This is a genomic window from Microterricola pindariensis (genome assembly GCF_002936985.1).
In the GTDB taxonomy this organism is placed as follows: domain Bacteria; phylum Actinomycetota; class Actinomycetes; order Actinomycetales; family Microbacteriaceae; genus Microterricola; species Microterricola pindariensis.
Genome location: NZ_MPZN01000002.1, coordinates 1 through 115,343 on the forward strand (window position 1 = coordinate 1; position 115,343 = coordinate 115,343).

The following is a 115,343-nucleotide window of genomic DNA, read 5'->3' on the forward strand; positions in this document are numbered from 1 at the left end:
CCCTGCCAAGTAGCGCCTGCGGGCTCGACCGCCTCCCGCTTGCGCGCGCCCGCTCTCTCTCCCGTTGGCTCGGAAGCCAACGTGCGTCTCTCCCGTTGGTTGAGTAGGCGCGCTAGCGCCGTATCGGGACCCGGACGGGGCGTGAAACTGTGTCTGGCGCGGGGTCTCGATACGCTCGTTCCTCGCTACTCGACCAGCGGGGTGTGGTGTCTCCCGTTGGCTCGGGGGAGCGTCAGCGGGGTGTGGTGTCTCGCGTTTGCTCGGGGGAGCGCCAGCGACCGAGGCCGACGTGGGTCCTCTTCCGTTGGTCGAGTAGGCGCGCTAGCGCCGTATCGAGACCCTGACTCGGCGTGAAACTGTGTTTGGTGCGGGGTCTCGATACGCTCGTTCCTCGCTACTCGACCAGCGGGTTGTGGTGTCTCCCGCTGGCTCGGGGGAGCGCCAGCGCCTCTCTCCCGGTGGCTCGAGGGAGCGCCAGCGACCGAAGCCAGCATCCTCTCCCGTTGGTCGAGTAGGCGCGCCAGCGCCGTATCGAGACCCTGGCAGGGGGTGAGACTGTGTCTGGCGCGGGGTCTCGATACGCTCGTTCCTCGCTACTCGACCAGCGGGGTGTGGGGTCTCGCGGTGGCTCGGGGGAGCCTGCGACCGAAGCCGAAATCCTCTCCCGTTGGTTGAGTAGGCGCGCTAGCGCCGTATCGAGACCCTGGCAGGGCGTGAAACTGTGTGTGGTGCGGGGTCTCGATACGCTCGTTCCTCGCTACTCGACCAGCGGGGTGTGGTGTCTCGCGGTGGCTCGGGGGAGCGCCAGCGGCCGAAGCCGAAGCACGTGGGTCTCTCCCGTTGGTCGAGTAGGCGCGCCAGCGCCGTATCGAGACCCTGACAGGGCGTGAAACTGTGTGTGGTGGGGGGTCTCGATACGCTCGTTCCTTGCTACTCGATCAGCGGGGTGTGGTGTCTCCCGTTGGCTCGAGGGAGCTTGCGACCGAAGCCAACGTGCACAAACGGAGGAGGGGCGGCCCGGTTTCGTGAACCGGCCGCCCGTCCTGACGTGTTTCCTCCGCTGCTACTCGGCGGAAGCGGGCTTCTTCGCAGCTGCGGGCTTCTTGGCGACAGCGGTCTTCGGCGCAGCCTTGGCGGCAGCGGTCTGGGCGGGAGCCGCCTTGGCCGCGGCCGTCTTGGGGGCAGCTGCCTTCGCGGGCGCCGCCTTTACGGCCGCCGCCTTCGCGGCGGTCGCCTTGGGCGCCGCCGCGGCGCGCGGGGTGCGCACCGTGCGGGGCTTCGACTCGGCAGTGGCCTCTGCGGCATCCGCCACGGCACGCGGGATCGGCGCCAGGCGGGTCAGCTGGGTCACGTGCTGCGGGCCGAGCTCGGCGAGTGTGGAGACCTCGAGCAGCTTCATAGTGCGCTCGATCTCGGTGCTCAGGATCGAGATGGTCTTGTCGACGCCGCGGCGGCCGCCGGCCATCAGGCCGTAGAGGTAGGCGCGGCCGATCAGCGTGAAGTCGGCGCCGAGGGCGACGGAGGCGACGATGTCGGCGCCGGACATGATGCCGGTGTCGATCTGCACCTCCATGTCGGAGCCGATCTCGCGGGCGACGGCGGGCAGCAGGTGGAAGGGGATCGGCGCGCGGTCGAGCTGGCGGCCGCCGTGGTTGGAGAGTACGACGCCGTCCACGCCCAGATCAGCGAGCTTCTTGGCGTCCTCGACCGTCTGCACGCCCTTGACGACGAGCTTGCCCGGCCACATCGAGCGGATGGTCGCGAGGTCGTCGAAGGAGATCGTCGGGTCCATGGCGTCGTTCAGCAGCTCGCCGACGGTGCCGCCGGTGGAGGAGAGCGAGGCGAACTCGAGCTTGGGGGTGGTGAGGAAGTTGATCCACCAGGCCGGACGGGGCAGGGCGTTGATGACGGTGCCGGGGGTGAGCTGCGGCGGGATCGAGAAGCCGTTGCGCTTGTCGCGGTGGCGGGCGCCGGCGACGGGGGTGTCGACCGTGAAGAACAGGGTGTCGAAGCCGGCCGCGGCTGCGCGGCGCACGAGGTTGTAGGAGACCTCGCGATCCTTCATCACGTACAGCTGGAACCAGTTGCGGCCGTTCGGGTTGGCCGCCTTGACGTTCTCGATCGAGGTGGTGCCGAGGGTCGACAGGGTGAACGGGATGCCGGCCGCTCCGGCCGCGCCGGCGCCGGCCTCCTCGCCCTCGGTCTGCATCATGCGGGTGAAGCCGGTGGGCGCGATGCCGAACGGCAGTGCGCTCGGCCCGCCGAGCACCTCGCAGCTGGTGTCGACCACGGGCACGTTGCGCAGGATCGACGGGTGGAACTCGACGTCCTCGAACGCCTGGCGGGCGCGCTGCAGCGAGATCTCGCCCTCGGCCGAGCCCTCGGTGTAGTCAAAGGGGGCCTTCGGGGTGCGGCGCTGGGCGATGTCGCGCAGGTCGCTGATCGTCAGCGCCTTCTCCAGGCGGCGCTTGGTCGGGTTCATCGTGGGCTTCTTGAACTTCATCAGCTCGGCGAGCTCGATCGGGTTCGGGAACTGGCGTTTCACCATGGCGGCGTCTCCTGGGGGTGTGTTTCGGTGTAGTAGCCCGTGATGTGGGCATGGATTAGGGTGCTGGCGGCGGCGGCGTCGCTGGCCGTGATGGCTGCGACGATGCCGTGGTGTTCGGTGCGGAGGCGGCGCAGGGTGGCGCCCCAGTCGGCGACGGCGGGCAGGCCGGCGAGGGCGTAGCTCTCGACCGCCTCGCGCAGCCCGGCCATCATGGCGGTGACGACCTGGTTGCCGGATGCCTCGGCCAGCGCGACGTGGAACTGCGCGTCGAGGGCGAGGAACTCGGCCGGCGTGAGCGCGTCGTCGTCCATGGCCGCGAGCAGGAGTTCGGCCGCGTCGAGGGGGCCGGCGGCATCCGCGAGCCCGGCTACGATCTGCGTCTCGAGCAGCAGGCGGGTCTTCACGATGTCGGCGACGGGGAAGCCCTGGGCGGCCACCTGCAGGCGCATCAGCGCCGACATGCCGCCTTGCGGGGTCGCGATGATGATGGCGCCCGCGCTCGGCCCGCTGCCGGTCTGGGTGCGGATGAGGCCGAAGCCCTCGAGCACGCGCACGGCCTCGCGCACGCTGGAGCGGCCGACGCCGAGCTCGGTCGCGAGCGCGCGCTCCGGCGGCAGGTGGTCGCCGGGCAGCAGCTTGCCGTCGAGCAGCTCGCGCTCGATGTGGCGCAGCACGAGCTCCCAAGCGCGTGGCACGACGGGCATGGTGCTCCTCTGCGGTGAGTCCGGCTGGCTATGTTGCCGGTGTTCTGTGGTCAGACCACTGTGGTCTGACCACACAGTAGCACGCGGCATCGCGCCCGGCCGGCGCCCGGCGAAAAAACAGGAGGAGAGCGGCGCGACGCCTCCATGGAGGGGTCGCACCGCTCTGCTCCTGAGTTTTGTGAACGATGCCACCCGTGCGCTGTGGGAGGATCGGCGCGTGAGTGTGACTAAGGAACGGCAGGACCACAAAATCAAGACCGCATCCGGGGGATTCGCGCACGCCAGCGGCACGGCGGCCGCGCTGTGAGCCGATTCCGCCTGTTTGCGGGCCGCACCTGGTGGCGCCTGGATGCCGGCGGCCTCGCACTCGGCCTGGTGCTCGCCGCGCTCTCACTCACCCCCTCCCTGTTGCCGCGCCCCGCGCTGCTGCAGGGCGTGATCGCCGGCCTGAGCTTCGCCGTCGGCTATGCGGTCGGCGCCCTGCTCGTCGCGCTGCTGCGCCCGCTGGCCAGGCGCCTGATCGGCTGGCGGCCGAGCGCGGCCGTCATCCGCTGGACCTGGATCGCCGGGGCCGTCGTCGTGCTCGCCGCCGGGGCCTGGTTCGCCGTCCTGGCCGTGGCCTGGCAGAACGAGGTGCGCGCGCTCGTCGAGATGCCGCCGGTCGACGGCGTCGACATCGCCGCCTTCTACCTCGGCGCCCTCCCCGTCGCCGTGCTCTGCCTCGCCATCGGCCGCGGCATCCGCCGCCTGCACCGCGGGCTCAGCCGGCTCGTCGGCCCGTTGATCGGCGCGCTCGGCGCAGCCCTCCTGGTCGGGCTCGGCGCCTTCACCCTCGGCACCGTCGTGATGGGCGCCATCGACGGCATCTACGAGGCCCGCAACGCCGCGCCCGCCCACTGGGTCAGCGAGCCGACGAGCGAGTTCCACTCGGCCGGCGCCGACTCGCCGATGGAGTGGGAGACCCTCGGCCGGCACGGCACCGCCTTCCTCGGCGGCGGGCCGACGGCGGATGACATCGCCGAGGTCACCGGCGAGAGCGCGCTCGAGCCGATCCGCGTCTACTCCTCGCTGCACACCGCCGACAGCACCGCGGGCCGGGCGGCGCTCGCGGTGGACGAGCTCGTGCGCACGGGCGCATTCGAGCGCTCGGTGCTCGTCGTCGCCACGGCCACCGGATCCGGCTGGCTCGAGCCGCAGACGACCGACTCGCTCGAGTACCTGCACGGCGGCGACACCGCGATCGTGTCGATGCAGTACGCGTACACGCCGAGCTGGGTGTCCTTCGTGTTCGAGCCGGATGCGCCGGTCGACGCCGCCCGGGTGCTCTTCGACGCGGTGCATGCCGAGTGGCTGACGCACCCGGCATCCGAGCGCCCCAAGCTGATCAGCTACGGGCTGAGCCTCGGCGCGCACGGCAGCCAGTCGACCTTCGCCGACCTCGCCGAGGTGCGCGAGCGCACCGACGGCGCCCTGTTCGTCGGCAGCCCGAACGGCACCCCGCTCTGGCGCGAGCTGCAGGCCGCGCGGGAGTCGGGCAGCCCCGCCTGGCAGCCGGTGCTCGACGCCGGCGCCGAGGTGCGCTGGATGTCGCAGCCCGGCGACTTCGACAAACTGGCCGGCCCGTGGGGCGAGCCGCACGTCGCCTACCTGCAGCACGCCACCGACCCGGTCACCTGGCTCGGGCCCGAGCTGCTCTGGGCCGAGCCGGACTGGCTCCTGCCGGGCCAGCGCGCCGCCGACGTCAGCCCGAACATGCACTGGATCCCTGTCGTGACGGCGCTGCAGGTGGTCGTGGACATGCTGATGGGGGAGAGTGTTCCGGCCAGCCACGGCCACAACTACGGCGACGTCGTGCTCGACGGCTGGGCGGCCGTCACCGGCGACGGGGGGCTCGACGCGGCCGCGATCGAGCGCATCCGCGCCGTCATCGCCGAGTACGCCGCCGTGCGGCCGGTCGGCAGCTCGGTCGGCGAGTAGGCGCGGCGCGCCGGATGCCGGGAGCCGCCGCCCGCGGCGGCGGGCTCAGCGGCGCGGGGCCTGGTACTCGAAGATCACGCTCGTGCTGGTGCCGGCCACCTCGGGGCGCACGCTCAGCGTGTCGGCCACGAGCGTGCGCAGCGCCTCGGAATCGCGCACGGCGACGTGCAGGAGGAAATCCCGGTCGCCGGTGACGAAGAACACGCCCTCCACGGCGCTCAGCGAGCTGAGGTACTGCGAGAAGGCGTTCAGCTGCGGGCGCGCGTGCGAGTGCAGCCGCACCGAGATCAGTGCCTGCAGGCCGCGGCCGAGGGCGGCCGGGTCGATGTCGGCGTGGAAGCCGCGGATGACGCCGCGCTCCCGCAGCGAGCGGATGCGGGCCAGGCAGGTGGACGGGGCGATGCCGACCGCCTCGGCGATGGCCGTGTTCGGCATCCGGGCGTCCTGCTGCAGGAGTCTGAGGATCAGCCGGTCGACGTCGTCGAGGCGAACAATGTTTGCTTCGTCCGCCTCGGGACGTGCTGATTCCGAATAAGTGACCATGCATGGCATGCTATTCCGCCGATCGTGCGAAAGAGAAGGCTCCCGGCTGAATATTTGGCCAAGATGGCAGCTGAGGCCGTCACCGTGGACGGCGCGAAATGGAGTTGCCGTGCCCGTGAATTCGCCCGCCCCGCGTCGAGTCGTCATCGTCGGAGCCGGAATGGTCGGCCTCGCCACCGCGTGGCACCTGCAGGAGCATGGCGTCGAGGTCACCGTGCTCGAGCGGGAAGGCGTCGCCGCCGGGGCATCGTGGGGCAACGCCGGCTGGCTGGCGCCCGGCATGGCGATGCCGCTCTCCGATCCCAGCCTCTGGGCGTATGGGCCCCGCGCCATGCTCGACCCGGCCGCGCCGCTCTCGATCCCGCTGCGCATCGACCCCACACTCTGGTCGTTCCTGACCCGTTTCATCTCCCGGGCCACCAACCGGGCCTGGGCCCAGACCATGGACGCCCTGACCGGGATCGACCTGCTCGCCCTCGAGGCCTTCGACGAGCTCGTCGCCGGCGGGGTGCAGGCCGAGACGAAGGAGCAGCCGTTCATCATCGGCTTCGAGAAGGAGGAGCAGAGCCGCCACTTCCGGCACGAGATGGAGCTGGTCGAGCGGGCCGGCCAGTCGGTTCCGCTGACGACCGTGGAGAACCCGCGCCAGCTCGTGCCCCAGCTCACCGACGCCGTCCAGACGGTGCTCGCCCTCGGCGGGCAGCGCTTCATGGCGCCCGGCGACTTCGTCGAGGCGCTCGCCCAGTCGGTGCGCGAGCGCGGCGGCACCATCGACACCACCGCGAGCGTCACCCGGGCGACGCGCCGCGGCAACGGGGTCGTCGCGGAGCTGGGCGATGGCCGCAGCGTGGATGCCGACGCCATCGTGCTGGCGAACGGGGCGTGGCTGCCCGGGCTCGCCCGCGAGCACGGCGTGCGCACCCTGGTGCAGGCCGGCCGCGGCTACTCCTTCAGCGTCGCGACCGATCAGCCCGCCGAGTACCCCATCTACTTCCCGAACCGGCGCGTGGCCTGCACGCCGTTCCACGGCCGCCTGCGCATCGCCGGCACCATGGAGTTCCGCCGGCCGGACGAACCGCTGCGCGCCCGCCGGATCGACGACATCGTCAACTCGGTGCGCCCGCTGTTCACGAACATGGACCTCGACGACCGGCAGGACGAGTGGGTCGGCTCCCGCCCGGTCACCCCGGACGGCCTGCCGCTTGTCGGGGCGACGGCGACGCCCGGAATCTACGCCGCCGGCGGCCACGGCATGTGGGGGATCGTGCTCGGCCCGGCCACCGGCAAACTGCTGGCCCAACAGATGATGACCGGCGTCGTGGCGCCGCAGATCGCCCCGTTCGACCCGCTGCGATGAGCGACGGGCCCGGGCTCGTGGCGCGGCCGGCGGGCGAGCCCGAGCCCGCTGTGCTGGCGACGATCGACCTCGCCGCGATCCGGCACAACGTGGGGCTGCTGCGCGAGCGCGCCGGGGGAGCGGCGGTGATGGTGGTCGTGAAGGCCGACGGCTACGGCCACGGCGCCGCCGCGTGCGCCACGGCCGCCCTGCAGGCCGGCGCCAGCGAGATCGGGGTGGCGACGATCGATGAGGCGCTCGCGCTGCGCCGAGCCGGCATCCGCGCCCCGATCCTGGCCTGGCTGCACGCCCCTGAGGCTCAGTTCCTGGAGGCGCAGTTCCGGGAGGCGCTCGAGGCCGACATCGCGCTGGGCGTCTCGTCGATCGCGCAGGCCAGGGCGGTGCGCGTGATCGCCGCGACCCGGGCGCGCCCCGTGCGGGTCGACCTCAAGCTCGACACCGGGCTCGCCCGCAACGGCGCCCCGCCCGCCGAGTGGGCGCCGGTCATGCGCGAGCTCGCGGCGGCCGAACGGGAGAGCGGCCTGCGCGTGCGCGGCCTGTTCTCGCACCTCGCCTGCGCCGACGAGCCGCGGCACCCGCTGAGCGATGTGCAGGCCGCCCGGTTCCGCGAGGGCATTGCGCTCGCCCGTCGCATCGGGCTCACCCCGAGCGTCAACCACCTGGCCAACTCGGCGGCCGCGCTCACCCGGCCCGACCTCGCCTTCGACATGGTGCGGGCAGGGATCGCCAGCTACGGCCTCACACCCATCCCGGCGCTCGGCGGCCTCGGCCTGCGCCCCGCCCTCGCGCTCCGGGCGCGGATCGCGCTCACCAAGCGCATCGGCGCGGGCGACGGCGTCTCCTACGGCCACGCCTGGGCGGCCGAGCGGGCCGGCACCGTGGCGCTCGTGCCGATGGGCTACGCCGACGGCCTGCCGCGCGCGCTGTCCGGCCGCTTCTCCGTGAGGATCGGCGGGCACCGCTACCCCGCGGTCGGCCGCATCTGCATGGACCAGTTCCTGGTGGACCTCGGCGACAACCCCGACGGCGTCCGTGCGGGCGACATGGCCGCCCTCATCGGGCCGACACCGCTCGACACCACCCTGCAGGACTGGGCCGACGAGCTTGGCACCATCACGTACGAGCTCGCGACCCTGCTGCGCGGCCGCACCGCGCGGGCCCACACCGGGTAGGCCGGCGCGCCGCCCCGGCCGAGCGCCCGGGCAAGCGCCCCGGCCGAGCGCCTAGGCGAAGCGGGCCGGGTCGATGAAGGCGGTGTCGACGAGCTGCGGCTCGTCGAGGGCGAAGCGGGCCAGGATCTCGCCGAGCGCCGGGCCGTGCTTGAAGGCGTGGCCGCTGTCGCCGCCGCCGACGATCACGCGCGGATGCCGGGGCGACGGGCCCACGACGAACTGGTCGTCCGGCGAGATCGTCACCATGCACGGGTCGACGCGGGCCGGCAACGGCTCGATGCCGGGCACGGCCCGGCCGAGCAGCTCCGAGACCTGCCGCCAGTCGGCCGGCTTCACGCCGCGGTCCAGCTCGTCCGGGTCGATGCGCACCCGCTCCTGCCAGATGTCGCCGATGCCGGCCTTCAGCAGCGCGCCCTTCTCCGGGCCGGCCGCCGCGCCCACCGAGCCGTGCCCCCAGAGCACCTCGCTCTCGCTCAGCTGGCGCACGAACACGGGCAGGTTCTCGAGGCCGAAGTCCGCGGCATCCGCGGGCTCGGCCGGCTCGAACCAGGTCATCGGCGTGCGGATCGGCTGCAGGCTGACCCACGGCAGCTCGGCCGCCAACCAGGCGCCCTGGGCCAGGATCACCCGGTCGGCCAGCCACTGGCCGCTCGCCGTGCGGATCACGACGCCGTCCTCGCCCGGCTCGATCGCCAGCACGCGGGTGTTCTCGAGCACCGTGGCGCCGAGCGCGCGCGCCCGCTCGACGGCGGCGCGGATGGTCGGCTCGGGGAACGCGACGCCTGCCCCGGGGTCGAGCACCGCGACATCCGTCGGGGCCAGCCCGGCCAGCAGCGGGAACCGCGTGGCCAGCTCGGCGGCGTCCAGCTCCTCCAGCTGCAGGCCGTGTACGGATGCCGCGGCCCGCGTGCCCGCGATCACGTCGGAATCGGGAGCGCCCAGCATCACGCCGCCGGTGATGCGCAGCAGCTCCTGGCCGCTCAGATCCTCCAGCTCGCGGAACAGCCGCTTGGAGAGCTGCGCGATCGGCGTCAGGTCGGGGTGCTCCAGGCAGGCCTCGCGGAACAGCCGGGTGACGCCGTGCGAGGAACCGAGCGGGTGTGAGACCTGGAACTGCTCGAACCCGACGACGCTCACCCCGCGCTCGGCGAGCCGCCACAGTGCGTTGGCCCCCATCGCTCCGAGGCCGACAACTGCAACATTCACGCGTTCACTCACCCATCGACGCTAGCAACCGTCGCGTTTCCGGCGCTGTGCGCGCGTCTCGAATCGTCATCGACCCGGCGTGGCTGGCGCTCTGACACGGTTCACAAGCCCGGAAATCAGCCAGAGCTGCTGACTCGCCGGAGGGATCGGGCCGCGGGTTGCGTGGGAGACTGGAGGGGATGTCGAAACTGTTGGAATCTACTGACACCGTCAGTGATGTGGCGGCGCGCTTCGCGACGCCGTGGCTTGTGCTCGTCTGGGATGACCCGGTGAACCTGATGAGTTACGTGAGCTACGTGTTCCGCAGCTACTTCGGCTTCAGCCGCGCGAAGGCCGAGCGCCTCATGCTGCAGGTGCACACCGAGGGCAAGGCGGCCGTCGCAAGCGGCAACCGCGAGCAGATGGAGCGGCACGTCGAGGCGCTGCACGGTTACGGGCTGCAGGCCACCCTGACGAAGGCCGACGCATGAGCCGCATCGTGGCCGCCGCCAGCCGCACCGACCTGTTGGCCTCCGGCGGCACCCGCGCCGTGCTGCTGCAGCTGGACGGCGACGAGGCCGACGCCCTGGCCTCTCTCGCCGGGCAGGTCGAGACGCTGCTCAGCGAGTCCGATCCCGCCTCGCCGGGCCTCACCCGGTTGTTCCCCGTCGCCTACAGCGACGACACCTCGGCCGCGGCCGAGTTCGCCCGCTACACCCGGCCCGAGCTGCAGAAGCGCAAGATCGACGCGGCCGTCACGGTGCGCGAAGCCGTCGAGGCGGCATCCGCCCTCGGCATCGACGACCCGCACTACGGCCACAACATCGAGATCCCGCCCGCCGCGCTCGTGGCCTGGCTGACCTTCCTCACCGACCTGCGCCTGGTGCTCGCCGACTCCATCGGGGTCGCCGATGACGGCTCGATCCCGGATGCCGGGGCCGGGGCCGACGAGCTCGCCGAGCTGCGCGAGCTGCAGCAGGGCGTCTACGACTGGGCGGCGTTCCTGCAGGACTCGCTGATCGGCGCGGTCGAGGCCGACCTGCCGTAGCCCGACGGCGAGGAGCCGGAGACCGGCTCGGAGTAGCGGCCCGGGCCGCCGCAGCGCCTACGACGCGTCATCCGACCCAAGTGTGCAGTAACTGCAAGTATTCAGGTTCTGCACATAACCTCGGTCCATGACCGAACTGATTCTGCAAGCCACGGACATCGGCAAGTCCTACGGACACGGCGACGGCCGCTTCGACGCCCTCAAAGGCGTCAGCCTCGACGTGCGCAGAGGGGAGTCGGTGGCCATCGTCGGCAAGAGCGGATCGGGCAAGTCGACTCTGATGCACCTGCTCGCCCTGCTCGACGAGCCCGACCGCGGTACGATCCGCGTCGGCGGCGTCGACGCCCAGCAGCTCAAGCCGCGCGCGCTGAACAAGCTGCGCAACAAGGACTTCGGCTTCGTGTTCCAGCAGTTCTTCCTCACCCCGAACGCCACGGTGCTCGACAACGTCACGCTGCCGCTGATGATCGCCGGCGTCGGCCCGCGCGAGCGCAAGGCGCGCGGCATGGCGGTGCTGGAGCAGATGGAGCTGGCCGACAAGGCCAAGAACAAGGCGACGAACCTCTCCGGCGGCCAGAAGCAGCGCGCCGTCATTGCGCGCGCCCTGGTCAACAACCCCTCGGTGATCTTCGCCGACGAGCCGACCGGAAACCTCGACTCCGCCACCGGCGCCGTCGTCGAGGACATCCTGTTCGAGCTGAACAAGACGCAGGGAATCACGCTCATCATCGTCACCCACGACCGCGAGCTGGCCGCCCGCTGCGACCGCCAGTTCTTCATCAAGGACGGGCTCGAGGCGGTTCCGGATGCCGCGGCATCCGTCGCCCCCGCCAACTCGGCAGCAGGAGCCAACGCATGAACCCCCTCGACGTTCTGAAGTCCGCCGTCTCCAACACCTTCCGCAATAAGGTGCGCACGCTGCTCACCGTCATCGCGATCTTCATCGGCGCGTTCACGCTCACGATCACGAGCGCCATCGGTGCCGGCGTCTCCAGCTACATCGACGCCCAGATCTCCTCGATCGGCGGCGACTCCATGCTCACCGTCTCCTCGGCCCCGGATGCCGCGCCCGCCGGCGACGGCCCGACGCCCTATGACCCGGACAAGCAGGCCACCGCCAGCGGGATGTCGCTGCTCAGCGAGGACGACGTGACCGCGATCGCCGCCGTCGACGGCATCGCCGACGTGCAGCCCGCCGTCATGCTCTCGCCCGACTTCATCGAGTTCGATGGCAACGGCAAGTTCGAGATCGCCGTCAACCCGATGGCCGGCATCGCCACCATCGACCTCGCCGCCGGCGCGCAGCTGGAGAACGGCGCCGGTCAGAACCAGATCCTGCTGCCGGCCAGCTACGTCGACGGCCTCGGCTTCGCCGACGCCGAGTCGGCGATCGGGCAGCCCGTCACGCTCGCCATCTCCGACTACGAGGGCACCCAGCACACCGTCGAGGCGGTCGTGCAGGGCGTGCAGAACGACTCGCTGTTCGCCTCAGGGGCCGGCCTGAACGCCGACCTGCGCGACGAGCTCGACGCCCTCAAGCAGACCGCCAAGCCCGCCGCCGTGCCGAGCGGCTACGTGATGGCGATCGCCTTCCTGGCCGACGGCACCACGCCGGCGCAGCTCGACGACATCCAGGCCGCGCTCACCGAGCAGGGCCTGCTGGGGATGACGGTCACCGACCAGATCGGCGCCATCCAGGACGTCATCAACGGCATCATCGGCGTGCTCAACGCCTTCGCCGTGATCGCCCTCATCGCGGCCGGCTTCGGCATCATCAACACGCTGCTGATGAGCGTGCAGGAGCGCACCCGCGAGATCGGCCTCATGAAGGCCATGGGCATGGGCGGCGGCAAGATCTTCGCCCTGTTCAGCTTCGAGGCGATCTTCATCGGCCTGCTCGGATCGGCGCTCGGCGCCGCCGTCGCGATCGGGCTCGGCTCCGGCCTCAGCAGCGCGCTCTCGGCGACGGTGCTCTCCGGACTGCCCGGCCTGACGATCATGCTGTTCACCCCGGCATCCATCGCCACGATCATCGGCATCGTCATGGCGATCGCCTTCCTGGCCGGCACCCTGCCGGCCCGGCGCGCGGCCAAGCAGAACCCGATCGACGCGCTGCGCTACGAGTAATCCCGGCCAATCACGCCGAAGAGGCGCGATTCGGCCGGAGCTGCGGTAGGAAGGATCCATGGTCGAGGAGCGCCCCGAGCAACACCCCGAGCAACACCCCGAGCAACAGCCGGGCAACCCGGACGGGCTGCGCGCCCGCAAGCGCGCGGCCACCCGGGCGGCCATTGAGGAGGCGGCGCTCGCGCTCTCGCTCGAGCACGGCTACGACAACGTGACCGTCGACATGATCTGCGCGGCGAGCATGATCTCCCAGCGCACCTTCTTCAACTACTTCGGGTCGAAGGAGGGCTTCGCCAAGGGCCTGATCCCGGCCGCGATCACGGATGCCGACGCCGAGCGCTTCCTCGCCGACCGCTCCGACGACGTGCTGGGCGCGCTCGCGCAGCGGATGGCGCACGCGCTCATGGGCGGCGCCGGCGACAGCGCCTGGTTCGAGGCGCGCGTGCGCGTGTTCCAGAGCTCGAGCGAGCTCACCGGCAAGTGGATGGAGTGGCTGGCCGACCAGGAGCAGCTCCTGGTCGATCTGGTGCTCGCGCGGTTCGCCGCCGACGGCCGCACCACGGCCGCGGACCCCGAGCTCGTCGACGAGGCCAAGATGGTCGTCTCGCTGGCCATCGGGGTGCTCCGGTTCACCATGCAGCAGCGCCAGGCGCTGGGTGCTTCTGCCCCGCCCCTCGAGGAGACCGTGCGACACGCGACGGCGCTGATCGGGCGGATCGCCGGCCGCGCCTGATCTCGACCGGCTCACTCGGCGGGGCACCGCTTCAGCCACGTGAGCTCGAGGGAGCCTGCGACCGAAGCCACACCCACGTGAGCTCGAGGGAGCCTGCGACCGAAGCCACACCCACGTTGGCTCGAGGGAGCCTGCGACCGAAGCCACACCCACGTTGGCTCGAGGGAGCCTGCGACCGAAGCCAGCGCTGTGCAGAACACAGGACGAGAGCAGGGCGACCGCCGCAGGACGGCCCCGCCCCGCTCTCCTCCTGTCTGTGGCGCTGCTCCGAGAAGACGCTGCCGGCTAGAAGAGGTGCGCGTAGCCCAGGGCCACCAGGTTGTCGTAGGAGGTCTGCAGGCACTCGAGCGGCGTGCGGCCGTACTGCTCGTCCTGCTCGACGAGCAGGTACTGGGCGCCGATGGCCAGGCTCTGCTCGATGATTGCGGTGAAGTCGAGGTTGCCCTCGCCCACCTCGGCGAACTGCACGACGCCGGTGAACGCGCTCATGAAGCCGGGGAAGTCGCCCTGGGCCAGGAGCCCGAAAGCCTCGGCCGGGATCTGGCCGATGCGGTAGTCCTTGAGGTGCACCATGGCGACGCGCTCGTCGTACTTCGCGAGCGTCTTCACCGGGTCGAGCCCGCCGCGTTGCACCCAGTGCACATCGACCTCGAGGCCCATCAGCGGCGCCCGGTCGGCGATGATGTCGAGCAGGTAGCGCCCGTCGTACTTCGCGAACTCGATGTGGTGGTTGTGGTAGTACAAACCGATGCCCTGCTCCCGCAGCCGGGCGGCCATCTCATTGCTGTTGTCGGCGAACTCAAGCACCTTGTCGAGCGAGGCCATCGCGTCGAACGGCAGCATGCCCATCCGGACCATCGTCGAGCCGAGCGCCTTCGCATCGTCGACGATCTTGTCGAAGTCGCTCGTGAGTGACTCGCCTGGCATGCCGGGCATCCCGGTGAGCGGCGCAGAGAGGGCGGCGATGTCCATGCCGAGCTCGGTGCGCGCGCGCTGCAGCTCGGCCACGTTCTCCGCGGTCATCGGGATCTGCGAGATCTCAACGGCGTGGTACCCGATCTCGCTCACCTGGCGCAGGGTCTCGAACGGCCCCACCGCCGCAAAATTGTCTTTCAGCATCATGGCCTGTACGCCGATTTTCGTCATTGAACTCTCCTCGTGCTTGTCGATGTGTGCTGCGGATGCGACGGCTAGAGGCGGGTGCCCCAGGTGTCGCACCAGACGTTGTCGTTGAACGTGCCCTGGAACGCGCTGGCCCCGATGATCTTCTGCACCGATGCGTGGATCGCCTCGCGGCTCGGGGCGTGCGCGTGGATCATGGTCTTCACCATCGGCACGTCGATCAGGTGGTTCGGCTGGAACAGCGACACGAACACGGTCGGCACCTCGGTCACGTACCAGGGGATCTCCGCCGCCATCGGGGTGGACCAGCGGATGCGGATGCTGGCCTCCTGGGCGAAGCCAGCGACATTGGCAAACACGATGGCCGCGTCGTACTCCTCGGAGTAGCGCTCGTTGGCCTCTTCGCTCATCACGGTGTGGAAGTACACGTGCTCCTCGCCCTCGGCGGCCCGCTGCAGGGCGTTCTTGAAGACGTGCACCTCGAAGCCGACCGCCTCGAGCTCCTCCTTGGCCATGTCGATGAATCCGCTCGGGTCGACCCCGGTGAAGTCGGCCTGGCCGGAGACGCCATACAGACGGATGCGGCGATGCGTCGCCGGGTCCAGGGGCAGGTTTCCCTGGGTGTCCTTGACCAGCGTGACGGTCTTGTCGGCGATGTCGGCGGCAATCGCGTGGTGCTCGGGGCTGCCGATCACGCTGAGTGCCTCGGGGCCGGGCACCAGCTGCTCGCGCGGGGTGGTGTGCAGGCCGAGTGTCGCCTTCAGGCCGAGGATGCGCTCGAGCGCCTCCTGCAGGCGCTGCTCGGTGATCACGCCGGAACGGTAGCCGTCCAGCATGTAGCGCAGGTCCTCCTCCGGATCGCGGAAGAACAGGAACATGTCGCAGCCGGCCGCGATCGAGGCCGGGACGGCGTCGCGCCGCGGCATCGCCTGGGTCATTCCGACCATCATCGACGCGTCGGTCAGGATCAGGCCGTTGAAGCCGAGCTCGTCGCGCAGCAGGTCCTGCAGCAGTTCCGGGGCAAGGGTCGCCGGCATGATCTCCGCATCGGTCATTCCGGGGCGGAAGTGCTTCGACAGCTCGGGGGCTCCGATGTGGCCGATCATGATCGACTGCACGCCGTGCTGGATCAGCTCGCGGTAGACCCGGCCGAAGGTGTCGGTCCACTCCTCGTAGCCGAGGGTGTTGTAGGTGGTGACGACGTGCTGGTCGCGCTCGTCGATTCCGTCGCCCGGGAAGTGCTTCATGGCGGCGACCGAGTTCGACTCGCTCAAACCGTCGAAGTACTCCTTGGCCCGCTCGATCACCACGTCGGGGGTGTTTCCGAACGACCGGGTGCTGATCACCGTGTTGCGCCAGTTGTAGTGGATGTCGACGATGGGCGCGAACGCCCAGTTGCAGCCGAGCGCCGCGGTCTCCCGGCCGGCCACCCGGCCCATGTCGCGGGCGATGGACTTGTCCGGGTTCGATCCGGCGCTCAAGTGCGTGGCAACCAGGGTGCCGTCGTCGATCGAGCCGAAGCCGCCCATCTCGGGGTTGGACGCCACCAACAGCGGCACCTTCGCCTGGGACTGCGCGTAGCGGATGTGATCCTGCACCGTGCTCGATCCGGCTCCCATGTAGCGGATGCCGCCCACCTTGTACTCGCCGACGACGCGGTCCAGGTACTCCGGCGTGAACGACGTGTTCAGGTTGATGAACAGCTGGCCGATCTTCTCCTCGAGCGTCAGCGAGTCGATGGTGTCGCGCACCCAGGTGATGGCCTGCTCGTCGAGATTGAACGGTTGGGCGCTGAGGTCGACCATGGTCACATCCTTGTGTGGGAGCTGCAGAAAATTGGTGGTGATAGCACCATGTCACACCATCGCTGGGAGTTTTGTCAATCGGTTGCCAAAATCGCGGAACCGGACGTAGAGTGGCCGCATGCCCAGCGGCGAACCGTCGCCGGGTTCTCAACGAGGCGAACCTTCTGCGGAGGCAATTTCATCGTGTCAACCACGCTCACCCCCACCTGGACCCTGTCGGGATTCGGCGACGAGATCGACCCGGAACCGGCCGTGCAGGTCGCCGTTCTGAAGGCGCTCGGCGCGAGCCACATTGAGGTGCGCAGCGCGTGGACAACGAATGTCGTCGACCTCGACGACGAGCAGCTCGAGCGCCTGCGCGCGATCCTCACAAGCCAGGAGATGTCGGTCTCGGCGATCGCGTCGCCCATCGGCAAGGTCGATGTCTCCCTCGCCGCCGAGCTCGAGGTGCACCGCCTCCGGCGCATCATTCGCGTCGCCCACGCGCTGGAGACACCCAACATCCGGGTGTTCTCGTTCTTCCGCGGCGAGGGCATCTCGGTCGAGAGCACCAGGGACGCGGTCATGACGCGCATGCGGCTGTTGGCCGACGAGGCCGAGAAGGCCGGCGTCGTGCTGCTGCACGAGAACGAGAAAGACATCTACGGAGACACCCCCGAGCGCGTGCTCGACCTGGTCGAGAGCGTCGGGTCACCCGCGCTCCGCCTCGCCTGGGACAACGCCAACTTCGTGCAGGTCGGCGCGAAGCCGTTCACCGACGGCTACGCGATGCTGCGCCCCTACCTGGACTACCTGCAGGTGAAGGATGCCGTCGCCGCAACCGGCGAGGTCGTGCCAGCAGGCCAGGGCGACGGCGAACTGCGCGAGACCCTGACCGCGCTGCGCGACGACGGCTACAGCGGCTTCGCCTCGCTCGAGCCGCACCTGGCCGCCCAGCACGCCCTCGGTGGATTCTCCGGTCCCGCCGCGTTCGGACAGGCGGCCCGAGCCTTCGCCGCGCTGCTCGCCGAGATCGGGGTCGGCACGAAATGACCGAACAGACCCTCACCGTCAACGGCGATGCTGAGCGACTGGCTCCCCACACACGTCGCGTCGCGGTCATCGGCTGCGGCGACATCTCGGCCATCCACCTGGCCGCGATCGCCGGCCTGCCCGGCGCCAGACTGGTCGGGGTCTCCGACCCGGATGCCGCCAGGCTGGCCGCGACGGTCCAGGCGCACGGAGTGCCCGGGTTCGCCGACCACCTGGAGCTGTTCGCTGAGCTCGCTCCCGACGTCGTGCACATCTGCACCCCGCACAACACACATGCGCAACTGGCGATCGACGCCCTCGAGCGCGGCATCAACGTGATCGTCGAGAAGCCGCTCGCTGATTCGCGTGACGAGGGCAGGCGGGTGGCCGCCGCTGCCAGGAACAGCACGGCGAGAATCGGCGTGTGCTTCCAGAACCGGTACAACGCGCCGGTTGTCGCGGCACAGGCTCTGTTGGCAGGCGGCACCCTGGGCTCGATCAGGGGAGCGTCTGCCACCGTGAGCTGGCACCGCACCGCGGAGTACTACCTCGACCGGCCCTGGCGCGGCACCTGGGCCGGCGGTGGCGGCGGGCTGCTGATGAACCAGGCGATCCACACCATCGACCTGCTGCACTGGCTCGTTGGCCCGGTCGCTGACGTCGACGGTCATGCAAGCACCAGGCACCTCGGTGAGGTTATCGAGGTGGAAGACACCGCAGAGCTGATGCTGAGCCATGAGAACGGTGCGCGCAGCGTCTTCTACGCCACGCTGGCCCACACTCTGAATTCCCCGGTCAGTATCGAGATCGTGACCGATGGGGCGGTCCTTCTGCTCCGGGGCGATCTCACCGTCACGTACGCGGATGGCCGAACAGAGCTCGTCAGGGAGGCCAGGGCCGCAACCGGGGAGCGTGCCTACTGGGGCATCTCGCACGAGCTGCTCATCGCTGACTTCTACCGCGGCCTCGATTCCGGAGAGCCGTTCTGGATTGACCCGGACGAAGCGCAGAAGTCCCTCGACATCGTTCAAGGCGTCTATGACCTGTCGTACGGCACGCGCTCTGGCGCGCTCCCGCACACGACCGATTCCCCCTCACAGAAAGCAGTTTCATGACTAAGAAGGTACGCATCGGCATCATCGGGCTCGGCGCCCAGGGGTCCATGTACGCGAAGTTCATCACCGATGGCCTGGTGCCGAACATGGAAATCGGGGCCATCGCAGACATCGACCCGGCCAAGGCGGAGAGCGCGGCATCCGACTACCCGGGAATCCCCTTCTTCTCCGACTACCTGGAGATGATCGAGAGCGGCAGCGTCGACGCCATCGTCACGTGCGTTCCGCACTTCCTGCACCCGCAGATCGGCATCGACGCGCTGCGGCGCGACATCCATGCCCTGGTCGAGAAGCCGGCAGGCGTTTACACCAAGCAGGTCGCGGAGCTCAATGCCTTTGCGCAGACCAAGCCGGAGCTGAGCTTCGGCATCATGTTCAACCAGCGCAACAACCCGCTGTACATCCGGCTCAAGGAGATCGTCGACGGCGGCGAGATCGGCAGCATCCTGCGCTCGAACTGGATCATCACCAACTGGTGGCGCCCGCAGGGCTACTACGACCAGAGTGCCTGGCGCGCCACCTGGGGCGGAGAGGGCGGTGGGGTGCTCGTCAACCAGGCCCCGCACCAGCTCGACCTGTGGCAGTGGATCTGCGGCGTGCCGAAGTCGGTGTACTCGAAGGTCGCATACGGCTACCGCCGCAACATCGCGGTCGAGGACGAGGTGACCGCCCTCGTCGACTACGGCAACGGCGCCACCGGCGTCTTCATCACCGCCACCCACGAGATGACCGGAACCGACCGCTTCGAGATCGTCGGCTCACAGGGCAAGATCGTCGTCGAGAACTCGCAGACCGCGACCGTCACCCGGCTGAAGCGCCCGGAGCGCGAGCTCAGCGAGGGCATGGACATGAGCGACGTCATGAAGCTGTTCATGGGCCAGCTCAACACCGACGACTACTACGAGCAGGAGACCATCGAGTTCGACTCGGTGTGGGGCGCCCAGCACGCCGGCGTGCTCGAGAACTTCGCCGCGAACATCCTCGACGGCACCCCGCTGCTGGCACCCGGTTCCGACGGCATCACGGGCGTGCGCCTGGCCAACGCCATCCACCTCTCGAGCTGGACCGGACGCGAGGTGTCGCTCGACTTCGACGAGGAGGAGTTCCTCGCGGAGTTGAACTCGCGCATCCGGGTCGAGGACAAGTTCCCCGAACGGGTCTGATCCGCTCACGAGCAACCGGCAGGTGCAGGCGTGGGAGCCGCTCGCAGGCGTGGCTCCCACGCCGCTCTTGCGCGCCCACCAGCGCAGCGACCGGTCGCTGGCCACGATTTGATTCCGAGCCGCACGCGATTTTGACAATCGGTTGCCAAACTTGACTTGGCTGATATAGCGTTACCGAAACAATCACAGGTTGTCGCCCTTCTCTGAGGGTGCAACCGGTTGCACCACTCAATGTCGAGAAGCACCAGCAGCGCAAGGAGAAAACAATGAAGTTTCGTTCCCGGGTGACAGCCGTCGCCCTCCTCACCGCGGCGGCGATAACGCTGACCGCCTGCTCAGGAAGCGGCGCACAACCGGCTTCGTCCGACGGCTCGGCCGGCACGGGCGGCACCCTCACGATTGGCGCTTTCGTCGACGTGAAGTCGTTCGACCCGGCCCAGGCCCACATCGGCCACTACGTCCAGTACTACCAGCCGGTGTACGACTCCCTGCTGCGTCGCGAGCCCGATGGAACGCTGGTGCCCATGCTCGCGACGGCGTGGGAGTACAACTCCGACAACACCGAGCTCACCCTCACCCTCCGTGACGACGTGACCTTCACCGACGGCACCACGCTCGACGCCGAAGCCGTCAAGGTCAACCTCGACCGGTTCCGCACCGGCAATGGCCCCGACGCGTCGACCCTGGCCCAGGTCTCTGATGTCGCCGCCACGGACGCCACCACCGTGGTGATCACGCTCAAGGCGCAGGACCCCGCGCTGCTCGACTACCTCGGCAACGCCGATGGCTTCATCGCCAGCCCAGCGGCCATTGAGGGCGGCAAGCTCGCCACCGACCCGGTCGGCAGCGGACCCTACACGCTCGACAAGTCCAAGACCGTCGCGGCATCCACCTACACCTTCGTGAAAAACCCGGACTACTGGGACCCGTCGCTCCAGGTCTACGACACGATCGTGCTCAAGCCGATCCTCGACACCACCGCGATGTCGAATGCCATCATCTCCGGGCAGATCAACGCGGCGCTGCTCACCGCGAAGACGCAGCCGCAGGCCAAGGGCGCCGGCCTCACCGAGTACAACTACCCGACCGACTGGCAGGGACTGCTGTTCTTCGACCGCGATGGAACCATGGTTCCCGAGCTCGCCGACGTCAAGGTGCGTCAGGCCATCAACTACGCGATCGACAAGGAAACCCTGCTCGCCCAGGTGGGCAAGGGTCTCGGCACGGCGACCAGCCAGCCGTTCGGCAAGGGCACCGACGCGTTCGACGAGTCGCTCGAGTCGGCGTACCCGTACGACGTCGAGAAGGCGAAGGCGCTCCTCAGCGAGGCAGGCGTCGGTGAGTTCAGCATCACCATGCCGACGGTCTCCGGGTTCTTCGACCCTGCCCTCACGGCCGGTATCGGCCAGAACCTCGCCGACGTCGGCATCACGGTGAACTGGGAGAACGTGGCCGGGTCGGACTTCATCTCCAGCCTGGTTCAGGGCAAGTACGCCGCCAGCTGGTTCTCGCTGTTCCAGGGTTCACCCTGGGTTGCGGTCAACCAGATCATCGCCCCAGAGGCCACGTACAACCCGTTCCACACGACCGATGCGAAGGTCGACACGCTCATCACCGCCATCCAGACCGGTTCGGCCGACGAGCAGAAGACGGCGGCCCAGGAAATCAACAAGTACATCGTCGAGCAGGCCTGGTTCGCCCCGTTCTACCGTCCAGACCAGATCTTCTTCACCGACAAGAACACCACGACCGAGCCGCAGTTGCAGCAGGCCGTGCCGTCGATCTACTCCTACGCGCCCGCGCAGTAAGTAGCTCGGGTCCCCGACCGCGCATGGCCGGGGACCCCTCCCTCACCTTTGCCTCACCCCCCACCACCAACCACCTGACAACGGAGCAGAAATGGTTTCCTTTATCGTCCGACGCCTGATTTCGGGCGTGGTGGTGCTCTTCGTAGTGTCGTCGTTGACGTTCTTCATGTTGTACTTCTCGGCGACAAGCGTCGCCCGCAACATCCTGGGTGAATCGGCCACGCAGGCGCAGGTGCACCTCAAAGAGATCGAGCTCGGTCTTGATCAGCCCCTCTTCTCCCGCTACTTCGACTGGCTGGGAGGCGCGCTCAGCGGCAACTTCGGTGTGTCGTGGTTCAACAGCCAGCCCGTTGTCGAGAGCATCGTCGGGCGTCTTCCCACGACACTGTCCATCGTCCTGGTGACGATTGTGATCGCCGCGGTCTTGGCCACGTTGTTCGGCGTCGCCGCAGCTGTGCGCCGCGGATGGGTGGATCGCCTGCTGCAGATCGTCTCCATCGGGGCCTCTGCCATCCCGCAGTTCGTTGTCGCGATTGTGCTGGTCACTGTCTTCGCGATCGGCCTGCAACTGTTGCCCGCGACGGGCTATGTGCCCCTGACCGACAACGTCGGGGGCTGGCTCGCCTCGATCACGCTGCCGATCATCGCCTTAGCGATCGGCGCGGTCGCCTCGACCGCCCAGCAGGTCCGAAGCGCCGTGATCACCGTGCTCAGCCGCGACTATGTGCGAACGCTGCGCAGCCGCGGCCTGGCCCCGCGGGAGATCCTGTTCCGGCATGTGCTGCGCGGCGCCGCCCCGGCCGGTCTCACCGTGTTGTCGCTGCAGTTCATCGGAATGCTCGGTGGCGTTGTCGTGCTCGAGCAGATCTTCGCCCTTCCTGGGCTGGGATTCCTGGCGCTGCAGTCCACTACCCAGGGTGACATGCCCGTCCTGATGGGTGTCGTGGTCTACATCGTCATCATCGTTGTTGTTGTCAACTTGCTGGTCGACCTCGCCGTCGGCTGGCTGAACCCGAAGGCGCGTGTGTCATGACCGAAACATTGGCTGAGACCCCACAGCCCGAAGCAGCGGTTCGCACGGGTGTGTTCCGTCGGCTCCTGAAGAACCCCCTGGGCCTGACGGCCCTGATCATCCTCGGGATCGTGGTCCTGACCGGAATCTTCGGCCCCGTCATCGCCCCGTTCGACCCCAACAAGGCCGATCTGGTGAACGCCTTGGCCGGTCCCGGCACCGACGGACACCTTCTCGGTACCGACAGTGCGGGACGCGACGTGTTCAGCCGGCTGTTGGTCGGCGCGCAGAGCACCCTGCTTGCCGCCGCCCTCGCCGCGGTCGTCGCCCTCCTGATCGGGCTGCCGACCGGACTGCTGGCCGGCTATTTCGGCGGCAAGTTCGACTCGGTGGCGAGCTGGTGCACGAACGTGCTCATGTCACTCCCGGCGATCATCATCCTGCTCGCCGCCAGCGCAGCCCTGGGCCGGTCGGTGTGGATTTCCATGACCGTGTTCGGTGTGCTGATGTCCCCCGGAATGTTCCGCCTCACCCGCACGTCGGTGCAGGCCGTGCGCAATGAGCTCTACGTCGACGCGGCGCGGGTCGCCGGTCTCAGCACCGCCAGCATCATCGGCAAGCACATCCTGTTCGTGGTGCGCGCACCTCTGATCATCCAGACGTCGATCGTCTGCGGTATCGCCATCGCGATTCAGGCAGCTCTCGAGTTCCTGGGGCTGGGCGACCCGCTCACCCCGACCTGGGGCGTGATGCTCAACGAAGGCTTCATCAACATCTACGGCTCTCCAATCCTCGCCGTCTGGCCGGGCCTGGCGATCTCGCTCACCGTGGGCTCATTCGTTGTCCTCGGCAACGCGTTGCGTGACGCCTTGGAGGACGCACCGAAGTTCAAGCGGACCAAGCCCATCCAGCTCACCCCGCCGAGGACTGAGTCGGTGCAGGCGGTCGACCTCGCCGCAGCCGACCACCTGCTGAGCGTCTCGCGTCTCGGCGTCGGCTACCCGCAGCAGGGCGGAGCGACCAAGGTCGTCGTCGCCGATGTGTCGTTCCACGTGGACCGCGGCGAAGTGCTCGGCATCGTCGGTGAATCCGGCTCGGGCAAGTCCCAGACCGCGTTCTCCATCCTGGGGCTCCTGCCGGATGAGGCCGAGATCCTGGGCGGCAGCATCAGCTTCGACGGCATTCCGCTGGTCTCGGCCGGGGGCAACCGCCTGTCGCAGGGGCGTTTGTCCGAGCTCCGCGGAAAGCGCATCGCGTACATTCCACAGGAGCCGATGTCGAACCTCGACCCGAACTTCACGATCGGCTACCAGCTGGTGCGGCCGCTCACGCGAGTGCTCGGCCTGTCGAAGGCCGAAGCCACCGCGCGGGCGCTTGAGCTTCTCACCATCGTGGGGATCACCAACCCGCAGCGCACATTCGACGCCTACCCGCACGAAGTCTCCGGGGGGATGGCACAGCGCGTGCTGATCGCCGGAGCCGTCAGCTGCAACCCCGATCTGTTGATCGCCGACGAGCCCACCACCGCACTCGATGTGACCGTGCAGGCCGAGGTGCTCGACCTGCTCCGCGATCTGCAGGCCCGTTTCAACATGGGCGTGGTGCTCGTCACGCACAACTTCGGTGTGGTTGCCGACCTCTGCGACCGCGTCGTCGTGATGCAGAACGGTCGTGTCGTCGAATCCGGCGATGTGCGCACCATCCTCCGCGCCCCCCGGGAGCAGTACACGCGCACCCTGCTCGGCGCGATGCTCGAGGGAAAGACGCCCATGAGCACGCTCACCGTCACCGAACCCGCCCCCGTGTTCGACGCCCCAGTGAAAGTTGGTCTGTGATGAACGCATCCACCAGCGACCAGACAGGTCCTGGCGGCCTGCTCCGGGTCGACAACCTCATCGTCGAGTACCCCGGCACAGGTTTCAGGGCCAAGCCCTTCCGCGCGCTGGACGACGTGTCGATCCACATCGGCGCCGGAAAGACCCTGGGCCTGGTCGGCGAGTCCGGCTCAGGCAAGACCACCCTCGGGCGCGCCCTGCTCGGCCTCGCTCCCGTCTCTGGTGGCACGATTCGCTTCGACAACGAAGACATCAGCCAGGCGAGCCGCAGCAAGCGCCGCGCACTCAGCCGTGACCTGCAGGTCGTCTTCCAGGATCCCTACACCTCGCTCAACCCGTCGATGACGGTGGGCGACATCCTGTCTGAGCCGCTCACCGTGCAAGGAAAAAGCCGCTCGGATGCGCGCAGGCGCGTGCGTGAGGTGCTCGACCAGGTCGGCCTGCCGCAGGATGCCATCGGTCGGATGCCGCGCGAGTTCAGCGGCGGGCAGCGGCAGCGCGTCGCAATCGCCCGGGCGCTCGCCCTCTCGCCCAAACTCATCGTCTGTGACGAGCCCGTCTCTGCGCTCGACCTCACCACGCAGGCCCGGGTACTCGACCTGTTCCTGCAGATCCAGCGCGACACGGGAGTGTCCTACCTGTTCGTGTCGCACGACCTCGACGTCGTGCGCCACATCAGCCACCGGGTTGCCGTGATGTACCGCGGCGAGATCGTGGAGCAGGGTCCGGCCGGGCAGGTCACCACCACGCCGGAACACCCGTATACCCAGCGACTGCTGTTGGCCTCGCCGGTGCCGGACCCCGACCGGCAGGAGCAACGCCGGGACAACCGGCGCAGACTGCTTGATGAGCAGCGTGCGCACGACATCCAGGCCGGGGTCGCCGCCTGATGCCGGGACTGTGGCACGATACAAGCGGGAGCAATAGATGAACGCCCCGGTCGGTGTCTCCACGACACCCGAAGCCACGAGAGGTGAGCAGAGCGTGACTAGTGACGTGACGAGCGACGACACCGCCGCCGCCGAAACGCGGCCCGGCCGACGCTCGAAAGCGCCTGCAACCATCTACGACATCGCCAAGCTGGCCGGGGTGAACCCGTCGACGGTCTCTCGTGCGCTGAGCAAGCCCGGACGCATCAACGTCAAGACGGAGGAACGCATCCACGCCGCGGCGAAGGAGCTGAACTACCGGCTCAACCCGATGGCACGCGCCCTGCCGACCGGACGCACGAACACCCTCGGGCTGCTGCTCGCCGACATCACAAACCCGATGTTCTTCGAGGTCGTGCGCGGCGCGGAGCGGGCGGCGAGCCGCCGGGGCTACACGCTGATCCTCGCCGAATCGCAGGAGTCTGGTGAGCGCGAGGCCGAGGCGGCCGAGCGTGTCTCGCCCTCGGTCGACGGCCTGGTGCTCGTCACCACGCGCCTGGGCGACGAGAAGATCCAGGAGTTCGCCGAGCGCAAGCCGCTCGTTGTCATCAACCGTCAGGTCGAGGGCGTGCACGGCATCGTTCCCGACCTGGAGCCGGGCATCGACGAGGCGCTGGCGCACCTCGCCGAGCTCGGCCACACCGCGCTGGCCTTCCTGTCCGGGCCGGCGAACTCGTGGATGAGCCGCGCCCGCTGGGATGCCCTTCTGGCCAAGGCGCCCGGGCTCGGGATGACGATCGTCGAGATCGGCCCGGGAGTGCCGACACTGGACGGCGGCCGCGACGCCCTCTCGCGCGTCCTGGCCTCCGGCGTCACCGCCGTGCTCGCCTACAACGACCTGATGGCCATCGGCCTGATGCGTGCAGCGCAAGAGCAGGGGCTGGTCGTTCCCGGCCGGCTCAGCATCATCGGCTTCGACGACATCTTCGGCTCCGACTTCACCTCCCCGCAGCTCAGCACGATCCGCACGCCGCTCGGCGATATCGGCGAACGGGCGATCCGGCTGACCCTCGAACTCATCGACGAGTATGCCGAGGGCACGCCCGCCCGGGTCGACGCCAGCCCGCTGCCCACCGAGTTGGTCGTCCGCGGATCCACAGGCCCCATCCAGCCGTAGGGAGCCGCCCGGCGGCTGCCCTGTCGTGGACCCTGAGCGGGTGCACAGTGTTTTGGCAACCGGTTGACAAACCCGCAATCCCGATGTTCACTAAAGGAGTGTCCATGACCCTCACCCTTGACTCAGACCGCCTGTTCCCCGCGGACCCGGCGACGCGCACCGTCGCGCGCGCGCTCTACCAGCGTGTGGCTGACGCGCCGATCATCTCGCCGCACGGCCACGTCGACCCGCTTCTTCTGCTCGGCAACGAGCCGTTCGGTGACCCGGCCGAGCTCTTCATCCGCTTCGACCACTACGTTTCTCGGCTGATGCACGCGGCCGGCGTGAAGCTGACCGAGCTCGGCATCCCCAGCCGCACCGGCGGCGAGCCGGTGGCCACCCCCCGTGAGGTGTGGCGCACGTTCTGCGCGCACTGGCACCTGTACGCGGGCACCGCGTCCGGCTACTGGCTGCGGCACGAGTTCGCCACCCTGTTCGACATCGACGTGCAGCCATCCGAGGACACCGCCGACGCGCTCTTCGATCTCATCCAGGCGAAGCTGGCGACCGATGAATTCCGGCCGCGCGCGCTTTTTGCCCGGTTCAACATCGAGGTCATGGCCACCACCGACGACCCGATGGACGACCTGGCCGCACACCGCGCGCTGGCCGCCGACCCGAGCTTCACCGGCCGCGTGCTGCCCACCTTCCGACCGGACGCCTACCTCAACCCGGCCGCGCCGGGCTGGGCCGAGCGGGTCGCCGCTCTCGCTGCGTGGAACGGCTCTGACACCTCCAGCTATGCCGGATACATCGAGGCGCTCGCCGGGCGTCGCCGCTTCTTCGTCGAGAACGGGGCGGTCTCCGCCGACCACGGTGTGCTGCAGCCGCTCGCCGTGGACCTTGCCCCCGCAGAAGCGGCCGAATTGTTCGGCCGCGCTCTCGCCGGGGAGCTGACCGCTGCAGAGAGCCGCGTCTTCGCTGGCCACATGCTGCTCGAGATGGCCAGGATGAGCGTCGAGGACGGCCTCGTGATGACGGTGCACCCCGGTGTCTTCCGCAACCACAGCAGCGCCACCTTCGACGAGTTCGGACCGGACACCGGCCACGACATCCCCGTCACCACGACCTACGTGGAGGCCATGCGGCCGTTGCTCGAGAAGTACGGCAACAACCCCGACTTCCACCTCGTGCTGTTCAGCGTGGACGAGACCGTCTACTCGCGGGAGATCGCGCCGCTCGCCGGCTTCTACTCCAGCGTCTACATCGGCGCCCCGTGGTGGTTCTTGGACGCCCCGGACGCCGTCTTGCGTTTCCGCGCCGCGGTGACCGAGACGGCCGGTTTCTACCGCAGCTCCGGCTTCATCGACGACACCCGCGCGTTCCTCTCGATCCCGGCCCGGCACGACATGTCCCGCCGCCTGGACGCCGCGTTCCTCGCCCGACTCGTCTGCGAGGGTCGCATCGACCTCGATGCGGCCGAGCGCATCATCGTCGACCTGGTCGACGCCCTTCCCCGAAAGGTGTTCAAGCTGTGAGCATTGCCACTGACGTCAACACTTCCATCGACACTGCCGTCGCCCCGCTGAGCCGCGCGGCCCTCGCCGCGCGCATTGGCGAGAGCGTGCGCACCCCGCCGGTGCGCATCATCCACCTCGGCCTCGGCGCCTTCCACCGCGCCCACCAGGCCTGGTACACCGACCAGGTCGACGACAACGGCGAGTGGGGGATTGCGGCGTTCACCGGGCGCAGCGCCCAGGCCGCGCTCGAGCTGTCCCCGCAGGACGGCCTTTACACGCTCATCGAGCGTTCTGATGCCGGCGACAGCGCCGCGCTCGTCTCGAGCATCGTCGAGGCCGTCGACGGCAGCGACACGGCGCGCTTCGTCGAGCTGATGGCCGCCGAGTCGACCGCCCTCGTGACCCTCACCGTCACCGAGGCCGGATACCGGCTGCGCGCGGATGGCAGCCCGGATCTCGGCGACAGCGCACTCGCCGCGGATCTCGCGTTCCTGGCCGACAACCTCGATCGGGCGGCGCGTGGCGCCATCAGTGCAGGGGGCCCGACGACGACGCTCGGCCGCCTCGTTCTGGGCCTGGAGGCCAGACGCCTGGCCGGCGCCGGGGCGATCGCGATCGTTCCCTGCGACAACATGCCAGACAACGGCCCGCTCGTCGAGCGCGCCGTGTGGGCGCTCGCCACGATGCTGAACGCCGAGACAGCCGAGTGGATCGCGGCGCATGTCGCCTTCGTCTCGACCTCCGTCGACCGGATCACGCCGAAGACGACCGCGGACGACATCGCGGCGGCCGCCGGGCTCACCGGCTGGGCCGACCGCTCCCCGGTGGTCACCGAGCCGTTCCGGGACTGGGTGCTGAGCGGCCACTTCCCGGCCGGCAGGCCGGCCTGGGAGCGGGCGGGCGCCCGCTTCGTCGACGACATCGAGCCGTTCGAGCGCCGCAAGCTCTGGCTGCTCAACGGCGCGCACAGCCTGCTGGCCTACGCGGGCCTGCTGCGCGGGCACGACAGCGTCGCCGCCGCCATGGCCGACCCGGTCTGCCGGGGCTGGGTGAACGACTTCTGGGATGACGCCGTGCGCCACCTCCCGGCCGGGCTGCTGGCGCTGGATGAGTACCGGGCGGCCCTGATCGAGCGCTTCGACAACACCCGTATCGAACACCGGCTCGCCCAGATCTCGGCCGAGGCCGTGACCAAACTGCGGGTGCGCATTGCGCCGGTGGTGCTCGCCGAGCGCGCAGAGGGCCGCCAGGCGGCGGCCGGTATCCGTGCCATCGCCTCGTGGGCCTCCCTGGTGTTGGCCGGACGGCAGATGGTCGACGCTGAGGCCGCGCAGATCGGCGTGATCGCCGCACGGCCCACCGACGCTGCCATCGCGGGGCTGGTGGCGCTGGTGGATGCGCGGCTGGCGCAGGACGCCGCGATCCTGGCCGACATCACGGCTCTGGTCGGGGAGTACCAGGCCGAGTAACAACGGGTCGATGCGGCGCGGGCGGGGGATTCTCCGCCCGCGCTGTCGTGCGTGCCCGGGTTGTCGCGCATGCGGAATCGGCGTTCGACGGCCTCGTGGTTCTCCCAGCTGGGCGTGTGGTGACAATGTTTGGCAACCGTTTGCCATATCTTGCCGATCGTGTTTCACTTGACCTTGTCGAACACCGCTCCGCACCGGACTCAGGCTCGACATCCCCGCCGCAATGTCGCGTGCCGCAATGACGCGAACGAAAGGTACTCAATGTCGAAGCCTCAACCGATCCCCTCCCGGAAGCCGATGACCCCCGGTCAGTGCGTGGCATCCCCGGCCGCCGCGCACCGCGCCCGCCGGCCCCACTAAGGACTTCCGATCATGGGCAAAGGAGCCTCCATGTCACTCACCGAAACCACCCCGCGCACGGCGAAGGCCGCACCGGTCGCCGCCACCGGCAAGCTCAGTCCGCTGAGCATCGTCGGCTACGGGGCAGGCGACGCAGCCAACAACCTCGCGTTCACCACTGCGACGATGTTCCTGCTGATCTACTACACGGATGTCGCCGGCATCTCTGCAGCAGCAGCGGGCACCCTGCTCCTGGTGGTGCGCCTGTTCGACGCGTTCGCCGACATCTTCGCGGGCCGCATCGTCGACCGCACCTACAGCAAGCGGTTCGGCAAGTTCCGCCCGTTCATCATGTTCGGTTCTGTTCCGCTGCTGCTGCTCTCTGCCGCATCCTTCTCGATCCCGCAGATCGGCGAGACCGGCATGCTGCTCTACGCGTACCTGACGTACGCAGCGCTCGGGCTCGCATACAGCCTCGTCAACATCCCGTACGGCTCGCTGGCCGGGGCGATGACCCAAGACGGCGGTGAGCGCGCCAAGCTCGCCAGCGCCCGCTCCGTCGGCGCGGCCCTGGTCGGCGCGGGCCTGGGCGTCTTCGTCGCCCCGCTGATCGTGCCGGGTGCCGACCTGCAAGTGCTGTTCACCGGAATGACACTGGGCTTCGTGGTCGTCGGAACCGCGCTCTACATGTTCACTGCCTTCACCGCGAAGGAGAAGGTCGTCCGCGATGTCACGCATGTGACCATGAAGCAGAGCTTCGCCGTGCTGAAGAGCAACAAGCCGCTGCTCATGCTCTGCATCAGCTCGTTCGTCTTCCTGGTGGGCTATCTGGCCCTCGCCACCGTGCAGCTCTACTACCTGCGTGATGTGCTGCACGCCCTGCCGCTCTACGCCGCCATCTCGATCATTCAGTTGGTGGTCACCTTCGGGCTGGCCGCCTTCATTCCCGCGATTGTGCGCCACTTTGGAAAGCGCTTCGGATACATCGTCGGCGCCTCGATCATGGCCGCCGGCAGCCTGGTGATCTTCTTCGCGCCGGCCGAGGCAGTCTGGCTCGGCTTCGGTGGGCTGGTGATCTGCCAGCTCGGCATCGCTCTGGTCAACATGCTGGTGTGGACGCTGGAGGCAGACACGGTCGAGTACGGCGAGTGGAAGACCGGCGTGCGCGCTGAAGGAATCACCTACGCGCTGTTCTCGTTCACCCGCAAGACCGGTCAGGCCGTCGGCGGCGCCCTCGCCGCCTTCTCGCTGGCCTGGGGTGGCTACGCCGCGGGTGCGGCAGAGCAGACTGCACACGCCGAGCTCGGCATCCGCGCCGGAGCCGGACTGATCCCGCTCGTGGCCTCGGCGGTCGCGATCCTGTTCATGGTGTTCTACCCGCTCACCGACGCCAAGCACAAGCAGATCGTCGCCGAGATCGCCGAGCGCCGCGCGCTCACCGGGGCGGCCGCCCCCATCACGCCGTCGCTGTCCACGGCCGCCTTCGCCGCGCCGCGCACCGCCCACAGCCCGATTCCTCCCACCGAGTGACGCCGCGGCATCCGCACGGCACCACCCCTCACACCCAGAAAGTAGCCTCATGAAGATCGAAAAAGCCGAAGTCATCGTCACCAGCCCCGACCGCAACTTCGTCACCCTGAAGCTGACGACGGATGACGGCATCACCGGCCTCGGCGACGCCACGGTCAACGGCCGTGAGCTTGCCGTCGTCACCTACCTCAGCGAGTACATCGTGCCGCAGCTCATCGGCCGCGATCCCTCCCGCATCGAGGACGCCTGGCAGTTCTTTTACCGCAGCGCGTACTGGCGCCGTGGCCCCATCACAATGGCCGCGATCGCCGCCGTCGACATGGCCCTGTGGGACATCAAGGGCAAGGCCGCCGGCATGCCGGTCTACCAGCTGCTCGGCGGCGCCAGCCGCGAGAAGATGATGGCCTACGGCCACGCGTCCGGCAAGGAACTGCCCGAGCTGTTCGACAGCATCCGCCACCACCAGGAGCTCGGCTACCGGTCCATCCGCGTGCAGACCGGGGTGCCAGGGCTCGAGTCGATCTACGGGATCGCGTCGAACAAGGGCCTGCCGGGCAACGAGGGCGTGCGCTACGACCACGAGCCGGCCCAGCGCGGCAAGCTGCCGGCCCAGGAGGATTGGGACACCCGCTCGTACCTGAGTCACCTGCCGACGGTGTTCGAGGCTGTGCGCAACGAGTTCGGGCCGGACCTGCCACTCCTCCATGACGGGCATCACCGGATGACGCCGCTGCAGGCGGCCAAGCTCGGCAAGTCGCTTGAGCCCTATGACCTGTTCTGGCTCGAGGACTGCACGCCGGCCGAGAACCAGGAGGCGCTCCGCCTGGTGCGCCAGCACACCACGACCCCGCTGGCGATCGGCGAGATCTTCAACACGGTGTGGGACTTCCAGTCGCTGATCAAGGACCAGCTGATCGACTATGTGCGCGCGGCATCCACCCACTTCGGCGGCATCTCGCCGCTCAAGAAGGTCATGGACTACGCGGCGATGTACCAGATCAAGTCCGGCTTCCACGGGCCGACAGACATCTCGCCCGTCGGGTTCGCCGCCCAGCTGCACGTCGGCCTGGCGATCCACAACTACGGAATCCAGGAGTACATGCAGCATGGCGACAAGACCAACGCCGTCTTCGCCCAGTCGATGACCTTCGAGGACGGCTACCTGCACCCGGGCAACAACCCGGGCCTCGGCGTCGAGCTGGACGTGGACGAGGCAGGCAAGTACCCGTACGAGACCGCGTACCTGCCGTACAACCGGCTGGCCGACGGCACCGTCCACGACTGGTGATCGAGATGACCGCGCCTGCCCCTGGGAACCCGCTGGCGCCTGAGCGCCCGCTGGCGCCTGAGCGCCCGCTGGTCGTCGTCATGGGAGTCTCTGGATCCGGCAAGACGACCATCGGCTCGCTGATCGCCGAGGCGCTAGGGGTGCCATTCGTGGATGCCGATGCGCTGCATCCCCGCAGCAACGTCGTGAAGATGGCGGAGGGGACGCCGCTGAATGACGACGACCGCTGGCCGTGGTTGACCGTCGTCGGCGCCGAGATGGCCGCGGCATCCGACACGGGCATCGTGATGGCCTGCTCAGCGCTGAAGCGCCGCTACCGCGACGCCATCAGGGTGGCCGTGCCCGGCGCGCTCTTCCTGCACCTGCACGCGGAGCAGGAAGTGCTCGCCGCGCGTATGGAGGGGCGCAGCGGGCATTTCATGCCTCCGTCGCTGCTCGCCTCTCAGTTCGAGGCGCTGGAGCTGCTCCAGCCCGACGAGAACGGCGCGATCGTCTCGGTGCGGGGGAGCGTGGAGGAGATCGTGCGGGCGGCGGTGGCCCAGGTGGCCGCGCCCGCCCCCGTCGGCTAGAGGCAGCGCCAGCGTCAGCGGCCAACGCGCCGAGATGACAGTGGAGCGCGTTCCCGCACCCCGGGGACGCGCTCCACTGTCATCTCGCTGGCGGGGGCGGATGCCCTAGCCGCGGAAGCTCGCCACCGGCAGCCCGCTGGTGCCGTGCCCAGTCACGAGGAACACGTTGCCGGCGAGCGGCTCGGCGTTCTCGTCCAGCCCGTTCGCGGCCGACGTCACCCAGAGCTGATCCCGCTCGGGGCCGACGAAGGCGCAGGACGTCGGCTGCGCGGTCGGGACGGTGATGGTCTGCATGCGCGTGCCGTCCGGCGCGAACTCGTGCAGGGCGCCGCCGCCGTACTCGGCCACCCAGAGGCGCCCGCGCACGTCGACGGCCAGGCCGTCGGGCAGTGCGGCGAACGCCTCTGGGCCGACGAGCACGCTCGGCGTCGGAGTGAGTGTGGACGTCTCCGGGTCGAAGGGGTAGCTGAAGATTGTGCGCGCCATCGAGTCGACCAGGTAGAACGTGCGGCCGTCGGGGCTCCAGCCCAGGCCGTTCGGCAGCGCGAAGCCCTCCAGTACCTGCTCGGCCCGCCAGTTCGCGTCGAGCCGCCACAGGCCGCCCTTCCCGGCGGCGAAGTCCAGTGCGCAACTGCCCGACCAGTAGATCCCGGCCGGGTCGGCCTTGGCGTCGTTCATACGGATGCCGTCGGCCAGGCAGTCCACGCGGTGCGTCACCGTGCCGTCATCCGCCAGCCCGACGAAGCCCGTGCTCGTGGCGGCGATGAGGCCGCCGGCCTCACGCGGGGCGGCCGCGCCGATGCCCGGCGGGTACACGGTCACGGCGGTGTCGAGGGTGGCCGGGTCGGTGCGGAGGATCTCGCCCCGCTCGTTGTCGACCCAGAGCACGGTGCCGCTCGCCGCGTGCCAGTACGGCCCCTCCCCGCAGATCGCGCGGCGCGGAAGGAGGACGCTGACGGTGGGAGGGGGGTTCGGGCTCATGCTGTCCTTTCGGGCGCGCTGCGCTGCGTCGCTGAGGGGGAGAGTCGTGTTCGCCAGCCTATTGCGGGGCCACCGAACTCACAGCCCGCGCACAGGGGGTGGCACTTCCGCTCCGGCATCCGCCTTGGTAAACTTGAGCCACATCGACTCAAGTTTGCTCGGCCGCCACACCCCGGTGGCCGATCGCGGTACGAAAGGGAATGCCATGCAGCCAGACCAGCAGCCTCCTCAGGAAGAAGCCAAGAGCGCCCTCGAACAGTACGGCGTTGACCTCACCGCCATCGCGGCGAGCGGCAAGCTCGACCCGGTGATCGGCCGGGACGCCGAGATCCGGCGGCTCAGCCAGGTGCTCACCCGCCGCACCAAGAACAACCCGGTGCTCATCGGCGAGCCGGGCGTCGGCAAGACCGCCGTCGTCGAGGGCCTGGCCCAGCGCATCGTCGAGGGTGACGTCGCCGACTCGCTCAAGGGGAAGAAGCTCGTCTCGCTCGACCTCAGCGCCCTCGTGGCCGGCGCCATGTACCGCGGCCAGTTCGAGGAGCGGCTGAAGAGCGTGCTCAAGGAGATCACCGAGTCCGACGGCGAGATCATCACCTTCATCGATGAGCTGCACACGCTGATGGGCGCCGGCGGCGGAGAGGGCTCCGTCGCGGCATCCAACATGCTCAAGCCCATGCTCGCCCGCGGCGAGTTGCGCCTGATCGGCGCGACCACGCTCAACGAGTACCGCGAGTACATCGAGAAGGACGCCGCCCTCGAGCGCCGCTTCCAGCAGGTGTTCGTCGGCGAGCCGAGCGTCGAGGACACGATCGCGATCCTGCGCGGGCTGAAGGGCGCCTACGAGGCGCACCACGGGGTGACGATCAGCGACGGCGCCCTCGTCGCCGCGGCCACCCTGAGCAACCGCTACATCACCTCCCGCCAGCTGCCGGACAAGGCCATCGACCTGGTCGACGAGGCGATGAGCCGGCTCAAGATGGAGATCGACTCCTCGCCGGTGGAGATCGACCAGCTGCAGCGCCAGGTGGCGCGGATGAAGGTCGAGGAGCTCGCGCTGAAGAAGGAGAAGGACGACGCCTCCAAGGAGCGGCTCGAGAAGCTGCGCGAGGAGCTGCGCGAGAAGGAGTCGGAGCTCAAGATCCTGGAGGGCCGCTGGGCGCGCGAGAAGAGCTCGCTGCACGCCGTCGGCGACCTCAAGAAGAAGCTCGACGACGCGACCCGCGCACGCGATCGCGCCATGCGCGAGGCGAACTACGCCGAGGCGTCCAAGCTCGAGTACACGACGATCAAGCAGCTGCAGGAGCAGCTGGCGGAGGCCGAGCAGGCCGAGAGTAACCCGATCGAGGACCGCATGGTCAACGAGCAGGTGACCGAGGAGGACATCGCCGCCGTCATCGCCGCGTGGACCGGCATCCCGGTCGGCCGGCTGCTCCAGGGCGAGACCGAGAAGCTGCTGCACCTCGAGAACGAGCTCGGCAAGCGCCTGATCGGCCAGAAGAAGGCCGTCGCCGCCGTGTCGGATGCCGTGCGCCGCACGCGCGCGGGCATCTCGGACCCCGACCGCCCGACCGGATCCTTCCTGTTCCTCGGGCCGACCGGCGTCGGCAAGACCGAGCTCGCCAAGGCGCTCGCCGAGTTCCTCTTCGACGACGAGAAGGCGATGATCCGCATCGACATGTCGGAGTACGGCGAGAAGCACAGCGTCTCCCGCCTCGTCGGAGCCCCTCCCGGCTACGTCGGCTACGAGCAGGGCGGCCAGCTGACCGAGGCCGTGCGCCGGCGCCCGTACTCGGTGATCCTGCTGGACGAGGTCGAGAAGGCGCATCCGGAGGTGTTCGACGTGCTGCTGCAGGTGCTCGACGACGGCCGGCTGACCGACGGCCAGGGCCGCACCGTCGACTTCCGCAACGTCATCCTGGTGCTCACCTCGAACCTGGGCTCACAGTTCCTCGTTGACCAGTCCCTGACCTGGGCCGAGAAGGAGACCGCGGTGCAGCAGCTGGTGCGCCAGAACTTCAAGCCCGAGTTCGTCAACCGGCTCGACGACATCGTGGTGTTCTCTGCGCTGACCCAGGAGGAGCTCGGCGAGATCGTGGAGCTCTACATCGACCGGCTGTCGAAGCGGCTGAGCAGCCGCCGGCTCACCCTGGCGGTGACCCCGGACGCCCGGCGCTGGCTGGCCGAGCGCGGCTACGACCCGATCTACGGGGCCCGGCCGCTGCGTCGCCTGATGCAGCACGAGATCGACGACAAGCTCGCGAATGCCCTGCTCAGCGGGGCCGTGCGCGACGGCGACCTGGTGCGGGTCGATCTCGCCGCGGACGGCAACGGCCTCACGGTGGGCGCCGACTAGTCTCCCGATTTCGACAGGCCCAATCAGCGGGGATTCCCGCGGTTGGGCCTGTCCTGTTTGCGTAGGTTGAGCTTTCCGGGGCCCGACCCGGTGTTGGCTTCGGTCGCTGGCGCTCCCTCGAGCCAACGGGAGACGGGCGCCTCCGGTATCCGAGGCGCCGCCGGAAAACGGGCACTTGCGCTCCAGGAAGTTAATGGGCTAGAACATAGACCAATGATTCTTGCGGCTTGCCGCCCATCCTGGAGGACCCAATGACGCAATCCGCAGGCACCGTCGTCTCGGCCGAGAATCGGCGTCTGAGCGGCAATCTCGGCACCGTCGCCGTCACCTTCATGGTGATCGCCGCGGCAGCCCCGCTCACCGTGGTCGGCGGCCTCCTGCCGATCGGACTCCTCGTCGGCAACGGATTGGGCTTCCCGGTCATGTTCCTCGTCGCGACCGGGATCCTGCTGCTCTTCGCGGTCGGGCTCACCTCGATGAGCCGCTTCATCCCCAATGCCGGATCCTTCTTCACCTTCGTCAGTCACGGCCTCGGCCGCACCCCCGGTGTGGCGACGGCGTGGCTCGCACTCGCCTGCTACACCACCGTCCAGGTCGCCGTCTTCAGCTACCTCGGCGGAACGCTCAGCTCCAGCATTGCGCTGCTCGGCGGCCCCGAGATCGCCTGGTGGGTCTTCACGCTGATCTCGATCGCCGTCGTCGGCGTGCTCGGCTACCGCCACATCGAGCTCAGCTCCAAGGTGCTCGTCATCGTGCTGGGCGCCGAGATGGGCATCGTGCTGCTGCTCGGCCTGGTCATCCTGATCACGGGCGGCCCGGAGGGCCTCTCGCTCAGCCCGTTCTCGCTCGAGAACATCCTCTCCGGCTCGCCGGCGCTCGGCCTCATGTTCGCGATCGCCAGCTTCATCGGCTTCGAGTCGACCGTCGTCTACCGCAACGAGGTTCGCGACCCCGAGCGCACGATCCCGCGCGCGACCTACGCCTCGGCCGTCATCATCGGCGTGTTCTACGCCTTCGCCGGCTGGGCCGTCATCATGGGCTTCGGCGAGTCCGCGGTCATCGACGAGGCCGCCGCCGACCCGGCCACCCTGCTCTCCCGCATCACCGACGAGTACCTCGGCCCGATCGGCGGCATCATCATCGCGGTGCTGTTCATGGGCAGCATGTTCGCCGCCGTGCTCTCGCTGCACAACGTGCTCACCCGCTACCACCACGGCATGGCCAACGCCCGAGTGATGCCGGACAGCCTCGGCATCGTCCACCCCCGGCACCGCTCGCCGCACCGCGCTGCCGTTGTGCAGGTGAGCACCGCCGCCACCGTCGTCGTGCTCCTCGTGCTGATCGGCTTCACCGCGGAGAACATCTTCGCCTGGTTCGCCGGCATCGGCACGCTGGCGATCGTGCTGCTGATGGCGCTCACCTGCCTCTCGGTCATCGCCTACTTCCGGCGCACCCGGGTGCTGACCAGCCCCTGGCACACGGTCATCGCCCCCGGCCTCGGCTTCATCGGCCTGCTCGTCTCGGCCGGCCTCATCGCCGCGAACTTCCCGCTGCTGGTCGGCGATGTCGATGCGGACGGCAACCCCAGCTGGGGCGTGCTCAGCGCCGTGCTGCTCGCCGTCGTGATCGTCGCGCCGGTCATCGGCCTCGTGCAGGCCCTCGTGCTGCGCGCGAAGCGGCCGGAGGCCTACGCCCAGGTCATCGAGCGCTTCGGCGAGGATTGACCAACACCACCCCGGCTCCGCACGCCCGCCGCCCGCCGGGCATCACCCCAGCACGAAGGAATCCCATGTCTGTCCCCCTGCCCAAGCCACTGATCGGCTTCAGCGGCCGACGCGGTCGCGCCGAGTCCGTCGGCGCCCCGCGCGGCTTCCACGACGCCCCGCTCGACATCTACATGAGCGAGTACACGACCTCGGTGATCCGCTCGGGCGGCCTGCCGGTCAACCTGCCCATGGATGCCGACGCGAGCGAGCTCGTCGGCTACCTGGACGCCGTCGTGCTCTCGGGCGGCGAGGACGTCGACCCGCGCCGCTACGGAGAGGCGCCGGGCCCGCACACGGGCTGGATCGACCCGCAACGGGACGCCTTCGAGATCGCGCTCATCGAGGCGGGGATCGCCCGTGGCATCCCCGTCCTCGGCATCTGCCGCGGCCAGCAGCTCATCAACGTCGCCCTCGGCGGCAGCCTCGTTCAGCACCTCGCCATCGGCGAGGGCGAGTCGCACGCCTCCTACGCGTACCCGCGTGCACAGCGCGTGCACCCCGTTGTGCTCGAGGCCGGCAGCACGGCGGCCGCCCTCTACGGCGAGAGCGTCCTGGTCAACTCCTACCACCACCAGGCCGTCGGGCGCCTCGCCCCCGGCCTGCAGGTGACCGGGCGCGCCCCGGACGGCGTCATCGAGGCCATCGAGCACGAGAGCGCCCCCGTGATCGGGGTGCAGTGGCACCCGGAGGTCTTCGGTGGCGACCCTCTCTTCGACTGGCTCGTCCAGACCGCGCAGAACTCACAGCTCACACGACAGAAAGCAGCAGCATGACTCCCCGGCACCAGAACAAGAACGGCTTCATCACGGGCGGCGGCTCCGGCATCGGTCGGGAGACCGCGCTGCGTCTGGCGCGCGAGGGCGCCCGCATGATGATCACCGACGTCAACCTCGAGGCCGCCCAGGAGACGGTGTCGCTGATCGAGGCAGAGGGCGGCGTCGCCCTGGCCGCCCGCGTCGACGTGCGCGAGCGTGAGCAGATCCGTGCCGCCGTCGAGAGCGTGCGGGAGGCCTGGGGCAGCCTGCACCTGCTCGTCAACAACGCCGGCGTCGTCACCAACCACTCCTTCGAGACGCTGACCGAGGACGCCTGGGACTTCGTCCTCGACGTCAACCTCAAGGGCCAGTTCCTCGTGGCCCAGGAGGTCGCGCCGCTGATCGGTGCGTCCGGCGGCGGGGCGATCGTCAACCTCTCGACGGTGGAGGCCCTCGTCGTCGTCACCAGCGGAACCACCGCTCAGCCGCACTACAACGCGAGCAAGGGCGGCGTGCCCATGCTGACCAAGGCTCTCGCTGTCGAGCTCGCGCCGCAGGGCATCCGCGTCAACTGCGTCGCCCCCGGCCCCATCGCGACGAACTTCTTCGACCTCGAGAGCGTGACCAGCGCCGAGGGCCTGGAGTTCATGAAGCAGCGCCTGCTGGTGCCGCGCGTCGGCCAGCCGGCCGACATCGCCTCGGCGATCTCGTGGCTGCTGAGCGACGAGGCGTCGTGGATCGACGGCATCCAGCTCCCCGTCGACGGCGGCTGGCTCACCCGATGAAGGACTACGTGCTGGACCCGGCCGAGCTGGAGGCGCTCGGCATCCGCACCGTCATCGTCGCCTCGCCCGACCTGCAGGGCCGCCTGATCGGCCGCAGGATCCCCGTCGACGGCTTCGACCGGGTCATCGAGAACGGCGTCGACGTCTGCACCTGCGTCTGGGCCTGGGACCTCGAGCAGGGCCTCGAACTCATCGACGCCGGGCTGTTCAAGCTGTGCAGCATGCACAACGGCGTCCCGGATGCCACGCTGCGAGTGGACCTCGGCACGCTCCGCCGCGCGGCCTGGCTCGAGAACGTCGCCATCTGCTTCGCCGACCCCGTCGACGTGCGCACCGGCGAACCGCTGGCCATCTCGCCGCGGGTGATGCTCAAGCAGGAGCTCGCGCGCTACGCGGAGCACGGCCTACAGCCGAAGGCCGGAACCGAGCTCGAGTTCTACCTGTTCCGCAACGAGCAGCGCGAGCTGCGCAAGAACGGCTTCCGCGACCTCGACCCCACCACGCTGATCCCCAGCGACTTCATGATCCACGAGGGCAACCTCTACGAGCCGTTCTTCCAGAAGCTCCGCGATGACCTCCTGGCCAGCGGCGTGCAGATGGAGGCGGCCCAGTCCGAGTGGGGCAGCGGGCAGTGGGAGATGACCTTCCGCTACGGCGAGCCGCTGGAGATGGCCGACCGGCATGCCCTGTACAAGCTGGCCGTGCGCGATTCCGCCGCCCGGGCCGGCATGACGGCGACGTTCATGGCCCGGCCGCTGAACGGCCAGCCCGGCTCCTCCTGCCACGTGCACTTCTCGGTGCAGGACGCCGCGGGCGAGCGCCTGTTCTGGAACGACGCCGCAGCCGAGAACATGAGCGACACCATGCTGAGCGCGATCGGCGGCGTGCTGGAGCACGCACCGGCCTTCATGGCCTGGTACTCGCCGACGATCAACTCCTACCGGCGCAACAACTCCGGCGATGTGGCCGGAAACGGCCGCACCTGGGGCTTCGACAACCGCACCACGACGGTGCGCGTCGTCGGGCACAAGCCGGAGCACCTGCGCTTCGAGTTCCGCCTGCCCGGCGCCGACACGAACCCGTACCTCACCCTGGTGGCGCTGCTCGCCTCCGCGCGGGACGGGATCGAGCGTGCCGTCGCCGCACCGGAGCCGATCCGCGGCAACGCATACCTGCTGCCGGCCGACGAGGAGATGCCTGCCGACCTGCAGCAGGCGTCGAAGGCCTTCGTGGCAGCCGCGTTCCCGCGCGCGCTGTTCGGCGAGGACATCGTCGACCACCACCGGGTGCTGCTCGAGAACGAGTGGAAGACGTTCATGGCCGCGGTCAGCGACTGGGACCTCAACCGCTACTTCGATCGGGTGTGAGCGCATGAGTGCGACAGAGATGCCGCGGGCATTCCCCGAGCTGAACACCCTGATCCAGGGGCGCTTCGAGCCGAGCCCACACTCGGCGGGCCAGCTGTTCGAACCGAACAGCGGCCAACCGCTGGCCGAGAACCGCGGCTCATCGCTCGAGCAGCTCGATCGCGCCGTCGGCGCGGCGCACGCGGCGCACGAGTCGGGCGAGTGGCGCGGGCTCGGCATCGCCGGCCGGGCCCCGCTGCTGCGGGCCCTGGCCGCCCGGCTCGATGAGCTGGGCGAGCAGATCGCGGTGCTCGATGCGGTGAACAGCGGCGTGCCCATCTCCGTCACGCGACTCTTCGCGGGAAGCGCCGGCGACACCGTGCGGGACGTGGTGGAGCGCGCGCTGGCCCTCGGGGACAGCCGCGCACTCGCAGCCGACGGCCGCGATGTGCGGCTGAACCGCGTGCCGTGGGGCGCCACCGCCCTGATCATGCCGTGGAACGCGCCGTCGGCGATGGCCGTCAAGAAGCTCGGCTACGCCCTCGCGGCCGGCGCCACCGTGGTGATGAAGCCGTCGCCGGCCTCGCCGTGGAGCACCGTGCTGATTGCACAGGCAGCGGTGGCAGCCGGGATTCCCGCCGGGGTCGTCAACCTCGTGTTGGGCGGCGGCGAGATCGGCTCGGCCCTGGTCGCCGATCCGCGTATCCGCGCGATCTCGATGACGGGCTCGACCCCGACCGGGCGCGCCATCGCGGCATCCGCCGGGGCCAACCTCACCCGTCTGCGGCTCGAGCTCGGCTCGAACAACCCCGCCATCGTGCGGGCGGACGCCAACGTCGTGGAGGCCGCACGGGTGATCGCCGCGGGCGCCATGAAGCTGTCTGGGCAGTGGTGCGAGGCACCCCGCCGCGTGATCGCCGACCGCGCCCTGTTGCCCGAGCTGGTCGAGGCGCTGCGCGCCGAGCTCGCCGCCCTGCGAATCGGCTCCAGCCTGGATGACGGGACACAGCTGGGGCCGGTCGCGTTCCGGGAACGCCTGATTCAGCTGGAGGGGCAGCGGGATGCCCTCGAGGCGCAGGGCGCCGTCATCCACCGGGAGGGCGCCGTGCCCGATGAGGGCTGGTTCTTCCAGCCGAGCATCGCCGTGGCCGAGGAGATCGACGTCGAGCTGGAGATCTTCGGCCCGCTCCTGACGGTGCAGCCGTCCGACGGCGATGCGCACGCCCTGGCCCTCGCGAACGCCGGCCACGTCGGGCTCGCCGGCTATGTCTTCGGCGGGGACGAGCAGGCCGCCCTGCAGATGGGCGCCGGTCTCATCGCCGGCGAGGTGAAGGTGAACGGCAGCTCGGTTCTCGATATGGCCGCAGACTCGGCGCAGAGCTTCTTCGGCCTGAGCGGTCTCGGCGGCCACGGAGATGCCGATGTGCTTGACTTCTTCTCTGGCACCCAGATCGTCGGTACCGACCGACCAGGGATGCCTCTCTGAACGTGAGTGCGAAGGAGGGCCAGTTGGGGGAGCGCGTGAACCCGCCCGTCGAGATCGACCCAACCGGCCTGCGGGCGCGGCCGGGATACCACGACGTCGTCGACTTCCTGCGGCGCGAGATCGCCCTCGGCCGGCTGCGGCCGGGCGACAGGCTGCCGGCCGAGCGCAAGCTCGCGGCGCAGCTGGGGGTGGCGCGCGAGACGCTGCGCCAGGCGCTCAAGGTGCTGGAGGCCGGCGGCCAGCTGCGCATCCTGCGCGGTGCAGCGGGCGGGCCGGTGGTCCAGCAGGCCGAGCCGGATGCCGCGTCGCTGCACACGGAACTCGTGGCGCGCGGCGGTGACATCATCGGGTTCACCGAGTTTCGCGGCGTCGTAGAGGGGGCGGCGGCGCGGATGGCCGCGGAGCGCCGGAGCGACGCAGTCGTCGAACGGCTCGAGGCCGCACAGGAGGAGCTCGCCGCGGCCGTCACGAAGGCTGAGTCGCGGCTGGCCGACAGCGCATTCCACCTGACCATCGCGGAGGCCGCCGACAACCCGATGCTCGCCCACGCCATCGACGACGCCCGCGTGCGCGTCTTCGACTCGGTCGACCTGATGCCGTTCGAGTTCATCAAGGAATCGAGCTACCTGGCGCACCAGCGGATCCTCGAGGCGATCCGCGCGCGCGACCCCGAGGCGGCATCCGAGGCTATGCGGGCGCACATCGCCACGACAAAATTGGAGTTCGAGCGCATCATCGACGCCCCCGGCGCCGACTAGCGCCATCCCCCTCCCGTTGGTCGAGTGGGCCCGCCAGGGCCGCATCGAGACCTGGTTTCCGGCCGGATACCGCTCCGCGCGCGGGGTCTCGATACGCTCGTTCCGCGCTACTCGACCGACGGGGGCAGCTTCAGCCGACGCGGCAGGCGTAGGCTCAAACCATGCGCGCAACGGTGATCCACGGTGAACGAGACGTCCGTATCGAAGAGGTGCCGGACCCGGTGCTCTCCACTGGCGGCGACGCCATCGTGCGGGTGGTCGCGGCCTGCGTCTGCGGCTCCGACCTCTGGGGCTACCGCGGCATCACGCCGACGCCCGAGCCGCGCCGCATCGGCCACGAGTTCGTCGGCATCGTCGAACAGGTGGGGCCGGACGTCACAGCGGTGAAGCCGGGCGACTTCGTCATCGCCCCGTTCTACGACTGTGATTTCACGTGCATCAACTGCCGAAACGGCGTCAGCACCTCCTGCCTGCACGGCGGATGGTGGGGCGGCACCGACGAGTTCGGCGCCTTCGCCGACGGCGCCCAGGGCGAGCGGGTGCGCGTGCCGCACGCCGACGGCACCCTGGTGGCCACCCCGTCGATGCCGGATGCCGCGCTCGTGCCGAGCCTGCTGACCCTCTCCGACGTGATGGGCACCGGCCACCACGCCGCCGTCTCCGCCGGGGTGACCCCGGGCAGCACGGTCGTCGTCGTCGGCGACGGGGCCGTCGGACTCTGCGCGGTGCTCGCAGCGAAACGGCTGGGTGCGGCCCGGGTGATCGCGATGTCGCGGAATCCGAAGCGGCAGGCCGTCGCCCGCGAGTTCGGGGCGACCGACATCGTCGAGGAGCGCGGCGACGAGGGCGTCGCCCGCATCCAGGAGATGACCGGCGGCATCGGCGCCGACTACGTGCTGGAGTGTGTCGGCACCAAGGAGTCGATGGACCAGGCGATCCGCTCGGCACGCCCCGGCGGCATGGTCGGCTACGTCGGCGTGCCCAATGGCGGGCCGGAGCTGCCCGTGCGCCCCCTGTTCAACCGCAACGTCGGCGTCAACGGCGGCGTCGCGCCGGTGCGCAACTACATCGAGGAGCTGCTGCCCGAGGTTCTGGCCGGCGTGATCGAGCCCGGCCGCGTGTTCGACCTGGAGCTGCCGCTCGCCGACGTGGCCGAGGCGTACGCCGCCATGGACGAGCGCCGGGCGATCAAGGTGCTGCTGCGGCCCTAGTGCTGCTGCGGCCCTAGTGCTGCTGCGTGGCGGCAATCAGCCGCGCGGCGGGTAGACCCCCTGCAGCGCGATGCAGAAGGAGAGCGTCAGATACGGCGGCAAATTGTTGTGCGGTTGGTTGCCCCCGGCGGGGGCGACGGCGGCGAGGTTCAGATTGCTGGCAGGGGCCGACGCCGGGGCGAAACCGTGCTGCTGCGCACGGCCGGAGCGGGGGATGGCGGGCACGTTGTCCTCGGCCGACGTCGAGGTGCCGGGTGCGTTGAGCGCTTGCAGGCCGTGGCTGTGCGAGGGAATCTCGCTCTCGAGCAGCGTCACCGTCTCCGCGCCGCCCTCTTGCCCGAGGTCATAGAGGCTGAGCCCGGGGCCCTGGCCGGGGTGCAGCGGGAAGCGCCCTTGGAGGTTCGGCAGCGCGAAGGTGCTTTTGCCGTCGCCGCCATAGGTGGTGCCGAGCAAAGAGAACAGTGCAGTGTTCTGAGAAATTGGCAACAGCTGGCCGTCGCACCAGGCCCACCCCTTGGGGGCGAAGTTGAAGGGGAACATGCGGATCTCGGCGACGAATGGATCGCTCATGGGTGCTCCTTAGATCGAGCGGGCAGGTGGGGCGAGCGGCTGGTGCTAGTTCTGGCTCGGGAAGATGCCGGCCAACGCAATGCAGAAGTTCAGGGTGAGGTACGGCGACACATTCTGGTGCGCCTGCGAGCCCCCGGTGTTCGCGACCATCGACGGCGCCATGGACTGCAGGCTCGAGGGCGCGGCGAAGACCGGTTTCCCCGGGGCCGCCGGGATCCCGGCGGCCGGGCTCAGCTGGCCGGGCAACGTCGCGACGTTCACAGCGTGCCGATGTGCGGGCATCTCCGCCGGCGTCAGCGTGTGCGCCTGTTCGCCGCCGCGCTCGCCGAGGGTGTGACCGCCACCCACGTGCAGCGGGGAGCGCCCCTGCATGTCGGGGAGCCCGAAGGTGGTTTGGCCGTTGCCGCCGTAGGTGGTGCCGAGCAGTGAGAACAGCCCTTGGTTCTGGTTGATCGGCAGGAGCTGGCCGTTGCAGAACGCCCAGCCCTTCGGCGGGAAGCCGAAGCTGAACAGGCGGATCTCGGAGAGGAATGGCTCAGCCACGGGAGGCCTTTCTGGAGGTGGAAGGACGGTGCTGGCGCATCAATTCGGCGCGGGGAAGATGCCGAACAGGGAGATGATGAAGCTCACGGCCAGATAAGGCGGCATGTTCGAATGCGGCTGCGACCCGCCGCTCGGGCCCAGTGACCCAGGGGCGAGCTGGACGAGGTCTGGCGACTGGGGGTCGAGCACGGCGTAGGGCGTGTCTGTCCCGCTCGCCCACACGTTGCCCTGCGCGCTGCTGCTCGTGCCGGTGACGCCCGCGGCGATGACCTGGTGGTTGTGCGCGGGAATCTGAGTTGGAGTCAGTGACACCTCCTCCACGCCGCCTGCCTGGGCCAGTGCGTGGCCGGGGTCCCGGTGTAGCGGCGCGCGGCCGCGCAGGTCGGGCAGTGCGAAGGTGGAATCTCCGTCGCCGCCGTACGTCGTCCCGATCAGGTTGAACAGGGTTTCCTGCTCGGAGATCGGCAACAACTGCCCGTCGCAGAACATCCAGCCGGCCGGGGCGAAGTTGCCGCCGAACATCCGAATCTCGCCGACATAGGGTAGCGCCATTCTCAGGCCTCCAGACTGGTGAAGCTCGCGGTGTACTCGGTGCCGGATGCGTCGGCGCCGGACGGCACGAGGAAGATCTCGACGTCGCCGAGCGTGGCGTGGGCGAGGGCGAAGATGCCCTGCTCGCGTGCGTCTGCGCTGCGCAGCGTGAGCGAGAACGACATGTACCCGCCGCCGCTGCGCAGATCGCTGCACGCGGTCAGGGTCAGCTCGAGCGGCTGCCCTGCGCCGTCCGATGCGGCGAAGTCATCACCGACGACGGCGAGGAGCTCGGCGTGGCTGGGGAGCCCGGGGGTGTGCCCGCTCATGCGCTGTGTGCTTTCTTTCGGGGATCCCAGCGGAGGGCCAGGTGGCTGGCCGTCGCTGTCGCCGGCGGGTGGGAGTCGACGGCGAAGCCGTGACGCTCGTAGAGTGCGCGCGCCCGGTGGTTGGCGTGCTGCACGTTGAGCGTGATGGGCAGCGCCGCGGCATCCGCCCGGTCGATCAGCGCTCTCAGCATGGAGCTGCCGTGACCGCGTCCCTGCTCGGTGCTGACAACGGCGAGGTCGACGATGTGCAGTCCATCGGCAGTCTCTGCAAGAACCATGCGGCCAATGTCGGGCTCGATGATCCACCTCTCGGCGTGCGGGTGCATGCCCTCGAGATGGCGCCGTTGGGCCTCGAACTGCATCGACAGGAACAACTCGCGGCTCTGGGCGTCGGGCAGCGCGTTGAGCTCCGCCTGGCGAGACTCGGCGAAGAGCTGCCGCAGGAGCGGGGCATCGCTGCCCTGTTCCGGGCGGAGGGCCACCGTCATGCGTCGCGGTTGACGAGGGCCTGGAGCTGGCGCTTCGGGCTGTCGCCGGCGGGGGAGGCGAAGAGGGTGGCCGCGGGAACCGCGGGGTGGGTGATCTCGGCAATTCCGCTCGGCAGCATGGACACGCCAGGCGCCGTGAAGATCAGGTTGAAGCGGTTCTCGTCGTCGGTGCCGATGGCCGGTGGCACGTCGTCGATGGCGGTCAGCGTGACGGCGAACGGCGTCTCGGCGAAGGTCGCGACGAAGGTCTCGCCCTCGTGGCCGGCGAAGTGCGAGCGCACGGGGAGGCCGGCGCTCGGCGCGGGGGTGAAGGCGGGAATCGCCGGGGCAAGCTGAGCGATGCCACCGGCGACGGCCGGCGTGGTGAAGGCGCCGACGGCGACGACCCCGACCGCTCCGGCGCCGACCGCCAAGACGGCTCGGCGAGAAACCTCAAGCATGGAGCTCCTTGATCGGAAGATGGACGTCGTCCATTCTTGTCGCCAGCGGCCGTGCACGCGTGGTCGAGAATTCCCCCAGTTCGGGGCCTTAACGCTGGGCCGCGCAGCAACTACGCTTTACGCTGCTGGACGGCGTCCAATATTTTTGTCGCCAAGGAATCGCTCGGCTGCCCCCGCGTCGCTATTTCGCTCTTCCGGCCCCGAACGCAGAAAGCCCTCACATACACATGCTTCCGCCCCGCACCGCCGGCCCCCTCGCTCGATCAACCCCCCGGCGCGCGGTCGCGATTGCGACCATCGTCGCACTTGCTCTCGGCGGCGCAGTGGTGGGGGTTGCGGCGCCGGCAGCGGCAGCGGCAGAGGCGTGGACGGTGACGAGCACCTCGGACGCCGGGCTGCCGGCATCCTGCGCCCCCGGATCGACCGTGAAGACCCCGGCTTCCCCGGTCACGCTGCGCGACGCAGTCTGTGCCGCAAACAACCGGGGCAACGATGTCACGACGATCACCCTGCTGGCGGGCGAGTACACGCTTGATGCCGTGAACGGCTCGCTCAAGCTCGGCACCGTCCCCGGCTCGAGAATCACGCTGAAGGGCCCGGCCGACCGCGGCGCGATCATCCGCGGCGACGGCAAGACCTCGGTGCTGGTGCTCGACCCCGGCCTCGTCGGCGGCATCTCGACCACCCTGGACGGCCTCACGATCACCGGCGGCGTTGGCAACGAATTCGGCGGCGGCGGAATCCTCGGCGGCTCCGCCGCTGGTGGGCCGGCCGGCATCCTCACCATCACGAATAGTGCGATCACCGGCAACAAGGCCAACTCAACGGGGAGCGCAACCAATTTGCCGGGCGGCGGCATCCAATTCGTCGGCGGCGCACTCAGCATCTCCGACTCCACGATCAGCGACAACAATTCCGGATCCAGCAGCGGCGGCGGCGTCGCCTACCAGGCGACCGGGGTCGCCGGCGAGAGCTTCATCGTGCGCGACAGCGTGTTCAGCGGCAACTCGCTGACCTCGGGGAACCCCGCAGCGATCGGCGGCGGCGCCATCGAGTTCACCGCCGGTGCCGCCGCCACGGGCTTCACCGCGTCGATCACCGACAGCGACTTCATCGGGAACTCTCTGTCGGCGACTGACGTCCACCCCGCCCGCGGTGCCGCGATCCTGCAGAACAGTGGTGCGCTGAGCGTGCTGCGCAACACGTTCTCCAACAACAAGATCAGCGGGTACGCGACCGGCGCCGGCATTGCGATTCACGTCGCAGGCGGCGCGACCGTGGCCACCTACAACAGCTTCACCGGAAACACCGGGCCAAACGGGGACAGCGTCGTCAACAGCACACTGATACCCGGCAGCACCCCGGTGGCGTTCGCCGCCACCGTCGCCGCCGCCAACAACTGGTGGGGCTGCAACCGGCTCCCCGCTGCGGGGAGCGCCTGTGCCACGGCTTCGGCTGGCGTCACCGTCGAGCCTTCGCTCGCGCTGTCGGTGAGCGCGAATCCCTCGCTGATCGCGCTGGGCAGCTCGACGACGACGCTCACTGCGTCGGTGTTGACCAACTCGGAGGGGAAGTCCGTCTCCGCGGCCGAGCTGCGCGTCTTCACCGGTGCGAGCGTCGCCTGGGATCAGGTTCGCCCCGCCGGAGCCACCCTCTCTGCGCCGGGCACCCCGCTCGTCGCCGGCGTGGCCACGGTCGGATTCGACGCCCACGCGCTGCGCGGGCCGGCATCCGTGACAGCCAGCCTCGACGGCGCCGCGGCCACCGCCGTGTTCGGCATGGCCAAAGCGCCCACGTTCCCCGCGCTGACGGCGCTGGAGGCCACGGTCAACAAGCCCGTGAACGTGACGGTCAGCAGCGACGGCTATCCCGCTGCGGCCATCACGGTCTCCGGCGCCCCGCTGCCGCCCGGTCTGACGCTGCGCGACAACGGCAACGGCACAGCGACGATCAGCGGGACGCCAACGGCCGCCGGCGCGCTCACGACCGAGCTGAAGGCCGAGAACGCCGTGAGCCCGGGGAGCCCGCACACGGCGCCGTACATCGTGAACGTGCGCGAGCCGGTGCTCTTCACCTCTCCCGCTGCCACGACCTTTGAGGTCGGAACCCCCGGCTCGCACACGGTCTCGACAAGCGGGTTCCCGCTGAGCGCGCTCGTGCGTGGCGGCGACCCGCTCCCCGCCGGTGTGACGCTGACCGGCGGCGCGGCCGGGGCGACCGACGCTCTGCTCAGCGGCACCCCTGCCGCGGGCACCGGCGGGCGGTACAACCTCACCCTCGCGCGCAACAACGGGCGCGATCCGAATGTCGTCCAGGGCTTCACCCTCACGGTGAACGAGGCCCCCTCGATCACGAGCTCCGCCACGCAGTCGGCGACCGTCGGCAGCGCGATGAACGCGCGCTTCAGCACGGCGAACGGCTACCCGGCCGACACGGTGCTCTCGCTCAGCGGGGATCTGCCCGCCGGCGTCAGCACGCAGGTCACGGCCGGAAGCGTCACCGGACTGGTCGGGACGCCGGAAGCGGGCGCCGGCCGCATCTACCCGCTGGTGCTGACGGCTGCGAACGCGGCAGGGCTCTCCACCTCGCAGGTCGTCAGCCTCACCGTGAACGAGGCGGCGAGCATCCTCACACCGCCGAGCGACGCCAGCGTCCTGGTCGGCGCCGAGGTCACCCTCACCGTGGTCGTCGGCGGCTACCCTGCCCCGAGCGGCCACTGGCAGCTCTCGCGTGACGGCTCCCTCTGGACAGACCTCGGCGAGACCGGCCGAGCGCTGACGGTCCAGACAACTCAGGCAGACAACGGCGCGCGCTACCGCTACTTCATCAACCCCACACTGGTGAGTGCCGCAGCACAACTCACGGTGGGCACCGGCCCGGCAATCGGGAGCGCGAACGCCGACACCTGGCGAGTGGACGGCAGCGCTCAGGACTTCGAGGTCTTCGCCAGTGGCATCCCGGATGCCGCGATCAGCGTGCTGCCGTTGTCACCGGCGACGGCGCCCAGCTGGTTGAGCATCGGTGCGAGCGCCGGCGGACGGCTGACGATCGCGGGCACACCCCCGGCGGGCTCCGGAGGGAACTACCTCTTCCTGGTCTCTGCAAGCAATGTCTTCGGGACGGCCGCGTCGACGCCGCTGATCCTCACCGTGGAGGAAGCGCCGACCATCACGGCGCCTGCCTCCCTGGTGCTGTCGCGTGGGTCGGCCGTGGCCGGCGCACCCATTGTGGTGGCGAGCGGCGGCTTCCCCGCCTCGGCGTCGCTGGAACTGGATGCCGCGAGCCGGGTCCCCGCCGGCCTCGTCATCAGCCCCGGCCCACGCGGTGACTCGTTCAGCTTCAGCGGCACGCCCACCGCCACCGGCGCTTACCTGTTGAGCTTCACGGCGCGCAACTCCGCTGCCGGGCCGAGCCGGACGGTGACGATCCCCGTGACGGTGACCGCACCGCCCGTCATCAACGCCCCCGCGATCGCGGAGCTCGCGGTCGGCGGGAGCGGCTCGATCGCGGTGACGGTGACCCCCGGGTTCCCCGCAGTGGCGAACCTGAACGTGATCGGGTCACCCGGATTCGCGGTGGAGTCCACTGGCGCCGGCAGCTTCGCGCTGACGGCCGATGCGAGCGTGGGCGCGGGCATCTACAACGTCCAACTGGGTGCAGACAACGGTCTCGGCGTCAGCGCTGTGCACGTCATCCTGGTGACGGTGCGACAGCCCCCTCACATCACCGTGCAGCCCACGGCGCTGACGGCACGGGCCGGCAGCACCGCGACCTTCTCTGCCAGCGCGACTGCCGCTGTGCCGACGACGGGGACGCTGACCGCTCAGTGGCAGCGTTCGGGAGACGGCTTGACCTGGGCCGACGTGCCAGGGGGAACCCTGAACGGCGGCACGGCGAGCCTCGACGTCACTGCCGTGCAGCTGCAGAGCGGCGCCCTGTACCGGGTGGTCTTCACCGACGGGGCGAGCACGCCCAGTGACCCTGCGACGCTCACGGTCGTCACGCCCGCGCAGCTGACCAGCGCAGGCTCCGCAGGCTTTGCGGTCGATGTGGCCGGCCGCTTCACGGTGACGGCGTCCGGGACCCCGACGCCCGCCATCACCGCCACCGGCTTGCCGGCCTGGCTGACCTTCCTCGACAACGGGGACGGCACGGCGACCATCTCCGGAACGCCGCCGATCGGCACGGGCGGTGCGCAGCGCGTCACGCTCAGCGCCAGCAACGGGCACGGCGCTCCCGACACGCAGACGCTGGCTCTGACGGTGACGGAGAAGCCGGCGATCACCTCGCCGGATGCCGCCACCATCGCCGTCGGCGCGGCTGCCTCCGTCGCGGTGACGAGCAGCCCCGGCCACCCGGGCGCCGTCGTGCTGACGCACACCGGCACACTCCCGGCCGGGCTGACGTTCGCCGACAACGGCGATGGCACGGCCGCCTTCACCGGCAGGCCGCAGGCAGGCAGCGGCGGCGACTACCCGCTGACGCTGACCGCACGAAATAGTGCGGGGGCGAGCACCCAGGAGTTCACGCTGACGGTCACCGAGAACCCGGCGATCACCTCGGCGGATGCCGCGTCCATCGAGGTCGGCTCGGCGGCATCCATCGGCGTGACGAGCAGCGCCGGGCACCCGGGTGCGGTCTCGATCGCCCAGTCCGGCGCGCTGCCGGCCGGCGTCACCTTCACCGACAACGGCGACGGCACGGCCGGCTTCACGGGCACGCCCGAGGTCGGCGCCGGCGGCCGCTACGCGCTGACGCTCACGGTGAGCAACGCCACCGGATCGGGCAGCCAGGCGTTCACCCTGACCGTGGCGGAGAAGCCGGCGATCACCTCCCCGGACGCCGCAACGGTCACCGCCGGCACGGCCGCCGCCGTCTCGGTGACCAGCAGCCCCGGCTATTCGGGCCCCGTCGACATCGCGGTGAAGGGCGGACTGCCTTCTGGCATGACGTTCACCGACAACGGCGACGGCACGGCCGCCTTCACCGGCACGCCGAAGGTCGGCAGCGGCGGCGAGTACGCGCTGACGCTGACCGCGAAGAACAAGGCCGGAGCGAGCGCGCAGGCGTTCACCCTCACCGTCCAGGAGGCCCCGGCCTTCCGCAGCAGCTCCGCCGCGGACTTCACCCGCGGCGTCTCAGGCAGCTTCACGGTGGAAGCGGCATCCGGCCACCCGCACGGCGTTGCGCTGAGCCTCGCCGGCGCCCTGCCGGCCGGGCTCGCCTTCGCCGACGCCGGCGACGGAACGGCTGCGATCAGCGGCAGCACCTCGGATGCCGCCGGCGACTACCCGGTGACGCTCACCGCGACGAACGGCGCCGGACTGACGGCGACGCAGACGCTGACGATTCGCCTGGCCGCGGCCGAGGCCGCGACCCCGCCGGGCACCGTTCCCGCTGGCAGCGGCTCCCTCGACGGCGTGCCCGCGAGTGCGGCGCCGGGCGCCAGCCTGAACCTGGTCGCCGCCGGATACGCGCCGGACTCGCCCGTCGTCTTCGTGATCTACTCGGAGCCGACAACACTGGCAACGGTGACCGCGGGCGCCGACGGGATCGCCCGCGCGACCGTCACCCTCCCGCGCGGCCTCACGGGCACGCACTCCATCGTCTCGATCGGAGTCGCCCCGAACGGGGCGGAGCTCATCCTGCGCACCGACATCGTCATCACCTCGGATGCCGGCACCCCGGGCGGGAACCCCGACGGCGGCACGGACGGCGGAACCCCGGGCGGCAAGCCGGCCCCGGGTGTGGGTGGCACGACGGGCCTCTCGTCGAGTGGATTCGAGGGCGGAGGCCTGGCGCTCGGAGCGCTCACCGTGCTTCTGCTCGGCCTCGCCGTGACCGTCGCCGCGACGCTGCGCAGGCGCCGCAGCCGCGAGCTGGCCGAGGCAGCGCAGACGGAGTGATGGCCGCCGTGTGCCGCCGCCGATGAGACGGGCGGCGGCACACGGCAGCGCCACGGGTACAGCCGGCACCCGGCGTCCTAGGCTGGTGGCCATGTCCACCAACGACGGCGGGAACCGAGCCGCAGCCCCGCGGAGCGAGCTCGGCCTGCACGCCGACTGCGGCAGCTGTTTCGCGCTTTGTTGCGTCGCGCTGGCGTACGAGAAGTCGGCGGATTTCCCCGTGAGCAAGCCGGTGGGGGAGCCGTGCCGCAATCTGCAGGACGACTTCCGCTGCGGAATCCATGCGACGCTCCGCCGCGACGGCTGGAAGGGCTGCACCGTCTACGACTGCTTCGGCGCCGGGCAGAAGGTGTCGCAGCTGAGCTTCGGCGGCACCTCCTGGCGGCAGGCGCCCGAGACGCGGCGCGACATGTTCGCCCTGCTGCCGGTGATGCGCCAGCTGCACGAGCTGCTCTGGTACCTGAGCGAGGCGAGCGAGCGGGTGACGGACGCCGTCGGCTCATCGACCGCCGGGCTGCCCGCCGCCCTGCGTACCGCGCTCGCCGAGACCGACGCCGCGACCCGACTGCTGCCCGGCCAGCTGCTGAGCCTCGACGTCGACGCCCACCGGGCGGGCGTGAACACCCTGCTGCTGCGGCTGAGCGAGGCGGTGCGCGCCCGGCATCCGGAGACGAGCAGGGTCGACAACCGCGGCGCCGACCTCCTGGGCGCGAAGCTGCGCGGGGCCGACCTGCGCGGGGCGAGCCTGCGCGGCGCCTGCCTGATCGCGGCCGACCTCCGCGGGGCAGACCTCCGCGACGCCGACCTGATCGGCGCCGACGTGCGCGACGCGCAGCTGGCGGATGCCGACCTCAGCACGGCGTTGTTCCTCGCCCAGACTCAGCTGAACGCCGCCAGCGGCAACGCAGCGACGCGCATCCCCGCATGGCTGGAACGCCCCGCGCACTGGCCGGCGGGCTGACCGCCCCCGCGCCCAGACGACGAAGGGCCCCCGCCGGCGCGGGAGCCCTTCGTCGTCGTGTGCGTGCTTAGTTGTTCAGCAGCACGATCTCGTCGAGGGCGAGGCGCACGCGCGGTGCAACCTCGCGCTCGCGCAGAGCCTCGGGCAGCGCGGCGGCGTCGCCGAGCTTGCCGATGGTCATCACCGAGGTCGGCACGAAGGACTCGGCGAGGTCGAACGCCGCGCTGATCGCTGCGCGGTCGAAGCCGCCCATCTGGTGCACGTGCAGGCCCTCGGCGTGCGCCTGCACGCTGAGGTGCGCGACGGCCTGGCCGAGGTCGTACTGAGCCCACGGCATCGGGTTGCCCTCGGCATCCGCGGTGACCGCGATGTTCACCACGAGGGCGGCGGCGCTGCCGGCCCACATCTGGTTGAAGCCCATGAGGGTGGCGGCGATGGTCTCGAAGGTCTCGGTGCCACGGCGGGCGATGATGAAGCGCCACGGCTGCGTGTTGCTCGCGCTCGGCGCCCAGCGGGCCGCCTCGAACACGCCGGCGAGTGCGCCGGCCTCGAGCACGGCGTCGGGGTCGAAGGCGCGGGGGCTCCAACGCTCGGCGAGAACGTCGAGAACGGGGGCGCTGGTCTGGGCGGTGCGGGGTGCAGATTCGAGCAGAGTCAAGGTATTCCTCACAGTGAAATGACGTGAAAATCAGCCACAACACTGGGGCATCTCGGGGTAGAACGTGAGTGCGCGCCGATCTATTCCACGCAGACGCGATTCTTGCGTGCGGATGCCGGGGCACCGGCATCCGCTCGCAGAGTCAAACGCTTCGCAGGGCCGAGCGGCCCGCTAGCCTGCTGCCAGCTCGCGCGCGATCGCCGCGACGAAGGTGTCGATGTCGGCCTCGGTGGTGTCGAAGCCGGCCATCCAGCGCACCTCGTTCTTGGCGGCGTCCCAGTCGTAGAAGCGGAAGCTCTCGCGCAGTCGGTCGGCGGCGCCGTCCGGCAGCTGGGCGAAGACCGCGTTGGACTGCGTCGGCTGCGAGAAGCTCAGGCCGCTGATCGAGCCGTCGGCGATGCCGGCCTCGAGCGCGCCGCGGAGGCGGGCGGCCATCGCGTTGGCGTGGCTGGCGTTCCGCAGGTACAGGTCGCCCTCCAGCAGCGCGATGAACTGGGCCGAGACGAAGCGCATCTTCGAGGCCAACTGCATGTTCATCTTGCGCAGGTACTTGAGCCCGGTGGATGCCTCGGGGTTCAGCACCACGATGGCCTCACCCATCAGCAGGCCGTTCTTGGTGCCGCCGAAGCTCAGCACGTCGACGCCGGCGTCACGGGTGAAGGCGCGCAGCGGCAGGCCGAGGGCGGCCGCGGCGTTGGAGATGCGGGCGCCGTCCATGTGCAGCTTCATGCCGAGCGAGTGGGTGTGCTCGGCGATCGCGGCGACCTCGTCGGCCGTGTAGGCGGTGCCGAGCTCGGTGGTCTGCGTGATCGAGACGACGGCCGGCTGGGCGCGGTGCTCGTCGCCCCAGCCCCAGGCCTCCTTGTCGATCAGCTCGGGGGTGAGCTTGCCGTCCGGGGCCTCCACGGTGAGCAGCTTGATGCCGCCGATGCGCTCCGGGGCGCCGGCCTCGTCGCTGTGGATGTGCGCGGTGCCCGTGCAGACGACGGCGCCCCAGCGCGGCAGCATCGACTGGATGCCGGTGACGTTGGCGCCCGTGCCGTTGAAGACGGGGAACGCCTCCACACCCTCGCCGAAGTGGTGTGCGAAGACCTGCTGCAGCTTCGCGGTGTACGCGTCGTCGCCGTAGGCCACCTGGTGGCCGCCATTGGCCGCGGCGATGGCCGCCATGATCTCGGGGTGCACGCCCGAGTAGTTGTCCGAGGCGAAGCCGCGCGAGTTCAGGTCATGCAGGGAGTCAGTCACCGCTCTATCCTTGCACCCAGCCGCACGCAGTTTTCGTGCATTCGGCGGTGTTTTCGCGCGCCGGAAGCTGTGCGGTGATCGATACGTCACAACGCTGCGGCGGTGGTGCAGGAGAGCACCACCGCCACAGCGTTCGACTCAGCGCCTGGCCTAGCGGGTGACGAGCACCTTGACCTCAGTGCCCGACGTTGCTGCGGCGAAGGCCTCAGCCGCCTGTTCGAGCGGGAAGGTGTTGCTGATGATGATGTCTGCGGAGACTCCACCCGAGCGGATGATCTCGGTCGCCTCGGCGTAGTCCTCGGCGAGGTAGGTGGCCGCGCCCTGCAATCGAATCTGCTTGTCCTGGATGTCGGGCAGGGGCACGGTGACCGGCTTCTGCGGCACGCCCACGACGACGACGGTTCCGCCCTTGCCCACCATCGCAAACGCGGAGTCCAGAGTGGACTGCACCGAGACGCAGTCGAAGACGAAGTCAGCGGTCTCACCGAAGTAGTCGCGCACGTTCGCACTCAGCTCGGGCGACGACGCGTCGAAGACGGCGTCGGCACCGGCGCGCAGGGCCAGTTCGCGCTTGCTCTCGATCATGTCGGTCATCACTACTGCGCGGGCGCCGCGGTGGCGGGCTGCGGCAAGCACGAGGAGGCCGATTGTGCCGCAGCCGAGCACGACAACCGTCTTGCCCGCGACGTCGCCGGCCAGGCGCAATGCGTGAACGGGCGTTGCGAGAGGCTCGATGATCGCAGCCTGCTCATTGCTGAGCTCGGCCGGAATGATGTGCAGGCGCGAGGCATCGACGGAGAACAGGTCCGCCATTCCGCCCTCGCGGAAGCCGCAGCCGAAGAACTGCAGATTGTCGCAGACGTTCGAGCGCCCGGTCTTGCACATCTTGCAGTCGCCACAGGGCAGGGTCGGCTCGGGGGTCACCCGGTCTCCGACGGCAACGGCGGTGACGGCAGAGCCGACGGCCTCGACTATCCCGACAACCTCGTGCCCCGGGTAGTAGGGGAGCGGCATCATCGGATGGCGACCGTGCAGGGCGTGAGTGTCTGAACCGCACACTCCGGAGACGAGCATCGATACGAGCGCCTCGTGCTCGGCGATCTCAGGAGTGGGCTCCTCGACGATCTCAACGACGTTGATGGCACTGGCGCGGGCACGGCGGCGGCTGCTGGGGATGCTTGTCATTTCTTCCTTCTTCGACTCTGGAGAGGTGAATAACACCTGATCTGTAGTCTAACTACATTCAGGCAAGCGCTAAGGGCGCTCGGATGCCGCAGCGCCATCATTGGCTATTATAGAACGTTCAATCTCGCAACTCAAGCAGCAAAATCGGTGCTGGATTTCTGCGGGAGACGGGCGGCGCGCACTCATCTTTACATTTCAGTAGTTCTGCTACATACTCTCCAGGGGAGCGGATCAGACTTCGATTTCGCACCTGCCTTGCACACACCTCGCTCGCGCCGTGCTCATATCAACGGCGGAATACCGAGCGTGTTCGAACAATCACAAAGTAGTGAAGGAGCATTCGGTACACATGCGCATTCAAAACAATTGGACCAAGCGGGCGCTGGGCATCATGGCGATCTCCGCTCTGACTGTCGGCCTGGCCGCATGCTCGTCGGCCAGCGACGAGCAAAATGTCCCCGGCGGCGGCGCCGAGTCGACCGGTGAGGTTGCACTGGTCCAGGGCATCCGCAGCCTGTCGAACTCCTACCACGCCAACTGGGCGGAGGGCGGTGACCTCTTCGGCGCCTCCATCGGCCAGGACGTCGTGGTGCTCTCGGACGAGGGCGACTCGCAGAAGCAGCTCTCGCTCGTGAAGGGCCTCGCCGCGAAGGGACAGGTGTTCGCGCTGAACATCGACCCCAACACCTCGAGTGACACCGAGGCCATCGTGCGCGCGGTCACCGAGGCCGGCGGTTACGTCGTGACCCAGTGGAACAAGCCGGCCGACCTCAACCCATGGGACGTGAGCGACAACTGGGTTGCCCACATCAGCTTCGACGGCACCGGTAGCGGCACCGAGGTCTCCCAGGCGCTGTTCGACGACATGGGCGGAGAGGGTGGAATCATCGCCATCCAGGGAATCCTCGACAACGTCCCGGCCAAGCAGCGCTTCGCGGGCCTGCAGGCCGCGCTGGAGGCAAACCCCGGCATTGAACTCCTCGACGACCAGACTGCGAACTGGAGCCGCACCGAGGCGCTCGCAGTGACGCAGACCCTGCTCGCCAAGCACGGCGACAAGGTCAAGGGTGTCTGGGCCGCCAATGACGAGATGGCGCTCGGCGCGCTGGAGGCGCTGAAGGCAGCCGGCCTCGCCGGCAAGATCCCGGTGATCGGCTTCGACGCTGTTCCGCAGGCGCTGGAGGAGATCCAGTCCGGTGAGAACCGCTACGTCGCAACCGTGTCGACCGACCCGTGGTGGCAGGGTGCAGCGGGCCTGTCCCTCGCCTACCAGGCGGCATCCGGGGCCATCGATGTGTCGAAGCTGACTCACGAGCAGCGCGCGTTCTACGCGCAGCAGACGGTCGTGACGACAGAGAACGTCACGGACTTCCTGGCCGCCCCGTCGGCCGAGGCGATCCAGGTCGACATTGACGACCCGTTCGCTCGCATCGTCTCCGCCATCAACTAAGACACAGAACCATGGGCGAGGGGGCCGCTCACGGGCGGCCCCCTCTGCACCAGCACTCGTCAATCAGAAGGAAAACGATGTCTCGATCCGATCTCGTTAGCTCCGCGCCGGGCGTGGACCTACGCAAGATCCAGCGGTTGTTTGGAACGGGCGGCCCGCTGGTCGCCCTGGTGGTGCTTGTGGCCTTCTTCAGCCTCGCCAGCAGCACATTCTTCACGTTGGGCAACGGCTCGAGTCTGCTCACGCAGCTCTCCATCCTTCTCGTGGTCGCCATCGGGCTGACCTTCGTGATCATCCTGGGTAGTCTCGACCTCTCGATCGAGGGCGTCATGGCGTCCTCCTCGCTGGTGTTCGTGCTGTTGGCCGCGAACGACCGCAACGATTCCGATCTCGGATTCCTGGCCGTCATCGCCGGCGTGCTCACCGGCTCCCTCTTCGGGCTCTTGAACGGTGTGCTGCACGTGCACCTCAAGATCCCCTCGTTCATGGTCACGCTCGGCACAGGTGCCATCGGCATCGGCATCGCCACGGTCCTCTTCGGCGGCCGTGCGCCACGCCTCATGGACGACTCCCTGCGGGACCTCGGCTTCGGCAGCCTCGGCGGCATCCCGAAACTCGCCATCATCGCGGTTATCGTGCTGACCATTGCGCTGCTCGTTCAACGGTTCACTCGCGTCGGGCGCTACGGATACGCGATCGGTGGCGACGAGCAGGTGATGAAGCTCTCCGGTGTGAACATCAACCGTTACAAGGTCCTGTCGTTCGTGCTGACGGGAACCGCATCCGGCATTGCAGGTGTCATGGCAGCGCTGCAGCTCGGTGTCGGTGACGTCACGATCGGCGGCGGCTACCTCTTCACCGCCATCACCGCCGTCGTGCTCGGCGGAACCGCCCTCGTCGGCGGCATCGGCGGCGTCGGCCGCACGCTGGTCGGGGCAGCAATCATCACCGTTCTCGCGAACGGTCTCATCCTCATCGGAGTCAACCCCTACGTGCAGGTAGCAGTCCAAGGACTCGTCATCGTCCTCGCTGTTGCCGTCACCGGATGGTCGCTCCGCAAGCGAGTTAGGGCGATCAAGTAGTGAATGATGTCGTACTGGAGGTTCGCAACCTTCGCAAAGAATTCCGCGGCGTCGTCGCACTTGACGACATCTCCTTCGAAGTCCGTCGTCACGAAGTGGTCGGGCTGATCGGCGAGAACGGTGCCGGCAAGTCGACGCTGCTCAAGATCCTCTCGGGCGTGTACCAGCCAGACGGCGGCGAAATCCTCCGAATGGGCCAGACCGTTTCGTTCAAGACTGCGGGAGACTCGGCCGCAGCAGGAATCGGCATGGTCCACCAGGAGCAGTCGCTCGTCACCTCGGTGTCCGTCGCAGAGAACATCTTCCTCGGAGAGGAGGGACGCGGGGTCCGCGGTGGAGTGTTCCGCTGGGGTGAGCTGCGGCGCATGGCGCAGGCGCAGCTCGACAAGATCAAGTCGCCCATCTTGCCGAAGGCCAAGGTGGAGTCGCTGACATTCGCCGAGCGACAGATGGTCGAGTTGGCCAAGGCCCTCTCCGTGGAGGAACGGGCTGAGAACGAGCCGGTCATCGTGCTCGATGAGCCCACCAGCGTGCTGGAGGGCGACGAGCTCGAGGTGTTGTTCGAGCAGATCGAACGCCTGCGCAAATTCGCGTCGATCATCTTCGTGTCGCACCGCCTCGACGAGGTGCTACGCATCTCCGACCGTGTCTACGTTTTCAAAGACGGTCAGCAGGTCGCCGTGCGCAATCGCAACGAGGTGGACACTGACGAGCTGCACCGCCTGATGGTCGGTCGCGAGAGCACCTCGGAGTTCTACCACGAGGGTGCTCAGCTCTCCGTCGAGGGCAACCCTGTACTGCTGGAGGTCTCCGGCCTGTCCAAGCACAAGGCGTTCGAAGATGTCAGCTTCGCCCTTCGAGCCGGTGAGGTCGTTGGCATCGCGGGCGTCCTCGGATCCGGCCGGGAGGAGCTCAGCCGTGTTCTGTTCGGTGCGGAGCCGTTCTCCAGCGGCACGATCGAGCTCGACGGCCGCGGGCTCCCCCTGCGCTCACCCGTCGAGGCCGTGAAGGTCGGCATCGGCTATATTCCGGCCGAGCGTCGAATCGAGGGCGTTGCCCAGGGCATGTCCGTGCAGGAGAACATCTTCCTCGCCGACCCGTCGACGGTCAGTCGCGGCCCGTTCCTGGATGCGCGCAAGGCCGCCGCTGAGGCCGACCGCTGGGTGAAAGGCCTCAAGATCAAGACGCCGAACAGGCAGACGGATGTTGCGAACCTTTCCGGTGGCAACCAGCAGAAGGTTGTGCTGGCGAAGTGGTTGAGCTCACCGCGACTGCGAGTGCTCATCCTGGACCACCCGACCCGTGGGCTCGACGTGGGGGCCAAAGAAGATGTGTACCGATTCATCCGGGAGCTGTGCGCGCGTGGGATCGGGGTGGTCCTGCTCGCGGACACCCTCGAGGAGACCATTGCGCTCAGCCACACCATCCTCGTGATGCGTGACGGTGTTGTACAGAATCGTTTCGATGCGCACCCCGGCAACAAGCCGAAGCCCGTCGACCTCGTGGAAGGAATGGTCTGATCATGACCGCACAGACCGAGCCCATGGCCACACGCTGGTTGGGCGATTCCTCTCTCAAGGACCGCCTGATTGCGGCTCTCCCGCTCATCGTGCTCATCGCACTGGTGGCCGTGGTGAGCGCGCAACAGCCCAACTTCCTGGGCATGTCAAACGTGCGTGGCCTTCTCGAGGGACTCGCACCCATCCTGTTGCTCGCAATCGGGCAGACCTTCGTGATCCTGACCGGAGGCATCGACCTCTCGTTCGCCGTCGTCTCCTCGCTCAGCACCGTGCTCCTCGCACTCTGGCTGCCCGAGATCGGCCCCGTCGCCGTCGTGCTCGTTCCGCTGATCACGCTCGGGACAGGTCTGCTGACCGGAATCGTCGTCGCGGTCGCGCAGGTCCCCTCGTTCATCGTGACGCTGGGCGCGATGGGGCTCTGGTCCGGTGTCGCCCTGACGCTGTCCTCCGCCTCGACGATTCGCATCTCCGAGGGTTACCAGGCCATCGGGTGGATCACTGACATGCGCATCGCCGGCCTCCCGGTGTCGGCATTGATCGCGATCGCGCTCGCGGTCATCGCCGCCGTGGCGTTCAAGACGCTGAGCCGTGGCCGCACCCTGCACGCGATGGGGCTCGCCGAGAAGGCGCTGCTTATGTCCGGCAACTCCACCCGGATGATCCGGATCGCCGCATTCGGAATGTGCGGCCTGTTCTCAGGGCTGGCCGGGCTCGTGCTTGCCTCGAGTCAATACTCCGGTGGGCCGACCCTGGGCGACACGCTGATGCTCCCCGCGATTGCGGCGGTCGTCATCGGCGGAAACGCCATCACCGGTGGTGTTGGCGGCCCGATGAAGACCCTGGTCGGTGCGCTGATCATCATCGTGCTCCGCGTCGGACTCAGCGCGATCGGCGTTCCAGCCGCATACGAGCAGATCGTCTACGGCGCGATCATTGTCGGCGCGGTCGTCCTCACGATCGACCGGTCACGCCTCGGCATCGTGAAATAGCCGCCACACGAGAAACAGTAGGAGAAGCAGATGAAGAACCCCAGACTGATCGACCACATCGGTGTCCTCGTCGAGAACCTCGAAGAGGCGATCGTGAAGTGGGAGGCTGCGACGGGCTACACCTTCAGCCCGATCGGACGCTACCGCACGGACCGCTACCGTGACCACAGCAACATGGAGCCGCACGAGCACGATGCACGCATCGCGTTCTCGCACCAGGGCCCCCCGTTCATCGAGCTCATGGAGTTCCACGGAGCGGGGACCCACTCGGCCACGGAGGGCGAGGGGTTCCACCACTTCGGGTTCCTCGACTACCCGGACGCCCACGAGAAGATGGCCGAGATGGAGGCGATCGGATTCCGTCGCGATGGCGAGTCGCTCGATGAGAATGGGCGCACCATCCTGTGGTTCACCGACAAGCGTGACCTGAACGGCATCCGCCTGGAGTACGTCAGCACCACGCCCCAGCCCGTGGTGGCCGACGACGGCGGCGAGTTGGCCGCTCCACTCGTGCAGCTGCCCGCAGGCTGGACCGATCAGGACTGAGCAGCTCGGCGCGGGCCGGTGACGCGGCCGCATGGCCACGTCACCGGCCGGCGCGGCTCAGTCGAAGGACGCGTCGTCGAGAACCGGGGACTCCGGGCTCAACCGCGCGAAGTGGGCCAGGCGCTCCTTCATGCGGGTGAAGTCGCGATAGTGCTCGTCGCCGCGACGCAGGGAGACCGCCGTTGAGAGCACGTCGATCACGACGAGCCCGGCAAGCCGGCTCACGGTCGGCGTGTGCATGTCCGTGTTCTCGAAGGTTTTGGCAATGATCTTGATATCGCAGAGGTCCATCAGCGGGGTGTTGTCTCCGCTGATGCCGATGACCGTGGCTCCACGCTCGCGGGCCGCCGCGGCAACCCGCATGGTGGAACGGGTGCGACCGGTGTGCGAGATCACCACGAAGGTGGCTCGCTCATTCGTCATTGCCGCCTCCATGAATTGCTGGTGCGTGTCGGTGGGTGCCGAGCAGGGGATCCCGAAGAGCGGGGCCTTCTGTGCGGCATCCTGCGCAATGATGCCGGAGGCGGAGAGGCCAATGAAGACGAGGGACTCCGACTCCAGGATCCGCTGCACCGCGCGCTCGACCTCGTCGGCGTCGAGGAAGCGACGGGCCTTGTCGAGGCTGCTGATGCTCTGGTCGAAGATCTTCGAGGAGAGCTCCTCGATCGAGTCGTCGCGGAGGACGGGAAGCTCGATCGAGGCCACGCCCAAGATCAGGGCCTGCGCGAGGGCGAGCTTGAATGCCTGGAACCCGTCGAAGCCGAGGCCAGTGCAGAAGCGCATGACCGTGGGTTCTGACACCTCTGCCCGAGCCGCGACCGCAGACATCGGGGCCTGCATCACGAAGTGCGGGTCTCGCACCACCAGCTCGGCGACCTTGCGTTCTGAGCGGCGGAGACCCTCCAGGGAGTCCGCAAGTCGTTCGAAGAGTGAGGACTGCACGGGCGCGCTCCATTTCAAAAATTTGTTACAGCATATTGGCCGCGGAGGCAGCTCTGCCCTGGCGCGGTTCGAATTGCGAGAAGTGTGCAGTGTGCACAGCGAAGGTTCACGCAAAACGGTAGTAAGACTACCAAGTGCGACAAGGTTTTGCGCGAAATCCCGCGGGGTTTCGGGCAATTTGAGGCCATCGGAGAGATTCGAGATGCCTGTTTGTGTAGTAATACTAGAATTGACGGGTGGGTTCGACTCGCGCGTTCAATGTTCAGTGCCGAATGAAACGAGAGATTTCAAGTGAAAGCAATTGTGTTCCGTGAGGGCTCGAAGTGGGCCGTCGAAGATGTTGAGAAGCCGCAGGTCGGCCCGGGCGAGGCGCTCCTCCGCGTGATCCAGACCGGCGTCTGCGGAACCGATGAGCACCTCCTGCACGGTGGTTTCATCGCAAAGTTCCCGCTGATCCCCGGGCACGAGATGGTCGGCGAGGTCGTCGAGCTCGGCGAGGGTGCGGAAGGCGCCGCCGTGGGGGACAACGTCGTGGTGGACAACACGGTGCTCTGCGGTGAGTGCAACGCGTGCCGCGAGGGGCGCGACCTGTTCTGCGAGCGGTTCGGCTCCCTGGGCTGCAACATGCCCGGCGGATTCGCCGAGTACGTCGTCGTTCGGGCGAGCAAGCTCTACCCGATCGGAGCCCTTGACCCCGACATCGCGGTCTTCGCCGAGCCGACGGCGTGCGCCGTGCACGGAGTCGACGTGCTCGACCTCGCACCCGCATCCGATGTGCTGATCTTCGGAGCCGGTCCGACCGGACTGATCCTCTCCCAGCTCCTGAAGACCGCCGGAGCCGCCCGGGTGACGGTTGCGGCACCGACGCAGTCGAAGCTGGATGTGGCCACCGCGCTCGGGGCCGATCACACGGTGCAGATCAGTCGCGACAACCCGGCCGCCGCCACGGCCGCGCTGCGTGAGATCGCCCCGAACGGTTTCGACGCCGTGATCGAGGCGACCGGTTCGACCGCTGTGCTCGAGATGGCCGTCCCGCTCACGCGCACGGGTGGCACCGTGCTCGTCTACGGCCTGGCCGGCGAGGATGCGACGGCGTCGCTGAAGCCCTATGAGATCTTCAGCCGCGAGCTCACCATTCGGGGCTCCTTCGCCCAGGCCCACTGCATTGGGCGCGCGCTGTTCGCACTGCAGACCGGCCGTGTGCGCACGGAGGGTCTTATCACCTCGAAGGTCGCGCTCGGCGAGTTCGACCGTGCGATCGCGAACCTGCACGACTCCTCCGAGATCAAGACGATCGTCGTCTCGAACTAGCACGGCGAGCGTGGAGCGGAACTGACACAGCGCCCCGCGACCGTCTCGGTCGCGAGGCGCTGTTCTCGTGCTGGCTAGCCCTGGAGCGGTGCGGGACCGCTGGTGCGACGGACCTCGAGCGAAGTCGGCAGCACTCGCCTCCGTGGGGGCATGCCCTGTTCTCGTGTGAGGAACATCTGCCCGGCGATCTTGCCCTTCTCGATGAGGGGCTGCCGGATCGTCGTCAGGCCCACGCGCGACGCCTCGGGGACATCGTCGTAGCCCGTGATCGTGAGGTCGTCGGGAACGCTCAGGCCGCGTTGGCGGGCGCCCTCTAGGGCGCCGATCGCCAGCACATCGCCGAGGCAGCAGATGGCAGTGAGGTCTGGGCGGCGGTCGAGCAACGCGTGCAATCCGGCTGTGCCCGCTTCCACGGAGTTGTCGAAGCGCTCCTCGACGACAAGCTCGTCGGCGGGGATGCCGCTCGCGGCCAACGCGTTGACGAGCCCGAGGATGCGGTTGCGCTGCACCGCATACCGGGCGCGCAGCCAGCGCTCCTCGGTGGCAGGCCCGTTGTAGCGCGAGACGCCCAGTCGAGTCGTCACGACGCCGATGCGGCGATGGCCCTGGGCGAGCAGATGCGCGGCAAGTTCGAACGTTGCGGCCTGGTCGTCGAGGCCGACCCAGTCGGTGTCGGGTGCCGAGTCCGGTTCGTCAACCACGACGGAGGGGAGATTGCGGTTGAGGGCTGTCTGCAGGTGTGGATCATCGTCGGGGACGGAGTAGATGATGAAGCCGTCGACGATCGCGTTGCTCACGGAGGAGATGCGGTTGGTCTGGAGCGGAGGGCCGGCCGGCACGAGAATCAGGTTCAGCCCGGCCTCCTCACAGGCGCTGGCCACACCGGACAAGAAGGAGACCGAGGCCGGGTCGCGCAGTGCGAACGAGAGCTCGTCGGTGAATAGGACGCCCAGCGTGTCGGACTTGCCGCGGCGGAACTGGCGGGCCACGGCGTCCGGCCCCGGGTACCCGGCTTTGCGCGCCGCCTCGAGCACGCGCTGTTGCAACCCCTCCGAGACGCGCTCCGGGTGGTTGTACACGTTCGAGACCGTCGCGATCGAGAGGTCGAGCGAGCGCGCAATGCTGGTCAGAGTCGGCTTACTCCCATGCGATGTGCCCATCCAGCGAGTTTATCGCGCTTTGATCGTTTTAGGTCCAGCGCCGTATGCTTTGGGCAATTAATTCGACTTTTTCTATGACTTGACCTGTGGTTATGAAATATAGTTGACACTATCGGTTTGAACGTTTTACTGTGAATAAGGACGCCGCATCACCGGTGATCGTTGACGAAGGAGTTCGCATGGCTGACCTCGACCCGCGCGCCGAGAACGGCCAGACCCCCGGGGGCGACCGCACGCTGATCGTGGGGGAGGCGCTCGTCGACATCGTCGAGAGGCCCGGCTCCGCTACTCCAGCCGAGTTCGTGGGCGGATCTCCGGCCAATGTCGCGCTGGGTCTTGCGCGACTGGGGCGCCCGACGGCGTTCCTCGCCGCGCTGGCGCGGGATGAGCGCGGCGAGCGGATCGCCGCGCACCTGCGCGCATCCGGAGTCACCGTTCTCGACGAGAGCTGGACGGCGCCCCGGACCTCGACGGCGCGCGCCGTGATCGGCCGAGACGGCTCGGCTCACTACAGCTTCGACATCGAGTGGGCGCTTCCGTCGTCTGTTGGCGTGCAGGGGTACTCGGTCATCCACACAGGGTCGATCGCAGCCTTCCTCGAGCCGGGCTCCGGCGTGGTCAGGGAACTCCTGCGGGAGGCCCGTGCGGGCGGGGCGCTCGTCACATTCGACCCCAACATCCGGCAGGCCCTGCTGCCGGTGCACTCGGCGGCGCTCGCCCTGTTCGAGAGCACCTTGGAACTCAGTCACGTGGTCAAGCTGAGCGACGAGGACGCCGCGTGGTTGTACCCCGGGTGCAGCGTCGATGAGGTGCTCGATGCCGTGCTCGATCGCGGATCCGACCTGGTGGTCGTGACCGCCGGGGGCGACGGCGCGGTGCTGGCCAGCCGGGAGCAGCGCGTCACGGTGCCCGCCGTGCCCGTCGACGTCGTCGACACGATCGGTGCCGGCGACACATTCATGGCCGCCCTGATCGCGCAGCTCACCGACGTCTTTGCCCCACGGGGCCGTGCAGGTCTGCTCGCGCTCGACGCGGAGCAGCTGGCGGCAATCGGAGCGCTGAGCGCGCGGGCGAGTGCGATCACGGTCTCGCGCGAGGGCGCCAACCCGCCGACCGCCGCAGAGCTGGCGCGCTGAGCCGCTCGGCCATCAACCGGGGAGGGTGAGCAGCCGTGCCCCGTTCTGGACGGTGACCAGCTGCACGAGCTCGCTGCCGATGCGCTCGACGAGTCGGGGCAGGAAGCGGGTCGGGAGGTAGTCCAGGCCGGGGATTCCGCCGTAGGCGCGATAGCGGGAAGCCCGCGCCACATCGCCGCCCAGGAGGATGCTCCGGGCCGCCCCCGCGGCGGCCACCTTCTCCATGCAGTCCAGGATCGCGGAGTCTGGCGCCTCCCGGTGCCGGGCCACGCCGTCGTAGCCGAGGAAGGCGCCGCGCTCGGCGAGCGAGGTGTGCAGCCCGGGGTCGAGGTTGCGATCGATGTGGGCCAGACACACCCGGCCGGCCGGCACGCCGTGCCTGTCCAGGATGTCGAGCACCTCGTGTGCGCCGGAGCCGTGGTCTAGGTGCACCATGACGGCGCACCCGGTGCGGGTGCTCGTCGCCGCCGAAGCCTCGAGGACGCGGTACTCGAAGCCGTTGATGGCCCAATATCGGATGCCGGCCTTCGTCAGGCCGGCGCGGACAGGGCCGCCGTCTGGGGCGGTGGCGGGGGACCCGTCCTGGCGCAGGAACCCGCTGGCGATATCGGCGGTGAACCGCTCGGCCAGTGCGCCGACAGAGAGCGCAAGCAGGCGCTCTCCCTGCGCGTAGTGCCCGCTGTGGTGCGCACCCGTCGTGTGCACGACCGAGAGCCCGAGCCTCGCGCTGATCCGGGCGACGGCCTCAACGTCGCGCCCGAGTCCCGTTGGCGTCGCCTCGATCATCGCGTCCACGCCTGCGTCGTGCAGGAACCCGGCCTCCCGTCCCGAGAGCGCCTCGTCGCTGAGCTCCTCCCCGGCCAGCAACGGCGAGGATTGGAACAGATGCTCGTGGTAATCGAGCACCCCGAGCTGCGACGGGTCGAGATCGCCGAGAACTGTGCGGATCACGGGCGCTCCGCTCATGCCGGCTGCGGGGCCGTGCCGGACCCGAGGCCGTCGAACCACGGCTCGAGGCGGCGGTATGCGTCCATGAACGTCAGGTACTCGCCGCCGTAGCGGGCATGGTTCGCGCGATCGGGCTCCCGCACGACGGTGCGGCTGGAGAATCCGTGCACCGCCTCGAACCCGTCGAAGATGCCGACCCCGACGCCGGCCACGACGGCCGCGCCGATCGCGTTCGCCTCATCCACCAGGTTGCGGGCGGCCACGGGAACCCCCCAGACATCCGCGAAGATGTCGAGCAGCAGGTTAGAGTGGGCGGCCCCGCCGATGGCGTCGATGGAGGAGATGGTGCTGCCGTTGTCGATGAAGGCACGGAGCCCCGTGTTGAGGTTGAACGCGATCCCCTCCAGCACGGCGCGGGTGAGATTGCCGCGGTCGTGGTGCATGAGCATGCCGACGAATGCCGCCCGTGCCTGGGGGTTCCAGTAGGGCGAGCGCTCGCCGAGCAGGTGGGGCAGGAAGAAGAGGCCGTCCTCGGACGCCGTGCTCGATGCCGCTGCGCCGAGGAGCTCGGCGAAACGGTCGTCATTGTTCGGCGAGAGCAGCTGGGTGACCCACTGCAGTGATGCGCCGCCTGCCTGCATCGTTGCGGTCGGCACGAATCTGCCGGGGATCACGTGGTTGAAGGTCATGGAGCGCATGAGTGGGTCGTGCAGCGGTTCGTCGGAGCTCAGCGAGACCCACGAGGAGGATCCGAGGTAGGCGTAGGCACCGGAGGACGCGTCGATGATGCCGGCGCCGAGCGCCGCCATCGGGCCGTCGCCGCCACCGATCACGACGGGGGTTCCAACGGCGAGCCCCGTCTCGCGCGCGGCAGCGGCGGTGACGGTTCCGACGACGGTGGTGGACTCCACGATCTCGGGGAACAGGCTCGCCGAGAGCCCGGCCGCCTCGATCAGCTCGTGCGACCAGCCCTGCGCGGCCTGGTCGTAGGCGTTCGTGCTCGATGCGTCAGAGGGGTCGGTGACCCGCACTCCGGTCAGGCGGTAGGCGAGGTAGTCCTTCGCCTGCAGCACGCTGTCGATGGTGGCGAAGACCTCCGGCTCCGTGTCGCGCAGCCACATGATCTTCGAGAGCGAGTAGGTCGGGTTGAGGCGGTGCCCTGTGATCGCGTAGGCGCGCTCCATGCCGATGCGCTCGATGAGGGAGTCGCACTGGGCGCCGGAGCGGGTGTCGGCCCAGATCATGGCGGGGCGCACCGGCTCGCCGGCACCGTTGACGGGCACGACGCCCATCATCTGGCCGGAGAAGGACACGGCGTCAATCTCGGTGTTGGCGATACCGCCCTTCTCGAGCAGGAGCCGGTTGGCCGTGGCCATCGCCTCCCACCAGTCGTGCGGATTCTGCTGGGCGCGCCCGCCCGGCCCGAAGTCGGCGTCGTACCCCACTGAGACCGAGGCGACCATCGTTCCGTCGTTGGAGACAAGGGTGGCCTTGTTGCCGGTGGTTCCGAGGTCGTGGGAAATGATCACGGGAGTTCCTTGTCGTCGGGAAACATTAGTAAAACTACAATTCAGCGTCAGGCGGTCCTCTGATGGTACTAGAAAAGTCGCCATGTGAGGGATTGGCGACATTGCCTGAATCAATTCTTGTAGCATGACTACATTGTGACCACCCAAGGAGGGGCCGGATGACGCACCACACCCAGATCGTCGACGAACCGACGTTGCTTGAGATCGCTGCCTCGGGGGCGCTCGAGGGAAGCACCAGGCGCTACGAGAAGCACATCGGAGAGATGGCGGGCGTGTACCTCGATGACGCCGCCTGGCGCGCGACGCTTGCCGAGAACGGCGCGGACCACCTCGTCTACTCCGTCAACGAGCAGAAGTACCAGGAGGGGCCTGGCGCGCTGACCATCGGCACCAGCACGCTGCTGCCCGGCCGCTACGGTTCCGAGTTCGCCGTGACGCGCGGCCACCTGCACCAGATCTCAGATCGGGCAGAGCTCTACTACTGCCTGAGCGGCAAGGGCGTGATGCTCCTCGAGACGGCCGACGGGGACTGCTCGGCCGTCGAGCTCACACCGGGCAAGGCCGTCAACGTGCCCGGCCAGTGGATCCACCGCAGTGTCAACGTCGGCGACGAGCCCTTCGTGACCCTCTTCTGCTACGCCGCGGATGCCGGTCAGAACTACGGGATCATCGGCGACGCAGGCGGGATGAAGCACCTCGTCGTGAGCGATGGCGACGGCTGGACGACCATTCCCAACCCGCGGCATCGTGGGTACACGCGCGAGGCCGCGGCATGAGCGAGACCGTGTTCGCACGGCTGAGCGCGGCGCGGATCGTGCCCGTCGTCGAGATCACCGAGATCGCCTGCGGCGTGGAGCTGGCGCGCACGCTGCTCGCAGCCGGCCTGCCCGTCATGGAGGTCACGCTGCGAACCCCCGCGGCCTTGGACGCGATCCGCGCGATCAGTGCGGAGGTCCCCGACGTCCTCGTCGGTGCGGGAACGTTGCTCAGTGCCGACCACGTGGCGGATGCGGCCCGCGCCGGCGCCCACTTCGGCGTCGCTCCCGGCTTCACCCCCGAGCTCTCCGCCGCGGCCGCCGACGCCGAGCTCCCCTTCCTGCCCGGCGCCGTGTCGGCGAGCGAGATCCTGGCCGCAGTCGAGTGCGGGCATCGGCGGCTCAAGTTCTTCCCGGCCGAGCAATCGGGCGGAGCCGCGGCGGTCGGTGCTCTCGGGGCGCCGTTCGCAGGCCTCGACATCCAGTTCATGCCGACGGGGGGCATCCGCCCCGCCGGTCTCGGCGCGTACCTCGCGCTCGAGAACGTGTTCGCGATCGGGGGCACCTGGATCGCCCCGCGCGCCGCGATCGGCGAGGGGCGCTTCGAGCTCATCGGCGACGCCGCCCGCGCGGCGGTGGCCACCGTCGCGGCCTTCAACGCCGCGACATCCGACGCAGCATGAGCATTAGGGAGAAGAACACCAGCATGTACCGCACTTTCACCCATGACACCCTCGAGGCGGCCGCGAAGCCGAGCTTCTACTTCATCGGCGTGACAACCGGGCACTCCTCGATCCGGGAGGTCTTCCCGAGATGGGCGGAGGCCTTGGGGCTCGGCGATGTCGAGCTCGTAGGGATCGACCTCGCCCTGCACGCTCCGGCCGAGCACTATCGAGCCGTCGTCGAATTCCTGAAGGCGGACGAGCTCAGCCTCGGCGCCCTCGTGACGACGCACAAGATCGACCTGTACGCGGCGGCACGAGACCTCTTCGACGAGGTTGACCCGCTCGCCGTGCTGATGGACGAGGTGAGCTGCCTCTCGAAACGCGATGGTGTGTTCCGGGCCCACGCGAAAGACCCCTACTCGTCTGGGCTGGCGCTGGACGCATTCCTCCCGGCCGGCTACTTCGCGGCACAGCCGACAGACGTCGTCGTCTTCGGCGCCGGAGGCTCGGCGATCGCCATCGACTGGTATCTGTCCCACCCCTCCCGCGGCGCCGACCGCCCCGCGCGAGTCATCGTGACGAATCGAAGCGCGGCACGGCTGGAGACGCTGCGTGCAGTGCACGACGCCTCCGGGACCGACGGCGTGCTGTTCACCGAGTTGGCGCCGACCCCCGGCCATAACGACAGCGTTCTCGCCGCTGCGAGCGCTCGGGCCGTCGTCATCAACGCGACGGGCCTCGGCAAGGATGCCCCCGGTTCGCCGCTCTCCGACGCCGCCCGGTTCCCGGAGCACGCCGTCGTCTGGGACCTCAACTACCGCGGCGACCTGGTCTTCCTCGACCAGGCCCGCGCCGCCGAGAGCGAGCGCTCGCTGCAGATCGAGGACGGCTGGGTCTATTTCCTGCACGGCTGGACCCAGGTCATCGCCGAGGTCTTCGACGTCGAGATCCCCACGAGTGGTCCCGTCTTCGACAGCTTGGCGGCGATCGCAGCCTCCACCCGCAGCTGACCCGGCACCGAGGAGGACACCGATGCGCATTCTGATCACGCCCCGCTCGATGACGGCGGCGGGGCTCGAGAACCTTCGCGAGCTGGACCCCCTGCGCGAGCGCGGGCACGAACTGGTCTCCGGCCCGGCCGGCCGGCTGCCAACTGAGGAGGAGCTCCTCGAGCTCGTGCCCGGGGTCGACGCCTGGCTCGCGGGCGTCGAGGTGATCTCGGCGCGCGTCCTCGCGCGTGCTCCCCGCCTGCGCGTCATCAGCCGCAATGGGGTCGGAGCCGACGCCGTCGATGTGGCGGCTGCGGAAAAGCACGGGGTGCTGGTGGCCTTGGCACGCGGGGCGAACTCGCGCGGCGTCGCGGAGCTGGCGATCCTACTGGCCCTCGCCGCGCTTCGGGGGCTCCCCGAGGCGAACGCGACGATGAAATCCGGCCGGTGGCAGCGGTCGATGGGTCGCGAGATGCCGGACATCACCCTGGGGATCGTCGGTTTCGGAGCAATCGGCCGATGCGTCGCGCGCCTGGGCGGCGCACTCGGTGCAACGCTCATCGCCCATGACGCCTACGCCGACGTCGAGCCGGATTCCGGGGCGACGAGCGCCACGCTGGGCGAGCTGTTCGCGCGGGCCGACGTCATCTCGCTGCACAGCCCGCCGCTCGCCGGCGGCACGCCGCTGGTGACCGCCGAGCTGCTTGCGACCACGAAGAGGGGCGCGGTGCTCGTGAACACCGCACGCTCCGCCCTCGTCGATCACGACGCCGTCCTGGCGGCACTGGAGAGCGGCCACATCTCGGCATACGCCGTTGACGCCTTCGACAGCGAGCCGCCCGCGCTCACCCCACTGCTTCTCCACCCCCGGGTGATACTCACCCCGCACCTCGGCGGCTTCACCGATGCCAGCACTCGCCGGGCGACAGAGCTCGCCGTGTCAAACCTGATCGCTGCCCTCCCCGCCTGAGCCCTGCCCGCCCCGCAGCTCGCCCCTCCCGCCCCCTCCCATGCGCCGAGACTGCGCGACTTGTCGTTCAGGGCCTCCTGAACTACAAGTCGCGCAGTCTCGACGGGGGTGGGAGGGGGCTTGGGAGGGGCGGGGTCAGCGCTTGAGGGCCTCGGAGAGCTTGACCCGGGCGCCGAGTCGCAGCAGCGAGTTGCTGTAGATGCGCGAGCCGAGCGCGAGGGTGAGCACGGTCGTGAGCACCAGGATGGCGAGCGAGAGCAGCGGCTCCCACCACTCGGCCGTGCCGAGGAAGATGCGCATCGGCATGCCGACCGGCGCCGAGAACGGCACGTAGCTCATCACGGCGAGCACGGTCGGGTTGTTGTTGAAGAGGATCACCAGGATGTAGGGCAGCATGACGAGGATCATCACGGGGGAGGTCACCGAGCCGATGTCCTCGGAGCGCGACACCATCGAGGCCGTGGCCGCGTAGAGCGCCGCCAGCATCACGAAGCCGATGGCGAAGAACACCACGAACCAGATCACCGAGCTGCCGAGGGTGCCGAGCAGCACCTTCTGGCTGGTGACCACCATGCCGAGGATCGCCAGCGCCGCGATTGCCACGATCTGCAGGAACGCCATCACACTGTTGCCGACCACCTTGCCGGCCAGGAGCGCCCGCACCGGGATCGTCGACATCAGGATCTCGACGATGCGGGTCTGCTTCTCCTCCACAACGCTCTGCGCAATCGTGGTGCCGAAGGTCATCGCCGACATGAAGAAGACGAGCCCGAAGCCGATCGCGACGAGGTAGATCAGGAACGGGTTCTGCCCGGGCTCGTCGAGCAGCTCGATCGTCGGCCGGATGCTCAGGGCGCCGACGACGTCGCTCGGGGCCTGGTCGAGCCCGATCACGGTGACCGGGTTCGCGGATGCCGCGTCCTCGCTCGGCACGACGATGGCGCTCACCTCGCCGTCGCGCAGCATCTGCTCCGCCTGCTCGAGCGAGTCGGCGGTGACGGCCTCCAGCGAGTCGGTGGCGGCGATCGCGCTGCTCGCGGCATCCGCGGAGCTGCCGATCACGGCGACCTTGGTCAGCTCGGGGTTCTGGCTGGCCAGGCCGCCGAACATGACCGAGGCGAGCACGGCGAGCATGAGGATGCCCGTCGAGATCAGGAACGCCTTGCTGCGCATCCGCACGCTGATTTCGCGGCCGGCGACGAGGCCGACGCTGCTCATCATGCTCGGGGCGGTGCGCGCGGTGCGCGGGGTCGTCGTCGTGCTCATCAGCGGATCACCTCTCGGAAGACCTGGGCAAGGGAGGGCTCGTGCGGGCCGAAGCTGGCCAGCTGGCCGCTGGCCACTGCACGCTCGAGCACGGCGGCGCGGGCCTCGTCGCCGGCCTCGAACAGGGCGTAGCCGCCGTCGAAGTCGATGACGGAGACGCCGGCGACCTCGCGCAGCCAGCCGGCGTCGCCGGTGCCGCCCTCGCCGCCGCCCAGCAGAATCTCGTAGCGGGAGGAGCCGTGCTGCTTGCGCAGCGCGTCGGTCGAGTCGTTGGCGCGGATCCGGCCGTCTGCGATGATCACCAGATCGTCGCAGAGCCGCTCGACGATGTCGAGCTGGTGCGAGCTGAACAGCACGGGCGCCCCGGATGCCGCGTGCGACTGCAGCACGCCGAGCACGACGTCCACGGCCATCGGGTCCAGGCCGCTGAACGGCTCGTCCAGCACCAGCACCTCGGGCTCGTGCACCAGCGCCGCCGCGATCTGGGCGCGCTGCTGGTTGCCGAGCGAGAGGCTCTCCACGGTGTCGTTGGCGCGCTCGCCGAGGCCGAGCTGCTCCAGCAGGGCGGTCGCGTTGCGCTTGGCCGCGGCCGGCGCGAAGCCGTGCAGGCGGGCCAGGTAGACCAGCTGCTCGTGCACCCGCATCTTCGGGTAGAGCCCGCGCTCCTCCGGCATGTAGCCGAAGCGGCGGCGGTCGGCCGCCGTCAGCGGCGCTCCGTCGAGGCTGACCGTGCCGGCATCCGCGCTCAGCACCCCGAGGATGATGCGCATCGTCGTGGTCTTGCCGGCGCCGTTGCCGCCGACGAAGCCCGTCATCCGGCCGCGGCCGACGGTGAAGCTCACATCCTGTAGAACGGCGCGCTCGCCGTAGCTCTTGTTGACGTTCCGGATCTCTAACACGGGGGCACCTTTCGCTGCGGTGCTCTCAGGTTACGAGCCGCGGATGCCGCACGGCATCCGCCGCACGGCGGGTTTTCGTGTCGGCCTCCTCCGCATGGTGGATGGCCGTGTCGCTTGTCGCTACGATGGCAGGCTCGTGGCATCAAGCGGAGGGTCGGCATGGGTTCCAAAGTGGGGGAGAGCAGCCCCAAGGGCAAGAAGCGGCGCGCCCAGATTCTCCGCGAGGCCGACCTGCTGTTCGCCGAGCAGGGCTACCTCGGTGCCTCACTTCACCAACTCGCCGAGCGGATCGGCTTCACCCAGTCCGGGTTGCTGCACCACTTCAAGTCCAAGGAGCAGCTGCTCTTCGCCGTGCTGGAGGAGCACTTCACCCAGGACTCCGAGCGGGCCGGGTTCGAGGGGACGAACCGGCAGAGCTCCGTGCTCGAGTCGCTGCGCCCCCTCGCCGAGCACAACACGGCGAACCCGATGTGGACCCGATTCTTCTGCATCATGGCGGCCGAGTCGCTGACCGTTGGCCACCCCGCCGCCGAGTACATGCGCAACCGCTATGCGATGGTGCGCGCCGATTGGGCTGCCGAGGTCGCCCTGCAGATGCGGCAGGGGCGCATTCGCCCCGACATCGATCCTGTGGCCTTGGCCACCCTGCTGATCGCGGTCTCGGACGGGCTCCAAGTGCAGTGGCTGCACGACGATTCGGTCGACTTGCTGGCCGGCATCGAGTTGCTCGGCCGGGTGTTGGACCCCTGGCTGGTCGAGGGCGCCGCGGGCGTCGGGGCCGCCGCGCAGTAACACTCGCACCGCCGGATCGGCTTGTTCGCGCGGCGCCTCGCCGGGGCATCCGGTGTCGGGCGCCGCTTTGTCACGGCTCGGTGTCAAAAACCGAACCGTGCTTGCATTTGAAACCGAGTGACCGGTAGGTTCTTGGCAAGCCGGTCGGCACTTGAGGATGAGTGCCACCCCGGACGACCACTTGCACCGGCGACACACGTCGCCCGGGCTGCTCGCGGCGTACCGCGCAGCGGCCCGAAGAACTGCACGACAGCTTCACGGACGAGGAGGTCCACTTTTGATGCGTACACAGAAGAAGATTTGGCTGACAGGCATTGCCCTGGCCACTGGCGCGGTCTTGGCGCTGAGCGGCTGTGCCGCTGGAGGCACAGAAGGAGGCGGTGGCGCAGAGCCCGGCCCCGCCGCAGACCAGACGCTCACGATCGCTGCGCTGCAGGATCTGGCGAGCTTCGACACCGGCGCGCTCGACACCGGCCGCCAGGTGCAGTACTGGCAGCCCGTCTACGACACGCTGCTCACCGTCGCCCCCGACGGCACGCTCGAGGCCAACCTGGCCACCGAGTGGAGCTACAACGACGACAACACCGTGCTCACGCTGACGCTCCGCGATGACGTGACCTTCAGCGACGGCGAGCCGTTCAACGCCGAGGCCGTCAAGGCCAACATCGAGCACCTCCAGGCCGGCACCGGCGTCAGCGTCTACATGGTCGGCCTCGTGGACAGCGTCGAGGTCGTCGACGAGTTCACTGTCTCCATCACGATGAAGGCACCGGACCCCGCCTTCACCTACTACCTGGGCCTCGTGGCCGGAGCGATGGCATCGCCTGCTGCTTTCGGCACCGACAGCTTCGCCACCGTCCCGGTCGGCTCCGGCCCGTACCTGCTCGACACCGACGCCACCATCCGCGGCAGCGAGTACCGCTACGTGCGCAACCCCGACTACTGGAACGCCGAGGCGTACCCGTACAGCAGCATCGTCGTCAAGCCGATGGATGACCTCACCGCCCGCCTGAACGCCATCAAGTCCGGCCAGGTGAACGCGGCAGAGGTAGACGCCAGCGTGCAGGACGAGGCTGACGCGAGCGGCCTGACCAGCAACACGATCCAGCTCGCCTGGAACGGACTCATCATCTTTGACCGCGCTGGTGTGCTGAATCCCGCGCTCGGCGACGTCAAGGTGCGCCAGGCCCTGAACCACGCCGTCGACAGCGAGGCGATCGTCGAGAACATCTACGGCGGAACGGGCTACGCCAGCCAGCAGATCTTCAACAAGAAGAGCCCCGCCCACATCGACGAGTTCGAAGACGCCTACCCCTTCGACCCGGCCAAGGCCAAGGCGCTCCTCGCCGAGGCCGGCTACGCCGACGGCTTCGAGATCACGATGCCCGAGCTTCCCGGCGACCTGACCCAGCCGTTCGTCACCCAGCAGCTCGCCGACATCGGCGTCACCGTCAACTGGGAGAAGGTCGCCCCCGAGGAGGTCGTCGGCAAGGTCCTCGGCGGGGAGTACGCCATCGCCAGCTTCGGTTCGACCTCCGGCCACCCGTGGCGAGACATCTCCAAGATGATCGCAGCAAAGGGTGCCTGGAACCCGTTCGGAGCCACCAGCCCCGAGCTGGAGGCCGCGCTGGCCACCGTCCAGGCCACCACGGGCGCCGAACAGGACGCCGCCTACCAGGCCGTGAACAAGTACGTCACCGACAACGCCTGGTTCGCCGTGAACTACTTCGCCGACAACATCGTGCTGACGGATGCCGCGACGAGCACCCAGATGCAGTTCGGCAGCTCGGTTCCCTACATCAGGAACTACGCCCCGGTTCAGTAATGCGGAAGCGGGGGTGGTGCGGCCGTCGCGCTCGCTCCACCCCCGCCACCTCAGCTGTTCAGTCATCAAGGGAGCATCGTGGTTGCATTCATCATTCGCCGGGTCCTCACCGGCCTCTTACTCATCGTCGCGATCTCCTTCGTGAGCTTCGTGTTGATCTACTCGACCGGCGGCGACATCGCCCGCCACATCCTCGGCCCGGAGGCCGACAACGCCCAGGTCGCGGCCAAGTCCGCGCAGCTCGGCCTCGACCAGCCGCTGCTCTCGCAGTACTTCCTCTGGTTCACCAATATGCTCGGCGGCGACTTCGGTCGTTCCTGGTTCACCGCAGAACCCGTGACAGCCGCCATCACCTCTCGCCTGTCCGTCACCCTCTCCGTCGTGATCGTCTCGCTCGTGCTGGTCACGATCCTGAGCGTCGTGCTGGGTGTCGTCGCCGCCGTCAGGCGCGGCTGGGTCGACCGCCTCGTCCAGATCCTCTCGGTCGTCGGCGTCGCCCTGCCGAACTTCTGGGTCGCCGTCGTGCTCGTCCTCATGTTCGCGATCGCCATCCCGCTCTTCCCGGCGACCGGCTTCGTGCAGCCGCAGGACAGCGTCGGCGGCTGGCTGCTCTCCATCGCGCTGCCCGTGACAGCCATCACCATCGGCGGCATCGCCGGCACGGCGCAGCTGATCCGAGGCTCGGTGATCGACGTGCTGCGCCAGGACTACGTGCGCACCCTGCGCTCTCGCGGCGTGCCCTCGCGCTCGATCATCTACCGGCACGTGCTGCGGAACGCGGCCCCGCCCGCCCTGATCGTGCTCAGCCTGCAGTTCATCGGCATGATCGGCGGCGCCGTCGTGATCGAGAAGATCTTCGCGATCCCCGGTCTCGGCCTGCTCGCCCTGAATGCCACCCTGCGCGGTGACATCCCCATCGTCATGGCCGTCGTCATGACGATGGCCGCCATCGTCGTCACAGTCAATCTCATCATCGACCTGGTCAACGGCTGGGTCAGCCCGAAGGTGCGTGTGCAATGAGCATCCCAGCCCCCGAACACAACCCGCAGCTGCTGGCCGCGGCCATCGCCCCGCGCGAGGGCGTGCTGAAGAAGATCCTCCGCGATCCGTTCGGCAGCGGCGGCATCGTCGTGATCGTCGTGATCGTGCTGCTCAGCGTCTTCGCCAAGCTGCTGGCCCCCTTCGACCCCGCCTACGTCGACATCCAGGCCACCAACATGCCTCCGTTCACCGACGGGCACCCGCTGGGCACCGATGCCTCCGGGCGCGACGTGCTGAGCCGGCTCCTGGTCGCCGGGCAGCTGACCCTCATCGGTGCGGCGGTCACCGTCGTCATCTCGTTGGTCATCGGAGTCGTCACCGGCCTCGTGGCCGGTTACTTCGCGGGGCCGTTCGATCACGCCGCCAGCTGGACGGCCGACATGCTGATGGTGCTGCCGAGCAAGATTGTGCTCGTCGCGCTGTTCGCTGTGATCGGCCCGAACACGGTCGTGACCATGGCCGTGCTCGGCGTGATGGTCTCCCCGGGCATCTTCCGCCTCGTGCGCAGCCTCGTCATCGGCGTCAAGAACGAGCTCTACGTCGACGCGGCCAGGGTCGCGGGGCTCTCCAGCCGGGCGATCATCGGCAGGCACATCCTGTACACGGTGCGCGCCCCCATCATCATCCAGGCGGCGTTCATCGCCGGCATCGCGGTGCTGATCCAGGCCGGCCTCGAGTTCATCGGCCTCGGCGACCCGAGCACCCCGACCTGGGGCGGCATGCTCCAGGAGGCCTTCCTGGCCATGTACAAGGCGCCCTGGCTGATCCTCTGGCCCGGGCTCATGATCGGACTGTTCGTGTCGGCCTTCATCCTGCTCGGCAACGCGGTGCGCGACGCGATGGAGGACAGCGCGAAGGTCAAGGTGCCCAAGAAGGACAGGCTGCGCACCTCCACGATGGCGGTCACCGTGCAGCCCGGCCGCCGGGCAGCCAACACCCCGGCCATCGCCTCCGGCTCTGCCCTGCTCGTGGTCGACAGCCTCGTCGTCGGCTACCCGCTGCCCGACGGCGAGCTCAAGCGCGTCGTCGACGGCGTCTCGCTCTCGGTCAATGAGGGCGAGGTGCTCGGCCTGGTCGGTGAGTCCGGCTCGGGCAAGACGCAGACGGCGTTCGCCATCCTCGGGCTGCTGCCCGAGGAGGCGCAAATCGCCGGCGGCGCTCTGTTCTTCCGCGGTGAGGATCTGATCGGGATGCCCGAGAAGGCGCGCGTCAAGCTGCGCGGCAAGAGCATCGCCTACATCCCGCAGGAACCGATGTCGAACCTCGACCCCGCCTTCCGGGTCGGCTTCCAGCTGGTCGAGCCGATGCGCGCCCAGCTCGGGCTGAGCAAGTCGGAGGCGACCAAGCAGGCGCTGGAGCTGCTGGCGCGGGTCGGCATCCCCGACCCCAAGCGCACCTTCGATGCCTACCCGCACCAGATCTCCGGCGGCATGGCACAGCGCGTGCTCATCGCCGGCGCGATCTCCTGCAACCCCGATCTGCTCATCGCCGACGAGCCGACGACCGCACTGGACGTCACCGTGCAGGCCGAGATCCTCGACATCCTGCGCGGCCTGCAGAAGGAGCGCAACATGGCGATGGTGCTCGTCACGCACAACTTCGGCGTCGTCGCCGACCTGTGCGACACGGTCGCCGTGATGCAGCTCGGCCGCATCGTCGAGCAGAACAGCACCGCCGCGCTGTTCGCTGCGCCGGTGCACCCGTACACGAAGATGCTCCTCGACTCGACGTTGGAAGGAACCCCGGCCCGCGCACCCCTGCGCCGCGCCGAGAGCCCCGTGCGCGTCATCACCACCGAGGACGACCGCCCCCGAGAGGAGGCACTGAATGTCTCACGCAGTGTCTGAATCGCTGTCCGACACCCTGCTCGACGCCCGCGACGTCGAGGTCACCTACCCGTCCCGTGGGTTCCGCACGCCGCCGTTCCGGGCGCTGAAGGGCGTCTCGCTCGACATCAAGCCCGGCGAGACGGTCGGCCTGGTCGGTGAGTCCGGCTCGGGCAAGACGACGCTGGGCCGGGCGATCCTCGGCCTGGCCCCCGTGTCCTCCGGCAGCATCCGCTATGGCGACCGCGAGCTCGTCGGGCTGGACCGGGCCGCGCGGCGCGGGCTCGCGCACGAGATCCAGGTGGTCTTCCAGGACCCGTACACCTCGCTGAACCCGGCGATGCTGGTGGCCGATGTGCTGAGCGAGCCGCTCGTCGCGCAGGGCGTGGCCAAGAGCGAGGCGGCCGACCGGGTCGAGATGCTGCTCGGCCAGGTGGGCCTGCCCGCGGATGCCGGCCGGCGCCTGCCCCGGGAGTTCTCCGGTGGCCAGCGGCAGCGCATCGCGATCGCCAGGGCGCTCGCTCTCGAGCCGCGCCTGATCGTCTGCGACGAGCCGGTCAGCGCCCTCGACCTGTCCACGCAGGCCCGGGTGCTCGACCTGTTCATCGAGATTCAGGACCGCACCGGCGTCGCCTACCTCTTCGTCTCGCACGACCTCTCGGTGGTGCGCCACATCAGCCACCGGGTGGCCGTGATGTACCACGGCGAGATCGTCGAGTACGGCGACTGCGAGCAGGTCACGGGCGACCCGCGGCACCCGTACACGAAGAAGCTGCTGATGGCCGCGCCCGTTCCCGACCCCGAGATGCAGAGGCAGAGGCGGGTGGAGCGCCAGCGCTTGGCCCTGCTGTGAACCTCTCACCCGAGACGTTCGAGCTCGCCCTGCGGGTGTTCGCCGGCCTGATGTTCGGCGCGGTGATCGGGCTGGAGCGCCAGTGGCGCTCCCGCCTGGCCGGGATCCGCACCAACGCGCTCGTCGCGGCCGGCTCCGCGCTGTTCGTGGTGATGGGTGCATACGCCTTCGAGGGCACGGTCGCCGACCCCACCCGGGTCGCCGCCCAGGTGGTGTCCGGCATCGGCTTCCTCGGCGCCGGCGTGATCATGCGCGAGGGGCTGAACGTGCGCGGCCTGAACACGGCGGCCACGCTGTGGTGTGCGGCCGCGATCGGCTCGCTGGCCGGCTCCGGGCTCTACGTGCTGGCCGCGCTCGGGGCGCTGATGATCGTCGCGGCGAACACGGTGCTGCGCCCGCTCGGCCGCATGGTCAACCGCCGACCGTCGGCGATCGGTCCGGATGACGGCAACGCCGGGCAGGACGTGGAGTACCTGCTGGAGGCCATCACGAATGACAAGAGCGAGGCGCGCGTGCGCGCCCTACTGGTGCAGGCCGTGAACCGGCCGGAGTTCAGCCTGCACTCCATCACGGCGCAGAACACCAAGAACTCGCTGGTCAAGGTGCGCGCCGAGCTGACGGCCGGCTTCGACACCGACGCCTCCGCACTGGAGCGCGCCGTGCAGCGGATCAGCCTCGACCCGAAGATCGTCTCGATCCGCTGGTGGTCGGAGGAACAAGAGGAGTAGCCCCTTCCCCGCTGGTTGCGCCCCGCCCCGCTCCGTTGGCTCGAGGGGGCGTGCGGCCGATGCCGACGCCGCGGGATCCCGCTCGTCCCGGAAACCCGCTGGTCGAGTAGCGAGGAACGAGCGTATCGAGACCGGTGGCGGGGTCTCGATACGGCCCTGGCGGGCCTACTCGACCAGCGGGGCGGGGCCGCTCCGGTGGCTCGAGGGAGCTTGCGACCGAAGCCAACGGGCCGAAGTGTCAGGCGGTGTCAGGGCTTCGCTCGTTCCTCGCTCAGCCGACGTGGGAGTTGGGAGCAGTGCCAGCCGACGCGGGGAGGGGCCGACCCGCTCAGAGCGCGTCGAAGCGACTCTCCTCGATGTCGAGCACCCGCTGCACCGCGCTGATCGCCTCGGAGCTGTAGCTGCCGAGGGCGCGGGCGTCCAGCAGCTCGGCCCGGGCGGTCTGCCGCATCCGCTCGTCCAGGATGCGCATCTGCGAGATCGCGTCGATCTCGCTCGCGGAGTCCTCGGCGAGCTCGACCGCCGCCGCCCGCTGGTAGCGGCGGCGCAGCCCGGCCAGGACGGCGGGGTCGGCCGGGACGCCGTCGATCACGGTCTGCTCCGGGTCATCGAGGACGGCGACGGCGGCGCGGTTCACGGCGTCGAGCAGCTCGTGCGTCTCGGCCTGGCGTGCCTCCTCGCCGCCCCCGCTGATCCGGGTCTTGCGGATCACCGCCGGCAGGGTGCCGCCCATGCCCAACAGCGTGACGATGGCCACGATGAAGGCGACCAGGATCAGCGTGCTGCGGAAGGGGATCGAGGGCGGCAGCGACTGCGCAGCGGCCAGCGTGACGACGCCGCGCATGCCCGCCCAGGAGATGACGAAACTCTCCCGCCACTCCAGCCCCTCCGAGCGGTAGAAGTCGCTGTCGGCCTCGTGCTTGCGCAGGCGCCGCAGCACCCCGCTCTTGCGGCGGATCTGGCGCTCGGTCTCGGCGGGCGCGGCCTCGACCCGGTCGCGGAAGCTGTCGCGGTGCAGATCGCCGCGCTCGACCAGTCTGCGCTCCGACCGCCGCAGGTACGCCATCTGCAGGAACACGAAGAGGAAGCGGATGACGACGACGAGCGCGGTGAGGATGAGGCCGAGCAAGAGTGCAAACGGCACGCCGCCCTCCTCCCCGGAGACGTCTTCGATCAGCGCGTGCAGTTCGAGGCCCATCAGCAGGAACACCGCGTGCTCGAGGATGAACTGCACGGTGGCCCAGTTGGTGTGGTCGCTGATGCGCTGGTTGGCGGCGAAGCGACTCGCCCCGCGGTGGCCGGTGACCAGCCCGGCGGCGACGACGGCGATCACGCCGGACGCCCCGAAGTGCTCGGCCGGCACGAAGGCGACGAAGGGAATCGCGAAGGAGATCGTGGTGGTGACCACGGGCTCGCTGATGCGCGCCCTGATCCACACCGTGACGAAGCCCACGACGAGGCCGATCCCGACGCCGAGCGCCGAGGCGTAGACGAAGTCGCCGGCGACCTCCCACAGGCTCACCGCGCCCGCGGTGGCCGCCACCGCCGAGCGCAGCAGCACGAGGGCGCTCGCGTCGTTGACCAGGCTCTCGCCCTCCAGCACGGCGACGAGGCGGCTCGGCAGCCCGAGCCGCTTGGCGATCGAGGTGGCGGCGACGGCATCCGTCGGGCTGATCACCGCGCCCAGCGCGATGGCCGCGGCCAGGCCGAGTCCGGGCATCAGCAGGTACAGCAAGAACCCGACGGCCACCGAGGTGACGACGACGAGCGTCACCGAGAGCCCCGCGATGGCGCGGAAGTTCCGCCGGAAGTCGGTGAATGCGACGTTGACGGAGGAGGAATAGAGCAGCAGCGGCAGCACCCCGGCCAGGATCCACTCCGGCGGGATGTCGATGGGCGGGAAGCCGGGCAGGTAGCCGATTGCGATGCCGACGACGAGCAGGATCAACACGGAGGCGACGCCGGTCCTGCGGCCGAGCACCGCCGCGCCGACGATCAGGGCCACGGCGATCACACCGAGAACTGTTGGTTCCATTGCCCTGCACTCGATCCTCTGCCACGAGTCGCCGCGGGCAGGAATCTAGCTTGCCCTGCCGCCGGGCCCAGACGCAACGCGCCCCCGCTGGGGGATTCATGCCAGACTGGAGCAAGGCGTGCCTGAGCACGCGATCGGACACTGCGGAGGACACCGAAATGAACGGCTTTATTGCGATTCTGGCAATTCTTGGATTCATCGGTGGGCTCGTGATGATGGGCTACGCCTTCAGCACGCCCGGTGCCGAGATGGCGATGTTCGCCGGCGGCATCGGCGTTGTCGCGCTCTCGATCGGCCTGCCGATCCACCTGCTCGAGAAGTTCGACTAGTCGGCAGGGCGCGGCGTCGGCCGTGCTCCGCACGTGAACGCTCAGCGCTCAGCGCTCAGCGCTCAGCGCTTCAGCTCGTCGGCGCCGTCGAGCAGCGGGCTCAGGTGCCGCGTGCCGAGGGCCCGGGCGGCCTGTCGTGCCGCGGCCGTGAGGGCGTCAGCCACCCCGGCGCCGCCGAGGCTCGCCGCGAGGTAGCCGGCGAAGAAGGCGTCGCCCGCGCCGTTGGTGTCGACGATGGTCGGCACCGGCACGGCCTCCACCCGGTGCACCGTGCCGTTCTCGTCGACCGCCACGGCCCCGTCGGCGCCCAGGGTGCAGACGACGAGGCGGCTGCCGGCCGCGATGCGCTGCCGGGCGAAGGGCAGCGGGTCGCCGATCTTGTCGGCGTTCATGAAGACGAAGCTGGCCGCGTCGATGAACGGCTGGTGGAAGCTGGCGCTGCCGTCATAGTCGTGGATGTCGGTCCAGACCGGCACGCCGGCCTCCAGAGCCTCGGCGAGCAGCGGGATTCCGAGCGGGGCCAGGTCGAGCACGGCGGCCGCCGCCGAGCGCAGCGCCGATTGTTGTGCCGTGCGGATGCCGGGTGCTGCGGCATCCGCGCTGCCCGGTGCCGCCGGCGTGCTGAGGTAGAGCGAGACCCGGCCGCCGCGCGGGTCCATCAGGTTGAGGTGGCGCTCGCTCGGGCCGGGCACGGTCGTGGCGATCAGCTCGATGCCGGGCACCGCGCCGAGCAGCGCGCGGAGGTGCGCGCCGTCCGCATCCTCGCCGAGCAGCGTGTGCAGGGCGACGGGCACGCCGAGCTCGGCCAGGTGCAGCGCCTTGCCGGCCGAGGTGCCGCCAACTGTGTGCCAGTCGGCCTCCGCGAATTGCATGTGCGGGGTCGGATCCGGCAGCGCGTCCAGCTGCACGATGTGGTTCCAGGACGCCGGCCCCGCGATGAAGACGGGGGGAACGCCCGTCATGCGCCGGTTCCTGTGGCGCCCGTGGCCTCGACCACGACCGGCAGCAGGCTGGCCCGCTTCGGCGCGCGGCCGTCGCCGGAGGAGCGCCCGGTGAGGCGCCGGCCGATCCACGGCACGACGTAGTCGCGGTAGTAGCCGAGGTTGTTGCGCGCGTTCGCCCGGGAGATCGCCGCCTCGTCGATGCCCCACCCGGCGGGCACCTCGACGCCGAGCCCGCGCAGCACGTTGCCGGCGACGCGGGCGTGGCCGAGGGCGTTCAGGTGCAGCTTGTCGCTGGACCAGTACTCGATTCTGGTGAGCTCCTGGTCTGACCAGTTGTCGACGTACGTCATGTTCTCGATCGGGAACCGCTTCGTGACGGCCTCGGCCAGCTCGTCGCCGCGCCGGTTCATCACGGCGCCCATGGGCAGGTGCTTGCCCGGGTTCGCGCCGCTCAGCAGCAGCACGTGGATGCCGGCATCCGCCGCCTGCCTGGCCGCCTGCACCAGCTGCTCCGCCACGTCGTCGATGAGCACCTTCGGGCGCATGATGTCGTTGCCGCCGCCGTTCAGGCTGAGCAGGGCCGGCCTCATGGCGATCGCGGGCGGCAGCTGCTCGGCCAGCAGCGGGCCGAGCTTGCGGCCGCGGATGGCGAGGTTGGCGTAGCCGATCGGGCCGGCGCCGGCCGCGACCGAGGCCTGCGAGAGGCCGATCGCGACGAAGTCCGCCCAGCCGCGCACCGCGCCGTCGGGCAGCTCGTCGCCCATTCCCTCGGTGAAGCTGTCGCCGATTGCGGTGTAGCTGCTGAACATCCGTGCCTCCTGGTCGTGCGCCGCACTGAGCCTACGCCTGCAGGCCCCGGCTGTTGGCTTCGGTCGCAGGCTCCCTCGAGCCAACGGGGTGGGTGTGCTCCCTCGAGCCAACGGGGTGGTTGGGCGCCCTAGAAGACCTTGCCGGGGTTCAGGATGCCGGCCGGGTCGAACACCCGCTTGATCTGCTGCTGCAGCTCGAACTGCTCGTCGCCGAGCTCGCCGCGCAGCCAGCGGCGCTTCAATAGGCCGATGCCATGCTCGCCGGTGAGCGTGCCGCCGAGCGCGATCGCCGCCTGGAACATCTCGTCGGCCGCCTCCCAGACGTGCTCGGGCACGTCCGGCCCCTCGAACACGAAGTTCGGGTGCAGGTTGCCGTCGCCGGCGTGCGCGATGGTCGGGATGACCATGCCGTACTTCCGCTCGATCGCGGCGATCGCGTCGAACATGGCCGGCAACGCGCTGCGCGGAACGGCGACGTCCTCGATCAGGGTGGTGCCGAGCCGCTCCATCGCCGGGTGCATTGCGCGGCGCACCTCGAGCAGGCGCGCGGCCTCCGCGGCATCCGTCGTCAACTCGGCCGTGCCGCCCGCCGCCGCGAGCAACGCCAGCAGCTGGGCGGCCTCCGCCTCTGCCCCCGCGCCGTCGGTCTGCACGAGCAGGTAGGCGGCGCCCCGTTCCCTCAGCGGCAGCCCGAGCAGTGCGCCGATCGCGTCGAGGCTGGCCGCGTCGACCAGCTCCATCACGGCCGGGCGGATGCCGGCCGCCGTCACCGCCGCTGCGGCAGCGGCCGCCGCGCGCACATCGGCGAAGTACGCCCCGATCGTCGGCGTGACGCCGGGCACCAGGCGGCGCAGCCGCACTGTCGCCTCGACGATCACGCCGAGCGTGCCCTCCGAGCCGACCATGAGAGCGGTCAGGTCGAGGCCGGTCACCCCCTTGACGCTGCGGTGGCCGAGCTCGAGCAGGCGCCCGTCGGCCAGGACGACCCTGAGGCCGAGCACCGAGTCGCGGGTGACGCCGTACTTGGCGCAGAGCAGCCCTCCCGCGTTGGTGGCGATGTTGCCGCCGACGGTGGAGATCGCGCGGCTGGCCGGGTCGGGGGTGAACCAGAGCCCGTGCGGGGCCAGCTGCTCGTTCAGGGCCGCGTTGATGATGCCGGGCTCGACGACGGCGAGCTCGTCCGCGGCGTTCACCTCGAGCAGCCGGTCCATCGCCAGCGTCGACAGCACGATCTCGCCGGCGGAACCGATCGCGCCGCCGGCCAGGCCGGTGCCGGCCCCGCGGGTCACGACGGGGGTGCCGTGGGCGCTCGCGATGCGGAGCGTCTGCTGCACCTCCGCGACGGTGCGGGCGGTGACGACGGCCAGCGGCGGCGCCGCCGAGCGGTGCCCCGACTTGTCGGCCTGCGCGTCGCGGAGGATCGAGGCATCCGTCACGACCGAGGAGCCGAGCGCCGCGGCGAGGGCGAGAACGACGGGGGCGGGTGTTGCGGCAGGCATGGTGCGACCTCTCGACACTGGGCAGTTGGCTGCGCCATGATGATTTCACAGTCTGCGTTGCCGCACCGGACGAGAGCCGCCCGGAGCACGGTGCGCGGCATGGGGGACCCCGATGAGCGCACTGGCCCAGCTGCATGAGCTGCGGGTGAGGCTCGCCGCCAAAGAGGCCACGACCGAATCGCTCGCGCTCGCCGCTGGCGCCATCGCCTTCCTCATCGCCGCGCTGCTGGCGTGGCCGGTCCTGGGCCTGCAGCCGGTGGACATCGCTGGCCCCGGATCACTGGGCGAGTACGTCGCGATCGCGAGCGCGGCCGTCGCGCTCGCCGCATTCGTCGGCGGTCGCGTGCTCTCGGCGCACCACCACGACGGCGCGGGCCCCGCGGTGATCACCGGCGTCGACGGCCCCCTCGTCGGGTTCACCACCCATCGTGCGCCGCGCTTCCTCGACGTGGCCGCACTCGCGCTCGCCCACGGCGTGATCTTCCTGCTGATGTGGACGGGCATCGCCGACTTGCTGGAGAAGAGCTTCCAGGGTGCCGAGGTGTTCACCATCCCGGCGCTCATCCTCTCCGGCGCCGCGGCCGCCGTCAGCGCCTACTTCAGCTACCTCTCGGCTGCGGGCATGAACGCCATGCGCCTCTCCGGGGTGCTGCTGGTGTTCCTCGTCGTCGGCTCGCTCACCGCCATGCTCACCTCGAACGACCCCGACTGGTGGAGGATGAACCTGAGCGCGCTGGGCATCACGGATGACGTGTCTGCCATGGCGTTCAATCTCACCCTGATTGTGGCCGGCGTCATCCTCACCACGATTGCGCGCTATGCAACGGCCGGCCTGATCCGCGAGGGCGAGGCGATCCCGCGCGGCGTGCGATTCGTGCGTTGGGGCCTCGTCGTCATGGGCATCGCGCTCGCCTGCGTCGGCATCTTCCACGTCGACGACTTCTTCCTCATCCACAACACGGTGGCGACGGGCATGGTGGTCGCCTTCGCCGTGCTCGTCGCCGGCCTGCCCCGGTTCCTGCCGCAGCTGCCAAAGACGTTCATGTCGCTCGGCTACCTGTTCCTCGCCGTGATCGTCTTCACGGCCGTCCTGTTCGCGACCGGCTACTACAACCTGACGGCGGTTGAGCTGGTGGCGGCCGTGCTCATCTTCAGCTGGATCATCGTCTTCCTCCGCACCGTCTCCGCCACCTCGAGCGACGAACGGCGAACGGATGCCGCAGAGTACCGCGCGCGTGCCGAAGCTGCCGTCGCCGAATCCGCAGCCGAAGCGGCCGCCGCCGCGCGGGCGGCACCGGGCGGCCTGCCCGCCTCGTAACCGCGGGCAGCCCGCCGGCTAGGCCGACGGCTCGTCGCCGGCCACGAGCAGCGCGGCCCAGATCTCGGCGCGGCCCCGGAACGTGCTGAGATCGCGCCCGAGCAGCCGCTCGGCCAGCCCGACCCGCGCGCGCACCGTGTGCCGGTGCACGCCGAGCAGGCCGGCGCTCGCATCGAACTGGCCGTTCTGCTCCAGCCAGACCCGCAGCGTGTGCAGCAGTTCGCTGCCGGCGGCCTCGTCGTGTGCGCGCAGCGGTTGCAGCGTCGCGCGGCCGATCTCGCGGGCATCCGTCGTGCTCAGGTAGGCCAGCACCCCCTCCTGGGCGAGCTCGCTGAAGGCGCTCACCCCCGGCCCACCGTCCTGCGCGCGGGCCAAGGCCTGCTCGGCCTGGGTGAGTCCGCCGGCCAGCTCCGACGCTCCGCGGGGCTCGCTGACGCCGATGTGCACGGCGAAGTTCGCGGCCACCGCGTCGAGCAGGGGCAGGGACCTCCGGCCCAGCACCAGGGCGATCCGGTCCTCGCCGGCAGACGGATCCGCGGCGAAGAAGAGGGCGCCCGGCCGCTCGGCCACCCGCGCCTCCAGATACTCGGTGACGGAGTGCAGCTTCTCGGCCGGGGCGTCGAGCAGGGCGATGCACACGGGGCTCTCCGGCAGCTCGCCCCACATCTCCCGGCTCACGCTCTGGGCCAACTCCACGTCCCCCCGTCGCCACGCGGCCAGCACCGCCGAGCGCAGGCTGCTCTGGGCCCGGTCCAGCGTGTGGCCCTGCTCGAGCGAGAGCCCGGCCAGCGCGATCACGGCGGTGACAACCTCGTTGCCGGCCGCGTCGAGCTCGCTGCTGCCGCCGATGGCGAGCACCCCGCGCAGCCGGTCCCGGCGGCCGAGCGTCTGCAGCGAGACGGTCTCCCCGCCGGCCGCCAGGCTGCTGCTGGCCCGGTTGCCGCGCCGGAGCAGCCGGGTCGCCTCGTCCTCTGCCGCGGATGCCGCGGCGGCGGCCTCGGCGGGGAACACCCGGTCGAGCCCGCCGTTCGCGTCGAACAGCGCCACCCAGCGGTCGAGCTGGAGCGAGAGCTCGTGCAGCGAGGCGCTCAGCCCGTCCGGGCGCAGCGCGGCCAGCGCGATGGCGCGGTGGGCCGCGAGCGTCCAGGTGCGCCGGGCGAAGCGCTCCTCGGCGGCCATGTCGGCGGCGGCGCGGGCCACGGCGATGAACGGGGTTCGGTAGGGCACCTCGAACGCCGGCAGGCCCGCCAGCCGGCAGGCCTCGACGAGGGCGTCGGGGGTGCCTGCGCGCACGACCTCGGTGCCGAAGCCGAGCCCGTTGATGCCCGCCGCGCTCAGGCGCTCCACGTAGGCGCCGATCAGCTCGTCGCCGTCCTGCTCGCCGAACTGGGTGCCCGTGGTCAACAGCACCTGCCCGGGGGAGAGGAACGGGGTCGGGTCGGCGAGGTCGGAGCTGTGCACCCACGCGATCGGGGCGTCCAACGCACCGGCCGGCAGGGCCTCCTCCGGGGTCAGCAGCTGCAGGGCGAGCTCGCGGTTGGTGGTCAGGCTGCGCAGGGTGGGGAGCATCGTCATCCGTCGGTCCGAGATCGCCTATACAGTGTGGCGAAATTGTGTGCCCCAACTATACGTCCCGGCGGTGCCGCCGCGCTGCGCCCGGAGCTTACGATGGCGCATCGGCACTGCGGCCACGAGCCGCACGAACATCTCAGGAGTAGCAATGACACTCACCGAATCAGCGGTTACCGTCTCCACCACCGCAGCGCCCGTGGGCGGGCCGTCACTGCCACAGCAGCGCACGCTCGTCACCGCTATTCCTGGACCGAAGTCCCAGGAGCTCCTCGCCCGCAAGGCGCAGGCAGTCTCGGCCTCGGTCGGCTCGACCATTCCCGTGTTCACCGTTGCCGCCGGCGGCGGCGTGCTCGTTGACGTCGACGGCAACTCGCTCATCGACCTCGGCAGTGGCATCGCCGTCACCGGCGTGGGCAACAGCGCCCCCCGGGTTGTCGCCGCCGTGGCCGCGCAGCTCGAGCAGTTCACCCACACCTGCTTCACCGTTGCGCCCTACGACTCCTACGTCGAGGTCGCCGAGGCCCTCAACCGGCTCACCCCCGGCGACCACGAGAAGCGCAGCGCACTCTTCAACTCCGGCGCAGAGGCCGTGGAGAATGCCGTCAAGATCGCCCGCCACTACACCGGCAAGCAGGGCGTCGTCGTCTTCGACCACGCCTACCACGGCCGCACCAACCTCACCATGGCGCTCACCGCCAAGAACCAGCCGTACAAGAACGGCTTCGGCCCCTTCGCACCCGAGGTCTACCGGGTGCCCACGAGCTACCCGCTGCGCGACGGCGGCCTGAGCGGTGCCGAGGCGGCCAAGCTCACCATCACCCAGATCGAGAAGCAGGTCGGCGCGGGCAACCTCGCCGCCGTCATGATCGAGCCCATCCAGGGTGAGGGCGGCTTCATCGTCCCCGCCGACGGCTTCATGAACGCCATCGTCGACTGGTGCACCGCCAACGGCGTCGTCTTCATCGCCGACGAGGTGCAGACCGGCTTCGCCCGCACCGGCACCATGTTCGCCAGCGAGCAGTTCGGCATCGTGCCCGACCTCGTCGTCACCGCCAAGGGCATCGCGGGCGGCCTGCCGCTCTCGGCCGTCACCGGTCGCGCCGAGATCATGGACGCCCCGCAGATCGGCGGCCTCGGCGGCACCTACGGCGGAAACCCGCTCGCCTGCGCCGCGGCCCTCGCCACCATCGAGACCTACGAAGAGGACGGCCTCCTCGAGCGCGCTGCAGAGATCGGCGCAATCGTCCGCGAGGTGTTCGGCGCCGCACAGGCCACCGACGCCCGCATCGGCGAGGTGCGCGGCCTCGGCGCCATGATGGCCATCGAGCTGGTGGATGCCGCGACGGGCGAGCCCGACGCCGCCCTCACCGCCCGGGTCGCGACGGCCACCCACGCCCTCGGCGTGATCGTGCTCACCTGCGGAACCTACGGCAACGTCATCCGCTTCCTGCCCCCGCTCGCCATCGGCGACGAGCTGCTGCGCGAGGGCCTGCAGGTCGTCCTCGACGCGCTCGCCGCCAACTAGCGGCCCCTGCCTCCGGGGGCGCCGCACTTCTGCCGGTTGCGCGGCCCCCCGGTTACGTCCCGTCCCGCGCACTGGGCGGCCCGGCCAAACCCGTTGGTCGAGTAGGCCAGCCCGCCTCAAACCCGTTGGTCGAGTAGGCCCGCCAGCCTCAAACCCGTTGGTCGAGTAGGCCCGCCAGGGCCGTATCGAGACCCCCGGGGGCGAGGTCTCGATACGCTCATTCCTCGCTAGTCGACCAGCGGGCGTGGCTTCGGCGGGCTCACCCTTCCCCTGAACCATCTGACACACAGCACCATTCGATCGGAGCAACAGCATGACCGCAGCAACCGCCACCCTGGCCCCGCACGAGGCCGACCTGCTCGCTCGCGTCCCCAGCGGCCTGTACATCAACGGCACCTGGCAGGACGGCGCCGGCGCGCCGATCGACGTGACCGACCCGGCCACCGGCGAGGTCATCAAGACGATTGCCAACGCGGACGCCGCCGACGGCATCCGGGCCTTGGACGCGGCCGTCGCGGCCCAGGACGCCTGGGCCGCCACCGCTCCGCGTGCGCGCGGTGAGATCCTGCGCCGCGCCTTCGACCTGCTGCAGGAGCGCAAGGAGGAGTTCGCGCTGCTGATGACCATGGAGATGGGCAAGCCGATCGCCGAGGCCCGTGGAGAGGTCGCCTACGGTGGCGAGTTCCTGCGCTGGTTCAGCGAGGAGGCCCCGCGCATCAGCGGCCGCTACGGCCAGAACCCCGAGGGCACCGGCCACATGGTCATCTCGCAGCGCCCGGTCGGCCCCTGCTTCCTGATCACCCCGTGGAACTTCCCGCTCGCCATGGCCACCCGCAAGATCGCCCCGGCGCTGGCCGCCGGCTGCACGGTCGTCATCAAGCCGGCCACGCTCACCCCGCTGACCACGCTCTTCTTCGCACAGCTGCTCGAGGATGCCGGCGTCCCGGCCGGTGTCGTCAACGTCATCACCACCTCCACCTCCGGCGCCGTCTCCAGCCCGATCATCGCCGACCCGCGGCTGCGCAAGCTCAGCTTCACCGGCTCGACCGGCGTCGGCCAGGCGCTCATCCGCGAGGCGGCCCAGGGCGTGCTGCGCACCTCGATGGAGCTCGGCGGCAACGCCCCGTTCGTGGTGTTCGAGGACGCCGACCTGGACAAGGCCGTCGAGGGCGCCATGCTGGCGAAGTTCCGCAACATCGGCCAGGCCTGCACCGCGGCCAACCGCTTCATCGTGCACGAGTCCATCGCGAGCGAGTTCGCCGCCCGCGTCGCCGAGCGCGTGCGCGGGCTCACCCTGGGCCGCGGCACCGAGGACGGGGTGAACATCGGCCCGCTCGTGAGCGAGAAGGCCGTCTCCGACACCGACGCCCTCGTGCAGGACGCCATCGAGCGTGGCGCAGAGCTGCTCGCCGGCGGCAAGCGCCCGGAGGGTGCCGGATCGTTCTACGAGCCGACCGTCCTCGCCGACGTGCAGCCCGGCAGCGACATCCTGCGCGAGGAGATCTTCGGCCCGGTCGTCGGCATCGTGACCTTCTCCACGGAGGACGAGGCCGTGCGCCTGGCCAACTCCACCGAGTACGGCCTGATCAGCTACGTGTTCACCGAGGAGCTGGCCCGCGGCCACCGAATGATCGAAAAGCTTGACACCGGCATGATGGGGCTCAACACTGGCCTTGTCTCCAACGCCGCGGCACCCTTCGGCGGCGTCAAGCAGTCCGGTCTCGGGCGCGAGGGCGGCCTCGAGGGCATCCACGAGTACCTCTCCACCAAGTACACTCTGATCCCCGCCTCCTAACCCCCGAACACCACGCACCACACTCCCGTCAGCGTCGACGGTTCGAACAACGCAGTTGAACAGCAAGGAGCAACAATGACCGCCATTGAACGTGATGTCGTCATCATCGGAGCAGGCCCCTCGGGCCTCACCGCAGCCAACGAACTCACCAAGGCCGGCCTCACGGTGGCCGTTCTCGAGGCCCGCGACCGTGTGGGCGGCCGCACCTGGACCGACCACTTCGATGGCCACATGATCGAGATCGGCGGCCAGTGGGTCTCGCCCGACCAGGACGCGCTGCTCGACACCCTCGCCGAGCTCGGCCTGGAGACGTACTCCCGCTACCGCGAGGGCGAGAACGTCTACATCGACAAGGACGGCGAGAAGCGCCTGTTCACCGGCGACATCTTCCCCGTCAAGCCGGAGACCGAGGCCGAGCTGATCCGCCTCATCGACGAGCTTGACGTCGTCGTCGCCGAGATCGACGCCGACAAGCCGTGGGCGCACCCGCGCGCCGAGGAGTACGACTCGATCACCTTCAAGCACTGGCTCGAGGAGGCGACGGCCGACCAGGAGGCGCGCGACAACATCTCGCTGTACATCGGCGCGGCGATGATCACCAAGCCGGACCACGCGTTCTCGTTCCTGCAGGCACTGCTGATGGCGGCATCCGCCGGCAGCTTCACCCACCTCGTCGACGCCGACTTCATCCTCGACAAGCGCGTCGTCGGCGGCATGCAGGGCGTCTCGATCGCCCTCGCCGAGCGCCTCGGCGACGACGTGCACCTCGGCCAGCCGGTGCGCACCCTGCGCTGGAGCGACGACGGCGTCGTGGCAATCACGGCCAGCGGCCTGGAGGTGCACGCCAAGCGGGCCATCCTCGCCGTGCCGCCGGTGCTGTTCAGCCGCATCTCCTACGAGCCGCCGCTGCCGCGCCACCAGCACCAGCTGCACCAGCACCTCTCGATGGGCTTCGTCATCAAGGTGCACGCCGTCTACGAGACGCCGTTCTGGCGCGAGGCCGGCCTCTCCGGCACCGCGTTCAGCCCGTACGAGCTCTCGCACGAGGCCTACGACAACACCAACCACGACGACCCGTTCGGCACCCTGGTCGGCTTCGTCTCCGACCGCAACGCCGACGGCGTCTTCGAGCTGAGCGCCGAGGAGCGCAAGGCCCGCATTCTCGAGTCGCTCTCGCACTACTACGGTGAGCAGGCCAAGAACCCGGTGTTCTACTACGAGAGCGACTGGGGCAGCGAGGAGTGGACCCGCGGTGCATACGCGGCCAGCTTCGACATGGGCGGCCTCTCCCGCTACGGCGCCGACCAGCGCACGCCGGTCGGCCCGATCTCCTTCTCCTGCAGTGACTTCGCCGGAGCCGGTTACCAGCACGTCGACGGCGCGATCCGCGTCGGCCGCGAGACCGCGGCGGCCATCGCCGCAGAGCTCAAGGGCTGATCATGAGCCTGCTCGTCGGCTACACCGCCACGCCGGCGGGCGAGGATGCCCTCGCCCTCGGCGTCCGCCTGGCCCGCAGCCGGGGAACGGGCATTGACATCGTCCTCGTGCTGCACAGCGAGGAACGCCCGACGGTCGTTCCGACCGACGCGGGCTACGAGCGTCACCTGTCCCAGCTCGCCGCCGGATGGCTGCGCGAGGCCCGGGCATTGGTGCCGGCGGATGTCGCGGCGCAGACGCACCTGGTCTACGCGCACTCCTTCGCCGACGGCCTGCTCGAGACCGCCGAGACCCTCGGCAGCGAGATGATCGTCGTCGGCGCCGCCCGGCACGGTCTGCTCGGCCGGTTCACCATCGGAAGCGTGGCGAGCTCGCTGCTGCACGTCTCACACGTGCCCGTCGCGCTGGCTCCGGAGGGCACGCGCAACGGCGGCATGGAGCGCCCGCTCACCCGCATCACGTGCGCCATCGGCACCCGCGTTGGCGCGCAGGCGCTGCTGGAGGAGAGCATCAAGCTCGCCGCCAGCGGCAATGTCCCGCTCCGCCTGATCTCCCTCGTCGGCGTCGACCTGCCCGGCGGGCACGACGATCCCGAGGTGCTCCGGGTCGGCGCGGCACACGCCGACGCCGCCGCGAAGCAGGCCCTGGCCACCCTCAACAAGGACGCCGAGGTCACCACGGAGGTGGCATCCGGCCAGAGCATCGAAGAGGCCGTCACCCGCGTCGACTGGGATGACGACGACATCGTGCTCGTCGGCTCCAGCCGGCTCGCGCAGCCGCGCCGGCTCTTCCTCGGGTCCACCGCAGCGAAAATGCTGCACGAACTTTCGGTACCCATGGTCGTCGTGCCACGGGATGCCGCCACCACAACGGTTGGGGAGTAGCCCACATGAACAACGACAGCGCCAAGGACGTCGCTGCAGCGGCTGAGTCCGCTGCAACCATCGACACCGGCATCTCCAAGAAGGGCCTCAGCGCAGGCTCCGTCGGCCTCGTCGGGGCCGTCGTCATCGGCATCTCCTGCATCGCCCCCGCGTACACGCTGACGGCCGCCCTCGGCCCGACCGTGTCCGAGGTGGGCGTGCAGGTGCCCGCCGTCATCCTCGTCGGATTCATCCCCATGCTGCTGGTGGCCCTCGGCTACCGCGAGCTGAACCGGCGGATGCCGGACTCGGGAACCTCCTTCACCTGGGCGACGCGGGCCTTCGGCCCGTGGATCGGTTGGATGGCCGGCTGGGGCCTCATCGCGGCCACCATCCTCGTGCTCTCCAACCTGGCCGGCATCGCGGTGGACTTCCTGTTCCTGCTGATCTCGCAGATCGCCGGCAACCCGGACATCGCGTCGCTGGCGACGAACCCGTTCATCAACGTGGTGACCTGTCTGCTGTTCATGCTCGGGGCGACCTGGATCTCGTATCGCGACATGCAGACGACGCAGAAGCTGCAGTACTGGCTGGTCGGCTTCCAGGTTCTGGTGCTGCTGATCTTCTCCGGCGCAGCGCTCTGGCAGGTCGCCAACGGCAACGCCTTCGATGCAACCGCGATCGAGGCGTCCTGGTTCAACCCCTTCGCCGTCAGCTCCTTCTCGGCCTTCGCGGCCGGCATCTCGCTGTCGATCTTCATCTTCTGGGGCTGGGATGTCACACTCACCATGAACGAGGAGACCCGCGGCTCCGAGAAGACGCCCGGCCGGGCCGCCACCATCACGGTGTTCCTGATCGTGATCCTGTACCTGCTCATCGCGGTGTCGCTGATCGCCTTCGCCGGCGTCAGCGATGGGGAGTTCGGCCTCGGCAACCCCGACATCCAGGACAACGTGTTCTTCCACCTGGCCGGCCCGATCCTCGGACCGCTCGCGGTGCTGGTCTCCCTCGCCGTGCTCACCAGCTCGGCGTCGAGCCTGCAGTCCACGTTCGTCTCGCCCGCCCGCACCCTGCTGGCGATGGGGCACTACGGCGCGCTGTCGCCGAAGTTCGCCAAGGTGAGCCCGCGCTTCTTCACCCCCGGCTACGCCACGATCGTCTCCGCGGTAACCGCGAGCGTGTTCTATGCGGTGATGCGCTTCATCAGCGAGAACGTGCTCTGGGACACCATCACCGCCCTCGGCATGATGATCTGCTTCTACTACGGCATCACCGCCTTCGCCTGCGTCTGGTACTTCCGGAAGCAGTGGACCAACAGCGTGCGGGAGTTCTTCTTCACCCTGCTGGCCCCGCTCGTCGGCGGCATCATCCTGGCCGTGATCTTCGTGGCGACGCTCATCGACAGCATGGACCCGGACTACGGATCGGGCTCGAACGTCGGCGGCGTCGGCCTGGTGTTCATCCTCGGCATGGTCGTGCTGGTCGGCGGCGCCATCATCATGATCATCGAGTCGCGCAAGCGGCCGGCCTTCTTCCGCGGCGAGACGCTCTCCCGGGCGGCCGCCGACTAGGCGCATCGCGGCATCCGTTCGCCTCCCGTGCGCACGCGCGGGAGGCGAACGGTCGAATGGGAGGCCAGAATCCACGGATTCTGGCCTCCCATTCTCGTTTCTGCCTCCCGAGCGGATGCCGGGGCCGCCGGCTGCGCAGCCTTCCAGCTGGGTTGCCTAGACTGGTCTCGTGTCTGTGAACCCCGAATTGCAGGGCCGGATCTTCCCGCCCATCGCGCCCTACCTGGTCGGCCGTGAGAAGGTGCGCGAGTTCGCCCGCGCCGTCTTCGCCACCAACCCGATCAACCTCGACCCGGAGGCGGCCCGCGCCGCCGGCCACGCCGACATCGTCGCCCCGCCGACTTTCGCCGTCGTGGTGCAGGAGCGCACCCTCGCTCAGCTGCTGGCCGAGCCGGATGCCGGCATCGACTTCAGCCGCGTCGTGCACGGCGACCAGCGCTTCAGCTACAGCCGCCCGATCGTGGCCGGCGACGAGCTCACCGCCACCCTCCGCGTCGCCAGCGTCAAGACGCTCGGCCCGCACGCGATGGTGACGGCGGAGTCCACCATCACCGACGCGGCCGGCGAGCACGTCGTCACGGCCATCTCCACGCTCGTGGTCAGAGGAGACGACGCATAATGCCCGGAACACCAGCAACCGACGCAGCGACAAGCTCGACCAGCGCGGCTCTTCCCGTCCTCTCCGAGCTCGCCGTCGGCGACGTCGTCGCCGAGCGCAGCTACGCCCTCAGCCGCGACTCGCTCGTGCGCTACGCCGGCGCGTCCGGCGACTTCAACCCGATCCACTACCGCGATGACGTGGCGGCATCCGTCGGCCTGCCCGGCGTGCTCGCCCACGGCATGCTCACGATGGGCCTCGCCGTGCAGCCCGTCGTCGACTGGGCAGGCGACCCGGCCCGCGTCGTCGACTACCAGGTGAAGTTCACCCGCCCGGTGCCGGTCGACCCGGCCACCGGCGCCGAGGTGACCGTGCTCGCCAAGGTGGGCGCGCTGGAGCCGGACGCCGGCATCGCCCGCATCGACCTCACCGTCAGCTTCGACGGCGCGACCGTGCTCGGCAAGGCCCAGGCGCGCGTCCTGCTCTCGGCATGAACGACGCTCACGGCATGAACGACGCCGGCGTCGCGCTCTCCGCCCTCACGACCATGCAGGTCGGCGGGGTCCCTGAGCGCATGATCACCGCCAGCACCCAGCGCGAGCTGATCGACGCCGCGCTGGACGTGTGGTCCGACGGCGGCGAGTGGCTGGTTCTGGCCGGCGGCTCGAACACCGTCGCCGCCGACGAGCCCTTCGAGGGCACCGTGCTGCGGGTGGCCACCCGCGGCATCGAGGTGCTGCCGACGGATGCCGACGCACCCGGCCGCGTGCGCGTGCGCGTGCAGGCCGGCGAGCCGTGGGACGATCTCGTCGCCTACGCGGTGGAGCGCGGCTGGTCCGGCATCGAGGCGCTCTCCGGCATTCCGGGATCGACCGGGGCCGCCCCGGTGCAGAACATCGGCGCCTACGGCCAGGAGCTCTCCTCCAGCCTCGTCGCGATCGAGTTCCTCGACTACCTGAGCGGCGAGGTCAGCCGCATCCCGGCCGCGGAGCTCGAGCTCGGCTACCGCACCTCCGTGCTCAAGCAGGGCCGCGAGGGGATCGTGCTCACGGTCGAACTCGACCTGCACGACACCGCCGGCGCGCAGGCCGTCCTCGGCGAGGCCCTCGGCCAGCCGGTCGCCTACGCGCAGCTGGCGTCGGCGCTCGGCGTGCAGCTGGGCGACCGGGTGAGCGTGCAGGCGATGCGCGACGCCGTGCTGGCGCTGCGCGCGTCCAAGGGCATGGTGCTCGACCCCGCAGACCGCGACACCGCCAGCGCCGGCTCGTTCTTCACGAACCCGATCGTGCGCGAGAACTTCGCCCGCGCCCTCCCGGCAGAGGCCCCGCGCTGGCCGCTGGTTCCGGCCGCCGCCGACGTGGTCGTTCCGCTCGGCACGACCGTCGCCGGCAGCCCGCTCGACGAGTTCCTCGCGCACCAGGCCGATCTCGCCGCCTCGACGGTGGATGCCGCCGCGGCTGCATCGGCGGAGACGCTCGTGAAGCTCTCGGCCGCGTGGCTCATCGAGCACGCCGGCATCCGGCGCGGTTTCAGGCTGCCGGGCTCCCGCGCCGCCATCTCGAGCAAGCACACGCTCGCGATCACCAACACCGGTGGCGCGAGCGCCGACGAGGTCGCCCAGCTGGCCCGCTACGTGCAGGGCCGGGTGCAGTCAGAGTTCGGCGTGATTTTGCACCCCGAGCCGGTGCTCGTCGGCCTCGAGCTCTAGGAACCGAGTGGTTTAGGCCGCGGCCGAGCGTCGGCTCTGCGACTTGCGCAGAGCGAGCATTGCCCACGTGATGGTTGATGCGGCGATCACAAACAGGCCTGCGGCGATAAGTTGAACGATCATGAGAGAAATCCTTTCTGTGCGCAGATACAAAAGCGGGTTGCCCGTGCGAGGTTCCGACGGGCAACGATCTGTGCGATGCGGTGAGTTTTCCCCACCACCGGCTGAAATAAGGGTCGCATATGCGACACTTGACTACATGCTAGTGCATCAAGCGCCGGATTTGCGATGATTGACTTCGATGTCGATCGTGTCGAGCGAGATCTCGGCCTCGTCGTGCGGGAGCTCCGCATCAAACGCGACTACTCCCAGCGCGAGTTGGCCGACCGGGCCGGCGTCGGCCTGACGGCGCTGCGCAGCCTCGAGAAGGGCAAGGGGTCGACCCTGACGACGCTGAGCAAAGTGGTGCACGCCCTCGGCCGCGATGCCTGGCTGGGCATGCTCGACGACGCCACCGCCGAGCCCAAGCCGCTGAAGAAAAAGAAGAAGAAGAAGGCGCGCCCCTCCGGCCAGTCCGCGACGGCCGAGGCCCTCGCGGCGCTGGCCGCCGAGGAGGCTGCCGAGAACAAGCGCCGGCGTGTGGCCAAACGCGGCGGCAGCTCCACGGGCGACGCCCGGGCGGATGCCGGCACGGCGCGCACCGGCGCGACGGAGGCCGGCATCACCGCCGCCGCCGAGTAGCCGCGCTCGGGCGCGCGTGCGCTCGTGCGGCCGGCGCGGCCCGTCGGGCGCTACGACCGGGCGAGGCGGCGCTGTGCGCGGCGCAGCAGTCCGACCAGGCCGAGGACGAGCACAAGCGCGCCGACGGCCAGCAGCCCGTAGAGCGTCACCGTCGTGGGGGAGAGCGAGACGGCCCAGGCGGCGAAGGCGTCGCGGCGCTCGGGGCTCAGCAGTGTGAGGAGCGTGCCGGCGGCGATCGCCGCGAACAGCAGCCCCCACACGATGGCCGCCCAACGGATGCGCGGCCCGGCGATGGGGCGCTGCTCCGCAGCGGCGCCGGGGGCGTCGTGCTGCCCGGGGGCCGCCCACGCGGCATCCGGCCCGGCAATCACGGTGTCCGCGTCGCCGCGGTTCTCGGCGAGCGGGGTCGTGAACAGCGGGGTGGTCAATGTCGCGGTCTCGGCGTCACCGATCACCTCGGCGACGATCACCTCGGTGCTAGTCAGGTCGGGGCTGGTCACGTCGGCGTTGATCACCTGGGTCACGGCATCCGCCGCCACCTGCTGCTCGGCCGTCGGCTTCTTGTTCGTGGTCATCGTGCTGGCCTCAGTCCGTGTACTCGGTGATGAAGATGGAACCGCTCGTCAGGGTGGCGTCGAGCGTCAGATCGGCGACGGGGCCGCCAGCGAAGCTGCCGACCCGCACGGTGTAGTCGCCGCCCGCGTTGGGGCGGGGCGTCGGGGCATCGACGACGTCGCCGGTGTCGTACGACTGCTGCAGGACGTGGACCCTCCGGCCCGGCTCCAGCTCGGCGCGCAACACCAGGGAGCTGTCCTTGTCGACGTAGATGTGCACATCCCCGGTCGCCTTGGTCAACACCAAGTTGCGGGGTGCGGCCGCCGCGTCGTTCGACTGGTTGTGAACCCAGACGACGAGGTCGCCCCACGGCTGCGTCATTGTCCCGAGCTGTTGGGTGTTGTTCACCCACGACCACGGGGCCAGGAGTTGCGTCTGCCGCGGCAGCATGGCGGTGCCGACGCCGATGAGCAGCAAGAGCATGGCGATGAAGGCGAGGAAGCCGCTGCGCCGGCGCATCGCACCGGCCACCACCATTGCGATGGCGGCCACGAGCGCCGCGACCAGCACGCCGATCGTGGCGGCGTAGTCGGCGTTCGCGGGGCTGGCCAGGGCGGCGATGGCGCTGCCTGCACCGGCGACGAGGGCCAGGCCGAGCGTGAAGAACACGGCGGCGGCGCTGGCGCGCGGGCGCTCCCGCTTGCGGGCACGGCGGTGCTCGCCGGCCTCCGCGGCGAACTGCAGGGAGCGGGCCTTGTTCTCGGCGGCCCACTGGGCGCGGGCGGCGCGGTTGGCGTCGGACTGCTCCTTGTTGAACCGCTCGCGCGCGGTGCGCCAGGCCTCGTGCTGCAGCTTCCACGCGGCCATCTCGTCGACCGAGGCCCCAGCACCGGGGGTGACGGGCTCACCCGTCGGTGGCAGGGTGTCCGCGACGGCAGGCGCCGTGGACGGGTGGGCGGCCTCGCGGGCGGCCTGGCGGGCGGCGAGGTGGGCGGCCGGGTGGCCGGTCGGGCCAGCGGCGGCGTCAGGGTCCCCCGACCCGACGCCGCCGCCGTTGGTGCTCGGAGCGGCGGTGGGGCTCGCGGAAGCCGTTCGCGAGGCAGACGCAGCACCCCCGCTCCGAGAGTCTTTCTTGTTGCGTCGCACGAGCCAGAACACGAAGGCGCCGACGCCGGCGAGCAGCGCGAGGTTGAAGAGCACGCCGATGGCGGAGGAGCCCGGCCATCCCCAGAAGAAGGCGCCGCCGAGCGAGAAGACGTTGAGGCCGGTGAGCAGTTGGGCCGCCGAGGAGAGCGGCAGGGCCAGGCCGACGAAGATCAGGATCGCGATGCCGGCGAGCGCCGGCTGCGGGTCGCCGCGCAGCAGGCGCTGCATCTGGATGCGGCCGTCCGTGTCCGGCAGCAGCAACCAGGCGACTCCGTAGAAGATGATCACGGGCGGGGCGAAGAGCGCCAGCACGAGGAAGATGCCGCGCACGATGATCGGGTCGATGCCGATCCGTGCGGCGATGCCCATGCAGACACCGCCGATCCAGCCGGGCTGGCGCTGCAGGCCGAGCCCGCGCAGCCAGGCGAAGAAGCCGTGCGGGGCGCCACCGAACTCGTCAGTCGGCTGCTGTGCGGAGCCCGGCTGGTGAGCGTGGCCGGACGTGCCGGACGTGCCGGGCTGACTGGGCGTGCCGGTGGCGGGGCCGGGCCCAGCTGCGGGGGCCGGTGCCGCGGCGTCGGAGTCAGCCTCGGAGCGCGGTGCAACGGGTGGGTGTTCGGTGGTCATGTATCGATCGTGCCGCCTGCCGGCATCCGCTCGCTATGGGGTGAATCCCTGAACGCACCCTGAGATCGGGCCCGGGCGTCAGCGAAGGACGCCCATCTCTGTTTGGATGCTTCTATGTCGACGAACGTGCAGGGTGCGCACGCGCCCGAGCCGGGTGCCGTTTCTGCGCGCCCGCCGGCCGCCGCACCGTCGGCCGCACCCTCGGTCGCCCCGCCGCCGCGCCCCCGCCTCTCTCGGCCGCGTTCGTGCATGGCGACAGGGGTGTCGGCCGGGCTGGCCACCCACCTCGGCTGGCCGGTGGGCGTGGTGCGGGCGATCTTCGTGGTGCTCGCCCTGTTCTCCGGCCTGGGCATCCTCCTCTACTTCTGGTTCTGGGCGTTCATGCCCTTCGAGGTGGCGACGAGCGAGTCCGACACCGTCACGCGCAGCGCGCCCGTCGGCTGGGGGCTGGTCGTGCTCTCCGCGCTCGCCGCAGGGCTCGCCCTGTACCTCGGGCGCAACAACTACTACTACGAGGCGTGGCCGTTCGCGGAGGTCGCGCCGCCGCTGCTCGCCGCGATCGCCCTGGCCGTCGCCGCCAGCTTCTGGGTCACCTTCGTCGACCGCATCGACCCGGAGCGCGGCCGGCGCACCGAGAAACTCGTGCGCACGGCGGTCACCGTCGTGCTCGGGGTGCTCGTGATCTCGGTGCTGTTCGGGCCGTTCGCCGCCCAGCGCAGCATCTACGCGATCGTCTACGCCCTGCTCTTGCTGCTCGGCATCGCGCTGGTGTTCGCCCCGGTGCTGCTGCGCCTGTGGCGCGAGCTCGGCGCCGAGCGCACCCGCCGCGTGCGCGAGGAGCAGCGCAGCGAGATCGCCGCGCACCTGCACGACTCGGTGCTGCAGACCCTCGCCCTCATCCAGAACCGGGCCGGGGCCTCCAGCGAGGTCGCCCGCATCGCCCGCGCCCAGGAACGGGAGCTGCGCAGTTGGCTGTTCGAGGCGGATGCCCCGGCCGACAGCGACCTGGCCACCGACCTGCGCGATTGGGCAGCCGCCCTCGAACTCGACTACCCGGTGCGGGTGGACGTCGTGGTCGTCGGCGAGTCCGGCGAGCGGGCCAGCGGCGAGATCGCGGCGGCCGCCCGGGAGGCCATGCTCAACGCAGCCAGGCACGCCGGCGGCGAGGTCTCGGTCTACATCGAGGGCACCGCGCACGCGGTCGAGGTGTTCGTGCGCGACCGCGGGCCGGGCTTCGCGGTGGCGGATGTCGCGGCCGACCGGCTCGGCGTGCGCGAATCGATCATCGGCCGCATGCGCCGCGCGGGCGGCAGCGCCACGGTGGGCGTCGGCGCGGGCGGAACAGGCACCGAGGTGCGGCTGCGCTTCGGCGCCCCGCTCACGAACGGCGCCAAGCCGGCGGCATCCGCCGAGCAGACGACACAGAATGGGGCAACAACAGGTGGCTGAACGCAGCGTGCGGGTGGTGATCGTGGACGACCACTCGATCTTCCGCTCCGGCCTCAAGGCGGATCTGGACGCCTCGATCGAGGTCGTCGGCGAGGCGCAGGACGTGGAGTCCGCCGTGCGCGTGGTCACCGCGACCGCGCCCGACGTGGTGCTGCTCGACGTGCACCTGCCGGACGGCGCGGTGGCGGCGGATGCGGCGACAGCCGTGGCGGCGGCGCCGAGCGGCGGTGCCGCGGTGATCGGGCAGGCGGCCCCGTTGGTTCCGGGCACCCGCTTCCTCGCGCTCAGCGTCTCGGACTCCGCCGAGGACGTCGTGGGCGTCATCCGCGCCGGGGCGCGCGGCTACATCACCAAGGGCAGCTCCGGGATCGACGTGAGCCGCGCCGTGCACGCCGTCGCCGGCGGGGACGCCGTGTTCTCGCCCCGGCTGGCCGGCTTCGTGCTCGACGCCTTCGGCGTGGTCAGCGGCGAGGTGGCCTCCACCGATGAGGAGCTCGACCGGCTCTCGGTGCGCGAGCAGGAGGTGATGCGGCTGATCGCCCGCGGCTACGCCTACAAGGAGGTCGCCAGCGAGCTGTTCATCTCGCCGAAGACGGTCGAGACCCACGTCTCGGCGGTGCTGCGCAAGCTGCAGCTCTCCAGCCGGCACGAGCTCACGGCGTGGGCCACGGCCCGCAAGCTCCTCTAGCCCGCGCCGCCCGCCGCCGGACGCCTGTTCCGCCCGCTCCCGCTCGTTGCGCCTGTCGTCCCGTTGGCTCGAGGGAGTCCTCCCTTTCCCGTTGGCTCGAGGGACCCCTTTTCCCCGTTGGCTCGAGGGAGCCCCTATTCCCGTTGGCTCGAGGGAGCTTGCGACCGAAGCCAACCCCCGCTGACGCCCTCCGGCCCGAGTCGACGCGGGGCATGGGAGCCGCGCGCTACAGCAGCCCCAGCTCCATCGCGCGGGTGACGGCACGCGTGCGGTCACCCACCTCGAGCTTCTCGAACACGTGCAGCAGGTGGGTCTTCACGGTGGCCTCGCCGATGAACAGCTCCGAAGCGATGCGCGGGTTGCTGCGCCCGGCCGCGACCAGGCGCAGCACCTCGAGCTCGCGCGGCGACAGTGCCGGGCCCGCGGATGCCGCAGCGCCCCCGCCGGCGGCATCCGCCCGCACCCGCTGCACCAGCTTCGCGGCGATCGACGGGGCCAGCACGGTCTCCCCGGCTGCGACGGCCCGCACCCCGGCCAGGATCTCCTCCTGCGGGGCGGCCTTCAACAGGTAGCCGCCGGCGCCGGCCTCGATCGCGCCGAGGATCAGCTCGTCGGTGTCGTAGGTGGTGAGGATGAGCACTCGGGGTGCACCGTCGCCCGCTCCCATGATCTGCGCGGTCGCCGCGACGCCGTCCAGAACCGGCATCCGCAGGTCCATCAGCACAAGGTCGGGCGTGAGCTGGGCGGCGAGCCGCACCGCCTCCGCGCCGTCGTGCGCCTCGCCGACCACCTCGATGTCGGCGGCGCCGCGCAGTAGCCCGACGATGCCGCTGCGCACGATCGGGTGGTCATCGGCCACGAGCACGCGGATCACCGCTGCACCTCCCCCTTCTTGCCGTCGAGACTGCGCGAAGTGCTGTTCAGCTCGCCCCGAACTACAAGTCGCGCAGTCTCGGCGAGGGAAGGGGCGAGGGGAGGGGCGAGGGGAGCGGGGTCGGGAGTGGGGGCGAGGGGGATGGCGACGGTGAGCCGGCTGCCGCGCGGCGACGCCTGCTCCAGCCGCACGGTTCCGCCGACGAGGGCGAGGCGCTCGGTCATCCCGGCGAGGCCGAAGCCCCCTCCCGCGCCGGCATCGGGGGAGCGGCTCGGCCCCACGCCGTCATCGTCCACGGTCAGCACGACCTGTTCTGGGCTGCGGCTGATGCCGACGGATGCCGTGCCCGCCCGCGCGTGCTTGCGCACGTTGGCGAGCGCCTCCTGTGCGCAGCGCAACAGCACCACGTCCAGCTCCGCGCCGAGGGCGCCAGACGCCCCGCCGCCCGCTGCTCCGGGCGCGAGTGCGGCCAGCTCGGTGTGCACCTGCACGCCGGTCTCCCGCTCGAAGCGCTCCGCCAGCCGGTGGAGCGCTTCGGCCAGCGTGGACTCCACCCGCACCGGCGCGATCGCGGCGACCAGGCCGCGGGCCTCGGTGAGCGCGTCCCTGGCCATCGACTCCATCAGCTCGACGTCGGCGCGGGCACCGGCCAAGGCAGAGACAGCGGCTGAGGCATCGGCAGGGTCGGCATCCGTCACCCGGGCCAGCGCGCTGCCCGTGCGCTGCGCCACCATGACCAGCCCGGTCAGGCTCTGAGCGATGGTGTCGTGGATCTCGCGGGCCAGACGGGCGCGCTCGCTGTCGACGCCGACCTCGCGGTTCGCCGCAGCCAGCTGGCCCTGCACCGCCATCAGCTCGTCGAGCAGCCTGGCCCGCTCGGCGCCGGAGCGCTCGATGCTCGTGATCCAAGCGCCGAGCGAGAGGCTGAACGCGACGGCGAGCACCGAGGCGCCGAGTCCGGTGAGGATTCCGCTCGGGCCGAAGAAGGCCCAGTAGCCCAGCGTGATCGGCACGATCGTGAGCACGTTCAACACAACGGCCTGCCGCGTGCTGCCGGAGAGCACCCAGAGGGAGGGGAACAGGATGATCTGCAAGAACGCGAAGGTCGGGTCGAAGGCGATCCCGACGCCGAGCGCCACGAGCAGCACCCCGGCGTAGAGCAGCCCGGGCAGCGCGCCGTCGCCGCCGATGTAGCGCCGCCCCCAGGAGAAGTAGCAGAGCAGCACGACGGCCAGCACGGCCAACACGCCCCACTCGCCGCCCGCGTCGGGCTGGTCCCACAGCACGGTGACCGCGATGAGCAGCGCCGCGACCGCGATCATCGCAGCATCCCACCACCGTCGAGACGTCATCATGCTCCTACTCTGGCACCTCGTGGGTGTCGCCAGCGCGCCGAGAGGGGCGGATGCCGGTTGCACCGGCATCCGCCCCACCGCTGCCGCGTGCGGCATCAGGCGTCGCGCCGGATCCAGCGGAACGTCAGCCGGCTGAGCACCAGCCCCACCACGAGCCAGCCGACGAGCACCAGCGCGACGAGGCCGAGGTCCCAGGCGCCGCTCGGCTCGAGCGCCTCGAAGCTCTCCGGCAGGAACACGGCGCGCATGCCCTGCGCCATCCACTTGAGCGGGAACAGGCTGGCCACGTTCTGCATCCACTCCGGCAGCTGGTTGAACTGCAGGTAGACGCCGGAGATGAACTGCAGGACGAGCACGATCGGGATCACCACGGCGGTGGCGCTCCTGCCCGAGCGGGGCACCGCCGAGAGAGCGATGCCGAGCAGGGCGGAGGTGATGATTCCGAGCAGGAACACCCAGGCGAAGGTGCCCCAGGCGGCGGGCTCGGTCGGCAGGGCGATGCCGAAGGCGAACACGGCGACCGCCAGCAGCAGGCCCACCTGCAGCGTGCCGGTGACCAGGGTCTGGCCGATCTTGCCGATGAAGTACGCGGTGGGGGAGAGCGGCGTGCCGCCGAGGCGCTTCAGCGTGCCGTCGCTCTTCTCGCCGGCGATGTCGACGGCGAGGTTCTGCACGCCGGAGAGCAGCATGCCGGCCGCGATCATGCCGGGCAGGTAGTAGGCGCCGACGCTGATGCCGCCCGTGCCGTCTGGCGCGGTGCCGATGTTGCCGGAGGCGCTGAACGCCGAGGTGAAAATGCCGAGCATGATCACCGGGAAGAGGAAGGTGAAGAAGACGGCGTCCGGCGAGCGGAAGTAGCTGCGCACCTCGTAGCCGATGCGGCTGATGCCGAGCGCGACGACTCCGGGGCGGGCGATGGTGGGCCGCTCTGCGGTGACGGTGCTCATGAGCGAACCTCCTGGCTGGTTGCGGTGCTGGGGGTGGCGGATGCCGCGGCGGCTCCGCCCGTGCTGGCGGCGTCGTGCGCCTTGACCAGCCCGAGGTAGATGTCTTCGAGGCTCGGCCGAATCACCTCGAGTTCGCGCGGCTCGCCGCCGAGCTCTGCGGTGATGGCGGCCACAGTGGCGGCCGGGTGCTCGCTCTGCACGGAGCGCGGGGCCCCGGAGGCGTCGCGCCAGCGGACAACCGGCACCCGGGCATCCGCCCCGCCGATCTCGTCGATGGCGCCGATCTCAATCAGCGTGCCGCCGGCGATGACACCGGCCCGGTCACTCAGCTGGGCGGCCTCGTCGAGGTAGTGGGTGGTGAGCAGGATGCTCGTCCCCTCTGCTTTGAGCTGCCGGATCAGCGTCCAGAAGTCTCGGCGCGACTCCGGGTCGAAGCCGGTCGTCGGCTCGTCGAGGAAGAGCAGCTCCGGCCGGCCGATGATGCCGAGGGCGACATCGACGCGGCGGCGCTGCCCGCCGCTCAGCTTGCTGATGCGGGTCTTCGCCTTGGCCTGCAGGCCAACGGCGGCGATCACCTCGTCGACGCTGCGCGGGTTCGGGTAGAAGCCGGCGAAGTGGCGCAACTGCTCGACCACGGTGGCGTTGCCGGTCTCGCCGGTCGACTGCAGCACGATGCCGAGCCGCGACTTCCAGTCGAGGCCGCCGCGGGTGGGGTCGATGCCGAGCACGCTGACGTCGCCGCCGCTGCGGGTGCGGTAGCCCTCGAGGATCTCGATCGTCGTCGACTTGCCTGCGCCGTTCGGCCCGAGCAGGGCGAAGGTCTCGCCGCGCTCGATGTCGAAGCTCACTCCGTCGACGGCGGCAAGGTCGCCGTAGCGCTTCTCCAGACCGCGCACCCGCACCACCGGGTCGTTGGGTGTTGCATTGCGTGTTGTCATGAACCCAGCCTGCTCGCCTCCCGGCGACCGCACCAGTGGTGGATCGGCTGATTCGGCATCCACCGATCGGTGGATGCCGCCGGGCGCCGTCTGGCGGTCACAGCTTCTCCCAGCGCGACTCGCCTAGACTCGAAGGGCACCCATCGGAGGGGCGCCCGCATGGGGCCATAGTCGTCTGTCTAGTACGACGTTCCGAGCTTCAGCGTGATCTCGCCGCTGGCGAGGACTGAGGCTCTTCTGACGTACTCGATTTAAGGATTTCCCATGCGCGCCCGCTATGTCCTCCCGCCGCTGTCCGTCGCCGCACTGCTGCTCACCGGCTGCGTCGACAACTCGCTGCCCGAGATGACGGGCGCGGACGCCCGGGTGGCCACCGTCACGATGAACGAGGAGGCGGCCGCGCTGTTGCCGGCGGATGTCGCCGGCTCCGGCGTGCTCACGATCGGCACCGCGCCCAACTACGCGCCCAACGAGTTCAAGAACAGTGATGGCGAGGCGGTCGGCTGGGACCTGGAGCTCGCCCGGGGTCTCGCCGCGGCGCTCGGCCTGGACTCCGTGGTGCACGACGCGAGCTTCGACAACATCGTCCCCTCCGTCCGCGGCGGCAAGTTCGACATCGGGGCGTCGTCCTTCACCGACACCGTCGAGCGCGAGAAGCAGCTCGATTTCGTGCACTACTACGACGCCGGAGTGCAGTGGGCTGCCCCGGCCGAGAGCAGCGTCGACCCGGAGGATGCCTGTGGGCTGAAGGTGGCGGTGCAGGCGACGACCTTCCAGGATACGACCGAGATCCCCGAGAAGAGCGCGGCCTGCGTCGCCGCGGGCAAACCGGCGATCGAGAAGATGCTGTTCGACAGCCAGGGCAATGCGATCAACGCGGTCGTGCTCGGCCAGGCCGACGCGTTCAGCGCCGACTCCCCGGTCGCGCTCTACGCCATCTCCAAGCTGAATGGCAAGCTGAAGCCGGTCGGGGAGACCTTCGACGTCGCCCCGTACGGCTTCGCCGTCGCGAAGGACTCCGGCATGGCCGAGGCGGTGCAGCTCGCGCTGCAGGGGATGATCGAGGACGGCAGCTACGGCGCGATCCTGGACGCCTGGGGAGTCGGGGCCGGCGGGCTCGAGCAGATCAGGATCAACGCGGCCGGAGCCGACGCAACCGCGACAGGCTAGGGCGGCGCCGGCGAGGGGGTGCGACGCCGGCCGGCTAGTGCGGCAGCACCAGCAGCACGCCGAGGGTGACCATCACCACGGCGATCACCGCGTCGAGCACGCGCCAGGCGCGGGGGGTGCCGAGCCAGCGGCCGAGGTAGCGCGCGCCGAAGCCGAGTGAGGTGAACCAGACGAGGCTCGCGATGATGGCGCCGGCGCCGAACAGCCAGCGGCCGGGGTCGCCGTGCCCGTTCGCGACGGAGCCGAGCAGGAACACGGTGTCGAGGTAGACGTGCGGGTTCAGCCAGGTGAGCGCGAACGCCGTCGCCAGTGCCGCTCCGAGGGTGCCCGCCCTGCCGGTGCCCGACGTTCTGGTGCCCGACGTTGCGGTACGTGCGGCGCGGATGGCCGTCGCGCTGCGCGTCCCGCCGGCCCCGCCCCCGGTTGCGGTGAGCTCGGCACCCTCCGCGGCGATGGATGCCTCGCCCGCGCTGCCCGCGGCATCCGCCAGCAGCCCGGTCCCGCCCGGTTTGAGCGCCCGCCGGGCGGCGAGCAGGCCGTAGCCGACGAGGAAGAGCGCCCCGGCCCAGCGGGCGACCGGCAGCAGCCAGGGCAGCTGGCCGAGCAGGGCGCCGATCCCGCTGATGCCGACCAGGATCAGCACGGCGTCGGAGACCGCGCAGAGGATGACGACGGCCAGCACGTGCTCGCGGCGGATGCCCTGGCGCAGCACGAACACGTTCTGCGCGCCGATCGCGATGATCAGGGAGAAGCCGAGGCCGATGCCGGCGAACAGGGGAGCGAGCGAAGGAGTCACGCTCCGACGCTAGGCGCTCACCACGAATCAATCCAGCTCATTTTCTTTACGTGACATGAGCAGAACTAATCTGGGGCTGCACTAGCCTGTCCCCATGCAACTGCACTCCGATCACCTGCGCACCCTCGCGGCCGTGCTCGACGAGGGCAGCTTTGACGCGGCCGCGCGCGCCCTCAGCGTCACTCCCTCCGCCGTGAGCCAGCGCATCAAGGCGCTCGAGCAGCAGCTGGGCCGGGTGCTGCTGGTGCGCTCGAAGCCGATCAGGGCCACGGCCTCCGGCGAGCTGGTGATGCGCCTGGCGCGCCAGTTCGACCAGCTCGAGCACGAGACGCTCGCGACGCTCGGCGTGGAGAGCGGCGCGCAGTCGCCGGTCACCGTGCCGCTCGCCGTCAACGCCGACTCGCTCGGCACCTGGATCCTGCCGGCCCTCGCCCAGCTCTCCCGCACCGAGCACGTGCGCTTCGACCTCTACCGCGAGGATCAGGCCCACACGGTGGCACTGCTCGAGGCCGGCACGGTGATGGCGGCCGTCACCTCCGCCGCCGAGCCCGTGCCCGGCTGCACTGTGCGCCCGCTCGGCGCGATGCAGTACCGGCCGATGGCCTCGCCCGGCTTTGCCGCCAGCTGGTTTCCGCAGGGCGTGAGCCTCGCGGCCCTCGCCGAGGCGCCGGTGGTCAACTTCGACCGGCGTGACGACCTGCAGCACGGGTACCTGGCGGCGCGGTTCCGCCGGCGCGGCCAGGGGGCGGATGCCGCTGCGGTCCCGCGTCCGCCGAGCCACTTCGTGCCGTCCTCCGCCGACTTCGCCACAGCCGTCGAGCTCGGCCTCGGCTGGGGCATGCTGCCGCCGCTTCAGGTGCAGCAGCGCGTGGCGTCCGGCGCCCTCGTCGACCTCGACCCGAGCGGCGGCGTCGACATCCCGCTGTACTGGCAGCAGTGGCGGCTCGCCTCCGGGCTGCTCAGCCGCGTGGCCGACGCCGTGGAGGCCGCCGCCCGCGCTGCGCTCCTGCCGGCCTGAGGCCCCACCGCACGGGCCCGGGCATAATGGGCGGATGCCGAAGATATCCAAGCCGACGGTCGCCGAACACCGCAGCGCCCAGCGCGCCGCACTCCTGTCGGCCGCCGAGGCGCTGCTGCTCGAGGGCGGTGTCGCCGGCGTGAACCCGCGGACGGTCGGCGAGCGGGCGGGCCTGGCCCGCTCCAGCTTCTACGACTACTTCCCCTCCAAGGACGACCTGCTCGCGGCCGTCGCCATGCGCGCGTTCGACGAGTGGGGTGCCGAGATCGATGAGGCCCTGCGCGGCACCGAGCCGGGCATCGACAGGCTCACCGCCTATGTGGCCGCCACGATGCGGATGACGGCGGACGGCCGGCACGCCATCGCCGCCGAACTGCGTGGCGAGGAGCTCTCCCCGAGCAAGCAGGAGGACATCAAGGCGCTCCATGATGCGCTGCTGGAGCCGGTGCGCACGGTGCTGGAGGATCTCGGCGTCCCGGATGCCGCGGCCCAGGCCTACCTGGTGCAGGGGCTGCTCAACACGGGCGTCCAGCTGGTGACCCACGGGATGTCGGCCGACGACGTCACCGCCAAGGTCATGGCGCTCCTCACCCGGGGGCTTCTCGTCTGAGGCGCTGATTTGGAGGCCCAGGCTTCTTGGTGACAGACTGTCGGTATCTTGCCGACACACTGTCGGAGTGTTCTGACCCCCAAGGAGTCTCCATGTTCCTAGCGCTGCGCGAACTCAGGTTCGCCAGAGGGCGCTTCGCACTCATGGGAATCGTGATCGCGCTGATCGCTGTTCTCGTGGTGCTGCTGTCCGGCCTCTCGACCGGCCTCGTCAACGACGGGGTCTCTGGCCTGAAGTCGATGCCGGCCACGGCGTTCGCCTTCGACGAGGGCACCATGACGGACAACGCCTTCAGCCGTTCCCTCGTCGATGACGAGCAACTCGAGTACTGGGCGCAGGCCGAGGGCATCGAGTCGGCTGAGCCGATGGGTGTGAGCATCGTCAACGGGACGAGTGATCAGGGCACGCAGGTCGACCTCACACTCTTCGGCGTCGAGCCCAGCGGGTTCCTCGCCCCTGAGCTCTCGGAGGGGAGTGGCCTCGGCGCGCCGGACGGCATCGTCGTCTCTGAGACCGCGCGGGCCGCCGGGCTCGAGGTCGGCAGTGTCGTCACCCTGGACCGAGTCGGGCTCGATCTCACCGTCGTGGGCTTCACCGCCGGGCAGGCGACCTTCGGCCACGTCGATGTCGCCTATCTGCCGATCGGCACGTGGCGTCTGATCGCGTCGAACACGGCCACGCCCGGTGTGCCGACAGAGGCCACGGTACTGGCCGCCGACTACCCGTACTCCAGCGTCGTGGCACTCCGGGCCGCCGCAGGCTCCTCGATCGACATCGAGGCGGGCGACGACGCAGCCGGCACCATGACGATGCTGCGCACGGAGGCCTTCAACGCCTCACCGGGCTACGAGGCGGAGACTCTGACGCTGAGCATGATCCAGGTGTTCCTCTACGCCATCTGCGCGCTCGTCGTCGGGGCCTTCTTCACCGTCTGGACCATCCAGCGCACCCACGAGATCGCCGTGCTGCGCGCCGTGGGCGCGTCGAGCGGATACCTGCTGCGGGACGGACTCGCCCAGGCCGCCATGCTCCTCGTCGGCTTCACCGCGATCGGCGTTGCAGCAGGGGTCGGCCTCGGCGCCATCATGCCGGAGGCCATGCCCTTCGAGCTGGAGGCGGCCCCCGTGGCCTTCGCCTCGCTGCTCACCATCGCACTCGGGCTCCTGGGCGCCGCCGTCGCGGTGCTCCGAATTGCCCGCGTCGACCCGATCACCGCCCTCGGAGGCCAACGATGACGACACACACCGTGAACACTGCTCTCACCAACACAGCCCCCACGAGCACCCCGGCGCTGGAGATCACCGACGCCGTGCTCGAGCTGGGTGACGGCGACGGCCGGGTGCGTGCGCTCGACTCCGTCTCGCTCCGCGTGCAGCCCGGCGAGTTCGTGGCCGTCGTCGGCCCGTCCGGCTCCGGCAAGTCCTCTCTGCTCGCCATCGCGGGGGCGCTGGGCAAGCCGGACTCCGGGTCCGTGCGTGTGCACGGCACCGACCTGGCCAGCCTCAACCGGGCTGCCGCGGCCCGCTTCCGCCTGCGGAACATCGGCTTCGTCTTCCAGTCCGGCAACCTGATCCCCGCGCTGAGCGCCGCAGACCAGCTGCGGCTCGTGGCGCGCCTGGCGGGCAACCGTGTGGTCGAGCCGGAGGCGCTGCTGGCCGAGCTGGGGATGGCGCACCGGGCGGGCCACCGGCCCGGGCAGCTCTCCGGCGGAGAGCGGCAACGGGTCGGCATCGCCCGCGCACTCGTGAACAACCCATCCCTGCTGCTCGTCGACGAGCCGACGGCCGCCCTGGACAGGGATCGGAGCCAGGAGGTCGTCGCGATCCTCGCCGAACGGGCCAAGCGCTCCGCTGTCGCGGTTGTGATGGTCACCCACGACCGCGACGTGCTCGGTCACTGTGA

Annotated in this window: 99 protein-coding genes and 1 pseudogene (1 of these 100 running past the window's edge); 66 read left to right on the plus strand and 34 right to left on the minus strand. The window is 69.7% G+C overall.

Annotated features, from left to right (window positions below):
• Positions 1–1,306: 1,306 nt before the first annotated feature.
• Together GY24_RS00755 and GY24_RS00760 are read right to left on the minus strand one after the other, a co-directional pair.
• Positions 1,307–2,548: pseudogene (locus GY24_RS00755) on the minus strand (alpha-hydroxy acid oxidase); the annotation flags it as partial.
• The gene (locus tag GY24_RS00760; RefSeq protein WP_104473909.1) at positions 2,542–3,252 is read right to left on the minus strand and encodes a FadR/GntR family transcriptional regulator; all 711 of its coding nucleotides are present in this window, start codon (positions 3,250–3,252) and stop codon (positions 2,542–2,544) included. The gene GY24_RS00760 and the pseudogene GY24_RS00755, both read right to left, overlap by 7 nt.
• Before the next feature lie 303 nt (positions 3,253–3,555).
• Between GY24_RS00760 and GY24_RS00765 the strand changes: the two genes are divergently transcribed.
• Positions 3,556–5,229: an alpha/beta hydrolase gene (locus GY24_RS00765; RefSeq protein ID WP_104473910.1), complete on the plus strand. Its 1,674-nt coding sequence runs from the start codon at positions 3,556–3,558 to the stop codon at positions 5,227–5,229.
• Between the two features lie 45 nt (positions 5,230–5,274).
• On the opposite strand, the gene GY24_RS00770 is transcribed toward GY24_RS00765, so the two are convergent.
• Positions 5,275–5,772, minus strand: coding sequence for an Lrp/AsnC family transcriptional regulator (locus GY24_RS00770; RefSeq protein ID WP_104473911.1), 498 nt, complete (start codon positions 5,770–5,772; stop codon positions 5,275–5,277).
• A 109-nt stretch (positions 5,773–5,881) separates the two neighbouring features.
• Here GY24_RS00770 and GY24_RS00775 point away from each other — a divergent pair, with 109 nt between their 5' ends.
• Together GY24_RS00775 and alr are read left to right on the plus strand one after the other, a co-directional pair.
• A complete protein-coding gene (locus tag GY24_RS00775; RefSeq protein ID WP_267892597.1) occupies positions 5,882–7,129 on the plus strand; it encodes an NAD(P)/FAD-dependent oxidoreductase in 1,248 nt (415 codons plus the stop codon).
• Positions 7,126–8,301, plus strand: a complete 1,176-nt coding sequence (alr, locus tag GY24_RS00780; RefSeq protein ID WP_104473912.1) for an alanine racemase — start codon at positions 7,126–7,128, stop codon at positions 8,299–8,301. Before GY24_RS00775 ends, alr begins: the two co-directional genes overlap by 4 nt.
• A 51-nt stretch (positions 8,302–8,352) precedes the next feature.
• Here the strand turns inward: alr and solA are convergent, their stop codons facing one another.
• Positions 8,353–9,519 (minus strand): N-methyl-L-tryptophan oxidase, encoded by a 1,167-nt coding sequence (gene solA, locus GY24_RS00785; RefSeq protein ID WP_133161075.1) that lies wholly within the window; start codon positions 9,517–9,519, stop codon positions 8,353–8,355.
• A 167-nt stretch (positions 9,520–9,686) separates the two neighbouring features.
• Here solA and clpS point away from each other — a divergent pair, with 167 nt between their 5' ends.
• The 5 genes from clpS (at position 9,687) to GY24_RS00810 (ending at position 13,394) form a co-directional block, all read left to right on the plus strand.
• Positions 9,687–9,977, plus strand: coding sequence for an ATP-dependent Clp protease adapter ClpS (gene clpS, locus GY24_RS00790; RefSeq protein ID WP_104473914.1), 291 nt, complete (start codon positions 9,687–9,689; stop codon positions 9,975–9,977).
• Positions 9,974–10,534, plus strand: coding sequence for a DUF2017 family protein (locus tag GY24_RS00795; RefSeq protein WP_104473915.1), 561 nt, complete (start codon positions 9,974–9,976; stop codon positions 10,532–10,534). Before clpS ends, GY24_RS00795 begins: the two co-directional genes overlap by 4 nt.
• Before the next feature lie 127 nt (positions 10,535–10,661).
• Positions 10,662–11,393, plus strand: coding sequence for an ABC transporter ATP-binding protein (locus GY24_RS00800; RefSeq protein WP_104473916.1), 732 nt, complete (start codon positions 10,662–10,664; stop codon positions 11,391–11,393).
• The gene (locus GY24_RS00805; protein WP_104473917.1) at positions 11,390–12,661 is read left to right on the plus strand and encodes an ABC transporter permease; all 1,272 of its coding nucleotides are present in this window, start codon (positions 11,390–11,392) and stop codon (positions 12,659–12,661) included. Before GY24_RS00800 ends, GY24_RS00805 begins: the two co-directional genes overlap by 4 nt.
• Positions 12,662–12,719: 58 nt before the next feature.
• Positions 12,720–13,394 carry a TetR/AcrR family transcriptional regulator gene (locus tag GY24_RS00810; protein ID WP_104473918.1) on the plus strand — a complete coding sequence of 225 codons (675 nt, stop codon included), beginning with the start codon at positions 12,720–12,722 and terminating at the stop codon, positions 13,392–13,394.
• Between the two features lie 285 nt (positions 13,395–13,679).
• Here GY24_RS00810 and GY24_RS00815 read toward each other — a convergent pair whose 3' ends face one another.
• Together GY24_RS00815 and GY24_RS00820 are read right to left on the minus strand one after the other, a co-directional pair.
• Positions 13,680–14,540 carry a sugar phosphate isomerase/epimerase family protein gene (locus GY24_RS00815; RefSeq protein WP_193953471.1) on the minus strand — a complete coding sequence of 287 codons (861 nt, stop codon included), beginning with the start codon at positions 14,538–14,540 and terminating at the stop codon, positions 13,680–13,682.
• Positions 14,541–14,584: 44 nt separating this feature from the next.
• Entirely contained in the window at positions 14,585–16,321 is a 1,737-nt protein-coding gene (locus GY24_RS00820; protein WP_104473919.1) for a glycoside hydrolase family 3 protein, read from the minus strand.
• 180 nt (positions 16,322–16,501) lie between these two features.
• On the opposite strand from GY24_RS00820, the gene GY24_RS00825 reads away from it, so the two are divergent.
• From GY24_RS00825 to GY24_RS00885, 13 genes are all read left to right on the plus strand, one after another.
• Complete coding sequence (locus GY24_RS00825; protein WP_233279133.1) at positions 16,502–17,353, plus strand: sugar phosphate isomerase/epimerase family protein; 852 nt, start codon at positions 16,502–16,504, stop codon at positions 17,351–17,353.
• Entirely contained in the window at positions 17,350–18,447 is a 1,098-nt protein-coding gene (locus tag GY24_RS00830) for a Gfo/Idh/MocA family protein (RefSeq protein WP_104473921.1), read from the plus strand. The genes GY24_RS00825 and GY24_RS00830 overlap by 4 nt, the downstream gene beginning before the upstream one ends.
• On the plus strand, positions 18,444–19,610 hold the full coding sequence (locus GY24_RS00835; protein WP_104473922.1) for a Gfo/Idh/MocA family protein: 1,167 nt from the start codon (positions 18,444–18,446) through the stop codon (positions 19,608–19,610). The genes GY24_RS00830 and GY24_RS00835 overlap by 4 nt, the downstream gene beginning before the upstream one ends.
• Before the next feature lie 266 nt (positions 19,611–19,876).
• Positions 19,877–21,418 (plus strand): ABC transporter substrate-binding protein, encoded by a 1,542-nt coding sequence (locus GY24_RS00840; RefSeq protein WP_104473923.1) that lies wholly within the window; start codon positions 19,877–19,879, stop codon positions 21,416–21,418.
• Positions 21,419–21,509: 91 nt separating this feature from the next.
• Positions 21,510–22,451: an ABC transporter permease gene (locus tag GY24_RS00845; RefSeq protein WP_104473924.1), complete on the plus strand. Its 942-nt coding sequence runs from the start codon at positions 21,510–21,512 to the stop codon at positions 22,449–22,451.
• On the plus strand, positions 22,448–24,265 hold the full coding sequence (locus GY24_RS00850; protein WP_104473925.1) for a dipeptide/oligopeptide/nickel ABC transporter permease/ATP-binding protein: 1,818 nt from the start codon (positions 22,448–22,450) through the stop codon (positions 24,263–24,265). Before GY24_RS00845 ends, GY24_RS00850 begins: the two co-directional genes overlap by 4 nt.
• Positions 24,265–25,155, plus strand: coding sequence for an ATP-binding cassette domain-containing protein (locus tag GY24_RS00855; RefSeq protein WP_104473926.1), 891 nt, complete (start codon positions 24,265–24,267; stop codon positions 25,153–25,155). The genes GY24_RS00850 and GY24_RS00855 overlap by 1 nt, the downstream gene beginning before the upstream one ends.
• Before the next feature lie 94 nt (positions 25,156–25,249).
• Positions 25,250–26,311, plus strand: a complete 1,062-nt coding sequence (locus GY24_RS00860) for a LacI family DNA-binding transcriptional regulator (protein ID WP_233279124.1) — start codon at positions 25,250–25,252, stop codon at positions 26,309–26,311.
• A 104-nt stretch (positions 26,312–26,415) separates the two neighbouring features.
• Complete coding sequence (gene uxaC, locus GY24_RS00865; RefSeq protein ID WP_104473928.1) at positions 26,416–27,828, plus strand: glucuronate isomerase; 1,413 nt, start codon at positions 26,416–26,418, stop codon at positions 27,826–27,828.
• Positions 27,825–29,279, plus strand: a complete 1,455-nt coding sequence (locus GY24_RS00870) for a mannitol dehydrogenase family protein (RefSeq protein WP_233279125.1) — start codon at positions 27,825–27,827, stop codon at positions 29,277–29,279. The genes uxaC and GY24_RS00870 overlap by 4 nt, the downstream gene beginning before the upstream one ends.
• A 390-nt stretch (positions 29,280–29,669) precedes the next feature.
• The gene (uidB, locus tag GY24_RS00875; protein ID WP_104473929.1) at positions 29,670–31,148 is read left to right on the plus strand and encodes a glucuronide transporter; all 1,479 of its coding nucleotides are present in this window, start codon (positions 29,670–29,672) and stop codon (positions 31,146–31,148) included.
• Positions 31,149–31,197: 49 nt separating this feature from the next.
• On the plus strand, positions 31,198–32,436 hold the full coding sequence (manD, locus tag GY24_RS00880; protein ID WP_104473930.1) for a D-mannonate dehydratase ManD: 1,239 nt from the start codon (positions 31,198–31,200) through the stop codon (positions 32,434–32,436).
• Between the two features lie 5 nt (positions 32,437–32,441).
• The gene (locus GY24_RS00885) at positions 32,442–33,005 is read left to right on the plus strand and encodes a gluconokinase (protein ID WP_104474015.1); all 564 of its coding nucleotides are present in this window, start codon (positions 32,442–32,444) and stop codon (positions 33,003–33,005) included.
• 105 nt (positions 33,006–33,110) lie between these two features.
• Here GY24_RS00885 and GY24_RS00890 read toward each other — a convergent pair whose 3' ends face one another.
• A complete protein-coding gene (locus tag GY24_RS00890; RefSeq protein ID WP_104473931.1) occupies positions 33,111–33,986 on the minus strand; it encodes an SMP-30/gluconolactonase/LRE family protein in 876 nt (291 codons plus the stop codon).
• 205 nt (positions 33,987–34,191) lie between these two features.
• Here GY24_RS00890 and GY24_RS00895 point away from each other — a divergent pair, with 205 nt between their 5' ends.
• From GY24_RS00895 to GY24_RS00930, 8 genes are all read left to right on the plus strand, one after another.
• Positions 34,192–36,339, plus strand: coding sequence for an ATP-dependent Clp protease ATP-binding subunit (locus GY24_RS00895; RefSeq protein ID WP_104473932.1), 2,148 nt, complete (start codon positions 34,192–34,194; stop codon positions 36,337–36,339).
• Between the two features lie 251 nt (positions 36,340–36,590).
• Positions 36,591–38,063 carry an APC family permease gene (locus GY24_RS00900; protein WP_104473933.1) on the plus strand — a complete coding sequence of 491 codons (1,473 nt, stop codon included), beginning with the start codon at positions 36,591–36,593 and terminating at the stop codon, positions 38,061–38,063.
• A gap of 65 nt (positions 38,064–38,128) precedes the next feature.
• Entirely contained in the window at positions 38,129–38,878 is a 750-nt protein-coding gene (locus tag GY24_RS00905) for a gamma-glutamyl-gamma-aminobutyrate hydrolase family protein (protein WP_104473934.1), read from the plus strand.
• The gene (locus GY24_RS00910; RefSeq protein WP_104473935.1) at positions 38,875–39,645 is read left to right on the plus strand and encodes an SDR family NAD(P)-dependent oxidoreductase; all 771 of its coding nucleotides are present in this window, start codon (positions 38,875–38,877) and stop codon (positions 39,643–39,645) included. The genes GY24_RS00905 and GY24_RS00910 overlap by 4 nt, the downstream gene beginning before the upstream one ends.
• Positions 39,642–41,012: a glutamine synthetase family protein gene (locus tag GY24_RS00915; protein ID WP_104473936.1), complete on the plus strand. Its 1,371-nt coding sequence runs from the start codon at positions 39,642–39,644 to the stop codon at positions 41,010–41,012. The genes GY24_RS00910 and GY24_RS00915 overlap by 4 nt, the downstream gene beginning before the upstream one ends.
• A 4-nt stretch (positions 41,013–41,016) precedes the next feature.
• Positions 41,017–42,477 carry an aldehyde dehydrogenase family protein gene (locus GY24_RS00920; RefSeq protein ID WP_104473937.1) on the plus strand — a complete coding sequence of 487 codons (1,461 nt, stop codon included), beginning with the start codon at positions 41,017–41,019 and terminating at the stop codon, positions 42,475–42,477.
• A 2-nt stretch (positions 42,478–42,479) separates the two neighbouring features.
• The gene (locus GY24_RS00925; RefSeq protein ID WP_083362270.1) at positions 42,480–43,235 is read left to right on the plus strand and encodes a FadR/GntR family transcriptional regulator; all 756 of its coding nucleotides are present in this window, start codon (positions 42,480–42,482) and stop codon (positions 43,233–43,235) included.
• Positions 43,236–43,396: 161 nt separating this feature from the next.
• Positions 43,397–44,446 carry a zinc-dependent alcohol dehydrogenase family protein gene (locus tag GY24_RS00930; protein ID WP_104473938.1) on the plus strand — a complete coding sequence of 350 codons (1,050 nt, stop codon included), beginning with the start codon at positions 43,397–43,399 and terminating at the stop codon, positions 44,444–44,446.
• Positions 44,447–44,482: 36 nt separating this feature from the next.
• Here GY24_RS00930 and GY24_RS00935 read toward each other — a convergent pair whose 3' ends face one another.
• The 6 genes from GY24_RS00935 to GY24_RS00960 are packed head-to-tail and all read right to left on the minus strand — an operon-like array spanning position 44,483 to position 47,347.
• Positions 44,483–45,016: a phage tail protein gene (locus tag GY24_RS00935; RefSeq protein ID WP_104473939.1), complete on the minus strand. Its 534-nt coding sequence runs from the start codon at positions 45,014–45,016 to the stop codon at positions 44,483–44,485.
• A gap of 45 nt (positions 45,017–45,061) precedes the next feature.
• The gene (locus GY24_RS00940; protein ID WP_104473940.1) at positions 45,062–45,559 is read right to left on the minus strand and encodes a phage tail protein; all 498 of its coding nucleotides are present in this window, start codon (positions 45,557–45,559) and stop codon (positions 45,062–45,064) included.
• 39 nt (positions 45,560–45,598) lie between these two features.
• Complete coding sequence (locus tag GY24_RS00945) at positions 45,599–46,111, minus strand: phage tail protein (RefSeq protein ID WP_104473941.1); 513 nt, start codon at positions 46,109–46,111, stop codon at positions 45,599–45,601.
• 2 nt (positions 46,112–46,113) lie between these two features.
• The gene (locus GY24_RS00950) at positions 46,114–46,419 is read right to left on the minus strand and encodes a DUF6916 family protein (RefSeq protein WP_104473942.1); all 306 of its coding nucleotides are present in this window, start codon (positions 46,417–46,419) and stop codon (positions 46,114–46,116) included.
• Positions 46,416–46,907 (minus strand): GNAT family N-acetyltransferase, encoded by a 492-nt coding sequence (locus tag GY24_RS00955; RefSeq protein ID WP_104473943.1) that lies wholly within the window; start codon positions 46,905–46,907, stop codon positions 46,416–46,418. Before GY24_RS00955 ends, GY24_RS00950 begins: the two co-directional genes overlap by 4 nt.
• Complete coding sequence (locus GY24_RS00960; RefSeq protein ID WP_133161076.1) at positions 46,904–47,347, minus strand: DUF6916 family protein; 444 nt, start codon at positions 47,345–47,347, stop codon at positions 46,904–46,906. Before GY24_RS00960 ends, GY24_RS00955 begins: the two co-directional genes overlap by 4 nt.
• A 371-nt stretch (positions 47,348–47,718) precedes the next feature.
• On the opposite strand from GY24_RS00960, the gene GY24_RS00965 reads away from it, so the two are divergent.
• On the plus strand, positions 47,719–53,253 hold the full coding sequence (locus GY24_RS00965; RefSeq protein WP_104473945.1) for a beta strand repeat-containing protein: 5,535 nt from the start codon (positions 47,719–47,721) through the stop codon (positions 53,251–53,253).
• 91 nt (positions 53,254–53,344) lie between these two features.
• Positions 53,345–54,214, plus strand: coding sequence for a pentapeptide repeat-containing protein (locus GY24_RS00970; RefSeq protein WP_104473946.1), 870 nt, complete (start codon positions 53,345–53,347; stop codon positions 54,212–54,214).
• A 67-nt stretch (positions 54,215–54,281) separates the two neighbouring features.
• On the opposite strand, the gene GY24_RS00975 is transcribed toward GY24_RS00970, so the two are convergent.
• From GY24_RS00975 to GY24_RS00985, 3 genes are all read right to left on the minus strand, one after another.
• Entirely contained in the window at positions 54,282–54,872 is a 591-nt protein-coding gene (locus tag GY24_RS00975; RefSeq protein ID WP_104473947.1) for a nitroreductase family protein, read from the minus strand.
• A gap of 171 nt (positions 54,873–55,043) precedes the next feature.
• Complete coding sequence (locus GY24_RS00980) at positions 55,044–56,117, minus strand: threonine aldolase family protein (protein WP_104473948.1); 1,074 nt, start codon at positions 56,115–56,117, stop codon at positions 55,044–55,046.
• A 150-nt stretch (positions 56,118–56,267) separates the two neighbouring features.
• Positions 56,268–57,302 carry a zinc-dependent alcohol dehydrogenase gene (locus tag GY24_RS00985; RefSeq protein WP_104473949.1) on the minus strand — a complete coding sequence of 345 codons (1,035 nt, stop codon included), beginning with the start codon at positions 57,300–57,302 and terminating at the stop codon, positions 56,268–56,270.
• Positions 57,303–57,651: 349 nt separating this feature from the next.
• On the opposite strand from GY24_RS00985, the gene GY24_RS00990 reads away from it, so the two are divergent.
• The 5 genes from GY24_RS00990 to GY24_RS01010 all read left to right on the plus strand — a co-directional run bounded on the left by GY24_RS00990 (position 57,652) and on the right by GY24_RS01010 (position 62,889).
• Entirely contained in the window at positions 57,652–58,752 is a 1,101-nt protein-coding gene (locus tag GY24_RS00990; RefSeq protein WP_104473950.1) for a sugar ABC transporter substrate-binding protein, read from the plus strand.
• A 113-nt stretch (positions 58,753–58,865) separates the two neighbouring features.
• On the plus strand, positions 58,866–59,834 hold the full coding sequence (locus GY24_RS00995) for an ABC transporter permease (RefSeq protein WP_202972894.1): 969 nt from the start codon (positions 58,866–58,868) through the stop codon (positions 59,832–59,834).
• On the plus strand, positions 59,834–61,354 hold the full coding sequence (locus GY24_RS01000) for a sugar ABC transporter ATP-binding protein (protein ID WP_104473952.1): 1,521 nt from the start codon (positions 59,834–59,836) through the stop codon (positions 61,352–61,354). Before GY24_RS00995 ends, GY24_RS01000 begins: the two co-directional genes overlap by 1 nt.
• A 2-nt stretch (positions 61,355–61,356) precedes the next feature.
• Positions 61,357–62,343, plus strand: coding sequence for an ABC transporter permease (locus GY24_RS01005; RefSeq protein WP_104473953.1), 987 nt, complete (start codon positions 61,357–61,359; stop codon positions 62,341–62,343).
• Positions 62,344–62,373: 30 nt separating this feature from the next.
• A complete protein-coding gene (locus tag GY24_RS01010; protein ID WP_104473954.1) occupies positions 62,374–62,889 on the plus strand; it encodes a VOC family protein in 516 nt (171 codons plus the stop codon).
• 57 nt (positions 62,890–62,946) lie between these two features.
• Here the strand turns inward: GY24_RS01010 and GY24_RS01015 are convergent, their stop codons facing one another.
• Positions 62,947–63,831, minus strand: a complete 885-nt coding sequence (locus GY24_RS01015; RefSeq protein ID WP_133161077.1) for an SIS domain-containing protein — start codon at positions 63,829–63,831, stop codon at positions 62,947–62,949.
• A 291-nt stretch (positions 63,832–64,122) separates the two neighbouring features.
• On the opposite strand from GY24_RS01015, the gene GY24_RS01020 reads away from it, so the two are divergent.
• Complete coding sequence (locus GY24_RS01020; protein ID WP_104473956.1) at positions 64,123–65,142, plus strand: zinc-dependent alcohol dehydrogenase family protein; 1,020 nt, start codon at positions 64,123–64,125, stop codon at positions 65,140–65,142.
• 74 nt (positions 65,143–65,216) lie between these two features.
• Here the strand turns inward: GY24_RS01020 and GY24_RS01025 are convergent, their stop codons facing one another.
• Positions 65,217–66,302 (minus strand): LacI family DNA-binding transcriptional regulator, encoded by a 1,086-nt coding sequence (locus GY24_RS01025; protein ID WP_104473957.1) that lies wholly within the window; start codon positions 66,300–66,302, stop codon positions 65,217–65,219.
• 179 nt (positions 66,303–66,481) lie between these two features.
• Between GY24_RS01025 and GY24_RS01030 the strand changes: the two genes are divergently transcribed.
• Positions 66,482–67,438, plus strand: a complete 957-nt coding sequence (locus GY24_RS01030) for a carbohydrate kinase family protein (RefSeq protein WP_104473958.1) — start codon at positions 66,482–66,484, stop codon at positions 67,436–67,438.
• A gap of 12 nt (positions 67,439–67,450) precedes the next feature.
• Here GY24_RS01030 and GY24_RS01035 read toward each other — a convergent pair whose 3' ends face one another.
• Both GY24_RS01035 and xylB read right to left on the minus strand, forming a co-directional pair.
• A complete protein-coding gene (locus GY24_RS01035) occupies positions 67,451–68,389 on the minus strand; it encodes a phosphotriesterase family protein (RefSeq protein ID WP_233279126.1) in 939 nt (312 codons plus the stop codon).
• An 11-nt stretch (positions 68,390–68,400) separates the two neighbouring features.
• A complete protein-coding gene (gene xylB / locus GY24_RS01040; protein WP_104473960.1) occupies positions 68,401–69,915 on the minus strand; it encodes a xylulokinase in 1,515 nt (504 codons plus the stop codon).
• 158 nt (positions 69,916–70,073) lie between these two features.
• On the opposite strand from xylB, the gene GY24_RS01045 reads away from it, so the two are divergent.
• Genes GY24_RS01045 through GY24_RS01060 form a run of 4 tightly spaced genes read left to right on the plus strand, consistent with a single transcriptional unit; the run spans position 70,074 to position 73,294 of the window.
• A complete protein-coding gene (locus GY24_RS01045) occupies positions 70,074–70,691 on the plus strand; it encodes a glucose-6-phosphate isomerase family protein (protein ID WP_104473961.1) in 618 nt (205 codons plus the stop codon).
• Entirely contained in the window at positions 70,688–71,353 is a 666-nt protein-coding gene (gene eda / locus GY24_RS01050) for a bifunctional 4-hydroxy-2-oxoglutarate aldolase/2-dehydro-3-deoxy-phosphogluconate aldolase (protein WP_104473962.1), read from the plus strand. Before GY24_RS01045 ends, eda begins: the two co-directional genes overlap by 4 nt.
• The gene (locus tag GY24_RS01055) at positions 71,350–72,345 is read left to right on the plus strand and encodes a shikimate dehydrogenase family protein (protein ID WP_233279127.1); all 996 of its coding nucleotides are present in this window, start codon (positions 71,350–71,352) and stop codon (positions 72,343–72,345) included. The genes eda and GY24_RS01055 overlap by 4 nt, the downstream gene beginning before the upstream one ends.
• Before the next feature lie 22 nt (positions 72,346–72,367).
• Positions 72,368–73,294 (plus strand): NAD(P)-dependent oxidoreductase, encoded by a 927-nt coding sequence (locus GY24_RS01060; RefSeq protein WP_104473964.1) that lies wholly within the window; start codon positions 72,368–72,370, stop codon positions 73,292–73,294.
• A gap of 135 nt (positions 73,295–73,429) precedes the next feature.
• On the opposite strand, the gene GY24_RS01065 is transcribed toward GY24_RS01060, so the two are convergent.
• Positions 73,430–74,560 (minus strand): ABC transporter permease, encoded by a 1,131-nt coding sequence (locus GY24_RS01065; protein ID WP_104473965.1) that lies wholly within the window; start codon positions 74,558–74,560, stop codon positions 73,430–73,432.
• A complete protein-coding gene (locus GY24_RS01070) occupies positions 74,560–75,459 on the minus strand; it encodes an ABC transporter ATP-binding protein (protein ID WP_104473966.1) in 900 nt (299 codons plus the stop codon). The genes GY24_RS01065 and GY24_RS01070 overlap by 1 nt, the downstream gene beginning before the upstream one ends.
• Before the next feature lie 159 nt (positions 75,460–75,618).
• Here GY24_RS01070 and GY24_RS01075 point away from each other — a divergent pair, with 159 nt between their 5' ends.
• The 6 genes from GY24_RS01075 (at position 75,619) to GY24_RS01100 (ending at position 82,524) form a co-directional block, all read left to right on the plus strand.
• A complete protein-coding gene (locus tag GY24_RS01075; RefSeq protein ID WP_104473967.1) occupies positions 75,619–76,251 on the plus strand; it encodes a TetR/AcrR family transcriptional regulator in 633 nt (210 codons plus the stop codon).
• Positions 76,252–76,531: 280 nt separating this feature from the next.
• Positions 76,532–78,076 carry an ABC transporter substrate-binding protein gene (locus GY24_RS01080; protein WP_161498653.1) on the plus strand — a complete coding sequence of 515 codons (1,545 nt, stop codon included), beginning with the start codon at positions 76,532–76,534 and terminating at the stop codon, positions 78,074–78,076.
• 78 nt (positions 78,077–78,154) lie between these two features.
• Positions 78,155–79,096, plus strand: a complete 942-nt coding sequence (locus tag GY24_RS01085) for an ABC transporter permease (protein WP_104473969.1) — start codon at positions 78,155–78,157, stop codon at positions 79,094–79,096.
• Positions 79,093–80,964: a dipeptide/oligopeptide/nickel ABC transporter permease/ATP-binding protein gene (locus tag GY24_RS01090; RefSeq protein WP_104473970.1), complete on the plus strand. Its 1,872-nt coding sequence runs from the start codon at positions 79,093–79,095 to the stop codon at positions 80,962–80,964. The genes GY24_RS01085 and GY24_RS01090 overlap by 4 nt, the downstream gene beginning before the upstream one ends.
• Positions 80,945–81,796, plus strand: a complete 852-nt coding sequence (locus GY24_RS01095) for an ATP-binding cassette domain-containing protein (RefSeq protein WP_104473971.1) — start codon at positions 80,945–80,947, stop codon at positions 81,794–81,796. The genes GY24_RS01090 and GY24_RS01095 overlap by 20 nt, the downstream gene beginning before the upstream one ends.
• Positions 81,793–82,524: an MgtC/SapB family protein gene (locus GY24_RS01100; protein WP_233279128.1), complete on the plus strand. Its 732-nt coding sequence runs from the start codon at positions 81,793–81,795 to the stop codon at positions 82,522–82,524. The genes GY24_RS01095 and GY24_RS01100 overlap by 4 nt, the downstream gene beginning before the upstream one ends.
• A gap of 328 nt (positions 82,525–82,852) precedes the next feature.
• On the opposite strand, the gene GY24_RS01105 is transcribed toward GY24_RS01100, so the two are convergent.
• Positions 82,853–84,559, minus strand: coding sequence for a cation:proton antiporter (locus GY24_RS01105; protein WP_104473972.1), 1,707 nt, complete (start codon positions 84,557–84,559; stop codon positions 82,853–82,855).
• 158 nt (positions 84,560–84,717) lie between these two features.
• On the opposite strand from GY24_RS01105, the gene GY24_RS17565 reads away from it, so the two are divergent.
• Complete coding sequence (locus GY24_RS17565) at positions 84,718–84,888, plus strand: hypothetical protein (protein WP_161498654.1); 171 nt, start codon at positions 84,718–84,720, stop codon at positions 84,886–84,888.
• 62 nt (positions 84,889–84,950) lie between these two features.
• Here the strand turns inward: GY24_RS17565 and GY24_RS01110 are convergent, their stop codons facing one another.
• The 3 genes from GY24_RS01110 to GY24_RS01120 form a co-directional block, all read right to left on the minus strand.
• Complete coding sequence (locus GY24_RS01110) at positions 84,951–85,850, minus strand: carbohydrate kinase family protein (protein ID WP_104473973.1); 900 nt, start codon at positions 85,848–85,850, stop codon at positions 84,951–84,953.
• Complete coding sequence (locus GY24_RS01115; protein WP_104473974.1) at positions 85,847–86,641, minus strand: SGNH/GDSL hydrolase family protein; 795 nt, start codon at positions 86,639–86,641, stop codon at positions 85,847–85,849. Before GY24_RS01115 ends, GY24_RS01110 begins: the two co-directional genes overlap by 4 nt.
• A 128-nt stretch (positions 86,642–86,769) precedes the next feature.
• Positions 86,770–88,140: an FAD-binding oxidoreductase gene (locus GY24_RS01120; protein ID WP_104473975.1), complete on the minus strand. Its 1,371-nt coding sequence runs from the start codon at positions 88,138–88,140 to the stop codon at positions 86,770–86,772.
• 112 nt (positions 88,141–88,252) lie between these two features.
• Between GY24_RS01120 and GY24_RS01125 the strand changes: the two genes are divergently transcribed.
• Entirely contained in the window at positions 88,253–89,458 is a 1,206-nt protein-coding gene (locus GY24_RS01125) for a DUF998 domain-containing protein (RefSeq protein ID WP_104473976.1), read from the plus strand.
• 18 nt (positions 89,459–89,476) lie between these two features.
• Here the strand turns inward: GY24_RS01125 and GY24_RS01130 are convergent, their stop codons facing one another.
• Complete coding sequence (locus tag GY24_RS01130) at positions 89,477–91,033, minus strand: PucR family transcriptional regulator (protein ID WP_104473977.1); 1,557 nt, start codon at positions 91,031–91,033, stop codon at positions 89,477–89,479.
• A gap of 145 nt (positions 91,034–91,178) precedes the next feature.
• Between GY24_RS01130 and gabT the strand changes: the two genes are divergently transcribed.
• The 9 genes from gabT to GY24_RS01175 all read left to right on the plus strand — a co-directional run bounded on the left by gabT (position 91,179) and on the right by GY24_RS01175 (position 101,268).
• Positions 91,179–92,555 (plus strand): 4-aminobutyrate--2-oxoglutarate transaminase, encoded by a 1,377-nt coding sequence (gene gabT, locus GY24_RS01135; protein ID WP_104473978.1) that lies wholly within the window; start codon positions 91,179–91,181, stop codon positions 92,553–92,555.
• 313 nt (positions 92,556–92,868) lie between these two features.
• A complete protein-coding gene (locus GY24_RS01140) occupies positions 92,869–94,350 on the plus strand; it encodes an NAD-dependent succinate-semialdehyde dehydrogenase (RefSeq protein WP_083362252.1) in 1,482 nt (493 codons plus the stop codon).
• 75 nt (positions 94,351–94,425) lie between these two features.
• Complete coding sequence (locus tag GY24_RS01145; RefSeq protein WP_104473979.1) at positions 94,426–95,787, plus strand: flavin monoamine oxidase family protein; 1,362 nt, start codon at positions 94,426–94,428, stop codon at positions 95,785–95,787.
• Between the two features lie 2 nt (positions 95,788–95,789).
• Positions 95,790–96,671: a universal stress protein gene (locus GY24_RS01150; RefSeq protein WP_104473980.1), complete on the plus strand. Its 882-nt coding sequence runs from the start codon at positions 95,790–95,792 to the stop codon at positions 96,669–96,671.
• Between the two features lie 5 nt (positions 96,672–96,676).
• Complete coding sequence (locus GY24_RS01155; RefSeq protein ID WP_104473981.1) at positions 96,677–98,221, plus strand: APC family permease; 1,545 nt, start codon at positions 96,677–96,679, stop codon at positions 98,219–98,221.
• Between the two features lie 169 nt (positions 98,222–98,390).
• The gene (locus GY24_RS01160; protein WP_104473982.1) at positions 98,391–98,840 is read left to right on the plus strand and encodes a MaoC family dehydratase N-terminal domain-containing protein; all 450 of its coding nucleotides are present in this window, start codon (positions 98,391–98,393) and stop codon (positions 98,838–98,840) included.
• A complete protein-coding gene (locus GY24_RS01165; protein WP_104473983.1) occupies positions 98,840–99,313 on the plus strand; it encodes a MaoC family dehydratase in 474 nt (157 codons plus the stop codon). Before GY24_RS01160 ends, GY24_RS01165 begins: the two co-directional genes overlap by 1 nt.
• The gene (locus GY24_RS01170; protein ID WP_233279129.1) at positions 99,310–100,527 is read left to right on the plus strand and encodes a UDP-N-acetylmuramate dehydrogenase; all 1,218 of its coding nucleotides are present in this window, start codon (positions 99,310–99,312) and stop codon (positions 100,525–100,527) included. Before GY24_RS01165 ends, GY24_RS01170 begins: the two co-directional genes overlap by 4 nt.
• Positions 100,528–100,815: 288 nt before the next feature.
• On the plus strand, positions 100,816–101,268 hold the full coding sequence (locus tag GY24_RS01175) for a helix-turn-helix transcriptional regulator (protein ID WP_104473984.1): 453 nt from the start codon (positions 100,816–100,818) through the stop codon (positions 101,266–101,268).
• Between the two features lie 50 nt (positions 101,269–101,318).
• Here GY24_RS01175 and GY24_RS17990 read toward each other — a convergent pair whose 3' ends face one another.
• A complete protein-coding gene (locus tag GY24_RS17990; RefSeq protein WP_233279130.1) occupies positions 101,319–101,843 on the minus strand; it encodes a hypothetical protein in 525 nt (174 codons plus the stop codon).
• A gap of 10 nt (positions 101,844–101,853) precedes the next feature.
• A complete protein-coding gene (locus GY24_RS17960) occupies positions 101,854–103,596 on the minus strand; it encodes a PspC domain-containing protein (protein WP_202972895.1) in 1,743 nt (580 codons plus the stop codon).
• Between the two features lie 114 nt (positions 103,597–103,710).
• On the opposite strand from GY24_RS17960, the gene GY24_RS01190 reads away from it, so the two are divergent.
• Positions 103,711–105,045, plus strand: a complete 1,335-nt coding sequence (locus tag GY24_RS01190; protein WP_104473985.1) for an ATP-binding protein — start codon at positions 103,711–103,713, stop codon at positions 105,043–105,045.
• Positions 105,023–105,733, plus strand: coding sequence for a LuxR C-terminal-related transcriptional regulator (locus GY24_RS01195; protein WP_083362243.1), 711 nt, complete (start codon positions 105,023–105,025; stop codon positions 105,731–105,733). Before GY24_RS01190 ends, GY24_RS01195 begins: the two co-directional genes overlap by 23 nt.
• A 226-nt stretch (positions 105,734–105,959) precedes the next feature.
• On the opposite strand, the gene GY24_RS01200 is transcribed toward GY24_RS01195, so the two are convergent.
• The 4 genes from GY24_RS01200 to GY24_RS01215 form a co-directional block, all read right to left on the minus strand.
• Positions 105,960–106,607 (minus strand): response regulator, encoded by a 648-nt coding sequence (locus GY24_RS01200; protein WP_104473986.1) that lies wholly within the window; start codon positions 106,605–106,607, stop codon positions 105,960–105,962.
• On the minus strand, positions 106,604–107,962 hold the full coding sequence (locus tag GY24_RS01205; RefSeq protein WP_161498655.1) for a sensor histidine kinase: 1,359 nt from the start codon (positions 107,960–107,962) through the stop codon (positions 106,604–106,606). The genes GY24_RS01200 and GY24_RS01205 overlap by 4 nt, the downstream gene beginning before the upstream one ends.
• A 95-nt stretch (positions 107,963–108,057) precedes the next feature.
• A complete protein-coding gene (locus GY24_RS01210; RefSeq protein ID WP_104473988.1) occupies positions 108,058–108,909 on the minus strand; it encodes an ABC transporter permease in 852 nt (283 codons plus the stop codon).
• On the minus strand, positions 108,906–109,847 hold the full coding sequence (locus GY24_RS01215; protein ID WP_104473989.1) for an ABC transporter ATP-binding protein: 942 nt from the start codon (positions 109,845–109,847) through the stop codon (positions 108,906–108,908). Before GY24_RS01215 ends, GY24_RS01210 begins: the two co-directional genes overlap by 4 nt.
• A 264-nt stretch (positions 109,848–110,111) precedes the next feature.
• Here GY24_RS01215 and GY24_RS01220 point away from each other — a divergent pair, with 264 nt between their 5' ends.
• Entirely contained in the window at positions 110,112–111,017 is a 906-nt protein-coding gene (locus GY24_RS01220; protein ID WP_104473990.1) for an ABC transporter substrate-binding protein, read from the plus strand.
• A gap of 34 nt (positions 111,018–111,051) precedes the next feature.
• On the opposite strand, the gene GY24_RS01225 is transcribed toward GY24_RS01220, so the two are convergent.
• Positions 111,052–111,813 carry a LysE/ArgO family amino acid transporter gene (locus GY24_RS01225; RefSeq protein ID WP_162842914.1) on the minus strand — a complete coding sequence of 254 codons (762 nt, stop codon included), beginning with the start codon at positions 111,811–111,813 and terminating at the stop codon, positions 111,052–111,054.
• A 94-nt stretch (positions 111,814–111,907) separates the two neighbouring features.
• Here GY24_RS01225 and GY24_RS01230 point away from each other — a divergent pair, with 94 nt between their 5' ends.
• From GY24_RS01230 to GY24_RS01245, 4 genes are all read left to right on the plus strand, one after another.
• Positions 111,908–112,831 (plus strand): LysR family transcriptional regulator ArgP, encoded by a 924-nt coding sequence (locus tag GY24_RS01230; protein ID WP_104473991.1) that lies wholly within the window; start codon positions 111,908–111,910, stop codon positions 112,829–112,831.
• 34 nt (positions 112,832–112,865) lie between these two features.
• Entirely contained in the window at positions 112,866–113,441 is a 576-nt protein-coding gene (locus tag GY24_RS01235; protein ID WP_104473992.1) for a TetR/AcrR family transcriptional regulator, read from the plus strand.
• Between the two features lie 143 nt (positions 113,442–113,584).
• On the plus strand, positions 113,585–114,676 hold the full coding sequence (locus tag GY24_RS01240) for an ABC transporter permease (RefSeq protein WP_324778056.1): 1,092 nt from the start codon (positions 113,585–113,587) through the stop codon (positions 114,674–114,676).
• On the plus strand, positions 114,673–115,343 hold the 5' portion of the coding sequence (locus GY24_RS01245) for an ABC transporter ATP-binding protein (protein ID WP_104473994.1). It continues 91 nt past the right edge of the window; only the first 671 of its 762 coding nucleotides appear in the window; its start codon is at positions 114,673–114,675; its stop codon lies beyond the right edge, outside the window. The genes GY24_RS01240 and GY24_RS01245 overlap by 4 nt, the downstream gene beginning before the upstream one ends.

Coding starts and splice junctions, on each gene's coding strand:
- GY24_RS00760 (WP_104473909.1), bottom strand. CDS start 3,252: ATGCCCGTCGTGCCACGCGCTTGGGAGCTCGTGCTGCGCCACATCGAG.
- GY24_RS00770 (WP_104473911.1), bottom strand. CDS start 5,772: ATGGTCACTTATTCGGAATCAGCACGTCCCGAGGCGGACGAAGCAAAC.
- alr (WP_104473912.1), top strand. CDS start 7,126: ATGAGCGACGGGCCCGGGCTCGTGGCGCGGCCGGCGGGCGAGCCCGAG.
- clpS (WP_104473914.1), top strand. CDS start 9,687: ATGTCGAAACTGTTGGAATCTACTGACACCGTCAGTGATGTGGCGGCG.
- GY24_RS00795 (WP_104473915.1), top strand. CDS start 9,974: ATGAGCCGCATCGTGGCCGCCGCCAGCCGCACCGACCTGTTGGCCTCC.
- GY24_RS00800 (WP_104473916.1), top strand. CDS start 10,662: ATGACCGAACTGATTCTGCAAGCCACGGACATCGGCAAGTCCTACGGA.
- GY24_RS00805 (WP_104473917.1), top strand. CDS start 11,390: ATGAACCCCCTCGACGTTCTGAAGTCCGCCGTCTCCAACACCTTCCGC.
- GY24_RS00810 (WP_104473918.1), top strand. CDS start 12,720: ATGGTCGAGGAGCGCCCCGAGCAACACCCCGAGCAACACCCCGAGCAA.
- GY24_RS00815 (WP_193953471.1), bottom strand. CDS start 14,540: ATGACGAAAATCGGCGTACAGGCCATGATGCTGAAAGACAATTTTGCG.
- GY24_RS00820 (WP_104473919.1), bottom strand. CDS start 16,321: ATGGTCGACCTCAGCGCCCAACCGTTCAATCTCGACGAGCAGGCCATC.
- GY24_RS00830 (WP_104473921.1), top strand. CDS start 17,350: ATGACCGAACAGACCCTCACCGTCAACGGCGATGCTGAGCGACTGGCT.
- GY24_RS00835 (WP_104473922.1), top strand. CDS start 18,444: ATGACTAAGAAGGTACGCATCGGCATCATCGGGCTCGGCGCCCAGGGG.
- GY24_RS00840 (WP_104473923.1), top strand. CDS start 19,877: ATGAAGTTTCGTTCCCGGGTGACAGCCGTCGCCCTCCTCACCGCGGCG.
- GY24_RS00845 (WP_104473924.1), top strand. CDS start 21,510: ATGGTTTCCTTTATCGTCCGACGCCTGATTTCGGGCGTGGTGGTGCTC.
- GY24_RS00850 (WP_104473925.1), top strand. CDS start 22,448: ATGACCGAAACATTGGCTGAGACCCCACAGCCCGAAGCAGCGGTTCGC.
- GY24_RS00855 (WP_104473926.1), top strand. CDS start 24,265: ATGAACGCATCCACCAGCGACCAGACAGGTCCTGGCGGCCTGCTCCGG.
- uxaC (WP_104473928.1), top strand. CDS start 26,416: ATGACCCTCACCCTTGACTCAGACCGCCTGTTCCCCGCGGACCCGGCG.
- uidB (WP_104473929.1), top strand. CDS start 29,670: ATGTCACTCACCGAAACCACCCCGCGCACGGCGAAGGCCGCACCGGTC.
- manD (WP_104473930.1), top strand. CDS start 31,198: ATGAAGATCGAAAAAGCCGAAGTCATCGTCACCAGCCCCGACCGCAAC.
- GY24_RS00885 (WP_104474015.1), top strand. CDS start 32,442: ATGACCGCGCCTGCCCCTGGGAACCCGCTGGCGCCTGAGCGCCCGCTG.
- GY24_RS00890 (WP_104473931.1), bottom strand. CDS start 33,986: ATGAGCCCGAACCCCCCTCCCACCGTCAGCGTCCTCCTTCCGCGCCGC.
- GY24_RS00895 (WP_104473932.1), top strand. CDS start 34,192: ATGCAGCCAGACCAGCAGCCTCCTCAGGAAGAAGCCAAGAGCGCCCTC.
- GY24_RS00900 (WP_104473933.1), top strand. CDS start 36,591: ATGACGCAATCCGCAGGCACCGTCGTCTCGGCCGAGAATCGGCGTCTG.
- GY24_RS00905 (WP_104473934.1), top strand. CDS start 38,129: ATGTCTGTCCCCCTGCCCAAGCCACTGATCGGCTTCAGCGGCCGACGC.
- GY24_RS00910 (WP_104473935.1), top strand. CDS start 38,875: ATGACTCCCCGGCACCAGAACAAGAACGGCTTCATCACGGGCGGCGGC.
- GY24_RS00915 (WP_104473936.1), top strand. CDS start 39,642: ATGAAGGACTACGTGCTGGACCCGGCCGAGCTGGAGGCGCTCGGCATC.
- GY24_RS00920 (WP_104473937.1), top strand. CDS start 41,017: ATGAGTGCGACAGAGATGCCGCGGGCATTCCCCGAGCTGAACACCCTG.
- GY24_RS00930 (WP_104473938.1), top strand. CDS start 43,397: ATGCGCGCAACGGTGATCCACGGTGAACGAGACGTCCGTATCGAAGAG.
- GY24_RS00935 (WP_104473939.1), bottom strand. CDS start 45,016: ATGAGCGATCCATTCGTCGCCGAGATCCGCATGTTCCCCTTCAACTTC.
- GY24_RS00945 (WP_104473941.1), bottom strand. CDS start 46,111: ATGGCGCTACCCTATGTCGGCGAGATTCGGATGTTCGGCGGCAACTTC.
- GY24_RS00950 (WP_104473942.1), bottom strand. CDS start 46,419: ATGAGCGGGCACACCCCCGGGCTCCCCAGCCACGCCGAGCTCCTCGCC.
- GY24_RS00955 (WP_104473943.1), bottom strand. CDS start 46,907: ATGACGGTGGCCCTCCGCCCGGAACAGGGCAGCGATGCCCCGCTCCTG.
- GY24_RS00960 (WP_133161076.1), bottom strand. CDS start 47,347: ATGCTTGAGGTTTCTCGCCGAGCCGTCTTGGCGGTCGGCGCCGGAGCG.
- GY24_RS00970 (WP_104473946.1), top strand. CDS start 53,345: ATGTCCACCAACGACGGCGGGAACCGAGCCGCAGCCCCGCGGAGCGAG.
- GY24_RS00985 (WP_104473949.1), bottom strand. CDS start 57,302: ATGACAAGCATCCCCAGCAGCCGCCGCCGTGCCCGCGCCAGTGCCATC.
- GY24_RS00990 (WP_104473950.1), top strand. CDS start 57,652: ATGCGCATTCAAAACAATTGGACCAAGCGGGCGCTGGGCATCATGGCG.
- GY24_RS01005 (WP_104473953.1), top strand. CDS start 61,357: ATGACCGCACAGACCGAGCCCATGGCCACACGCTGGTTGGGCGATTCC.
- GY24_RS01010 (WP_104473954.1), top strand. CDS start 62,374: ATGAAGAACCCCAGACTGATCGACCACATCGGTGTCCTCGTCGAGAAC.
- GY24_RS01025 (WP_104473957.1), bottom strand. CDS start 66,302: ATGGGCACATCGCATGGGAGTAAGCCGACTCTGACCAGCATTGCGCGC.
- GY24_RS01030 (WP_104473958.1), top strand. CDS start 66,482: ATGGCTGACCTCGACCCGCGCGCCGAGAACGGCCAGACCCCCGGGGGC.
- GY24_RS01045 (WP_104473961.1), top strand. CDS start 70,074: ATGACGCACCACACCCAGATCGTCGACGAACCGACGTTGCTTGAGATC.
- eda (WP_104473962.1), top strand. CDS start 70,688: ATGAGCGAGACCGTGTTCGCACGGCTGAGCGCGGCGCGGATCGTGCCC.
- GY24_RS01055 (WP_233279127.1), top strand. CDS start 71,350: ATGAGCATTAGGGAGAAGAACACCAGCATGTACCGCACTTTCACCCAT.
- GY24_RS01060 (WP_104473964.1), top strand. CDS start 72,368: ATGCGCATTCTGATCACGCCCCGCTCGATGACGGCGGCGGGGCTCGAG.
- GY24_RS01065 (WP_104473965.1), bottom strand. CDS start 74,560: ATGAGCACGACGACGACCCCGCGCACCGCGCGCACCGCCCCGAGCATG.
- GY24_RS01075 (WP_104473967.1), top strand. CDS start 75,619: ATGGGTTCCAAAGTGGGGGAGAGCAGCCCCAAGGGCAAGAAGCGGCGC.
- GY24_RS01080 (WP_161498653.1), top strand. CDS start 76,532: ATGCGTACACAGAAGAAGATTTGGCTGACAGGCATTGCCCTGGCCACT.
- GY24_RS01090 (WP_104473970.1), top strand. CDS start 79,093: ATGAGCATCCCAGCCCCCGAACACAACCCGCAGCTGCTGGCCGCGGCC.
- GY24_RS01095 (WP_104473971.1), top strand. CDS start 80,945: ATGTCTCACGCAGTGTCTGAATCGCTGTCCGACACCCTGCTCGACGCC.
- GY24_RS01105 (WP_104473972.1), bottom strand. CDS start 84,559: ATGGAACCAACAGTTCTCGGTGTGATCGCCGTGGCCCTGATCGTCGGC.
- GY24_RS17565 (WP_161498654.1), top strand. CDS start 84,718: ATGAACGGCTTTATTGCGATTCTGGCAATTCTTGGATTCATCGGTGGG.
- GY24_RS01110 (WP_104473973.1), bottom strand. CDS start 85,850: ATGACGGGCGTTCCCCCCGTCTTCATCGCGGGGCCGGCGTCCTGGAAC.
- GY24_RS01115 (WP_104473974.1), bottom strand. CDS start 86,641: ATGTTCAGCAGCTACACCGCAATCGGCGACAGCTTCACCGAGGGAATG.
- GY24_RS01120 (WP_104473975.1), bottom strand. CDS start 88,140: ATGCCTGCCGCAACACCCGCCCCCGTCGTTCTCGCCCTCGCCGCGGCG.
- GY24_RS01125 (WP_104473976.1), top strand. CDS start 88,253: ATGAGCGCACTGGCCCAGCTGCATGAGCTGCGGGTGAGGCTCGCCGCC.
- GY24_RS01130 (WP_104473977.1), bottom strand. CDS start 91,033: ATGACGATGCTCCCCACCCTGCGCAGCCTGACCACCAACCGCGAGCTC.
- gabT (WP_104473978.1), top strand. CDS start 91,179: ATGACACTCACCGAATCAGCGGTTACCGTCTCCACCACCGCAGCGCCC.
- GY24_RS01140 (WP_083362252.1), top strand. CDS start 92,869: ATGACCGCAGCAACCGCCACCCTGGCCCCGCACGAGGCCGACCTGCTC.
- GY24_RS01145 (WP_104473979.1), top strand. CDS start 94,426: ATGACCGCCATTGAACGTGATGTCGTCATCATCGGAGCAGGCCCCTCG.
- GY24_RS01150 (WP_104473980.1), top strand. CDS start 95,790: ATGAGCCTGCTCGTCGGCTACACCGCCACGCCGGCGGGCGAGGATGCC.
- GY24_RS01155 (WP_104473981.1), top strand. CDS start 96,677: ATGAACAACGACAGCGCCAAGGACGTCGCTGCAGCGGCTGAGTCCGCT.
- GY24_RS01165 (WP_104473983.1), top strand. CDS start 98,840: ATGCCCGGAACACCAGCAACCGACGCAGCGACAAGCTCGACCAGCGCG.
- GY24_RS01170 (WP_233279129.1), top strand. CDS start 99,310: ATGAACGACGCTCACGGCATGAACGACGCCGGCGTCGCGCTCTCCGCC.
- GY24_RS01175 (WP_104473984.1), top strand. CDS start 100,816: ATGATTGACTTCGATGTCGATCGTGTCGAGCGAGATCTCGGCCTCGTC.
- GY24_RS17990 (WP_233279130.1), bottom strand. CDS start 101,843: ATGACCACGAACAAGAAGCCGACGGCCGAGCAGCAGGTGGCGGCGGAT.
- GY24_RS17960 (WP_202972895.1), bottom strand. CDS start 103,596: ATGACCACCGAACACCCACCCGTTGCACCGCGCTCCGAGGCTGACTCC.
- GY24_RS01190 (WP_104473985.1), top strand. CDS start 103,711: ATGTCGACGAACGTGCAGGGTGCGCACGCGCCCGAGCCGGGTGCCGTT.
- GY24_RS01195 (WP_083362243.1), top strand. CDS start 105,023: ATGGGGCAACAACAGGTGGCTGAACGCAGCGTGCGGGTGGTGATCGTG.
- GY24_RS01205 (WP_161498655.1), bottom strand. CDS start 107,962: ATGATGACGTCTCGACGGTGGTGGGATGCTGCGATGATCGCGGTCGCG.
- GY24_RS01210 (WP_104473988.1), bottom strand. CDS start 108,909: ATGAGCACCGTCACCGCAGAGCGGCCCACCATCGCCCGCCCCGGAGTC.
- GY24_RS01215 (WP_104473989.1), bottom strand. CDS start 109,847: ATGACAACACGCAATGCAACACCCAACGACCCGGTGGTGCGGGTGCGC.
- GY24_RS01220 (WP_104473990.1), top strand. CDS start 110,112: ATGCGCGCCCGCTATGTCCTCCCGCCGCTGTCCGTCGCCGCACTGCTG.
- GY24_RS01230 (WP_104473991.1), top strand. CDS start 111,908: ATGCAACTGCACTCCGATCACCTGCGCACCCTCGCGGCCGTGCTCGAC.
- GY24_RS01235 (WP_104473992.1), top strand. CDS start 112,866: ATGCCGAAGATATCCAAGCCGACGGTCGCCGAACACCGCAGCGCCCAG.
- GY24_RS01240 (WP_324778056.1), top strand. CDS start 113,585: ATGGGAATCGTGATCGCGCTGATCGCTGTTCTCGTGGTGCTGCTGTCC.